At 72.7% G+C, this 81115-nt stretch carries 66 protein-coding genes and 2 pseudogenes; 43 read left to right on the top strand and 25 right to left on the bottom strand.

Annotated elements, in window-relative coordinates:
• A partial coding sequence (locus B056_RS0115335) for a transposase (RefSeq protein ID WP_018502750.1) occupies positions 1–251 on the bottom strand: 251 nt, incomplete at its 3' end.
• Here B056_RS0115335 and B056_RS45780 point away from each other — a divergent pair.
• Genes B056_RS45780 through B056_RS0115320 form a run of 3 tightly spaced genes read left to right on the top strand, consistent with a single transcriptional unit; the run spans position 213 to position 1506 of the window.
• Positions 213–641, top strand: coding sequence for a glycosyltransferase (locus B056_RS45780; protein ID WP_326828231.1), 429 nt, complete (start codon positions 213–215; stop codon positions 639–641). The genes B056_RS0115335 and B056_RS45780 overlap by 39 nt on opposite strands.
• Positions 638–853 carry a hypothetical protein gene (locus B056_RS44425; RefSeq protein ID WP_230203009.1) on the top strand — a complete coding sequence of 72 codons (216 nt, stop codon included), beginning with the start codon at positions 638–640 and terminating at the stop codon, positions 851–853. The genes B056_RS45780 and B056_RS44425 overlap by 4 nt, the downstream gene beginning before the upstream one ends.
• Before the next feature lie 11 nt (positions 854–864).
• Positions 865–1506 carry a DsbA family oxidoreductase gene (locus B056_RS0115320; protein WP_018502747.1) on the top strand — a complete coding sequence of 214 codons (642 nt, stop codon included), beginning with the start codon at positions 865–867 and terminating at the stop codon, positions 1504–1506.
• A 60-nt stretch (positions 1507–1566) separates the two neighbouring features.
• Here the strand turns inward: B056_RS0115320 and B056_RS0115315 are convergent.
• From B056_RS0115315 to B056_RS36610, 4 genes and pseudogenes are all read right to left on the bottom strand, one after another.
• A pseudogene (locus B056_RS0115315) lies at positions 1567–2391 on the bottom strand (rhamnogalacturonan lyase family protein); the annotation flags it as partial.
• Positions 2392–2595: 204 nt separating this feature from the next.
• Entirely contained in the window at positions 2596–3384 is a 789-nt protein-coding gene (locus tag B056_RS0115310) for a TauD/TfdA dioxygenase family protein (protein WP_018502745.1), read from the bottom strand.
• Between the two features lie 49 nt (positions 3385–3433).
• Entirely contained in the window at positions 3434–4822 is a 1389-nt protein-coding gene (locus B056_RS0115305; RefSeq protein ID WP_018502744.1) for an LLM class flavin-dependent oxidoreductase, read from the bottom strand.
• Positions 4819–6108 (bottom strand): annotated as a pseudogene (locus B056_RS36610) (NtaA/DmoA family FMN-dependent monooxygenase). The gene B056_RS0115305 and the pseudogene B056_RS36610 overlap by 4 nt, the downstream one beginning before the upstream one ends.
• A 482-nt stretch (positions 6109–6590) precedes the next feature.
• On the opposite strand from B056_RS36610, the gene B056_RS0115295 reads away from it, so the two are divergent.
• From B056_RS0115295 to B056_RS0115265, 7 genes are all read left to right on the top strand, one after another.
• Positions 6591–7943 carry a glycosyltransferase gene (locus tag B056_RS0115295; RefSeq protein WP_018502741.1) on the top strand — a complete coding sequence of 451 codons (1353 nt, stop codon included), beginning with the start codon at positions 6591–6593 and terminating at the stop codon, positions 7941–7943.
• A complete protein-coding gene (locus tag B056_RS44415; RefSeq protein ID WP_154677047.1) occupies positions 7906–8340 on the top strand; it encodes an MEKHLA domain-containing protein in 435 nt (144 codons plus the stop codon). Before B056_RS0115295 ends, B056_RS44415 begins: the two co-directional genes overlap by 38 nt.
• 259 nt (positions 8341–8599) lie before the next feature.
• The gene (locus tag B056_RS0115285; protein WP_018502739.1) at positions 8600–9508 is read left to right on the top strand and encodes a Dyp-type peroxidase; all 909 of its coding nucleotides are present in this window, start codon (positions 8600–8602) and stop codon (positions 9506–9508) included.
• Between the two features lie 120 nt (positions 9509–9628).
• Positions 9629–10519, top strand: coding sequence for a phenylalanine 4-monooxygenase (locus B056_RS0115280; protein WP_026239739.1), 891 nt, complete (start codon positions 9629–9631; stop codon positions 10517–10519).
• A 120-nt stretch (positions 10520–10639) separates the two neighbouring features.
• Positions 10640–14026: a BTAD domain-containing putative transcriptional regulator gene (locus B056_RS0115275; protein ID WP_035751575.1), complete on the top strand. Its 3387-nt coding sequence runs from the start codon at positions 10640–10642 to the stop codon at positions 14024–14026.
• A gap of 53 nt (positions 14027–14079) precedes the next feature.
• Positions 14080–14727, top strand: a complete 648-nt coding sequence (locus B056_RS0115270; protein ID WP_020572513.1) for a hemerythrin domain-containing protein — start codon at positions 14080–14082, stop codon at positions 14725–14727.
• Between the two features lie 107 nt (positions 14728–14834).
• Positions 14835–15428, top strand: a complete 594-nt coding sequence (locus B056_RS0115265; RefSeq protein ID WP_076784701.1) for a DUF4232 domain-containing protein — start codon at positions 14835–14837, stop codon at positions 15426–15428.
• A 242-nt stretch (positions 15429–15670) separates the two neighbouring features.
• On the opposite strand, the gene B056_RS0115260 is transcribed toward B056_RS0115265, so the two are convergent.
• Positions 15671–15856, bottom strand: coding sequence for a helix-turn-helix transcriptional regulator (locus B056_RS0115260; RefSeq protein WP_018502734.1), 186 nt, complete (start codon positions 15854–15856; stop codon positions 15671–15673).
• Between the two features lie 301 nt (positions 15857–16157).
• On the opposite strand from B056_RS0115260, the gene B056_RS0115255 reads away from it, so the two are divergent.
• Positions 16158–16364, top strand: a complete 207-nt coding sequence (locus tag B056_RS0115255) for a cold-shock protein (protein ID WP_018502733.1) — start codon at positions 16158–16160, stop codon at positions 16362–16364.
• A 495-nt stretch (positions 16365–16859) separates the two neighbouring features.
• On the opposite strand, the gene B056_RS36600 is transcribed toward B056_RS0115255, so the two are convergent.
• The gene (locus B056_RS36600) at positions 16860–17402 is read right to left on the bottom strand and encodes a P-loop NTPase family protein (protein ID WP_035751573.1); all 543 of its coding nucleotides are present in this window, start codon (positions 17400–17402) and stop codon (positions 16860–16862) included.
• Between the two features lie 155 nt (positions 17403–17557).
• On the opposite strand from B056_RS36600, the gene B056_RS0115245 reads away from it, so the two are divergent.
• Entirely contained in the window at positions 17558–18190 is a 633-nt protein-coding gene (locus tag B056_RS0115245) for a class I SAM-dependent methyltransferase (RefSeq protein ID WP_018502731.1), read from the top strand.
• A gap of 141 nt (positions 18191–18331) precedes the next feature.
• On the opposite strand, the gene B056_RS43640 is transcribed toward B056_RS0115245, so the two are convergent.
• Positions 18332–18895, bottom strand: a complete 564-nt coding sequence (locus tag B056_RS43640; protein WP_018502730.1) for a lipocalin family protein — start codon at positions 18893–18895, stop codon at positions 18332–18334.
• A 116-nt stretch (positions 18896–19011) separates the two neighbouring features.
• On the opposite strand from B056_RS43640, the gene B056_RS43635 reads away from it, so the two are divergent.
• Positions 19012–19188 carry a hypothetical protein gene (locus B056_RS43635; RefSeq protein WP_230203006.1) on the top strand — a complete coding sequence of 59 codons (177 nt, stop codon included), beginning with the start codon at positions 19012–19014 and terminating at the stop codon, positions 19186–19188.
• Between the two features lie 760 nt (positions 19189–19948).
• Complete coding sequence (locus B056_RS45775) at positions 19949–20776, top strand: helix-turn-helix transcriptional regulator (protein ID WP_018502727.1); 828 nt, start codon at positions 19949–19951, stop codon at positions 20774–20776.
• A gap of 46 nt (positions 20777–20822) precedes the next feature.
• On the opposite strand, the gene B056_RS36585 is transcribed toward B056_RS45775, so the two are convergent.
• Complete coding sequence (locus B056_RS36585; RefSeq protein WP_230203005.1) at positions 20823–22391, bottom strand: MFS transporter; 1569 nt, start codon at positions 22389–22391, stop codon at positions 20823–20825.
• A 97-nt stretch (positions 22392–22488) separates the two neighbouring features.
• Between B056_RS36585 and B056_RS0115215 the strand changes: the two genes are divergently transcribed.
• Complete coding sequence (locus B056_RS0115215; RefSeq protein WP_018502725.1) at positions 22489–23454, top strand: helix-turn-helix transcriptional regulator; 966 nt, start codon at positions 22489–22491, stop codon at positions 23452–23454.
• Positions 23455–23510: 56 nt separating this feature from the next.
• On the opposite strand, the gene B056_RS0115210 is transcribed toward B056_RS0115215, so the two are convergent.
• Positions 23511–24740: an ABC transporter ATP-binding protein gene (locus B056_RS0115210; protein ID WP_018502724.1), complete on the bottom strand. Its 1230-nt coding sequence runs from the start codon at positions 24738–24740 to the stop codon at positions 23511–23513.
• Between the two features lie 382 nt (positions 24741–25122).
• Between B056_RS0115210 and B056_RS0115205 the strand changes: the two genes are divergently transcribed.
• The 6 genes from B056_RS0115205 to recQ all read left to right on the top strand — a co-directional run bounded on the left by B056_RS0115205 (position 25123) and on the right by recQ (position 32782).
• Positions 25123–26391 carry an ABC transporter substrate-binding protein gene (locus tag B056_RS0115205; protein WP_026239737.1) on the top strand — a complete coding sequence of 423 codons (1269 nt, stop codon included), beginning with the start codon at positions 25123–25125 and terminating at the stop codon, positions 26389–26391.
• 25 nt (positions 26392–26416) lie between these two features.
• On the top strand, positions 26417–27421 hold the full coding sequence (locus B056_RS0115200; RefSeq protein ID WP_026239736.1) for a carbohydrate ABC transporter permease: 1005 nt from the start codon (positions 26417–26419) through the stop codon (positions 27419–27421).
• Complete coding sequence (locus tag B056_RS0115195; RefSeq protein WP_018502721.1) at positions 27418–28257, top strand: carbohydrate ABC transporter permease; 840 nt, start codon at positions 27418–27420, stop codon at positions 28255–28257. Before B056_RS0115200 ends, B056_RS0115195 begins: the two co-directional genes overlap by 4 nt.
• Positions 28254–29738 carry a GH1 family beta-glucosidase gene (locus B056_RS0115190; RefSeq protein WP_018502720.1) on the top strand — a complete coding sequence of 495 codons (1485 nt, stop codon included), beginning with the start codon at positions 28254–28256 and terminating at the stop codon, positions 29736–29738. The genes B056_RS0115195 and B056_RS0115190 overlap by 4 nt, the downstream gene beginning before the upstream one ends.
• Positions 29735–30778, top strand: coding sequence for a LacI family DNA-binding transcriptional regulator (locus tag B056_RS0115185; protein ID WP_018502719.1), 1044 nt, complete (start codon positions 29735–29737; stop codon positions 30776–30778). Before B056_RS0115190 ends, B056_RS0115185 begins: the two co-directional genes overlap by 4 nt.
• Before the next feature lie 150 nt (positions 30779–30928).
• On the top strand, positions 30929–32782 hold the full coding sequence (gene recQ, locus B056_RS0115180; RefSeq protein WP_035751571.1) for a DNA helicase RecQ: 1854 nt from the start codon (positions 30929–30931) through the stop codon (positions 32780–32782).
• 69 nt (positions 32783–32851) lie between these two features.
• On the opposite strand, the gene B056_RS0115175 is transcribed toward recQ, so the two are convergent.
• A complete protein-coding gene (locus tag B056_RS0115175; protein ID WP_230203003.1) occupies positions 32852–35017 on the bottom strand; it encodes a BTAD domain-containing putative transcriptional regulator in 2166 nt (721 codons plus the stop codon).
• A 481-nt stretch (positions 35018–35498) separates the two neighbouring features.
• On the opposite strand from B056_RS0115175, the gene B056_RS0115170 reads away from it, so the two are divergent.
• The 3 genes from B056_RS0115170 to B056_RS0115160 all read left to right on the top strand — a co-directional run bounded on the left by B056_RS0115170 (position 35499) and on the right by B056_RS0115160 (position 37365).
• Positions 35499–35933 carry a hypothetical protein gene (locus tag B056_RS0115170; protein ID WP_018502716.1) on the top strand — a complete coding sequence of 145 codons (435 nt, stop codon included), beginning with the start codon at positions 35499–35501 and terminating at the stop codon, positions 35931–35933.
• A gap of 121 nt (positions 35934–36054) precedes the next feature.
• Complete coding sequence (locus B056_RS0115165) at positions 36055–36795, top strand: hypothetical protein (RefSeq protein WP_026239734.1); 741 nt, start codon at positions 36055–36057, stop codon at positions 36793–36795.
• 168 nt (positions 36796–36963) lie between these two features.
• A complete protein-coding gene (locus B056_RS0115160; protein ID WP_018502715.1) occupies positions 36964–37365 on the top strand; it encodes a hypothetical protein in 402 nt (133 codons plus the stop codon).
• A 124-nt stretch (positions 37366–37489) separates the two neighbouring features.
• On the opposite strand, the gene B056_RS0115155 is transcribed toward B056_RS0115160, so the two are convergent.
• Positions 37490–38146, bottom strand: a complete 657-nt coding sequence (locus B056_RS0115155) for a DUF2461 domain-containing protein (protein WP_018502714.1) — start codon at positions 38144–38146, stop codon at positions 37490–37492.
• 258 nt (positions 38147–38404) lie between these two features.
• Here B056_RS0115155 and B056_RS0115150 point away from each other — a divergent pair, with 258 nt between their 5' ends.
• The 5 genes from B056_RS0115150 to B056_RS0115130 all read left to right on the top strand — a co-directional run bounded on the left by B056_RS0115150 (position 38405) and on the right by B056_RS0115130 (position 42902).
• Complete coding sequence (locus tag B056_RS0115150) at positions 38405–40114, top strand: sensor histidine kinase (protein ID WP_018502713.1); 1710 nt, start codon at positions 38405–38407, stop codon at positions 40112–40114.
• On the top strand, positions 40111–40554 hold the full coding sequence (locus B056_RS0115145; protein WP_018502712.1) for a roadblock/LC7 domain-containing protein: 444 nt from the start codon (positions 40111–40113) through the stop codon (positions 40552–40554). The genes B056_RS0115150 and B056_RS0115145 overlap by 4 nt, the downstream gene beginning before the upstream one ends.
• Before the next feature lie 94 nt (positions 40555–40648).
• A complete protein-coding gene (locus tag B056_RS0115140; RefSeq protein WP_018502711.1) occupies positions 40649–41032 on the top strand; it encodes a DUF742 domain-containing protein in 384 nt (127 codons plus the stop codon).
• Positions 41033–41068: 36 nt separating this feature from the next.
• Positions 41069–41683 (top strand): GTP-binding protein, encoded by a 615-nt coding sequence (locus tag B056_RS0115135; RefSeq protein ID WP_018502710.1) that lies wholly within the window; start codon positions 41069–41071, stop codon positions 41681–41683.
• Entirely contained in the window at positions 41676–42902 is a 1227-nt protein-coding gene (locus B056_RS0115130; RefSeq protein WP_018502709.1) for a styrene monooxygenase/indole monooxygenase family protein, read from the top strand. Before B056_RS0115135 ends, B056_RS0115130 begins: the two co-directional genes overlap by 8 nt.
• Positions 42903–43062: 160 nt before the next feature.
• Here B056_RS0115130 and B056_RS0115125 read toward each other — a convergent pair whose 3' ends face one another.
• From B056_RS0115125 to B056_RS0115115, 3 genes are all read right to left on the bottom strand, one after another.
• Positions 43063–43449 carry a VOC family protein gene (locus B056_RS0115125; protein WP_018502708.1) on the bottom strand — a complete coding sequence of 129 codons (387 nt, stop codon included), beginning with the start codon at positions 43447–43449 and terminating at the stop codon, positions 43063–43065.
• Positions 43450–43465: 16 nt separating this feature from the next.
• Entirely contained in the window at positions 43466–44866 is a 1401-nt protein-coding gene (gene lpdA / locus B056_RS0115120; RefSeq protein WP_018502707.1) for a dihydrolipoyl dehydrogenase, read from the bottom strand.
• Between the two features lie 233 nt (positions 44867–45099).
• Positions 45100–45966 carry a helix-turn-helix domain-containing protein gene (locus tag B056_RS0115115; protein ID WP_018502706.1) on the bottom strand — a complete coding sequence of 289 codons (867 nt, stop codon included), beginning with the start codon at positions 45964–45966 and terminating at the stop codon, positions 45100–45102.
• 192 nt (positions 45967–46158) lie between these two features.
• On the opposite strand from B056_RS0115115, the gene B056_RS0115110 reads away from it, so the two are divergent.
• Both B056_RS0115110 and B056_RS0115105 read left to right on the top strand, forming a co-directional pair.
• Positions 46159–46794, top strand: coding sequence for an NADPH-dependent FMN reductase (locus B056_RS0115110; protein ID WP_018502705.1), 636 nt, complete (start codon positions 46159–46161; stop codon positions 46792–46794).
• Between the two features lie 529 nt (positions 46795–47323).
• Positions 47324–49924, top strand: a complete 2601-nt coding sequence (locus B056_RS0115105; protein ID WP_026239732.1) for a serine/threonine-protein kinase — start codon at positions 47324–47326, stop codon at positions 49922–49924.
• On the opposite strand, the gene B056_RS36580 is transcribed toward B056_RS0115105, so the two are convergent.
• Positions 49911–51092 (bottom strand): PP2C family protein-serine/threonine phosphatase, encoded by a 1182-nt coding sequence (locus B056_RS36580; protein ID WP_018502703.1) that lies wholly within the window; start codon positions 51090–51092, stop codon positions 49911–49913. The two genes, B056_RS0115105 and B056_RS36580, sit on opposite strands and share 14 nt — an antisense overlap.
• A 177-nt stretch (positions 51093–51269) precedes the next feature.
• Here B056_RS36580 and B056_RS0115095 point away from each other — a divergent pair, with 177 nt between their 5' ends.
• Together B056_RS0115095 and tnpB are read left to right on the top strand one after the other, a co-directional pair.
• A complete protein-coding gene (locus B056_RS0115095) occupies positions 51270–51842 on the top strand; it encodes an IS607 family transposase (protein ID WP_018502702.1) in 573 nt (190 codons plus the stop codon).
• On the top strand, positions 51839–53167 hold the full coding sequence (gene tnpB, locus B056_RS0115090; RefSeq protein ID WP_018502701.1) for an IS607 family element RNA-guided endonuclease TnpB: 1329 nt from the start codon (positions 51839–51841) through the stop codon (positions 53165–53167). The genes B056_RS0115095 and tnpB overlap by 4 nt, the downstream gene beginning before the upstream one ends.
• Positions 53168–53197: 30 nt before the next feature.
• Here tnpB and B056_RS0115085 read toward each other — a convergent pair whose 3' ends face one another.
• The 3 genes from B056_RS0115085 to B056_RS0115075 are packed head-to-tail and all read right to left on the bottom strand — an operon-like array spanning position 53198 to position 60350.
• Positions 53198–54592, bottom strand: a complete 1395-nt coding sequence (locus B056_RS0115085) for a proton-conducting transporter transmembrane domain-containing protein (protein WP_018502700.1) — start codon at positions 54590–54592, stop codon at positions 53198–53200.
• On the bottom strand, positions 54589–57033 hold the full coding sequence (locus B056_RS0115080) for a proton-conducting transporter transmembrane domain-containing protein (RefSeq protein WP_018502699.1): 2445 nt from the start codon (positions 57031–57033) through the stop codon (positions 54589–54591). The genes B056_RS0115085 and B056_RS0115080 overlap by 4 nt, the downstream gene beginning before the upstream one ends.
• Positions 57030–60350 (bottom strand): DUF2309 domain-containing protein, encoded by a 3321-nt coding sequence (locus tag B056_RS0115075; RefSeq protein WP_018502698.1) that lies wholly within the window; start codon positions 60348–60350, stop codon positions 57030–57032. The genes B056_RS0115080 and B056_RS0115075 overlap by 4 nt, the downstream gene beginning before the upstream one ends.
• 805 nt (positions 60351–61155) lie before the next feature.
• Between B056_RS0115075 and B056_RS0115070 the strand changes: the two genes are divergently transcribed.
• Positions 61156–61602 carry a winged helix-turn-helix transcriptional regulator gene (locus tag B056_RS0115070; protein ID WP_018502697.1) on the top strand — a complete coding sequence of 149 codons (447 nt, stop codon included), beginning with the start codon at positions 61156–61158 and terminating at the stop codon, positions 61600–61602.
• A gap of 94 nt (positions 61603–61696) precedes the next feature.
• Here B056_RS0115070 and B056_RS0115065 read toward each other — a convergent pair whose 3' ends face one another.
• Both B056_RS0115065 and B056_RS0115060 read right to left on the bottom strand, forming a co-directional pair.
• Positions 61697–62233, bottom strand: coding sequence for a glutathione peroxidase (locus B056_RS0115065; RefSeq protein ID WP_018502696.1), 537 nt, complete (start codon positions 62231–62233; stop codon positions 61697–61699).
• Between the two features lie 216 nt (positions 62234–62449).
• On the bottom strand, positions 62450–63193 hold the full coding sequence (locus B056_RS0115060) for a GNAT family N-acetyltransferase (RefSeq protein WP_026239731.1): 744 nt from the start codon (positions 63191–63193) through the stop codon (positions 62450–62452).
• 1266 nt (positions 63194–64459) lie between these two features.
• Between B056_RS0115060 and B056_RS0115055 the strand changes: the two genes are divergently transcribed.
• From B056_RS0115055 to B056_RS0115030, 6 genes are all read left to right on the top strand, one after another.
• Positions 64460–66298: an ATP-binding protein gene (locus B056_RS0115055; protein WP_026239730.1), complete on the top strand. Its 1839-nt coding sequence runs from the start codon at positions 64460–64462 to the stop codon at positions 66296–66298.
• Positions 66299–66401: 103 nt separating this feature from the next.
• Complete coding sequence (locus tag B056_RS0115050; protein WP_018502693.1) at positions 66402–66821, top strand: roadblock/LC7 domain-containing protein; 420 nt, start codon at positions 66402–66404, stop codon at positions 66819–66821.
• Positions 66818–67177, top strand: a complete 360-nt coding sequence (locus tag B056_RS0115045) for a DUF742 domain-containing protein (protein WP_018502692.1) — start codon at positions 66818–66820, stop codon at positions 67175–67177. Before B056_RS0115050 ends, B056_RS0115045 begins: the two co-directional genes overlap by 4 nt.
• Positions 67158–67778 carry a GTP-binding protein gene (locus B056_RS0115040; protein WP_026239729.1) on the top strand — a complete coding sequence of 207 codons (621 nt, stop codon included), beginning with the start codon at positions 67158–67160 and terminating at the stop codon, positions 67776–67778. The genes B056_RS0115045 and B056_RS0115040 overlap by 20 nt, the downstream gene beginning before the upstream one ends.
• Complete coding sequence (locus B056_RS0115035; protein WP_018502690.1) at positions 67775–69154, top strand: cytochrome P450; 1380 nt, start codon at positions 67775–67777, stop codon at positions 69152–69154. The genes B056_RS0115040 and B056_RS0115035 overlap by 4 nt, the downstream gene beginning before the upstream one ends.
• Before the next feature lie 58 nt (positions 69155–69212).
• Complete coding sequence (locus B056_RS0115030; protein ID WP_018502689.1) at positions 69213–70679, top strand: cytochrome P450; 1467 nt, start codon at positions 69213–69215, stop codon at positions 70677–70679.
• Here the strand turns inward: B056_RS0115030 and B056_RS0115025 are convergent.
• A complete protein-coding gene (locus B056_RS0115025) occupies positions 70666–71433 on the bottom strand; it encodes an AAA family ATPase (protein WP_020572512.1) in 768 nt (255 codons plus the stop codon). The two genes, B056_RS0115030 and B056_RS0115025, sit on opposite strands and share 14 nt — an antisense overlap.
• A 175-nt stretch (positions 71434–71608) precedes the next feature.
• Between B056_RS0115025 and B056_RS0115020 the strand changes: the two genes are divergently transcribed.
• Positions 71609–72325 carry a nucleoside/nucleotide kinase family protein gene (locus B056_RS0115020; RefSeq protein ID WP_018502687.1) on the top strand — a complete coding sequence of 239 codons (717 nt, stop codon included), beginning with the start codon at positions 71609–71611 and terminating at the stop codon, positions 72323–72325.
• A gap of 17 nt (positions 72326–72342) precedes the next feature.
• On the opposite strand, the gene rpsA is transcribed toward B056_RS0115020, so the two are convergent.
• The 3 genes from rpsA to B056_RS36575 form a co-directional block, all read right to left on the bottom strand.
• Complete coding sequence (gene rpsA / locus B056_RS0115015) at positions 72343–73821, bottom strand: 30S ribosomal protein S1 (protein WP_026239728.1); 1479 nt, start codon at positions 73819–73821, stop codon at positions 72343–72345.
• A 265-nt stretch (positions 73822–74086) separates the two neighbouring features.
• Complete coding sequence (locus B056_RS0115010) at positions 74087–75853, bottom strand: acyltransferase family protein (protein ID WP_018502685.1); 1767 nt, start codon at positions 75851–75853, stop codon at positions 74087–74089.
• 135 nt (positions 75854–75988) lie between these two features.
• Entirely contained in the window at positions 75989–77374 is a 1386-nt protein-coding gene (locus B056_RS36575) for a glycosyltransferase family 39 protein (RefSeq protein WP_018502684.1), read from the bottom strand.
• Between the two features lie 393 nt (positions 77375–77767).
• Here B056_RS36575 and B056_RS0115000 point away from each other — a divergent pair, with 393 nt between their 5' ends.
• Positions 77768–80692 carry a DUF459 domain-containing protein gene (locus B056_RS0115000; RefSeq protein ID WP_018502683.1) on the top strand — a complete coding sequence of 975 codons (2925 nt, stop codon included), beginning with the start codon at positions 77768–77770 and terminating at the stop codon, positions 80690–80692.
• Between the two features lie 64 nt (positions 80693–80756).
• On the top strand, positions 80757–81115 hold a 359-nt coding region (locus B056_RS0114995; RefSeq protein WP_035751566.1), incomplete at its 3' end, for a GDP-mannose 4,6-dehydratase.

The raw sequence follows: 81115 nt of genomic DNA, 5'->3' as shown, positions 1-81115 counted from the left end.
GCCCACAGACCGGCCCGGGTCCAGTCCTGGAACCGGCGGTGCGCTGTGGGGACCGAGACCCCGAACTCGGCCGGTAGGTGCCGCCAGGCACATCCCGCGGTCAGCACGTAGACCACCGCGGTGAACACCGCCCGATCGGCAATCGGTGCGGTCCCGCCACCTTGCTGGCGGGGCTCGAACCGGGGTAGCAGCGGTTCCACCAGCGCCCACAGATCGTCGGGGACCAGCCGCACCGCCAGGCTGTTCTCCATCACATCCATGATCAGATATGTACCCAGCGCCCCCACACGAGACACGCACTTAGACAGAATGCTTCACCGGCAGCTGATCCGACCGGCGCTGGCCGGCTCACGGACGAGGACGTCCTCGTCGTCGCGGTCACCGGGGGTGGCGACCCGGCGGAGCTCGGGCCGCTTCCGGCCAACGCGAGGGTGGAGCGGTTCATCCCCTTCGACCGGCTGCTGCCGCAGGTCGACGTTTTCGTCGCCAACGGCGGCTATGGCGGTGTGCAGCTCGCGCTCTCGCACGGGGTCCCGATCGTCGGCGCCGGCAGAACCGAGGACAAGATCGAGGTCAATGCCCGGTGGCCGCGTCTGGTGTGGGGCTGGACCTGCGTACCCAGACCCCGGAGCCGGAGGTGATCCGTGGCGCTGTCTCGACGGTTCTCGCCGACTCCCGGTACGCCACCGCCGCGCGCCGGATGCAGGCCGAGATCGTGCGGGCGGGACGTGAGACCCGGGCGGCCGAGCTGCTCGAACAGCTGGCCGGAGGTGCGACCGGGAGCCACGTCGCTGATCCGCGCAGGCACGGCCGGGCGCCGCTGCACGGATCCGCTGTGGTCGGCTCACCGTAAGGTGAGGCGTTATGAAGGTCGAAGTCTGGTCCGACATCGTCTGCCCGTGGTGCTACATCGGCAAGCGGCGACTGGAGAAAGCGCTCGCCCGGTACGAGCACGCCGGCGAGGTCGAGGTCGTCTGGCGTAGCTTCCAGCTCGACCCGGCGCAGCCGCGCGGCGAGAACATCCCGACGTCCGAGATGCTCGCCCGCAAGTACGGCGTCACCGCGCCCGAGGTCAGGGCCATGAACGACCGGGTCAGCACGCTGGCCGCCGAGGAGGGTCTGACCTACCACCTCGACCGGGCCGTCACCGCCAACACCTTCGACGCGCACCGCCTCGTCCACTTCGCCGCCACGCTCGACCTCGCCGGCGCGCTGGAGGAACGGCTGATGCGCGCCACCCTGGTGGACGGCGTGGCCGTCGACGACCTGGACACCCTCGTCCGGCTGGCCGCCGAGGTCGGCCTACCGGCGGACGGCGCCCGCGAAGTCCTCGACGGCGACGCGCACGCCGGTGACGTCCAGGAGGACCTCCGTCAGGCCCGCGCGCTCGGCATCAGCGGCGTGCCGTTCTACGCCGTCGACCGCACCTACGGCATCTCCGGTGCCCAACCGGTCGAGACCCTCCTCGACACCCTGCGCGGCGCGTCGTCCCCCGTCGCGTCCTGACCCGGTGACCGGCCGCCCTGTTCGGGGCCGGGCCGGTCACCGGGGCGTGTACACGGTCTTCTACCGGGGCGTGTACACGTCCGGCCAGGGCGCGGCGGGCATGGCGGCGCCGATGCGGAACGAGGGGTGCGGCGGCTGGTTGTAGGCGGTGTTCTGCCAGGCCACGGCCACCCGGTACTGCGGGTCGTGCATCAGGGTGACGATGCGCCGGTCGGTGGCGATGGGCGTCGAGTAGACGCGCAGCGCGGAGCTGTCAGCTGTCGGCTGTCGGCTGTCGGCTGTCGGCCAGATCACCTCCTCGCGCCAGTCACCGAACAGGTCGGCGGACAGGGCCGGCGTCGCCTTCGTCCCGTTGTTGGCCACGGCCCCGCTGGCGGTGAGCAGCCGGGTCTCGCCGGACGGCCCGTACTTGTCGATTTTCGTCCGGTCGAGCAGCTCACGCACCGGATCGCCGTCCCACCAGACGAGGAAGTTCGTCGAGGACGGCTTGCGGCCGACCACCTGGCCGGCCGGGTCGAGGATCCCGTCGCCACCGGACGCCGACCACGACTCGGCGCCGGGGCTGCCGTCCCAGATGTCGTCGGACACGCCCCGGCCGTTGTCGCCGTTCGGCGGGGTCGTCCACAGGATCTGCCCGGTCGCCGCGTCGGCCAGCCACGAGCTGGGTTTGCTGGCGCCCTCGTCGATCTTGAACACCTCGAGGCCGGGGCGCGCCGGGTCGAGGTCGCCGACGTGCATCGCGTCACCGTGCCCGTTGCGGGTGTTCCACAGGCCGGTGCCGTCGTCGTCGACCGCCATCGACCCGTAGACGATCTCGTCGCGGCCGTCCCGGTCGACGTCGGCGACGGCGAGGTTGTGGTTGCCCTGGCCCGCCCACGCCGAGCCGGCGGCGTCGCGGCGGGCAGAGTCATCCGACTCACGTGTTCCTTCTCCTTCACCCCCACCCCGGGCCGCGTATTGCCCACCTCGCGCTAGATGACCCCAACCTCTTTTCATCGGATTTCAGCTACTTTACGACAGCAAATTGTTCAATTGGTTTTCCAAATCGCGCGGACTGGTCAAGGGGAACCGGCCGGCACCCGTTCAGAGTCAACCGCCGATGACCTTGCGATACTCGCGTGGGCCGTCGTAGTCGTTCACCGCGTAGTGCCAGGTGGCCTGGTTGTCCCAGATCACGAAGTCTCCCGGCTTCCAGCCGAAGCCCACGGTGTAGTTCGGGGAGGAGGCGTGGGCCAGGAGGAACGGTAGGAGGGCTTCTCCCTCGGCCGGGCTGATTCCGGTCAGGCGGAGGGCCGACGAGCTGAGGAAGAGCCCCTTACGACCGGTGCGGCGGTGTGCGCGCACCACCGGGTGCTCGATGGTCTCGGTCACCGGCGGCCGGTTGTAGGTCCCGTCCCCGGGGTAGGCGCTGTACACGGCGTTGACCGATTCCAGGAGCAGCTTGAAGGGCTCGGACAGGCCGCCGTACGCCGCCTGCAGATCGGCCCACAGCGTGTGGCCACCGATCTCCGGCACGACCTGATAGGTCAGTGACTCGCTGTTGAACGGCGGGTTCCGCCAGGTGCCGCCGACATGCCACGTCGCGGCCGTGCCCGCCTTCTCGAGGCTGAAGACGTACACCAGCCGGTTGTCCTCGTGGCGATACAGCCACTGGGGATGGTCGAACGGCTCATCGAAGATCTGCACTGCCTGCACGTGCGCGTCCGGTGAGAGGTTCTGGCCACGGAAGACCAGAACCTTGTGCTTCCAGAAATCCTCGCGCAGCGCTTCGGCGGTGGCGGCGTCGACGCCACCCACCAGGTCGACACCGAGGATCTCGGAGCCGAGCACCGGACTGGCCCGGCGGATTTCGTAGGGTGCGGTTCGGGTGGCGGTCACCGTGCCCCCTCTCTGAACGGGACATCTGGAACTCGATCGCGGGCAGGTCTCATCGGGGCGACCGGGCCTGGACCGCGGACCAGCGACTGGGCGGCCGGGGCAGACCGAGGTTCTCGCGCAGTGTTCGGCCGGAGTACTCGCTGCGGAACAGGCCACGGCGGCGCAGCTCCGGAATCACCAGGGTGGCGAAGTCGTCGAGCGTGTCCGGGAGGTAGGGGAAAATGACGTTGAAGCCGTCCGCGCCGCGGCCCTCGAACCATTCCTGGATGTGGTCCGCGATCGACTCCGGAGTACCGACGATGGTCCTGGTGTCCCGGGCGAGCTGTCGGGCCAGCTGGCGGATGGTCAGGCCGCCGGCCCGGGCCCGCTCGACGAGGTGCCGCTGGGCGCTGCGGCTCTGGTTGGACGCCGGCAGATCCGGCAGCGGCCCGTCCAGCGGATGGGCGGTCAGGTCGACGCCGCCGAGCCAGTAGGCGAGGTCCGCCAGCGCGACGCGCGGGTCCAGCAGGGAGGTCAGCCGGGCGAGCTTGTCCTCGGCCTCGCCGATCGTGCGACCCACGACCGTCGACAGGCCGGGCAGCACCACCACCTCGTCCGGGTTCCGGCCGGCCGCCCGGACGCGTGCCTTCAGGTCGGCGTAGTACGCCTGCGCGTCCGCCAGGTCGGGATGCTGGGTGAACACGACGTCGGCGACCGGGGCGGCCAACGCGCGACCGGCGTCCGACGCGCCGGCCTGCACGATCACCGGGCGGCCCTGCGGCGGCCGCGGCATGTTGAGCGGCCCGGTCACCGCGAAGTGCTTCCCACGGTGGTCGAGGCGGTGCGGCGTGGCCTCGCCGAAGTGGACGCCGCTCTTTCGGTCATGAGAAAAGGCGTCGTCGTCGAAGCTGTCCCACAGGCCGGTGACGACGTCGAAGAACTCTGCGGCGCGTTCATAACGCAGTTCGTGGTCCAGGTGCCGTTCGAGGCCGAAATTACGCGCTTCGGCGTCGTTGAGCGACGTGACAACGTTCCAGCCGGCCCGCCCGCCGCTGAGGTGGTCGAGGGAGGCGAAGGCGCGGGCCAGCTGGTACGGCTCGTTGTACGTTGTGGAGGCGGTAGCGATCAGTCCGATCCGGCTGGTCGCCGTCGCGAGGGCCGCGATGAGCGTGGTCGGCTCGAAGGAGTCGTTGACGACCGAGACCCGGCTCAGCACCTCCTGGTCGGCGAACGGCACGCCGACCAGGTCCGCGAAGAAGACCGCGTCGAACTTCGCCCGCTCGGCGGTGCGCGCCAGCTCGATCACATGGCGGATGTTCACTCCCGCGTCGGCCACCGTGGCCGGATGCCGCCAGGCGGCGAGGAACTCCCCCGGCGGTTTGAGGAACGCGTTCAGATGGAGCTGGCGCGGGCGCGGCTGCGGCTGCGGGCGCGACTGATCCGGCGACGTGGCGGTCATCTCGCGGTCGGCCCGGCCTCGGTGGTGGTCGGCCCGGCCTCGACGACAGCCGGCTCGGCGCGCGGGCTCGGTGGCCGCGGGAGGCCCAGATGCCCACGCAGCGTGGTCTCCTCGTACTCTGCGCGGAACAGCCTGCGGCGACGTAGCTCGGGCACGACGTGGTCGACGAAGTCCTCGGCCGAGCCGGGCAGACGGGGAAATCTGACGTTGAAGCCGTCGGCCGCCCGGGCGCGGAATCAGCGCTCGATGTGGTCGGCGACCGTCCCGGGCGTGCCGACGACAGAGGAGACGGCGGCGAACCGCGGTTCCACCTCGCGGAGCGTCAGGTTCTCCTGCCCGGCGAGGTCCGGAGGCGGCGGCTCCCGCAGCTCGTCGAGCCGGGCCCGGGCCTCGGCCTCGGTGCTCGCGACGTGGGGGGCGAGCACCGGCCAGATCAGAACGTTGTCGGGGTCGCGGCCGTGCGCCGCCGCTCGCCCCTTGAGATCGGTGCAGAAGGCCCGCGCGCCCGCCAGCGATGTCGGCGCCGTGCAGATGACCTCGCCGTGCCGGGCGGCGAAGTCCCCGCCGGTCTCCGACGCCCCGACCTGGAAGATCACCGGGGCGCCCTGGGGTGGCCGGGAGATGTTCAGCGGCCCGCGGACCGTGAAGTGCTCCCCCGCGTGGTGCGGCGTGCGCAGCCCGGCGGGCTCGTAGTAGATGCCACGGGCTCGATCACGGACGACCGAGCCGTCGGTGAAGCTATCCCAGAGCCCGCGGACGACCTCGACGAACTCCTCGGCCCGCCGGCGGCGCAGGGCAGGGTCGAGATGGGTGTCACGACCGAAGTCGCCCGCCTCCCATGGGTCGGTCGAGGTCACCGCGTTCCAGCCGGCGCGGCCGCCCGACAGGTGGTCGAGTGAGGCGAGTTTCCGGGCAATGTGAAAAGGCTCGTTGTCGGTGGTGGTCGCCGTCGCGACCAGGCCGATCCGCTCGGTCACCGTCGAGAGCGCGGCCAGCAGGGTGAACGGCTCGAAGTGGCCGGCGCGGACGGTGCGCCGCGGCGGGTCCGGATCATGGCCCCAGCTCGCGACGACGTCCGCGATGAACAGCGCGTCGAAGGTGCCGCGTTCCAGCGTCCGGGCGAGGCTGATGTGGAAAAGCAGGTCCAGCTGCCCGTCCGGTGGTGCGGGCGGATGGCGCCAGGCCGCGCCGTGCCCTCCCGCGCCGTGCAACAACGCCCCGAACGTCAGCCGCCGCGGCCTGCCCACCGTTCGGTCACCCGCCCCGGTTCGCACCTGGACATTCATCGGACAGCCCCGACCACACCGCCAATGCTCGCCACGGCACCGCCTGTCTGACCGCTCGGGGCTTTCCTCACGCGGGCACCGCCGGACCAGCGGACTCACCGATCGTCGCATCGTGGGGTAAGCACCGTCAACCACCCGGACAATTTACTACCGGCTTACTTCCCAAATGTTTCTCCTCTTTGAACGCGAAGAGGCCGTGCCATCCGGCGGAAAGCAGAAAGAAGCGATCGGAGCGGCGATCCCGCCACTACAAAGCGGACTGCGGGTTATCCTCGTAGATACGGAAACAACCCGACCCTTCACGACTACCGGGAATCCATGTCTACTCGCGCCAAAACCATGATCGATTTGACCCGGCCTGATAGTTTTCAAACTCTTGAGTGACACTCCGGAGAATCGCTTCGGGAAGACTCACCGCACAGGGTGACCTCAACGCGTCGCGGGTGTCGCGCAGGCATCGCCCTGTCCGAGGAGGATCCGTCGTGGCCCGCTTCCTGTTCGCCACGGTCCCGGCCGTCGGCCACACCGTGCCCGCGCTGCCCGTCGCCCGCGCCCTGATCGAACGTGGCCACACCGTGCGCTGGTACACCGGCGGTGCCTTCGCCGAAAAGATCGCAGCCGTCGGTGCCGGCTTTCGCCCGATCACCGATCCCGACTTCGACTACAGCTTTTACAGCCTTGCCCAGCTGGAGCAGCACTTCCCCGGGCGTCAGAAGCTGTCCGGTCTGAAAAAGGTGCGGTTCGACCTGGTTCAGGGGCTCTCCAAGCCGGTCCCGAACCAGGTTCGGGACCTGACGGCGCTGCTGCGGGAGGAGCCGGCCGACGCGGTGGTCACCGACACCGCCTTCATCGGCGGGATACTCCTCCAGGAGCTGGGCGGACCGCCGCTGGCCGGGTTCGGCATCACCGTCCTTCCCTTCCCCAGCAGGGATCTCGCGCCCTTCGGTATGGGCCTGGCGCCGGCCACCGGCCCACTGGGCCGGCTGCGCAACAGGACGCTGGCCGGCTTCACCAACCAGGTGGTGTACCGGCCGGTGGCCAACGAGATCAACCGGGCCAGGCGGATGTTCGGCCTTCCCCCCGCGAGCGGGGCGATTTTCTCCTATCCGCTGGCCACTCGGCTCTACCTGCAGTTCAGTCCACCCAGCTTCGAATACCAGGTCTCGGATCCACCCGGCCAGATCGCCTTCGTCGGGCCGCCACGGCCGCCGGTGGACCCCGCGTGGGAGCCGCCGTCCTGGTGGCACGAGCTGTCCGGGCGGCGGGTCGTCCTCGTCACCCAGGGCACCGTCGCCACCCACGCCGATCAGCTGATCCGGCCCGCGCTGGCCGGGCTCGCGGACGAGAACGTCCTCGTCGTCGCGGTCACCGGAGGCGGCGACCCGGCGGAACTCGGGCCGCTGCCGGCCAACGCGCGGGTCGAGCGGTTCATCCCGTTCGACCAGCTGCTGCCCTGGGTCGACGTTTTCGTCACCAACGGCGGCTATGGCGGTGTGCAGCTCGCGCTCTCGCACGGCGTCCCGATCGTCGGCGCGGGCATGACCGAGGACAAAATGGAGGTCAACGCCCGGGTGGCCGCGTCCGGCGCCGGGGTGAACCTGCGCACCCAGACCCCGGGGCCGAACGCGATCCGCCGAGCCGTCGCGACGGTCCTCACCGACCCCCGGTACGCCGCCGTGGCCCGTCGGCTGCAGGTCGAGATCGCGCGGGCAGGACGCGAGACCCGGGCAGCCGAGCTGCTCGAACGGCTCGCCGGCGGATCGGCGACGGGCCGGCCCGAGCTGGTCTCAGGGACGACTGACGATCGGCTCCGCCTGGACCAGACGGCGCGGTAGATCCTGGGCACGGCCGCGCCGCCCGACCCGCATCCCCCACCGGCCTGCCGCGGCGGACTCCCGTAATGTCGATCCTCGCTCTTGGATCGTCTGGCCTTGGACGTCGGCCGCCCTTCGTTCCCGCCTCCCGGTCGATGCCCCAGAATTCGAATACACCTGGGACGAGTTCGTCGGACTGCCGTCCCGGCTGTCCGCCCAGGCCGACAGCCGGGACGCGCGCCGGCGGCTGATGGACGGCGTCCTGCTGCGCGGCTACGCCAGGGACTACCGCGGCGAACGCACCGCGCGGTCGGGCCGCCGTTTCTGGATCGAGGACACGACGATCTGGAACCTCCTCGACACCGAGGGCGTGCTCCACGGGCAGGCCGCACTCATCCGCGGCTGGTCCGACGTCTGACGTACGGCTCGCCGGCCGGCTCACGAAGGGTTCCGCGCGGACGCGGTGGACCTGATCCTCGGCATGGCTCCCGCCGTGGGTCTGCGCCGCACGCACCACCGGCGATCAGCCGGAGTACGGCGATCTCACGCCGCGGCCCCCTGGCCAGCCACGCCCGGCCGCGGCGGCACCGAGGCCGGTCGGCCCTCTCCCCGCACTGGCAGAGTCGACAAGGATGGGGCGGGCGGCCGTGGGGCCGCGAACGGGAAAGGCTGGGTTGGTGACGCAGACGGGAATCTTCGGCCTCGGCACGCCGGAGCACTGCTACCTGGAGTTCGATCTCCGTGACGGCGCGTCAGTCGCGGAGTTGGTGAAGGCGGTCGCCGCCCTGACCGGCCCGCTGTCGACCGGCGGCGGGGTCAACCTCGTCGTCGGTTTCCGCCCGGAGCTGTGGGCGCTCGTCGAGCCCGGCGGGCTGCCGCCGGGTGCGCGCGGCTTCGCCGAGCCCGTGGTGGGCGTCGAGGGCTTCCGGATGCCCGCCACCCAGCACGACGCGTGGGTCTGGGTCGCGGGAGGTGACCGCACCGCCGTCTTCAACAACACGCGGGATGTCGTCGCCGCGCTGGCCGGGATCGCGACGGTTGTCAGTGAGGTCACCGGGTGGCTGTACCAGCACGACCGTGACCTGACGGGGTTCATCGACGGCACGGAGAACCCCTCGCTGCTCGAGGCCGCCGCCGTCGCCGTGGTGGCGGAGGGCGCCGGAGCCGGCAGCAGTGTCGTCCTGATCCAGCAGTGGCGGCACGACTCGGACAGCTTCCAGGCGCTCCCCGTGGAGGAGCAGGAGCAGGTGATCGGCCGCACCAAGGCCGACAGCACCGAACTCGCCGAGGACGTGATGCCACCGACCTCGCACGTCTCCCGGACGGTCGTCGAGGAGGACGGCGCCGAGCTGAAGATCTTCCGCCGGAACACCGCCTTCGGCACGGTCACCGACCACGGCACCATGTTCGTCGGCTTCAGCAGTGAGCAGCGGCGCCTGGAGATCATGCTGCGGCGGATGGCCGGCAGCGACGACGGCCTGCGCGACGCGCTCACCCGCTACACGACGCCCGTCAGCGGCGCCTACTACTTCGTTCCGGCGGTGCCGGCTCTGGCCAGGTTCGCACCCGAGGACGAGGACGGCTGACCCCCGGGCACGCGGCGCTCGCCACCGTCGCCGGGCCCGTCACCGCGCGGTGTGGTTGCGACGCCACGGAACCGGTGGTCTCCTGGGCCGTGGGTACCGACCCCGGCGGAGGAGGTGGCGGTGTTCGAGGAGGCGCAGTATTTCGCCCCTGTCGTGGAAAAGGCGGACGGGCAGGTCGAAGTCCGCCTGGCCAGCTCCCATCCGGGGGCGGCCGACCGCGAATACCAGGCCCGGCGTAATCAGATCGCCCAGCTCGCCCTGCGGTGGCGCCCCGGGCAGCCCGTTCCGCGGGTGGCGTACACCGAGGCCGAGCACGCGGTCTGGCGACTGGTCACCGGTGAGCTGGCGCTGGCCTACCGGGGGTGTGCCTGCGCCGAGTTCCTGCGCGGCGCGGCGCGCCTCGGCCTGCCCGCCGACCGGATCCCGCAGCTCGACGAGGTGAGCGGGCCGCTGCGCGAACTGACCGGTTTCCGTTATGTGCCCGCGGCCGGCCTCGTCGGGTTGCGGGAGTTCTACGGCTCGCTCGCCGACGGCGTCTTCCACGCCACGCAGTACCTGCGGCACCACACGGTGCCCTTCTACACCCCGGAACCCGATGTCATCCACGAGGTCGTCGGGCACGCGAACGCGCTGGCCAGCGACCGGTTCGCCGCGTTGTACCGGGCGGCCGGCGCGGCGGCCCGCCGCGCCGGGTCGACCGACGCGCTGCAGTTCATCTCCAAGGTCTTCTGGTTCACGCTGGAGTTCGGCACGGTCTACGAGAACGGTGATCTCAAGGCCTACGGCGCGGGAATCCTCTCCTCGTACGGAGAAATGGAGGAGTTCCGCTCCGTCCAGGTCCGCCCGCTGGACATCGCGGCCATGGGAACGACCGACTACGACATCACGAGATACCAGCCGGTGCTGTACGCGGCTGATTCCTTCGACCAGGTCGAGGATGTCGTCGGCGGCTTCTTCACCGGCTGCGACGACACCTCGATCGCGGGGCTTCGCATGACCGCGATCGACTGACCACGGCCGGCGGCCCGCGACCGGCTGACCGCGACCAGCTGACCGCGACCGGCTGACGGCGACCGAGCGACCGGCCGATCACGCCACGGGTGCACTCCCGCCGGCCCTACTATCGGGCCCGTGCGAATTCAGGTCCTCGGACCGGTAGAGGTGCTCCTGGGCGGTGTGCCGCTCGACCTCGGCCCGCCGAAACAGCGTGCGCTGCTCGCCCTTCTCCTGGCCGCCGGCGACACCGTCATCCCGGTCGAGACAATCATCGAACGGCTGTGGGACGGCCAGCCGCCGGCCAGCGCGACCGCCAGCCTGCAGGTGTACGTGTCGAATCTGCGCCGCCTGCTCGAGCCGGAGCGGGACCCGCGGGCGCGGGCGACCATGCTGGTGACCCGGGCGCCGGGGTACGCGCTGCGCACCGACACGGCGGAGGTCGACGCCCGGCGGTTCGTCACGGCGCTCGGCACGGCCCGCGGATCGCTGGAGGCCGGTCGGCCGGGCGAGGCGCTGCCTGTCCTCGACGCGGCACTGGCGCTGTGGCGCGGCGACGCCTACGCCGACGTGCGGGACGCGTCCTGGATCAGGCCGGAGGCCGGCCGCCTGGAGGAGCTGCGGCAGAGCGCCGGCGAGGACCGCGCGCGAGCGCTCGTCGAGCTGGGGCGGCACGACGAGGCCGCCGCCGACCTGGAGGCCCTGACCGCGCGCCATCCGCTCCGTGAGCGGGCCTGGGGGCTGTTCGCCCTCGCGCTCTACCGGTGCGGCCGATCGGCGGAGGCGCTCGCCGCGCTGCGGGCGGCGCGCGCCCACCTGGCCGAGGAGCTGGGCGTCGACCCCGGGCCGGAGCTCGCCGCCCTGGAACTGGCCGTCCTGCGCCACGACCCCGCGCTGGCCTGGTCCGGCGGCGTCCACGAGCCGCCCCCGGCGGCGCCGGCGCCCGCGCTGTCGCCCGCGCCACCGCTGCCGCCCGAGCCCGCGCCACCGCTGCCGCCCGAGCCCGCGCCACCGCTGCCGCCCGCGCCCGCGCCCGCGCCGGCCGCGTCCGGCCCGTTCGTGGGCCGTGACGAGGCGCTCGCGGCGCTGATCGCGGCGATCCCGGCGCCGTCCCGGCGTGGACGCGTGGTGCTGGTCGACGGCGAGCCGGGTGTCGGCAAGACGCGGCTCGTGGCGGAGCTGGGCCGCCGGGGCGGGGTGTTGACCGCCTGGGGGGCGTGCCCCGAGCACGAGGTGGCGCCGGCCCTGTGGCCCTGGGAGCAGAGCCTGCGCGCGGTGGCCGCCGCGCGGCCGGACGTCCCGGTGCCGCCCGGCGTGGCCGCACTGATCGACCAGCGCGCGCAGGAGCCCGGCGGGTACGACGCGGCCGGGGCCCGGCTGCGGCTGTACGAGGGGGTCGCCGGCTATCTGGCGGCGGCCGCGCCGTTGGTCGTCGTGCTCGACGACCTGCACTGGGCGGACGTCTCCTCGCTGCGGCTGCTGGCCCACGTCGGCGGGGTGGCGCCGCGGGGCGTGCTGGTGATCGGCACGTTCCGCACCCACGAGGCGGGCGCGTTGGCGGACACCCGCGCCGCGCTGGCCAGATCCGGCGGCGAGCGGCTCCACCTCGACGGGCTGGGCGACGCGGCCGTGCGCGAGCTGATGCGGGCCAGCACCGGCACGGACCCGGGGCCCGAGACGGCGAGCGCCCTGCGCGCCCGTACCGCGGGCAACCCGTTCTTCATCGGCGAGCTCGTCCGCCTGCGCGGGCCCGGCCGACGCGACCCGGAGCAGGCCGTGCTGCCCGATCACGTCCGCGAGGTGCTGTCCCGGCGGGTCGCGCGGCTGCCGGAGCCGGCCGCCGCGCTGCTCGCCACGGCCGCGGTCGCCGGCGGCGAGTTCGACGCGGACGTCGTCGCGCAGGTCGCCGGGCATACCTTCGAGACCTCCCTCGATCTCCTCGACGCCGCGCTCGCCGCCGGGCTCGTCGTCGAGGCCGGCGATCCGCTGGGCCGGTTCCGGTTCTCCCACGCGCTGGTCCGCGAGGCGCTCGACGCCGGGCACTCCCGGCTGCGCCGCGCGCATCTGCACCGCCGGTACGGCGAGGTCACCGCCGAGCGGTACGCCGGACGTCCCGAGCGGGCCGGCGAGGTCGCGCGGCACTGGCTGGCCGCAGCCGAGCTCGGCGGCGAGACGGCCCGTTCCGCGACGGAGCACGCCGCCCGCGCGGCGCGCGCGGCGGCCGACCGGCTCGCGCCCGAGGACGCGGCCGGCTACTGGCAGGAGGCGCTGGCCGCGGCCGAGCTGGCGCGGGCCGACCGCGGCACCCGCCTGGAGCTTCTGCTCGGCCTGGTCGGCGCCCGCTACGCGGCGGGCCAGCTCAACGACGGGCTGGAAGTGGTGGACCGGGCCCTCGACGAGGCCGGCGACGATCCGTACCTGGTCGTCCGGGTCGCCGAGGCCGCGATGGGTGGCTCTCCGTGGTTCCCGTTCCCCTACGGCACCGACCGCGGCCGGCTGCACCGCGCGCTCGAGCGGGCGCTCGGCGGTCTGCCGGCCGCCGGCCGCGACCGGGCACTGGCGGTCGGGTGCCTCGGGGTGCTCGAATCCCACGTCGGACGGATGGTCGAGGCCGAGCGGGCCGGTGCGGTGGCCGTGGCCCTGGCCCGGGAGGTCGCCGACGACCCGGTGCTGCTGCCACGGGTGCTGCACCTGCGCAGCCTCACCGTGACCGGGGTCGACCACGCCGAGCACCGGCGCGCGTGCGCGCTCGAGCTGACGTCCCTGCCGTCGACACCACCGGAACTGCTGGTCGGCGCCCAGCTGACCCTCGTCGACGGCCTGGTCCGCTCCGGGCAGGTCGCGCGGGCGCGGGCCGCGCTGGACGAGGCCGACACGATGGTCACCAGGCTCGGCTCGCCGACTCTCGCCTACCAGGCGGCGATCATGCGAGCGGCGCTGCTGGCCTTCGCGGGCGAGCTCGAGGAGTCCGCCGACGTGGCGACCAGCGCCGTCGGGCGGCTCGGGCTGGCCGCGCAGAACGGGGTCGAGGCCTCGTTCGTCGTGAACGTCGTCGACCGGGCCCTCCAGGCCGGCACGCTGGCCCGGCTGGCCGACACGCTGGTGCGCTCGCTGGCCTCCACCGGCGTCGAGGCCCTGCGCGGGCCGCTGGCCCTGGCCCTCGCCGCTGCCGGGCGTCCCGAGGCCGGTCGCGCCGCGCTCGCCGAGCTGCGGCTGCCGCCGCGGGACTACACCTGGCTCGGGGCCGTCATCATGCGGCTGAACGCCGCGGTGGCCCTCGGCGCCCTGGACACCGTCGAGGAGGACATCGCCTGCCTGCGGCCCTTCTCCGGCGAGCTGGCGAGCCTGGGCACCTGCACGGCGGTCGTCGGGGCCGTCGACAGCCACCTGGGCGAGGCCTACCTGGCGCTCGGCGACCATGCGGCGGCCCGGGAGCACCTGACCGCGGCGCTCGCCCTGCTCGAGGCGAACGACTCCCCCTACTGGACGGCAAGAGCGCACCAAGCACTTGCCAAGTGCCCGTAAAGAGGCAAGGGCCACGCTGAGTCCCATCCGAAGGAAAACGGGAGGGAACCTCGATGGCCCGCGCACTGATCATGGATGACCTGGCCGGTTTCGTCATCGCGCACGCGGGGATGCGCCAGGAGTTCGGCCGGCTGGCCCGGGTCGCCCGCGCCCCGCGTGACGCCGGGCACGCCGCGCTGATCGAGGAGCAGATCGCGCTGACCACAGACGTCCTGCACTGCCACCACACCGGCGAGGACCGGGACCTGTGGCCGCTGCTGCGCCGGCGCGCGCCCGAGGCGGCCGGCGAGCTCGACGCCCTCGCCGCCGAGCACGAGTCCGTCGACCCGCTGCTGGCCGCGGCCGCCGACACCTCCGTGATGCTCGCCGAGCGGGCTGAGGTCCTCGACGCGCTGCACGAACGGATCAACACGCACCTGGACCACGAGGAGGCGGTAGCCCTGCCGCTCATGCTCGACCATCTGACCCTGGCCGAGATGGAGGAGATCGGGCGGCAGGCGCTCGCCGAGATCGGGCGGCGGCGGGCGCCCGCGGTGTTCGGGTGGTATTCGAGCGGCGCGCACAAGGAGCTGCGCACGGCCGCTCTGGCGACCGTTCCGCCCATCCCCCGGTTCCTGTTCAACCGGTTCTGGTGGCCGGCCTACCAGCGCCGTTTCGAGGCGCTCTACGGCGCCGCCGAGCGCGCCCTGCTGGGAGTCTGACCCCGGCCCGCGCACCCGGGGTGTCGGGGTCGTGACCCCTGATCGACGCCGCCCGTCCACGCGTGAGACGGTGCCGGCGCGGGGGCCACGATCGTCATGGAGGACGTGTGCGACGACCGTCAGACGTGGTGCGCCGCCGGTGGGCGGTCGGTGTCGTGCTGGTCGCGGCCGTCCTTCCCGCGGCCTGCGCCGACTCGACCGACACGGCGGCGGGCTCCCCCGTGATCTCGGCGGGGGCCACGGGGGCCGCGGGCTCCCCGCCTGCCGCCGCGGTCGCGCGGTGCACCGCCGCGGACCTCACCGCGACGCTGGACACGGCGCCCGCCGACGATCCGGGCCAGCGACAGCTCAACGTGACCTTCGCCAACCGTTCCACCGCCGGGTGCTCCCTGTACGGGCACCCCGGCGCGCAGCTGCGGTCGGCGACCGGGGACACCTGGGACCTCGTGCGGTCCACCCTGGTCAGTCCCACCCGGATCGTCCTGGCGCCCGGCGAGCGGGCCCACGCGACGCTGGCCTACCTGCCGACCGACCCCGGCGACGGCACCGGCAACCCCGTCTTCGCTCCGGTCACCCTCGTCCTGACCCCGCCGGACGAGCGGGACCCGCTGTCGGTCCCGTGGGCGCGCGGACCCGTCCTGCGGCAGGACGGCGCCACCCACCCCGGCACGTACATCTCCGCGCTAGAGCCGGGCTCCTGAGGCCCCGGGGCCACCCCGGGTGGACGCCGGTCCCCTCGCGGGACGCGGCACCGCTTTTCACATTTCAAGTCCCGGTGCCCGACTGGTTGAGGGACTGATCCGGCCTGTACGGATTCAGCACGCGATTGGGTCGCCCCGCCCTGAGCCAGGGTCGGCACGCTCCGCCGCCGCAGTGCGCCGTGTGGCCTGCGCGTGGCCCGCGGGTAGCCCGTGCACGGCGCCGGTGAGGGCGCCGGGAACCATCAGTCCGTGGTCCGACCCTCCAGCAGCCAGGCCTCGACGTCACCGGCCCGCCACAGGTCGAAATAGGCCACAGACCGGGCGGGCTCGGGAAAATCATCACGAGCGCACAGCCGCCGGGCCCGATCCGCCGAGATGCCCAGCCGACGGGCGATGTCCGCCGTACTCCACAGGTCATCGGCTGTCACAACAGCATGCTACGCGTATGCCCCACAGGCTCGGGGATGGTCATCGCGGGCCCGCGCGGGCCGGTGGCCGCCCACTCTCACCGACCACGCACGGAGCACACGACCCGCCGGCCGCTTCCTGTCTGCGATCGGCCGCAGGCGACACACTCGCGATCAAGGTGTACGGTGGGTCCGTTGCTCTTCTATTTGGGTGCCGCCGGTCACCTTCAGGATGGCATCACCGGTGATCAGAAGTTGGAGATCACCGCGCAGATTCGGGACACCACGTGGGTGTACCGCAGCAAGCGAGCGAGGAGCGACCGTGTCAGAAGGTACTGTCAAGTGGTTCAACGCCGAGAAGGGCTTCGGCTTCATCTCAGTGGACGGCGGAGGGCCCGACGTCTTCGCCCACTTCTCGTCCATCGTGGGTGACGGCTACAAGTCGCTCGAAGAGGGGCAGCGCGTGTCCTTCGACATCGAGCAGGGGCAGAAGGGGCCGCAGGCCGCCAAGGTGCAGCCCCTCAGCTAGTACAACTGGATAGAAGCCAGCTCGTCTTGGGGCTAGAACCTCAGTTTTTGTAGGGGTCCGACAAGCCCGATCACGTCGCTGCGTGGCAACCGGCCCACGTCGCTATCGAGATCAATTCAAGACTTGAACGTATTCACCTCGCTGTTCGTAAAGTGCGGTTTTCGGACGCGGGGGCGCGCGAAGATTCGCGCGTTTGACATAGTTGGTGGACATACCCAACAGTCCGGCGGTACCTCTGACTTGGGCAGACAGTTCACGTACAGACCGCGGGAACTACTGCGCGGGGACTACTGCCACCGATCGTCAGTGGTCGGTTCGGGAGTAGGTCGACCGATCATGAGTCGACGCGGCCGCGCCCGTGTACCCGCGGGGCTGTTGTGATCAAATATGTCACTGACTCCTGAAGACTGAGCCCCTGGAACCCACAAGGTTCCAGGGGCTCAGTCTGTTTTCTGCGATTCCGTCGCAGCATCGACCAAATCGCCGCCGGTCAGGTCATCGCACGGCGCGATCGAGGGGCGCCGGTGGCAGCGCGGCGACCCAGCGCCGAGCCTCCCGGCGGCTACCCAACCGAACCAGCTCCTTCCCGCCGTTGACCGGATCCGCGAAGCGGGCACCGTAGCGCACCCGGTACTCACCGTGCTTGTGCCACGCCCAAAGGATCGGATGCGAGGCCCGCAGCAGCTCACGCCAGCGTTCCCGGTTGCCGTTCCACAGTGTGGTCCGGCACACCACCCGGCGGGCCGTCCTCGTCACAACCTGCCATTCGACCAGCCAGCGCGGCAGGTCCAGCCAGACGACCGTGTCGGCCCTGGCCCACAGGAGCTCACGCACGGCCGAGTAGTTGCCGTCGACGATCCAGCCCGGAGCGCCGGTGATCTCCTCGACGTCGGCCCGGAAGGCGGGGCGTGGCTCCCAGCCCGGGCCGTGGTAGAGCGCGTCGAGCTCGACATGCGGCACGTTCAGGCGTTCCGCGATGCTTCGGGCGAGTGTCGACTTCCCCGCTCCGGACGCCCCCACCACCAGTACCCTGCGCACAGCGATGATCTTATCCGCGGCCGGCGGGTACTCCCCGGGCAGGCGCCGTAGTCTGGGTGGACGCCAGGAGCGACAGACCGGTTATGCACAGTGACCAACCTCTCCGCTCCAGGCCATTGAGTACCGTTCCCGACCCTCGAGGAGGACCGCTGCGCATGGCCATCGCGAACGGTCCGGACGGCGTGCCCATCCCGCTGCGGCCGCGGCATCCGGCTGATTTCGACGCGTTCTACCAGGGGACGCCGCCCTGGGACATCGGTCGCCCCCAACCGGCGTTCGAGGCTCTCGCCGCGGCGGGGCTGCTCCGCAGCCGGGTGCTCGACGTGGGCTGCGGCACCGGGGAACACACGCTGCTGGCCGCCGGTCGCGGCCTGGCGGCCACCGGCATCGACACCGCCCCCGCGGCCATCGCCCGCGCCGACGCCAAGGCGGCCGACCGGGGCCTGTCGGCCCGGTTCCTGGTCTGGAACGCCCTGGAGCTGGTCGCCCTCGGCGAGAGGTTCGACACGGTGCTCGACTGCGGCCTGTTCCACATCTTCACCGACGACGACCGCACCCGTTTCGTCGAGGCCCTCGGGGCCACGATCGTCAGTGGCGGCCGCTATTTCATGCTCTGCTTCAATGATCAGGTCCCCGGGGCGACCGGACCACGCCGGGTCAGCCAGTACGAGATCAGGGCCGGCTTCACCGACGGCTGGCGGGTGGATTCCGTCGAGCCGGCCGAGATCGAGATCACCCTCGGGCCCGGCGCGATCCCGGCCTGGCTGGCTTCCATCACCCGGCTCTGACATCACCCGGCTCTGAGCGTCGCCGTCCGCCGTGGGCACCGGCCGCGATTCCGGCCGTGCCTCGCGGCCGGACACGCGGCTGGCGCCACCGCCGCGTGGGCGGCGGTGGCGCCAGCGTCTCGCGGGTGCGGGTGCGGGTGCTTACAGGTCGAGCGCGTCCAGGATGCCCTGCCACACGGAGCCGCGGGTCGGCAGCGTGATGGACGGGGTCAGCTCGGCGTACGCCTTACCGGTGATGTCCGCACCGTTGAGGGTGCCGGTCACCGTCGAGGTACCTTCCCAGTACGAACCCTGCGGAATAAGCGGGTTGTACAGTTCCTGGTCGGCGAGCTGAGGCGTGATCGTCAACGTTCCACCCGGAACGTTGATCGCCCACTTCTGTTGGTGGACGATGCCCGTGTGTGGGCTCGTCCAGCTGCCCAGGGGTGTCGACGAGATGGTGTTGGGCGCGAGGTTCGTGGTGGTGCCGTTCGCGTTCACCCGGGTGCCAACCGTCTGAACCAGCTGGTTGTTGGCATTGTGGATGAAGTAGAGCATGCACTGCGTGTTGTCGTCGAGCTGGATGCTGAACCGCTCCCAGCCACCCGGACCGGCGGTGAAGTCGCCCCGCTGGTGGTCCTGCCGGGCGATGCCGGTGACATTCACGAGCACGCCGTGGTCCAGCAGCGTTCCACTCGCCGAAGCCGCCCGAAAGATGGTCGACACCGTTCTTGCCGTCCATGTGGTACAGGCCGACGGTGTTGTTGAAACCGCCAGCGGCCGGGACGACGTCAGGCTGGAGCGAGTAGGTGGCCTCGTCCTGCTTGAAGGTCTGGCGGGTGATGTCGCTTGAAGAGCCGCTCCAGCACCCCGAGTCCGGTCCGGTCGCCCCAGCGCGCGCGGACGACCTGCTGGACGTGCACGCAGTCGGGAGCGACGGTGTCGAGTTCCGCCACCTTGAAGGCCTCGCCGTCCACGGCGAGTTCGTCGTGCCATCGGCCGTGGGGCGGTGGCGGTGAGCTCGGCGACCAGCCCGTGTTCCGAAGCGTCGACCCGGACACGGCTGACCCGCAGCGGTTCGACGATCTCCACCGAGATCGGGCCGACACTCGTCCTGATCCGGTCCAGCGGGATGCGCCCCGACGCGAACACGGACCGCTGCACACCGTCGTGAACCACACTGAAGGCGGCGTCGATGATCCCACGATTGGGATAGAGACCGAGCGCGGGCGCGAAATACATCTGCTCGTCGTAGCCGTTGGGCCAGAACCGGTCGCAGTGATCGGGATGGCCGCCGGCGTGCGCGACAGGCAATGCGGTCTGGTGCACCGGACAGTCGTCAAACGGCGTGAGCATGTAGTCCCTTTCAGCGTACACGGGCTCACGCCGTCAGATCGGCAGAACCGGTGGACCGGTGGACCGGTGGACCGGTGGACCGCTCCTGCCGGTCTCCCACCGGTGTTCCCCTGATGGTGTGCCGGAACAGCAGCGATCCCTGACGGTCGGGAATCCTCAGCGGAACTACGCGGGCGGGTACGGGGACCGTCCGTACTACGTAATGCCTTGCCGGCCCCCGCCGCGGCGACCAAAGATGATCCATGCCCGCGCCAATGCCGCTGCGACCCCGGAACGAGCAGCGGACCCGGAACGAGCAACAGCCCCGGAACGAACTGTTACCGGCGGAAGGAACTGTTACCGGCGGAACGAACAAGCTTCGTCGGCCGGCGGGACGAATGCGCGGACCTCAGACGGCTGCTCGGCGGTGTTCGGCTGGGCACGGTGACGGGTGTCGGTGCTGACCGATCACATCGCGTCCCGGCACATGTTCCTTTCACTGGACAACTGCGAGCATCTGGTGGACGCCTGCGCGGAGCTGGCCGACATCCTTTCGAGCTCACCGAGGACAACCAGGCCGCGGTCGGCGAGATCTGCCGCCGGCTGGACGGGATACCGCTCGCCATCGCGGAGCTGCGCGACGACCACCGGCTCCGTTCCTACGCGGAGTGGGCCTACGCCACCGCCACCTGGCGCACCGGTGATCCCGAGCGGGCGCTGGCCGTCGCCCGCACGGCGCTCACCAGCCGGCCCGACCATCTGGGCTTCGCGCTGTGCCTGGAGACGCCGGCCTGGATCGAGACCAGCCTCGGGGAGTGCGCCACCGCCGCCGCCGTCCTGCTCGGCGCGGCGGACCGGCTCTGGGAGCGGATGGGCACGTCGACCGTCGCACTGCCGGCGCTGTTCAGGTTCCGGCGGCGCTGTGAGGCCCGGTCCCGCAAGGCGCTCGGCGGACGGTCCTTCGACGCCGCCTGGGCCCAGGGCGCGGCGCTGTCCCCCGAGGACGCCTGCGCCCGCGCGACCAAGGGGTCGTACCCCGCGCCGGCGGGTACCGCCGGCCGGGACCAGGGCAGCCGGCTGACGAGACGGGAACGGCAGGTCGCCGACCTCCTCGCGCGGGGGCTGAGCAACAAGGAGATCGCGGCCACCCTGGTGATCTCCAACCGCACGGCCGAGACCCACGTCCAGCAGATCCTGAACAAGCTCGGGTTCACCTCCCGGGCCCGGATCGCGGCCTGGATCGCCGATCAGCCGGCCACCGCCGCGGGATAGCCCGCCGGACCGACGTCCGACCTCGGGCCGGCCTCGGCTGGAGCGGCTACCGGCCGTCCGTCAGCAGCGCTGGAGCCGGCTCGGGCAGGGATCCTGGTCCGGCCGTCCGCTCCGGGGCGGGCAGGCGTTCCGGCCCGGCGGGAGACGCCTGGGCGGGAGACGCCTGGGCGGGCACGGACACGGGCACGGCCGGTATCCGCCCGCGGCGCCACGCCAGCAGCAGGGCGCTCACGGCGGCGACGCACGCGACCGCCGCGAGAGCGTAGCCGGTGCCGTACTCCGCGTCGCGGGTCGAGCCGCCGTCGTCGGCGGTGGTCAGGAACACCGTGCCGACGGTCGCGACGCCGATCACCTGGCCGAGCTGCATCAGCGTCAGCAGCAGGCCGCTGGCGTCGGCCGCGTCCTCGACCGGGACGTGCTCCAGTGCCACCGAGATGATGATCGACATCACGCCGAGGCCCAGGCCGATCAGCGCGGTGAGGATCTCGTAGCGCACCCCGCCGCCACCCAGCGGCCCGAGGAACAGATACGAGACGGCGGCGAACACCAGCCCGACCGGGATCAGGTTCGCGTGCCAGCTGGCCGGCAGACGCTGCCAGCTCAGCCCGACCGCGCCGAACGCGACGACGCACGGGACGAACGCCAGCCCGGAGCGCAGCGGGCTCATCCCCAGGTCACCCTGCAGGTGCAGGGTGGTGGTGAACAGGAACCCGGCCCAGGAGGCCGGCCCGAGCAGGAGCGTGCCGGCGGCGGGCAGCAGCACGGGCGCGCGCAGCACCCGCACCGAGATCAACGGACGTCTCCCGCGGGCCGCGACGGCTCGCTCCACCAGGACGAAGAGCACGAACAGGACGACACTCGCGGCCAGCGACACCCCCGTCCAGGCCGGCCAGCCGAGCTCGTGGCCGAGGATGAGCGGCATCACGAAGAGCAGGACCGCCGCGCTGAGGACGAGCAGGCCCGCAATGTCGAGGTCGGTCCCCGGGCGCCCCTCGTCGGCGGGCATGACGCGGGGGCCGACGACGAGCAGCACCAGCCCGATCGGCACGTTCACCAGGAAGACCGTCCGCCAGCCGGCGTCGAACAGGTTCGCGCTGACGAGCAGCCCGCCGGCGGCCTGGCCGACGACGACACCGCCCGCGATCACCGCGGAGAAGTAGCCGAGGGCCCGCATCCGCGCCGCACCGGCGAAGTTCCGCTGGATCAGGCTCATGACCTGCGGGGTCATCAGCGCGGCGCTGACCCCCTGCAGGAAACGGAAGGCGATCAGCGAGGACGTCCCGGGTGCCAGGCCGCAGGCGAGCGAGGCCACGGTGAACCCGGCGAGTCCCAGGTTGAACGCGCGCCGGTGCCCGAGCATGCCGCCCAGCCGCGCACCGGTGATCAGCAGAACCGCGTAGGAGAGGACATAGCCGGCGACGATGAGCTGTAGCCCGGCGCCGGAGACGTCCAGATCCGTTCGCAGCGTCGGCAGCGCCACGTTGACGATGCTGACGTCCAGGATGGCCATGAACTGGCCGAGGAGGATGACGGCCAGCAGGGCTGCGCCGGCCGCCGGGCGCTCAGTACCGGGATGTGGTGCCCGCGTCTGAGAGATGTGTGTTGCTTCGACCATGAGCCTCAGCATGGGGCGGCCCGGATACTGGTAACAAGAGCCTGTCGATACTGGTACTGGCAGCACCTGGCACCGGCGCCGCGCAGCGGACAAGCTGGTGGACGTGACGCTGACGCAGCCCCAGGCCCTTCCGGCCGCGACGGTCCGTGACCTGCGCCCGGCGCCGGCGGGCTCGCCGGCGGCCGGCCCACGAACGGCGGCCGGGCCGCGGGACGGGCGGCGCCGGCCGGAGCTCGCCTCGTTCCTGCGCAGCCGGCGCGAGCGCATCACCCCCGACGAGGTCGGCATGCCGCCCGGGCCCCGCCGCCGCACGCCGGGGCTGCGCCGGGAGGAGGTCGCCCAGCTCGCGGGCGTGGGCGTCACCTGGTACACCTGGCTCGAACAGGGGCGCCCCATCAACGCCAGCCCGCAGGTGCTGGACGCGGTGGCGCGCACCCTGCGGCTCGAAGTCGCCGAGCGCGAGCACCTCTACCGACTGGCGGAGACGCCGGGGCCACAGCCCGCCACCGACGAGGCCCTCTCCCTGCCACGGGACATGCGCACCATCCTCGACAGCCTCGACCCGCTGCCCGCCTGCGTGGTCAACGCACGCTCCGACCTGCTGAGCTGGAACGCGGCCTACTGCGCGCTCTTCCCGCTCCTCGTGAACGCCCCCGCCGCCGAGCGGAACTCCGTCTGGTTCACATTCACCACCCCGCGCTGCTGCAACCCGCTGGTGAACCTGGACGAGCAGGCACCCGAGCACGTCGCGATCTTCCGGTACCGCTACAGCCAGCACATGGACGACCCGAGCTGGCAGGAGTTCGTCCAGCGGCTGTGCGCGGCGAGCCCCGAGTTCGCCCGGCTGTGGGCCACCCATGACGTGGCCCCGCCGCGGCCCTGCGACAAGGTCTTCCACTATCCGGCGGTCGGGGACATCGCGACCCGCAGCACGAACCTGGATCTCTCGGCCCTGCCCGGCACCCGGCTGGTCATCTACACCCCGGTCGACGACGAGAGCCGGGCCAACATCGCCTGGCTCCGCGCCCACCCCGAGGCGACCGCCCCGGACCACCGGCACTGACCCGGTCGACGCCGCAGGGCGCACAGCCCGTCCACTTCGCGGGATCTCTCCCGGAGTCAGGCGATGGCGAGACTGCGGGGTGTGGCCAGAGTCGCGCCGGTCTCGGCGTCGAACAAGTGCAGTCGCTCGACTTCAACGTAAAGTCGCAACCTCCCACGGACAGTGACATCGGTACGTGGGTTCAGCGCGGCTGTGAACGTCTTCCTGTCCGCGTCCACCCCGGGTGCCGCCCCGGAAGGCTCGTCGTCGGTGGCCGTCAGCAGGCTCGCCGCCCGGGCGGCGGCACCGGTGAGTATGCCCGCAGTCATCTGACCGTGGGCGAGTGTCTCGGTTCCCAGCCGCTCCACCAGGTCGATGTCGATGTCGATTATCAGGGCCGGGTCCGGCGGCGGTTCAGTCTCGACGTCGTGGGGGCGGACACCGACGATCACCTCGGCACTGTTCGGGAGGGTCAGTGAGGCTGTCAGGTCGGGCGGCAGCGTGAGGGTCTGGTCGCCGACCCGCAGGGTGACGGCGTCGTCCTGCGCGACCAGGCGGCCGGGGACGAGGTTGGCCGGCGGGCTGCCGATGAACGCGGCGACGAAGACGTTCGCCGGGCGGTTGAACAGGTCGTCGGGCGTGCCGACCTGCTGCAGCCGTCCGTCGTGCAGGACGGCGACCCGGTCGGCCATCGTCATCGCCTCGGTCTGGTCGTGGGTCACGTAGAGCGTGGTGGTGCCCAGTGAGCGCTGGATGCGGGCGATCTCCGCGCGGACCCGCACCCGCAGTTTCGCGTCCAGGTTCGACAGCGGCTCGTCCATCAGGAACGCCCGCGGCTGGCGGACGAGCGCGCGCCCCATCGCGACCCGCTGGCGCTGGCCGCCGGACAGGGCCCGCGGCCGCCGGTCGAGGAGCTCGGTCAGGCCGAGTGTCTCGGCCGCGGCGGCCACCCTGGTGTCGCGTTCCCGCCGATCGATTCCGGCGAGCCTGAGGCCGAACTCCATGTTGCGACGCACCGTCATGTGCGGGTACAGGGCATAGCTCTGGAAGACCATGGCGAGGTCGCGGTCGGCCGGCGCCACCTGGGTGACGTCCCGGCCGCCGACGAGGACCTGGCCGGCGGTGGGCGCGAGCAGGCCGGCGACGATCCGCAGCGCGGTCGTCTTGCCGCTGCCGGAGGGACCGACGAGGACGAGGAACTCGCCGTCCCCGATCACGAGGCTGAGGTTGTCGAGTATCGGCCGGGCATCCGGTGTCGGCCGGGCGTCGTAGCTGAGCGTGACGTCGCGGAACTCGATCGTGGACATGGGGCTCCCTCTTCCCTGCGGCACCTGTGCCGGACGGGTCGACCGCCCCGGCGCGCGGAATTCCGGACACGGATTTCCGGACGCGTGGGACGGCGGTGTGTGTGGCGCCCGACCGGCCGTGGCGGACGTTCGGGAGAGGGAGTTCCCGAGGCCCGCGTCCTGGCGCCGTCCGGCCAGATTCGCATGATCCGCGCCGACCGTCCAGACCTTCGTCCCGAACGGATTCGACTCCTTTCCGGTATTACATGAACACTCTCCGGAGTCCATTTATCCGAGGGTCATCAGACCTTGACAGTCCCGTCATGTCCGTTCACAGTTTCGAAGCCATGAGAGCGCTCACACGCGATCAGCGCGGTGGGTGTGAAGCCAGAGGGAGGGCTTCATGAGGGCACGACGAGGTCGCCACGCGGCCATGGCCGGGACGGCCGTCCTGGCCATGGCGTTACTGACCAGCGCCTGCGGCGACGACGGGGGGAAGACCAAGCTCACCATCAACACGTTCGGCGTCTTCGGCTACACCGACCTGTACCGAGAGTTCGAGGCGAGCCATCCCGGCGTCGAGATCGTCGAGACCGTCAGCGAGTACAACGACCACCACAACAACCTGGTCAACCACCTCGCGGCCGGCTCCGGAGCCGCCGACGTCGAGGCGGTCGACGAAGGCTTCATCGCACAGCTGAAGGCCGCTCCGGAGCAGTTCGTCAACCTGCTCGACCACGGAGCGGGCGACCGCGAGCAGGACTATCCCGAGTTCAAGTGGGCCTCCTCGCTGTCGGCCGACGGGAAGACCCAGATCGGCCTGGGCACCGACGTCGGCGGGCTCGCGATGTGCTACCGCACCGACCTGTTCGCCGCCGCCGGGCTGCCGACCGACCCGGCCGCGGTCAGCGCGCTCTGGCCGAGCTGGGACGACTACTTCGAGACCGGGCGCGCGTTCACCGCGAAGAACACCGGCCCGAAGTTCTTCGACGCCGGCACCAACATCTACAACGCGCAGGTCTTCCAGTTCGACGAGAGCTACTACGCCACCGGAACGTCGAACGTGATCGTCGGTTCGAATCCGAAGATCAAGGCCGCCTTCGACTCCACCGCGCGGGCCATCGCGGACGGCCAGTCCGCCGGCCTGGTCGCGTTCGAGGACGAATGGGTGACCGCGATGAAGGAGGGCACCTTCGCGACCATCACCTGCCCGGCCTGGATGCAGGGCTACATCAAGGAGAACGCGCCGGACACGGCCGGGAAGTGGAACATCGCCGCGATCCCGGGCGGGAGCGGCAACTGGGGCGGCTCCTGGCTGACCATCCCGGCGCAGAGCGACCACCAGGAGCTGGCCTACGAGCTGGTCTCGTTCCTGACCGCCCCGAAACAGCAGATCCGCATCTTCACCGAGACGGGCAACTTCCCGTCCAGCCTCGGAGCGATCAAGGATCCCGCGGTGCAGTCGTTCACCAACCCGTTCTTCGACGACGCCCCCACCGGCCGGATCTTCGGCGAGTCGGCGATCAAGCTGGCGCCGCAGTACCAGGGCCCGAAGCACGGCGCCGTGCGACAGGCGATGGAACACGGGATCCAGCGCATCGAGCAGGAGCACCAGGCCCCTGACGTCGCGTTCCGGGAATCGGTCGACGAAGCGGAACGCGCGGCCCGCTGAGCGCGGGTAGGAGGGAGATCCGACGATGACCATCGCAACCCCGGCGCCCGCGGCCGACCCCGCCCCACCCCGGCGGCGGACGCCGGGGGGCGACCACATCCCACGCGCCACACGCTCCGTGCTGCGGCGGGTGGCGGGCGCGGCGGTTCCCTACGGGCTCATCGCGCCGTTCTTCGCGATCTTCGCGGCCTTCGGCCTCTTCCCGATGCTGTACACCGCCTGGATCTCGCTCACCGACCGGGACATGCTCCACCCGGGCGACGAACGGTTCGTCGGGCTGCGGAACTACACCGACCTGCTCTCCGACGACTTCTTCTGGAAGGCGGTCCGCAACACCTTCCTGCTGATGGCGATGTCGTCGGTTCCCCAGCTGGTGCTGGCGCTGATCCTGGCGCACGTCCTGAACGCCAGGCTGCGCGGGCGGACCCTGTTCCGGATGGGCGTGCTGCTACCCAACATCACGTCCATCGTCGCGGTGACGATCGTGTTCAGCCAGATCTTCGGCCGTCAGTTCGGCCTCGTCAGCTGGCTGCTCGGCGAGGTCGGGCTGGACCCGATCAACTGGCAGGCCGGCGAGTGGACGTCGAAGATCGCCATCTCGTCGATGGTCATCTGGCGGTGGACCGGCTACAACGCGCTCATCTACCTGGCCGCGATGCAGGCGATCCCGAAGGAGCACTTCGAGGCCGCGGCCATGGACGGCGCCGGTACCTGGCGGCAGCTCTGGCACATCACACTGCCCGCGCTGCGGCCGACCATCGCCTTCACCGCGCTGGTCTCCGTCATCGGCCAGATCCAGCTGTTCACCGAGCCGCTGCTGTTCGACACCTCACCCGGCAGCGTCTCCGGCGGCAACGGCCACCAGTTCCAGACCCTGGCCCTCCTGCTCTACGAGGAGAGCTTCCGACTGCACAACTTCGGCTACGGCTCCGCCATCGCCTGGGTGATGTTCCTGGTGACCGTGGTGTTCGCCGCGCTCGCCTATCTCGTCACCCGCGGCGGCGCCCGGCTGAGAGGAGGGTCCCGGTGACCGCCTTCTCCCGCGCCCCGGGCGAACGTTCCGGCCCGCTGCGCTATCCGTTCCTGTTCCTGGCCCTGATCGTCTCCGCGTTCCCGGTGTACTGGACGTTCATGATCCCGTCCCGGACGAACGACGCCGTCGGGCAGCTGCCTCCACCCTTCCTTCCCGGCGGGCACTTCTTCGAGAACGCCGCCCGGGTGTTCGACACGGTGAACTTCGGCAAGGCCCTGCTGAACTCCCTCGTCGTCGCGGGGTCGATCACCGCCAGCACGCTGCTGTTCTGCTCGGCGGCCGGTTTCGCGTTCGCGAAGCTGACCTTCCGCGGCCACGGCGCGCTGCTGCTCACCGTGATCGCCACGATGATGGTCCCGATGCAGCTCGGGATCATCCCGCTCTACCTGGAGATGCAGGAGTTCGGCTGGGCGAACCATCTCGTCGCGGTGATCCTGCCGACCGCGGTGACCGCGTTCGGCGTCGTGTTCATGCGGCAGAACGTCCTCCAGGCCGTGCCGGACGAGCTGCTCGACGCCGGGCGGATGGACGGCTGCGGCACGCTGCGGCTCTACTGGCACGTCGCGCTGCCGGCGCTGCGCCCCGGCCTGGCCGTGCTCGGCCTGCTCACGTTCATGCAGGCCTGGAACGACTTCATGTGGCCGCTGATCGTCCTGAACTCGGAGAACCCGACCGTCCAGGTGGCCCTCAGCACGCTGGCCGCGGGCCACTACCGGGACAACACCCTCGTCCTCGCCGGCACCGCGCTCGGCACGCTCCCCGTCCTCGTCGTATTCGCCCTGTTCGGCCGCCAGATCATCAGCGGAATCATGGAAGGCGCGGTGAAAGGTTGACTACCAGCCCCGTCCCGACGACGGACCCGACAGCGGCGCCGGCTGCGTCAGCGACGACAGCGGCGCCGGGAGCCGACGAGCTCGCGGCTCGGATCGCCACCGGCCTGCCCGCCGGATTCGTGTGGGGTGCCGCCACCTCCGCCTACCAGATCGAGGGCGGCGCCCGGGAGGGCGGCCGCGGGCCGTCGATCTGGGACGTCTTCGCCCGCACCCCTGGCATGACCGCGAACGGCGAGAACGGCGACGTCGCCGTCGACCACCTGCACCGCTACCGCGAGGACGTCGCGCTCATGGCCGGCCTCGGCCTGGGCGCGTACCGGTTCTCGATCGCCTGGCCGAGGATCGTCCCGACCGGGTCGGGGGCGGTGAACCCCGAGGGGCTGGCGTTCTACGACCGGCTCGTCGACGAGCTCCTCACCGCCGGGATCGACCCGTGGGTGACGCTCTACCACTGGGATCTGCCGCAGCCGCTGCAGGACGCCGGCGGCTGGCCGAACCGCGACACGGCGCTGCGCTTCGCCGACTACGCCGAGCGGGTCGCCGGCGCGCTCGGCGACCGGGTCCGGCACTGGTCGACCCTGAACGAGCCCTGGTGCTCGGCCTTCGAGGGGTACCTGACCGGGCGGCACGCCCCCGGGGTGCGGGACGCCGGGGCCGCCGTGCGGGCCGTCCACCACCTGCTGCTGGCCCACGGCCTCGGCGCCGCCGTGCTGCGTGGGCACGGCGCGGCGGACGTCGGCATCACCCTCAACCTGATCCCGGCGGAGCCGCCGCCGGACACCGACGGGGCGAGCACCGCCGGGGCCGACGACGCCGTGCGGCTCGTCGACGGGCAGCAGATCCGGCTCTGGCTCGATCCCGTCCTGCGCGGTACGTACCCGTCCGATGTGATCGCCGACTTCGCCCGGGCCGGCGCCGAGCTGCCCGTCCACGACGGTGACCTCGCCGTGATCTCGCAGCCGGTGGACTGGATCGGGGTGAACTACTACGCGCCGCACATCGTCGCGCCGGGGCCGGACCCGTCGCCGAAACCGACCCCGTTCGCCGGCGCGGAGAACGTCACCCGGGTGCCCACGAGCGAGGACGTGACGGCGCTGGGCTGGCCGGTGCGGCCACGCAGCTTCCTGGCCCTGCTGCGCCGGCTCGGCGCGGACTACCCCGGGGTCCCGTTCCACATCCACGAGAACGGCGCGGCCTACGACGACGAGGTTTCCCCGGACGGGACGGTGCACGACCCGCTGCGGGTCCGCTACCTGGCGGGTCACCTCGACGCCGTCCGGCAGGCGGCCCAGGACGGGGTCGACGTTCGGGGATACTTCGTGTGGTCGTTGCTGGACAACTTCGAGTGGGCCGAGGGGTACCGGATGAGGTTCGGCATCGTGCACGTCGACTTCGAGACCCTGGTGCGCACGCCGAAGTCCAGCGGGTTGTGGTACTCGCGGCTGATCCGGGAGCACCGCGCGGCGAACGGGGAGCGATGACGCCGGAGCCACCGGCCCGGACCCGCCAGGCACCGACGTTGGAGGCCGTCGCCGAGCTGGCCGGGGTGTCGCGGGCGACGGTCTCCCGGGTGGTGAACGGATCGCTGCGGGTCTCCCCTGCGGCGCACGCGGCGGTCACCCGGGCGATCGCCGAGCTCGGCTACGTGCCGAACCAGGCCGCCCGCAGCCTGGTGACCCGGCGGACGGACACGATCGTGCTGATCGTGCACGAGCGGCCCGACACGGTGTTCGCCGACCCGTTCTTCGCCAGCGTGCTGCGCGGGGTGAACCAGGCGCTGAGCGACACCCAGCTCCAGCTCGTCCTGTTGCAGGTGCAGGGTGACCGCCAGCGCGACCGGGCGCTGCGCTACGTCGGCAACGGCCACGTCGACGGCGTCCTCCTGATCTCCCTGCACGGGGACGACATCATGCCGATGTCGGTCTCGCGGGCCGGCGTCCCGCTGGTGATGGCGGGACGGCTGCTCACCGGCGACGCGGTCGAGTCGGTCGACTCGGTCGACGCCGACAACGTGGGTGGCGCCCGGCAGGCCGTGCGCCATCTCGTCGGGGCGGGCCGCCGCGAGCTGGCGACCGTCGCCGGGCCGGTGGACATGAGCGTGGGCGTCGACCGGCTGGCCGGCTACGCGCGGGCGGCCCGGGACGCGGGTCTGCCGGCCGCGGCCGCCCGGGTCGAGACCGGTGACTTCACCGAGGCCAGCGGCCAGGCGGCGACCGCCCGGCTGCTGGCCGAACACCCGACGATCGACGCTGTGTTCGCCGCCTCCGACCTGATGGCCCTCGGCGTGCTGCGCGCGCTGCGGGCCGCCGGGCGGCGGGTTCCCGACGACGTCGCCGTCATCGGCTTCGACGACGCGGCGCCGGCCGCGTACGCGGACCCGCCGCTGACGACCGTCCGCCAGCCGGTGGAACGGCTCGGCGCGGAGATGGTGCACCAGCTCCTGCGGCGCATCGCCGATCCGACCGGTCCGGCGGCGTCGGTGATCCTGCCGACGGAGCTGGTGATCCGCTCGTCGGCCTGAGCCGGTTCCCCGCCGGGGCGACGGGCGGCTCGGGACGCCGGGCGGCTCGGGACGCCGGGCGGCTGAGGACGACGGGCGGTTCGGGAACGGGTTGTCCACAGGCGCGCACTCGCGTCACTGTCGTCCCGTGGCGCCTTCTACAGTGGCGCGGTGACCTCGCCCTCGGTTCGCGTCCCGCGGGACGCCGCGGAAGTGCTGCGCCGCGTCTTCGGCTACGAGTCCTTCCGCGACGGCCAGCAGGAGATCATCGATCACGTCGTCGGCGGTGGCGACGCGCTGGTCCTCATGCCCACGGGCGGCGGCAAGTCGTTGTGCTACCAGATCCCGGCGCTCGTCCGGCCCGGTACCGGGGTGGTCATCTCGCCACTCATCGCGCTGATGCAGGACCAGGTCGACGCGCTGCTCGCGCTCGGGGTCCGGGCCGGGTTCCTCAACTCCACCCAGCAGGCCGACGAGCGCCGCGCCGTCGAGTCCGCGTTCCTCGCCGGCGAGCTCGACCTGCTCTACCTGGCCCCCGAGCGGCTGCGGGTGCGCGCGACGATCGAGCTCCTCGACCGGGGTGAGATCGCGCTGTTCGCGATCGACGAGGCGCACTGCGTCGCGCAGTGGGGGCACGACTTCCGGCCCGACTACCTCCTGCTCTCCGAGCTGCACCAGCACTGGCCGCAGGTGCCGCGCGTGGCGCTGACCGCCACCGCCACCCCGGCGACCCACGAGGAGATCACGAACCGGCTCGGGCTGGGCAACGCCCGTCATTTCGTCGCCGACTTCGACCGGCCGAACATCCAGTACCGCATCGTGCCGAAGAACGACCCGAAGGCACAGCTGCTGGAGCTCCTGCGCACCGAGCACCCCGGCGACGCGGGCATCGTGTACTGCCTGTCCCGGGCGTCGGTCGAGAAGATCGCGGAGTTCCTGGTCTCGAACGGGATCGCCGCGCTGCCCTATCACGCCGGCCTCGACGCACGCGTCCGCGCCGAGCACCAGGCCCGTTTCCTACGGGAGGACGGCCTGGTCATGGTCGCCACGATCGCCTTCGGGATGGGCATCGACAAGCCGGACGTCCGCTTCGTCGCCCACCTCGACCTGCCGAAGTCGGTGGAGGGCTACTACCAGGAGACCGGCCGCGCCGGCCGGGACGGGCTGCGCTCCACCGCCTGGCTCGCCTACGGCCTGCAGGACGTCGTCCAGCAGCGCCGGCTCATCGACGCCTCCGACGGCGACGCCGCGCACCGCCGGCGGCTCAACTCCCATCTCGACGCCATGCTCGCGCTGTGCGAGACCATCGAGTGCCGCCGGGTCGGCCTGCTGGCCTACTTCGGGCAGCAGGGGTCGGCCGCCTGCGGCAACTGCGACACCTGCCTGCACCCGCAGCAGTCCTGGGAGGCGACCGTGCCCGCCCAGAAGCTGCTGTCCACGGTGCTGCGGCTGCAGCGGGAGCGCCGGCAGAAGTTCGGCGCGGGCCATCTCGTCGACATCCTGCTGGGCCGGCGTACCCCCAAGGTCAACCAGCACGGCCACGACTCGCTGACGGTCTTCGGCATCGGCACCGAGCTCAGCGAGGCCGAGTGGCGGGGCGTCGTCCGTCAGCTGCTGGCCCAGGGCCTGCTGGCCGTCGAGGGTGAACACGGAACGCTCGTCCTCACCGACGCGAGCGGGGACGTCCTGCGCGGGCAGCGGTCGGTCTCCATGCGGCGCGAGCCCAGGCGAGCGGCCAGGACCACGAGCACCTCGGCGGCGAAGGGCCGCCGGGCCGAGCCGGTCGAGCTGCCCGCGCAGGCGGCGGCGCTGTTCGAGCGGCTGCGCGCCTGGCGCGGCGCCACCGCCAAGGAGCAGGGCGTCCCCGCCTACGTGATCTTCCACGACGCCACGCTGCGCGAGATCGCCACCCGCGCGCCCTCGTCGCTCGCCGAACTCGCGACGGTGAACGGCGTCGGCGAGAACAAGCTGGCCAAATACGGCGAGCACATCCTCCCGCTGTGCACCGCCACGCCCGCGGGCTGACCCACGGCGAACCGGCCCACCGCGCGGGGCGGCCCGATCATCACCGTCGGCGGGAGACCAGGGCGGGGCTCAGACGGGCTCGTGTCGGCGGATTCGCTCGTGCAGGCGGACCGTCGCCGGTCCCGGCGCGACGCGCAGCTCGCGGGCCAGGATGTCGACGCAGGTCCGGAACTGCAGCAACGCCAGGTGCGGCTGCCCCTGGCGGGTGTAGGAGCGCATGAGCCGGCGGTGGGCGTCCTCCCGGCACGGGTCGCGCTCGAGGATCTGCCGGCACAGCACCGCGCAGACCGGGTACTGCCCGGTCTCCAGGTACAGCGAGCTGAGCCGGTCCAGCGCGTCCAGGTAGGCCAGCCTCAACTGCTCGCGCCGCAGGACGGCCCAGTCCTCGGAACGCGCGTCGGCGAGGAAATCGCCCCGGTACAGCGCCACCGCCGTCTCGAGCTCGGCGATGGCGGCCTCGACGCGTCCCGCGTCGGCGAAACGCTGACCAGCCCGGACATGGCCTTCGAACGCGTCGAGGTCGATGGACACCATGACGTCGGCGGCCAGCCGGTACACGCCGCGCTCGAACACGATGACCTGCCGGTCGACCGCCTCCCGCAGGGCGCGCCGCGCGCCGTACACGGCCACCTGGATGTTGTTCCGCGCCGCGGGCAGGTCGGCGCGTGGCCACAACGCCTCGGTGACGACCTCCCGCGGGGGCAGGTCCGCCCGATGGATCACCAGGTAGGCCAGCAGGGACCGGGGGCGGGCGCCCCAGCCTCGCACGAGCCGCCCGTTCATCATCACCGACAGCGGTCCCAGCACGTGCACGGCCATCTCCACCTGGCCCGTCACGGCCGTGCTCCCGGATCTCCCACCCGGCGCGGCGTCCGCGGCCCTCGGCGCCTCGGGGCCGCCGGACACACCGGCGATGTGGGCGTGCAGGAGCGCCGTCGTCTCGTGCTCCGACCGGGCGAGCGCGGCCTCCGCCTCGGCATGCAGGCGCCGGTCCCGGTGGATGTCCGCCAGCCGCCGCGTCAGCCTGTCCGTCTCGGAGACCGCGGCGGCCACCGCGTGGGACCGGTGACCGGCAGGGCCCTGCCGGCCCCGGACCGAGGCGACGTGCGCGGCCGCGTCGAGCAGATCCGGCTCCGCCTCGACAGCCTCGGGCGGCAGCTGGTCCAGCCAGCCGCCGACTGTCACCCACTGGCCGGCGGCGATCATGCCGTCGGCGACCCTGGCCAGCGCCCGCGCCGCCACCGCGCGATCGTCGAACTCGAGCAGCATGGGGATCGCCCGTTCCGGAGCGCCCGCCCGCAACAGCTCGAGCGCGGTGCCGCGCAGGGTCTCGCGGTCCAGCGCCGCGTCCTCGGCCAGAGCCGCGAGCAGCGGAGCGCGCCAGACGGTGCGCAGTCGTGACCAGTCGCCGATCAACGGCTGGAACCACGGTCCGGTCAGCTCGGCGAGCTGGTGCCGGTCCGCCTCCGGGAGGACGTACTCGACGTGCAGCAGCCGCGCGAGCATTCGACGGCCCGCGCCGGTGGCGCCCGCTAGGACGGTACGGGCCAGCGAGGTGAGCACGCCGGCAGGCGTCCGGCCGCGCAGAGCCTGAGCCAGATCACCGTCCGGCAGCGTGGTGCGCGCGAACTCGACGGCGTGCCGCAGCGCCGCGGACCGGCCGAGGAGCGCCGCCGCGTGACGCCGCCGGAGCCCGAGCCCACCGGGAAGCTCAACCTCCGACGGGTGCAGCCGGGCGCGCTCGGCCGGCGGCCGACGGGCGTCCCCGAGAACCGCGGTGCCCGGGAGCACGTCATGGCCGAACAGCACCCGGGGCGTCTCCTCGGGCAGAGCACTCAGCACATGGCTGCACGCGAGGTGCAACGACGGCCCGTGCGGATCGATCCGGTCCGCGTGTTCCAGCACCAGCGCCGACCCGGGCGGGAGCCGCTCGGCCAGTTCCACGCCGATCCTGCGGTAGATGTCGTCCCACTCGCGCACCGGGCCGGGCAACGGTCGCACCCGGGTGAGCAGGGTGGCGCCGAATCCGGGGGCTCGCCGCCGCACCGCGGTGATCAGCGTTGTCAGGAAGGTCGCCGGGTCACGGTCCTCGACGCCCAGCCGGAGCCAGACCGGCGTCCGGTCGACCGCCTCCAGCGCGGCCGTGAGCCCGTCGGTGAGCAGCGTGCCGGGGGGCGTGACAAACACGGTGGCGCCGCCGGTCACCGCGTCGACGAACAAAGAATGCGCCGTCACCGGCTGTGCTCCAAGAGGTTCCAGCACCTTGCCCGCGAGCATGCATCCCCCATGCAGCCGACAGTGAAGACACCGTAAAGACAACGGAAGAACATCCACATCTATATCACCGTTCGGCCAGGAAGTGGTGGGGTCCGCGCCGGACGTGCGGACAGCGCCACCGAATCCACCGCTTCAGCCGCGGGCCGGCGGCGAACCCCGGCCGCGCGCGACCACGCCGGGAGGCCGTCATCGCGACACGGACGGCCATGAGCCCCAATACCAGCGGCAGCGATAATCCCAACCGGGTTCCCGGCACGCGTTAACGGGGGCGAGCAGCGGTTACCGCGCCCCGTCGAGCCGGCGGCACAGCCGATTAACCGGCCCGACCGCCCCCTTAAGCCATCAGAACAAGATCGTTAATTGCCCGTGGGTAGACAGGGATCCGCATCCCGGAATTCGTTGTCGTCAACAACGGCCGCAGCTCAGGAGGAACCAGCGAATGACCCAGACAGGCGAGCCCGCCGGGCAGATCACCGCGGACGACTACGTGTCGATCGAGGACTCGAACGGAGTCGCGCCGACCAACATCATCAGAGTCGGCGATCCGTTCACCGTGTGGATCGACTTCGACCTCGCCGGCGCCCTCAACGAGGTCCTCGTCGGAATTCTGCGCTATTCGGTCCGGTACTGGGTGAACGGGCTCGGGAGCCCCGCCCCGGCGAACCCGATCCCGTCGCGGGGCGAGTCGACGACCCACGGCCAGCTCGGCTACCGCCGCGCCGGCACCGAGCGCACAGTGCCCGCCAACACGCTGGCGGCCGGGGTCTACCAGCTCGGCGCCATCGTCACGTTCCGGCTGAACAACAACGGGAACCTGCTCCACTACCCGCTCACCGTCTTCACCCTGCCCAAGATCATCGAGATCTACGCCTAGGCGGCCACCGGGCACCGGGCGTCCACCCGCTCCGACGGATCGGCCGCGCGCCCCGTACCGGTGGCACGCGGCCGATCCGTCCGGGGACCCCATTCACGCAGGTGGACCGTGGAGGGCACCGATGGCATCTGAGAGCGACGAGGCCCAGCGCGAGGAGAGCTTCGTGGTGCGCCTCCTCCTCGACTGCGACGGCGTCCGCAGCACCAGCGTGCAGCACGCACGCGAGAACGCCCCGATGCGCTGGCCGGGCTGGGAGCCGTCCGAGGTGATCGCCTTCATCGCGGCTCGGGCCGGCCGGCTCGCCCCGACGGCTCCGGCCGGCGCCCTGGAACCGCTCAGCGGCTCGAGACCGCTCAGCGGCTCGGAACCGCTCCCTGTGCGGCTCGGCGTTCAGGTCGAACCCGCCGGACCTCACCCAGGGGAACCGCTCACCGTCGCGCTGTCGATCGGATTCACCCCCGCCCACCCACCGCCCACCGGGCCGCTGGAGTACCACGCCGTCGTGGGTGTCCGGCCCGGCGATGCCGCGCCCGGCGCAGCGGGGAGCGCGGGGCACGGCACCGGCCCGGGCGGGACGGTGCTCCGCGCCCGGGGACGGCTCTCCACACGCTCCACGGTCATCCGGCTGACCGGTCCGGGGCTGCCCACCGGGCGCCACCTGATCGATGCCGCCGTAAGCCTGCGGGTCGCAGGCGTCGGACGTCCCGTCGGCCTCGCCACCGCCACGCAGGTCGTGCTCGAGGTCACGGACCGCCGAGGATCCACACCCCTTCCCGCGCCGAGCGGAACAAGTCCCACGAAACCGGCCACGAAACCGGTATCGAATACCGACACGGACGCCCGGCGCCCCGGTGGAGCATGAAAGCCGTTCACGTCTTTTCCCCGGTGATGTCACGGTGGCCTCGGCCCGACCTCCTTTCGGCAGGCCGCTCGGAGCCATGTCGAGATTCGAGTGCGTCGCTACCGGCCCACCCCCGAGCTGCCGGGCAGAATTACCGAGCGACGGTCCACGACAGAAAGCGGGAACAACGTGGCAACGGTTACCGACGGCGTTTATCGGATCGGCCTTGACAACAACCAGTTCCTCACCGCGGAAGGGCGCGACCGCAGCGTTATTCTGCCCGAAAACGGACGCGGCCAGGAATGGGAGGTCCGACGTACGGATAATGACACGTACACGATCCAGCAGACGTCCGACCAGCTCTTCCTCGGTTTCGACGGCGATCCTGACACCTTCGAGCTGGTGCGCCCTTTTCCGCAGCGTCGTGAGTGGCGGATCGAGCAGGGCCCCCGGCCGGGCTCCTTCGTCATCGGAGCGGTGGACAGCGACCTGACCGTCGGACTGCACCCGGCACTCATCTATCCGCCGATGGTGGCGCTCTCGCCCATCTTCCTCCAGGACCAGGGGTGGAGGTTCCAGGCGGTCAACTAGTCCGACCGGGCGTCGGTCGGCGGTCCGGCCGACCGGCCCCGTGCGCGCACCCGGACTCGGCGCGTGCGCGCACGGGGAGCCCTCGGCGGGCGACCCCCGGGCCGTTCCGATCGACAGCGCGGGTTCACCGGGAACCGCGACGGGCCACGGGCAGGCGGGACGGGCCGACGTGGTCGTCGAGCCAGCCGGTCAGCCGGCGCGTCTCCCGCCAGCCCGCCGCCACGTGCTCGACGCATTCCGGCTCGGCCAGCCACGCCGGCTCGCCGAACTCACGGTGGGCCGTGAGGGTCCGGTGCCGCAGCAGCTCGATGCGTGGGTGATCCGCGTCGTAGCCCCGCGGCCGGGTCTTGAGCGTCGTGCCCGACACCCCGTATCCCGCCTCCCGCAGCTCGCGCACCAGCGCCTCAAGCCGGGGGCCCGTCCGGTCGTCGGCGACCGCGGCGCGCAGGCGTTCCACCTGGTCCGGCGCGGTCCGCCAGTAACCGGTGGCGATCATCAGCCCGCGGGCGGAGACCTCGACGTAGCCGCCCCGCTCGTTGTGGGCGCCGATCGCCGTCTTGTAGGGCGACTTGTCCTTCGAGAATCGGACGTCCCTGTGCGGACGGAAAACATGCGGTGCGCCGAACTCCGGCTCGAGGGCGTCGAGCAGGGCGAGCATCGGGGCCCGGACGGCCTTCTCGTAGGTGTCGCGATGATCCGTCCAGTAGGCCTTGCTGTTGTCGGCCTCGAGGCCCTCGAAGAAGATCAGCGCTTCGGTGGGGAAGCCTGCGAACTCGGGCATCGACGCTCCTGGGCCGCGAACCGGCGGGACGCGCGCATCCTACGGCCGGGCACCGACGACTCGGCCATGGCCCAACGAGTGCCCACACGCCGGCCCGAATGAACCGGGAACAACGGAACGCGGCATGCAGATCGAGCTGCGCCCACCACGATGCCCACAGGTTGGACGCAAACCGGGACGTCTGATTGCATAGCTCACCGACACGGGGGTTGGCAGAAGCGGGCGGAACCCGTATCCGACGAGAGCATGTGAGACGCGATGACGACGCGGGCACGAGACCTGCTCAACCGATCCCGCGCGCTCCTGGGAGGCTCCCGCGGCATAGCGGCCCAGCTGCGGGGTGGTGATCTCCCGAATTCCCCACCGCAGCCCGGGCAGCCGGCCCGCGCCGGCCTCGTCAGCCGCCCGGCGGCCCCTGGCCGCAGGTCGGCGAACGAGCCGTGGGTCCGGCCGGGCGCCCCCGCGGCGGCCGCGGGGGCGGCGAGGTCGCCCCGCGGGGCTCCGACGGCGGGGATTCACACGTCGGCCCCGTCCACCCGCACCGCCGGCGCCGGCGCCGCGGAACAGTCGGCCCATGGCAGGCGGGCCGTACCGTCCCCGCTGCCCGCCGCCTCCACCGGCCCGGCCGCGGCCGGGGCACCCGCGGCCGAGGCGCTCTCCGCGATCTGCGCGGACGTGGCGCTGCGCGACCTCAACCTGGTCGACTCCCTGCTCTCCCAGCTGGAGGACATGGAGGCCAAGGAGGAGGACACCGACCGCCTCGCCGAGCTGTACCGGCTGGACCACCTCGTCACCCGGCTGCGCCGCAATGCCGAGAACCTGCGGGTACTCGCGGGCCGTGACGCCGGCGGCGCCTCCTCCGACACGACCGCTCTGGTCGACGTCGTGCGCGCGGCGATGTCGGCCATCGACCACTACTCGCGGGTCACGATCGGCCGGGTGGTCCCGCTCGGCGTGGTCGGCTTCGCCGCCGAGGACGTCGGACGGCTGCTCGCGGAGCTGCTGGACAACGCGACCAAGTCGTCTCCCCCGACCGCGCCGGTGCGGGTCGGCGTGCACCTCACGGAGCTGGGCAGCGCGCTGCTGCGGGTCGAGGACGAGGGCATCGGGCTCCCGCCGGACCGGCTGCGCCAGCTCAACGAGCGACTCGCCGGCGACCCCGTCCTGGACGACGAGGCGGTGCGCCACATGGGCCTGGCCGTGGTGCGCCGGCTCGCGATCCGCCACGATCTGCGGATCTGGCTGGAGCGCCGCCACCCCCACGGGACGACCGCCTCGGTGCTCATCCCCTCCGCCCTGATCTGCGAACTGCCCGAGAGCAGCTGGTCGGGCACGCAGACCGTGGTGGTCCGCGACGGCGACCCGACCGCGCCGGGTCCGGCCGCGCGTCCCGCCGCGCGCGACGGTCAACCGCGGGCGGACCTCCAGTACCGGGCTCCGGGCGGGGCTCCGGGCGGGAAACAGTCCGCCAACGGAGCGGGCCACCCGCGGGAATCCACGCTGTTCACCCAGGCGGGCGGTGCACCGGCCGGGCCGACACCGGGCCCGGCCGGGGTGACGCTGTCCTCGCCACCCGCGGCGGACGCACTGATCGGTGGCACGACCGCGAGCGGTCTCCCCCGCCGGGTGTCGCGCAGCCTCAAGAACCCCGCCGGCGACGGCGCCCGCCCGCCCGCGAACACCGCGCCCACGGCCATCACCCCGGCCACCCCGGTCACACCGGTCACCCCGGCTGCGGCGGACACAGCGCCGGCCGCGACGGATGCGGGCGCGGGCGCGGAGCCGGGTACGGCGGAGGGCGGATCGCCGGCGGCGCAGGCGCTTTCGGCCCGGGCCGCGGACCACGCGAGACTACTAGCGGATCTCGACGCCTTCAGCGAAGGCGAACGGATCGCCCACGAACACCAGCGAGGGGACTCAGGACCCACCAGTGACGGGGACTCACCAGTGACGGGGACACAGCAGTGACGGATCAGACCAACCGCCGCGCGGACCACGACTTCAGCTGGCTGATCAATGACTTCGTCGGCAAGGTCCACGGTGTCACCCATGCCCTGATCCTCTCGTCCGACGGCCTGTCGCTCACCGCGTCCGACGGGGTGAGCTCCGCGGAGCGGGACCAGCTCGCGGCGATCGCCAGCGCGATGCTCAGCCTTGCCCGCAACAGTGCGACGTTGTTCGACCGGGGAACCTGCGAGCAGATCATCGTGCGGCTCAGCGGTGGCTACTTCCTGTTCATGAGCATCGACGAGGGAGCGGGACTCGCCGTGCTGACCGGACCGGACTGCGACATGAAGGTGGTCGGCTACGAGATGACACAGTTCGTGCTGCACGCCGGGCACGCGCTCACCCCGGACCGGCGCGCGGACCTGCGCCGCGTCCTGGTCGGACGCCAGGTACCGAGCTGAGCCGGGACAACGCGGCGGATCACGGCACGGATGATCCCGCCGCGGCGGGCGACGCACGGACCAGGACGGGGGACGGACCAGAATCGTGAAGAGCATGTCTGAAGACTCCGCACAGAACGGACGGCCGAAGCGTGGCCCGCGCAGCAAGCGGATCCGCCCCTACGCCCTCACCGGGGGCCGGACGAGGGCCCGGCATCACCTGCTCGTCGAGACCCTGGTCTCGGTGCCGAGCTACGACCCGACGCTCAGCGAGACGCTGATGCCCGAGTCCAAGGCGCTGTACGAACGCGCCCGGGGGCAGCTGTCCATCGCCGAGCTCTCGGTGATGCTGTCGATCCCGCTCGGGGTGGTCCGCGTCCTGATCAGCGATCTGGCCGCACAGGGGGCGATCCTCATCCACCCCACGGCCCACACCTACCACCATGATCGAAACATGCTCGAAAGGATTCTCAGTGGCCTGCGGGAGCTCCCGGTCTGACGCGACTCCGGGTCCGGACGGCGGTGTGGAGTGGGCATGACCCCGACCGACGCCGACGAACTCGACCCCGCCACGGCGATCTCCGCGAAGATCGTGATCGCGGGCGGGTTCGGAGTGGGCAAGACCACGCTGGTCAGGTCGATCTCGGAGGTTCCTCCGCTCAGCACGGAGGCGTGGATGACCGAGGCCAGTGAAGGCATCGACGACCTGTCCATGAGCGGCGGGAAGAGCACGACGACGGTCGCGATGGACTTCGGCCGGATCTCGCTTTACCCGGACCTGGTGCTGTACCTGTTCGGCACCCCGGGCCAGCCCCGTTTCTGGTTCCTCTGGGACGACCTGTCGCGCGGTGCGCTGGGCGCGATCGTTCTCGTCGACAGCCGCCGTCTCGACCAGTCCTTCGCCGCGCTGAACTACTTCGAGAACGACTCGACGGTCCCGTACATCGTCGCCGTCAACCGTTTCGAGGGAAAGCTGTGGCACGACGTCGAGGAGGTCCGGGAGGCGCTCGCGCTGCGCCCGGACATCCCGCTCGTCACCTGCGACGCCCGCGAGACGGCGTCGACGGCTCAGGTGCTGCGGGAACTGGTTCTGCACACGATGTCACTGGCCCAGGTCCCGGAACCCAGGAGGACACGGACGCATGCGTAAGATCCTGATCGTCGGTGCGGGCCAGTCCGGCCTGCAGCTGGCCCTGACCCTGCGCGAGCACGACTACGACGTGACGGTGATGTCCGCGCGCTCCCCCGAGGAGATCCGCCGGGGCCGGGTCATGTCGACCCAGGCGATGTTCCACAGCGCGCTGCAGTCCGAGCGCGACCACGGCCTCAACCTCTGGGAGGCCGACACCGTCCGCATCGAGGGGCTCGGGCTGTCGATCGCGGGGCCGGACGGCGGCCGGGCGCTCGACTGGTTCGCCCCGCTGGACCACTACGCGCAGTCGGTCGACCAGCGGGTCAAGATGGCCGGCTGGGCCGAGCTGTTCGAGGAGCGCGGCGGCAAGCTCATCCTGCACGGCGTCACCACGGCCGACCTGAACGGGCTCGTCGATCTCTACGACCTCGTCGTGGTCGCCGCCGGCAAGGGCGAGCTGGTCGGCCTGTTCGACCGCGACGCCGCCCGCTCGCCGTACACCGTCCCCCAGCGCGCGCTGTCGCTCGCGTACGTGCACGGCCTGGCGCCCCGGCCGGAGCATCCCACCGCGCCGGGTGTGCGGTTCAACATCATCCCCGGGGTCGGCGAGCTGTTCATGATCCCGGCGTACACGCTGAGCGGGAACTGCGACATCCTCTTCTTCGAGGGGATCCCGGGCGGCCCGCTGGACTGCTGGGACGACCACCCGAAGCCCGCCGAGCACCTGCGCCGCATCCTGGACCTCATCGAGCGGTTCCTGCCCTGGGAGTACGAGCGCTGCGCGAAGGTCGAGCTCACCGACGACCACGCGACCCTGGCCGGCGGGTACACCCCAGTCGTGCGGCGGCCGGTGGGCAACCTGCCCGCGGGCGGGGCGGTGCTCGGGATGGCCGACGTCGTCGTGGCGAACGACCCGATCACCGGCCAGGGCTCGAACAACGCCGCGAAGTGCGCGACGTCGTATCTGGCCAGCATCCTCGAACACGGTGACAAGCCGTTCGACCAGGAGTGGATGCAGGCCACCTTCGACCGCTACTGGGCGAGCGCGCACGACGTCACGGTCTGGACGAACGCCCTGCTGCAGCCCCCGCCCCCGCACGTGCAGCAGATCCTCGGCGCCGCGCAGGCGAACCCCGCGGTGGCCCGACGGTTCGTGAACGGCTTCGACGACCCGTCGGACTTCCAGGACTGGTTCCTCGACCCGGAGAAGGCGGCGGCCTACCTGGCCACCGCCTGAGTTCGCGGCTCCCGCGCCGTTCGGTCGAAGCGAGTTGTCCGCGCCCCGCCAGGTGCTGGTGACACAACTCGCGTCGGGTGAGCCCTCCGTCCGCCGAGGCGGCGCGGGGCCGCCGCGAGGTTCGGTGGACTGGGATTCGGCGGAGGAGAGGCTCCGCCGCTCAGTGGTGCTGGACGATCTGGATGAGGTTGCCGCAGGTGTCGTCGAGGACGGCGGTGGTGACCGGCCCCAGCTCCGTCGGCTCCTGGGTGAAGCGGACACCGAGCGCGCGCAGCCGGGCGACCTCGGCGTGGACGTCGTCGACGGCGAACGCCGTGTAGGGGATGCCGTCGGCGACGAGCGCGTCCTTGAACGGGCGGGCGGCGGGGTGCGCGTCCGGCTCCAGCAGCAGTTCCACGCCTTCGGGGCCGTCCGGGGAGACGACCGTGAGCCAGCGGTACCCACCCAACGGCACCTCGGCCTTCTTCACGAAGCCGAGGACCTCGGTATAGAAGCGCAGCGCCTTGTCCTGGTCGTCGACCAGGACGCTGGTCAGGTTGATCCGCATTGCCGCCCCCCGACCGTCAGAGGTTGATCATGTGGCCGGCGAGGCCGTGGATCGCCTCCTGCAACGCCTCGCTCAGCGTCGGGTGGGTGTGCACGTTGCGGGCGAGCTCGAGCGCGGTGAGGTCCCATTTCTGGGCCAGCGTCAGCTCGGGCAACAGCTCGGAGACGTCCGGGCCGATCAGGTGGCCGCCGAGCAGCTCGCCGTACTTCGTGTCGGAGATCAGCTTGACGAAGCCGTTCGGGTCGCCCAGGCCGTGGGCCTTGCCGTTCGCGGTGAACGGGAACTTCGCCACCTTGATGTCGTGGCCCTCCTCCCGCGCCTGCGCCTCGGTGAGGCCGAAGCTGGCGACCTGGGGCTGGCAGAAGGTGGCCCGCGGCATCATCCGGTAGTCACCGAGTGTCACCGTCTCGGCGCCGGCGATGGTCTCGGACGCGACGACGCCCTGTGCCTCGGCGACATGCGCCAGCATGAGCTTCGCCGTCACGTCGCCGATGGCGTAGATGTGCTCGACGTTGGTGCGCATGTGGTCGTCGATCGCGATCGCGCCGCGGTCGGTCAGCGCCACGCCGGTGTTCTCCAGGCCGAAGCCCTCGACGTTGGGCGCGAACCCGATGGACATGAGGACCTTGTCCACCTCGACCGAGCCTCGGCCGCCGTCCTTGCCGGTGTACTCGACGGTCACCGAGGAGCCGTTGTCCGTCACCGTCTCGACCTTGGTCGAGGTCAGGATCGGCACGCCGAGCTTCTTGTACTGGCGGACGATCTCCTTGGAGACGTCGGCGTCCTCGTTCGGCAGCGCGCGGTCGAGGAACTCGATGATCGTGACGTCCACACCGTAGTTGCGCAGGACGTAGGCGAACTCCATGCCGATCGCCCCGGCGCCGACGATCGCCATCGACCGCGGCAGCTCGCGGGTGAGGATCTGCGTCTCGTAGGTGACGATGTTGTCGGAGAGCTCGACGCCGGGCAACAGCCGGACTCTGGAACCCGTCGCGATGATCGCGTGGTCGAAACTCACCTGGTCGGTGCCGCCGGCGGAGAGGGCGACGTCGAGGGTGTTCGGGTCACGGAAGGTGCCGCGGCCGGTGAACTCGGTGATCTTGTTCTTCTTCATCAGGAAGTGCACGCCCTTGACGCGCCCCTCGGCGACCTGACGGCTGCGGTCGAAGGCGGCGCCGAAGTCGAAGCTCACCTCGCCGGAGATACCGAAGGTCTTCGCCTCGTGGGCGAACAGGTGCGCGAGCTCGGCGTTGCGCAGCAGCGCCTTCGAGGGGATGCACCCGACGTTCAGGCAGACGCCGCCCCAGTACTTCTCCTCGACGACCGCGACCGACAGCCCGAGCTGGGCCGCCCGGATCGCCGCGACGTAGCCGCCAGGACCTCCACCTAGGACGACGAGATCAAAGTGCGCTGCCATAGGTCCACCCTACGATCAGTCAGGACGCCGATTCGCGGCGCGGTGCGGAGACTTCAACCACGCATGCTGCCAGCGTCATTCCGACGCGCCCACAGGTGGGCATGCCGGACTCCGGCCATGTCCGGCACTCCCCGGGGCCGCGGCGACGGACGCGCGCCGGAGCAGTAGGTCCGCACAGAGCGGACGGACGTTTTCGGGGATCACACGGATGCCACCGTCACGGTGAATTCCGGTCAGTCGGGCACCGCGCGCAGCGGGGATCGGCCTACCCGCAGTCGGTCCAGGGCAACGGCGGTCGGCGCGTCCGCCGGTAGCTGCACGACGAGGCGCAGGTCGTCGTCGGCGGGCAGCTCCAGCGTCTCGAAGGCCAGCCGCAGCTCGCCCGCCTCGGGATGGGCGAGGCGGGTGACGCCGCTGGCCGCGGGCAGGCCCGGCACCGAGGCGACCCGCTCGACGAAGGCCGCTCCGGCGGTGACGCTGAGCTCGTCGGCGAGCGCCGCGACGTAGCGGTCCGCCCGGAAGGGACCCTGCTTGAGCGCGGCCACCTGGTCGTCCGCGACCTGGTCCCAGTCGGGCCAGGCCCGGCGCGCCCGCTCGTCGGTGAAGACGAAACGGGCCAGGTTCGGCACGGCGCCCGGGCGGGGCGGGCCGTCCAGCAGGCCGATCGGACGGGCGAGCCGCTCGTAGGCCGGGGTGTGGGCGAGCACGTCGCTCACCCGGTTGAGCAGCACCGCGGCGGCCGGTTCGAGGTGCGCCAGCAGCGCCCGCACGGTCGGGCGCACCGCGCGGGCCGGGGCCGCGCCCACCCCGCAGGTGAAGCCGCCCTCGGCGCCCTTGCTGAGCCGGTGCAGGTGGATCCGCTCGCGCGGGGTGAGCCGCAGCGTGTCGGCGAGGGTGGCGAGCACCGCGGCGGAGGGCCGGCGGTCACGGCCCTGCTCAAGGCGCGTCACGTACTCCACGCTGACGCCGGCGAGCGTCGCCAGCTCGGAGCGGCGCAGCCCGGGGGTGCGCCGGCGGGGGCCGGCCGGCAGGCCGATGTCCGCCGGGTGAATGGCCTCGCGTCGGGCCCGCAGGAAGAGACCCAGTTCGTTGCCGGCCATGGACCTGACCGTAACCGACCACGACGGCCGGATCGTGGCCCTCCCGCTACCAGCCTCAGGCCGGTCTCCCCGCCCCGACGGCGGCGCGCCAGCGTGGGCGGCGTCGCCGGATCGACGCCCCACAGCAATCGACCTCCCACACCGATCGACCTCCCACACCGATCGATGTCCCGCAGTGAAGGAGCCAGCCGGATGCCCGGAGACACCCTCGACCTCGCCGTGATCATCGGAAGCGTCCGGGAGGGCCGGTTCGGCCCGGTGGTCGCGCGGTGGTTCGTCGAACAGGCCGAAGCGCACGGCGGCTTCACCGTCGACCTGATCGACCTCGCCGACACCCCGCTGCCGCTCGCGCTGCCGGCGGTGCCGCCGGCGATCGCGCCGGACCTCGTCCGTCCCCCCGCCCTGGCCGAGCTGAGCCGGCGCGTCGCGGCCGCGGACGTCTACGTGGTGGTGACGCCCGACTACAACCGCAGCTATCCGGCGTCGCTCAAGGCCGCCATCGACTGGTACCACCTGGAGTGGCGGGCCAAGGCGATCGGGTTCGTCGGGTACAGCGGGGCCAGCGGCGGCCTGCTCGCGATCGAGCACCTGCGGCAGGTGTTCGGCGAGCTGCACGCGCACACCGTGCGCCACTATGTCTCGTTCCCGCGGTACTACCAGCTGTTCGACGCCGCCGGGTCACTCGCGGACCCGCGGGAGGCCACCGAGGCCGCGCGGATCCTGTTGGACGAGCTCTCGTGGTGGGGCACCGTCCTGCGCGACGCCCGCCGGACACGGCCGCTCGGGCTGGTTCCCGCGGCCCGTTCCGTCCCCGGCGACGCCGGGTAGGAGAGGCCGGGTAGGCGAGGCCGCCGCCTTTCCCGGTGTCCGATCCCGATCACGCTCCCGATCCCGATCCCGGTGTCCGATCTCGCCGCCGTTGTCGCTCCGTGTGGTTTCTGGTGCCGTGCGCAGCCGACCGGGCGCGGTGTGCGCGGATCGGCCATTGGCGGGCTCGCGGGTTCCCACCCATCCGGGCGATCCGGCGGGCCGTCGGCCGCGCGGCCGGGGTGTCGTCCGAATGCCGGCCAGGTGCCGACCGGTGGGCGCCACCGCGGCCGCCCGGCCCTCGCCGCTGCGACTCCGTGCAGGTCATGGGCCTGAAAACCGTCGAACCGGGGCCGTCAAGTAGGCCGTAACGCGACCCACACGAGCGCACGGTCACACCCCGGCCGGACCCAGACCACCTGCCCGAACAGGCGGTTGGCGGGGTAGGCACCCATAAGATGCACGTGACTGCCTTAAACCCATTTCTTACGACATGGTCGTTCTACCGACATGGTCGATTCGATTTGGGCGCGGCCCCGGGAGGGGGACGATGAGCGACACTCCGCAGAGCGCGGTCGGGGTGGGTCCAGGCGAGCCGGCAGCGCCCGCCAGTCGGATCGAACCCGTGCGCGATGCGGTGTTTACCCCACTGACGCCGCACGATCCACACAGTGTGAGCCGATATCTGCTGCGGGCCCGGATCGGCGAAGGCGGCATGGGCGCGGTGTACCTGTCGTACACCCCCGGTGGACGTCCGATCGCGCTCAAGGTGGCCCGCCCGGAACTGGCGGCGGACCCCGACTTCCGCAGCCGGTTCTCGAAAGAGGTCGCGATCGCGCGCCGTGTCCAGGGGCCCTACACCGTTCCTGTGATCGACGCCGATCCCGAGGCCCTGCGCCCGTGGATCGCCACCGCCTACGTCGCCGCCCCCTCGCTGGCGGTCGCCGTGGTGCGCCAGGGCGCGCTCCCGTCGGCGACCGTGCTGATGCTGATCGCGGGTGTGGCCGAGGCACTGCAGTCCATCCACCGGTCGGGTGTGATCCACCGCGATCTGAAGCCCGGCAACGTCATCCTCGCCGACGACGGGCCACGGGTAATTGATTTCGGTGTGGCCCGGGCCATCGAGACATCGACCGCGGCCATGACCCAAACGGGTGTACGCATAGGAACACCCGCATTCATGTCACCGGAACAGGTCCGGGGAAAGCAGATCGACGCCGCGGGCGATGTGTTCGCGCTCGGCTCCACCGCCTATTACGCGCTGACCGGACGTCCCCCGTTCGGGTCGGACGCCGCGGTGTTCCACCGCATTGAGCACCAACAGCCCGACTGGGAGCACTGCCCGGACAACGTGCGGGCGGTACTCGCCCGTTGCCTGGCCAAGGACCCGGCGGAGCGGCCGACGTCCACCCAGGTGATCGAGCTGTGCCGATCCGCGATCACCGATGACCTCTACCTGCAGACCGGCGGCGGATGGCTGCCGCCCACGGTCGCGGCCGAGGTCACCCGGTACCGGATCTCCACCGTGCCCTCACCGACCGCGAGCATGCCGGCGGTCCCGCCGCCGACGTTCCAGTCGGCGCCGACGGGCGCGCCGGACGCGATGGACGCGCTGGGCACGCCCTTCCCGAGTGAGCCGAGCGGCGACGACGCGGGCGCCGCCTCCCCGGCGGCGGCTCGCTCGGTGTCGGCCTACTCCTCGGCGTCGATCACCCACATCGCCCGCGCCCCCCACCCGCCCCATGCGCTCAACGCGCTCAACGCGGGAGTCTCCCCGCGTGCCCTCAACGCGGCCCGCCAGCCGCGGGCGCTGTGCGCGCCGCGCGTACCCCGCGCGCTCGGAGCGGCGAGCGTCGCCGCGGGGCCCGCGGGGCCCGCGGTCGGCGGCGGACGGGGCTCGGCCGGCTATGACACCTCCGGTGGGCTGGGGACACCCGCGCCCAACGCCGAGGACGGCGCGGGTACCCCGGGGCTCGCCGCGAACGGGATGGACGGCGCGCAGGCCGCGTTCGGCTCCTCCGCCGTCCGCGGCGCCCTCGCGGCCGCCGGCCCCGCCGCCCCAGCCACCCCCGGGAACGCCCCGGCCCAGCCACCCGGCGGATCCCCGCCGGACGCCCCCGCGGCGCCAGCCGTCGAAACCAGCGGTTCCAGCGGTTCCGCGGCGCAGGACGGTTCGGCGATGCCAGACGGCTCCGCGGCGCCGGACGGTTCGGCGCCCCGGACCGCCTCGGGCTCACCCGCTTACCCGGGTGTCGCTCCGCCCCCGGGCGCGCCGGATTCCACCGGCTCCCCTGGCGCTGTCAGCGGTCCCGACGCGGCCGGCTTCGCCGGTTCCCTCGGCGTCCCCGATTCCGCCGCCTCCGGTTCCCCCGGCGCGGCCGGGACCGCCGCCCCGGCCACCTCGGGCGGGGCCGGCAGCGCCTCCGGCTCGGACGGGCCGCGGCAGGCCGGCGGCCCCACGTCCCCGGCCAACCCCGGCGACGCCGCCGGCCCGGCCGACGGCGACCCGGCCGACGGCGACCCGGCCGGGGCTCGCCGGCGCGGCCGCCGGCGGCGGCGTCTGGTGACCGTCGTCCTGGCGCTGGTCGTCACCGTCAGCGCGGTGTTCTTCTGGCTGGCCTCCAAGCCGGCGGGCGGCGAGCCCGTCGCGCTCGTGGTCACCCCGTCGCAGGACGCCGGATCAGCCGGTCCGGACTCCCCCGGAGCGACACCGGGCACCATCCGCCGGGAGTCGAGGACGACGCCGCGGGCCGGTGCCGAGGCCTCGCCCACCGCCACGCCGACTCCCACCACCACCCCTGTCCCCGCGCCGCGGGTCTCCGCCACGCCCATCCAGCGCCTCGGCTGTCCCGCGAAGCCCGCCACCAGGGCGAACGGCGACGGGACCGGCGTCCTGATCACGGCGAGCGTCCTGCGGGAGGGCCCGGCGGACACCTGCGGATCGGTCGTGACGCTCGTGCGGGGCCGGAAGTTCTGGCTGTGGTGCAACGTCGTCACGAAGTCCAACGACACGTGGTGGTGGGCCCGCCTCGACGGAACCGAGACCTACGGCTGGGTCCGGGACGACGACATGAAGGTCGACTACACCGACGACGACGGCGACGGCGAGGTACTCGTCTCCAGCTGCGACGGCAAGGTCACCCCGAGGTAGGCACGGGCCCCGGCTCCAGGACCTCCGGCTCCAGGATCTCCGCCACCAGCAGCGCGACGTCGTCGGTGAGGGCCGAGCCCGTCCACTCCCGGACCCGGGCGACGAGATCGCCCAGGCAGTCGTCGAGGACGGCGGGGCGGGCCAGCGCCGCGCCGACCGCCGGCAGCAGCGGGAAGAACTCCCCCGACTCGGGATGCCGGGCCTCGGCGATGCCGTCGGTGTAGAGCAGCACCCGGTCGCCGGGCTCGATCACGATCGAGGTGAGGTCGGCCCCGCCGGTCAGCAGCCCGAGCGGCGGTCGCCGGCTGACCGCGGTCAGCGGCCACGCGCACGTCCGGCGTACCAGGATCGGATCGGGGTGCCCGGCGTTGACCATGTCCAGCCGGTCGCCGCTGATCTGCACGACGGCGGCGGTGACGAAGTCGTCCAGGCCGCTGACCTCGGCGACCTCCTGGTCCAGGTCGGTCAGGACGGCGCGGAGATCCTGGCGGTGCCGGGCGACGACCCGAAAGCACCCGAGCACCCGGCTGGCGATCCCGACCGCGTCCAGGCCCTTGCCCCGTACATCGCCGACCAGCAGCCGGCTGCCCCACGGGCTGTCGATCACCTCGTAGAGATCACCACCCACCATCGCCTCGGCGGCGGCGCTCTCGTAACGGACCGCCAGCCGCAGCTGCCCCGTGAACGTCGGCACACAGGACAGGATCGCCAGCTGGGTCATCTCGGCGACCCTGGTGACGTTCTGCAGCTTGGTCTCGCGTCGCGTGTTGTACCGGCTGACGAGGACAGCCATGGCTCCCCCGGTGGCCACACCGGCGAGTCGCACCAGCTGGGCGGCCAGCCCGCCCTCGTTACCGGTGAACAACCCGTCCTGCAGGCCCATCAGCACACAGGCCAGCAGCGCCACGACCGCGTAGACCATGGTCAGGGCGGGCCCGGCCAGGGTGGCGGCGAGCAGCGGGCTGAGCACGGTGAGCTCGAGAATCGTCCAGTGGTTACTGGTGAACTGGACACCGACGACGAGGCCGAGCATCGCCAGCGGGGCCGCCCGCACGACCCACCGGGCGAGCAGGCGGCGCGCGCGTGGCCCTCGCCCCCGCGGACCGGACGCACGGGGCCCGGCGTCCGGCCCGCGCTCCGGGCGCCGCGGTGCGGCGTCGACGCTCACGGCCGGCCCGCCACGGCGATCACGGGCCCCGACCCCCCCACCCGCCTGCGCCGACAGCCACCCTGAGCCTGTTCCCCGAACCCGCCCGCGCCGAACCGGCCCCGACCAGGTCGAGGGGGTGAATGCTGCTGCCTGCTGGCCGCCAGTTAGCGCCAGAGAGCGCTGTATGATGAAGGGGTGAATCTCAAGGACTGGGCTGCGGTGAACGGGGTCGGGTACTCGACCGCCCGTCAGTGGTTCCTTGAGGGCAGGCTGCCCGTGCCCGCGCGCAGGGTCGGCGGGCTGATCCTGGTCGACGAGCCGGCCCGGCCGGCGGCGGTGGAGACGGTCGCGGTGTACGCCCGGGTCTCGTCCGCCGACCAGCGATCGGATCTTGACCGGCAGGTCGCGCGGGTCACCATGTGGGCGGCTGGGCAGGGCCTGCCGGTCGGCCGGGTCGTGACCGAGGTCGGCTCCGCGCTGAACGGGCACCGCCGGAAGTTCCTCGCCCTACTGCGCGACCCGGCCGTGACCACGATCGTCGTCGAGCACCGGGACCGGTTCGCCCGGTTCGGCGCCGAGTACGTCGAGGCCGCGCTCGCCGCGAACGGCCGGCGCCTGCTGGTCGTCGACCCCGCCGAGGTCGATGACGACCTCGTCCGGGACATCACCGAGATCCTCACGTCGATGTGCGCTCGGCTCTACGGCCGCCGGGCCGGCGCGAACCGCGCCCGGCGCGCGGTCGCCGCCGCGACCGAGGCTGCCGAATGAAGACGACGCAGGCGTTCCGGTTCGCGCTCGACCCGAACGACGTCCAGCTTGCCGGCCTGCGCCGCCACGCCGGGGCGGCCCGGTTCGTCTACAACTGGGGCCTGGGTTTCGTGAAGGCCGCGCTCGCGCAGCGCGACGCGGAGCAGAGCTACGGCCTGGCCGGTGAGGCGCTGACCGTGGTGCCGTGGACGCTGCCCGCGCTGCGGCTGCGCTGGAACCAGGTGAAGAACGACGTCGCGCCGTGGTGGGGCGAGTGTTCGAAGGAGGCGTTCTCCGCCGGACTCGACCAGTTGGCCCGCGCGTTGAAGAACTTCTCCGACTCGAAGAACGGGAAGCGCAGGGGACGGCGGGTCGGTTTCCCCCGGTTCAAGAAGCGAGGGAAGGCCCGCGACTCCTTCCGGTACACGACCGGCGCCTACGGCCCAGCCGGCGACCTGCACGTCAAGCTACCCCGGATCGGCCGCGTCAAGGTCCACGAACCGATGGGCGCGCTCACCGGCCGGTGGGCCGATGGGCGGGGACGGCTGCTCGGCGCGACCGTGTCCCGCACGGCGGGCCGCTGGTTCGTGTCGTTCACCGTCGAGGCCGAACGGGAGGTTCCCGAAGCGCCGTCACCACGGCAGCGGGCCGGCGGGCCGGTCGGCGTCGATGCCGGCGTGAAGCACCTCGCGGTCCTCTCGACCGGCGAGCAGGTCGACAACCCGAAACCACTCGCCCGCTCCCAGCGGAAGCTACGGAAGGCGTCCCGGGCCTACTCCCGGTCGAAGCCGGGCAGCGCCGGCAGCCGCCCACGCGCCACCCGGCTCGGAAAGATCCACGCGCACGTCGCGAACCAGCGACGCGACGGCCTGAACAAGCTCACCACCCGGCTTGCCACGAACCACGACGTGGTCGTCGTCGAGGACCTGCACGTCGCCGGCATGGTCCGCAACCGGCGCCTCGCCCGCGCCGTCGCCGACACCGGGATGGCCGAGATCCGCCGCCAACTCGACTACAAGACCCGGTGGTACGGCTCGCGGCTGCACATCGCGGACCGCTGGTACCCAAGCTCGAAGACCTGCTCCGGCTGCGGCTGGCGAAACCCAAGCCTGACGCTGTCGGACCGCACGTTCCACTGCCAGTCCTGCTACCTGGTGATCGACCGCGACACCAACGCGGCGGTCAACCTGCGCAACCTCGTCGCCGCCAGTACATCGGAGACGCAAAACGCCCGTGGAGCCGACCATAAGACCCCGCTCGCGGGGCCGGTGGCTGTGAAGCGGGAACCAGGCACGGCCGCGGCCGGTCAGACCCGGGGTGCCCCACCGCAAGGTGAGGCGGCATGACCAGCGCCATCCAGCACTGTCATGCAACGGTCAGGGCAGGAGCAGGGCGGGGGCGAGCTCGCCGAGGATCAGCGCGGCCAGCAGGACGGTGACGGCGTTGGACTCGCGTGGGGTCAGGTCCTGCTCGCCGACGTGGTCACGCCGGCCGGTGTAGCCGGCGAAGTACCACTTCATCACCGTCGCGCCGGCGCCGGCGACCGCGAGGACGAGCGCGCCGGCCGCCGGTACCGACCAGCCGCCCACGCCGTCGAGCAGCAGGTCCTCCCAGACGAACCCGAGGGTCGCCGGAAACCCGATCGACGTCAGCCCGAACAGCAGGAACGCCACCGCGAGCCGCGGGGTGCGGGCGAAGCAGCCCCCCGGGCCGGTAAGGAGCATCGGGCCCCGCCGGGCCTCCGTCGCGGCGGCGATCATCATCGCGCCGCCCGCGGCCACCGCGCCGACCTGCCAGGACAGGACGGCCCCCGACCGTGCCGGCTCGGACCCGATGAGGATCCCGCAGCTCAAGACGCCGGAGAGCGCCAGGCCGATCTGGGCGAGCGCGGACCGGACGTCCCGGGCGACGAGCCCGAGGCCGGCGCCCAGCAGGGCGCTCGCCGCGGCCACGGCGACGACCCAGCCGTGATCCGGCACCGCCCGTCCGACCTCGGGGAGCAGCAGCACGCCCGCCGGCCCGGCGGCGAAGGCGACGACCAGCCCGGCGGGGGCCGTCCGGGCGAAGGGCTCGTACCACAGGTGCAGCGGCAGGAGGCACTGGCGGACACCGACGCCGACCGCGAGCAGCAGCGCGGCCACCGTGCCGCCGAGCCGGTCGGCCAGGAGAAGCCCGGCGGCGCACGCCCCGACTCCCACGAGATGGTGCAGCGCGAACAGCCGGGTCGGGCCGCGGCCGGGGGCGCGTTCCCGCAGCTCCCGCCACACGACGAAGGCTGACAGCGCCCACGAGATCACCGCCGCGGTCGGACCGGCCACCCCGGGCGGACCAGCCGCCCCGGGCGGGCCAGCCACCGCGGTCGCCGCCGTGCCCCCGGCGAGAACGAGCAGGATCCGCGCGAACGTCGCCTGGTCGTGCGAGGCGACCGACCGCGCGTCGGGACGCGCCGCGACGGCGGGGAGGCCGGCGGCCAGGGACGGGATGGTCCGGGGCGGGGTGATCGGTGCCAGCGCGGTGGCGGCGAGACCGGCCAGACAGGTCACGAACGGCATCCACCACCCGGACCCGGGGGCGAGCAGGCCCACCCGGTGGCCGTCGGGCCACCCCGTCCAGCGGGCGACGACCATCGTCACGGCGACACCGAGCGCCGTGACGGTGACGCACCCGGCCGCGGCGGCCCGGGCGGATCGAGGGTCCGGGGCCCGCCGCGCCAGCACCGAGCCGACGAGCAGAAAGGCGGCCGCGACGCACGGGACGGCCGCGATGGTCACCAGGGCCCTCCTCCCCGAGGTCGGACCGGTCGGACATCCGTGGGAAAGCGGGGTGTGTCCTCCTGGTGCCGCCAACGCGAGGCGCCGACCGAGGACGAACCGTTCCTGGCGCGCAGGCGGTGCCCGGCGGGATCGCCGTCCCGGCGCGCCAGACCCGCCGGCCCCGGCTTCTCCACGGTGTCCGGATCCCCGGTCGCCTCCGGATCCCCGGTCGCCTCCGGATCCCCGGTCGCCTCCGGATCCCCGGCGGCCTCCGGGCTCCCGGCCGCCTCCGGAGCCTCGGTCGCCTCCGGACGGTCGACCGCCTCCAGAGCATCGTCCGGGCCCGGACCATCGTCGATCGCGTCGACCGCCTCCGGGGCGTCCGCCGCGACCGGTCGGCCGGGCCCGTCGAGGGCCGGGTCCGAGCAGGCCGCGTCGGTCGGCGCGGCGTCCGGTGCGAGGTCGTCGGCCGCCGGACGCGGCCCCGGCAGTCGGGGCGACACAGACGGCACAGGCGGTTCCGTGTGGCCCGAAGGCACCCCGGGGCGGGACACCGCCGGCGGGAGGGCCTGGTCGGGGAGCCTGCGCAGGCTCGGCGCCCCGGGCGAGGCCACCGGCCGGGTCGCCGGCGCGGGCTCGGCGGCCTCGACGGACGCCGCGGCCTCGACGGGCGCCGCGGGCTCGACGGGCTCGGCCGCGGCCGGCTCCGCCGTGGCGGGCTCGGCGGACGCCGCCGGCCCGGCCGCGGCCGGGGCCTCCGCGCCGGCCGGAGCCTCCGTCGTCTCCCTGACGATCGGCCGGGTGGTCAGCGCGGTCTCGTCCGGGACCGCGCGGTCCGGGCCGCGTGATCCGGTTTCACCCGCGGCGGGGCCACCCGGGTCAGGACCGTGGAAGTCCAGGGCGTAGGAGTCCGCGCCGTAGGGCCCGGATCCGTGCCGGGCCCTGGGGTCGACCGCGGGGCCACGGCCCGGTTCCACCGTCACAGCCGCGGGCCCGGCCGGGACGTCCCCGGCTCTCCCGCCGGCGGCGGCGTCCTCGGCGGGGTCCGGCGGGCTGGCGGGTCGCCGCGGCGGCGGACCCGGGGGGTGTGCCGGAGGGGACGCCCCGGGGCCGGTGCCCCGACCGCCGATCAGGTCGGCGGCGTGTCGCTGCCAGCGGTCGATCGCCGTCAGCGCACGTCCGGCGGCTTCTCCGACTCGGCGAAGCACCACGTCTGCGTATCCCTTCTCGAACGCGTGCCGGTAGAGCCGGGGCTGCCACCGTCCCGGCGTGATCCGCCCCGGCCGCGACCCGGGCTCGGGGGCCTGGCCACCCAGCGCCTGCTCCAGGCGCTGGCTGTCGCGCAGCGCGCTGGGCGAGCGCAGGATCTGCGCGCAGCGCAGCGTCGCGTGGGCGAGGATGTGCAGGACGGCCAGCGTGTGCAGTCCCAGCCCGATCTCGGCGACGATCAGCCCCACCTGGGTCATCGACCCGTAGGCGAGCGCGCTCTTGACGTCGCTCTGGGCCCGGCTGACGAGCGTCGCGTGCAGTGCCGTCAGTACCCCGACGGCGACGAGGGCGGCGCGGACGGCCGGCGCGTGGTCCAGCATCGGCTGCGCCCGCAGCAGCAGGTAGGGACCCAGGTGGATCGACACCGCCCCGTAGAAGACGGCGCTGGACGGGGTCGGCCCCTCCATGGCCCGCGGCAGCCATCCGCCGACCGGGACCAGCGCCGACTTCCCCAGCACCGCGGTCAGGAGCAGGAGACCCAGTAGCTCGGCGTGAGCGGTGGCGCCGGGTGACGACAGGACGTCGTCCCAGCTGAGACCGTGCTCGCCGCCGTGGCCGGCGCCGTCACCCGCACGGGCGAGGTTCCCGAGCCAGACCGTCGCGAGGAGCAGGCCGGCGTCGCCGGCCCGGTAGGTCAGGAAGGCGCGCAGGCCGTGCCGGACGGGCCCGCGCCGTTCCACGAAGAAGGCGATGAGCAGCGCCGAGGTCAGCCCGACCAGCTCCCAGCCGAAGAACAGCGCCGGCAGCTCGCCCGCGACCAGGGTGAGCTCCACCCCCGTCCCGAACAGGACGAGCAGGAGGTGGAACCGGGCGAATCCGGGTTCTCGGTGCAGGTAGCGCGCGGAGACGGCGCCGGTGAGCCCGATGAGGACGGCCGCGACGAGCGCGAACGGCACGGACAGCATGTCCGCGGTCAGGCTCCAGGCGAAGGTGTGGCCGTGGGTGCCGAACCACGGGCCGATGCTGGCGTCGACCGTGTCCCGGCCGGTCGCCAGGAGGCCGAGGGCGAGCACCGCGCAGGCGAGGGTCGAGACGGTGAACGCGGCGGCCACGATCATGCCGATGATCCGCTCGGATCGCAGGCGGCCGAACCACATGGGTACCGCCAGCGCGGCCACCGCCGTGCCCGGCGCGGCGACGCTGGTGATCAGCGCGGCGGCGAGCAGGGGGTGGGCCGGCTCGGCGGTCACTGCCCGTCCCGCCGCGCGGGCAGTGGCCCGCTCGCCTGCTCCGGCAGCTCGATCGCGTCCCGCGCGGGTGGGACGGCCGCCGTCCCCGCCGTCCCCGCCGTCCCCGCCGTGCCCGCCGTCTCCACCGCGCCGGCCGCGACCGCCGTGCCCGGCGCGTCGGCGAGGTCGATCACGGTGTCCACGGACTCGCCGAAGGCGGCGAGGACGTGGGCCGGCGGGAGGTGATCGCGCTGGCCCGCGTAGTAGTGCTCCGAGCGGGCGACCACCGGGAAACGCAGGTTCTCGGGCTGGTGCGGCTCGAAGGCGCCGTCGCGGTAGAGGTAGGTCTCGGGGCCGGCCGGGTCCCAGGCGGCGAGCTGGATCCAGCCGCCCTCGACCAGCCCGCGCAGCGTCGGGTTCTCCCGCACGATGCGGGCCAGCCGCTCGGGCTCCGCCTCGGCGATCAACAGCAGCCGCATCGGCTCGTGGATCTCGACGGACTGCCAGGGCATCCCGGTCCGCAGGTCCGAGCCGTGCCCGTCCATCACCCCCACCAGGCCGGTGATGTTGTGCGGCAGCTTCGACCCGGCGCCGTACCCGATCGGGTCGATCCGGCTGAAGTAGTACTCGAGGTTGATCCCGGCGCCGACCGGGCCGGCCGACAGAAGCAGCCGGGTGAGCACGGCGCCGTCGGGGTCCACGGTCGGGTCGTAGGAGACCAGGAAGGAGCGGCGGTCGAGGTACAGGCCCCGGGTGCGCGAACGCCGGCCGATCACACAGGTCGCGTTGGTGCTGTGCCCGTACTCCGGACGGGACTGCCCGAGGTCCTCCGAACGCCCCCGCACGTGGGCGTGGGCGGTGCCGGCGGCGACGTCCGGGCCGACCGACTCGAACCGGCGGCAGCGCTCGTGCGCGTCGAGCTGGACGGCGGTCAGCAGCGCGTCCATGGCGGCGGTGAGGGCCGGCCGCAGGTGCGCGGGCACCAGGTCGGTGTCGTAGTAGGCCAGCGAGCTGTCACAGGTGTCGTGGTGGCCGCCGACGAACCAGGTGTCCGGGCCGATCACGCGGCCGCGGTGGGCCAGGGCGGCGCGCACCGCCGGGTGGTTGGCCATGGCGGCGAACGCGCGCGCGTTCGGGCCGCTCTGGCCGCCGCCGGTGGCACCGCAGTCGTAGGCCGCCGCGTGCGGGTTGTTGACGCTGGACGAACCGTGCCCGATCACGAACACGACCGGGCCGAGGGGGCCGCCCATGCCGATCGTCGCGAGCAGCGTGTCGACGATCTCGGCCATCTCCTCGACGGTGAACCCGAGGCTCAGCGGCTCCGCCCCCACGCCCGGCACGAGCTCCGCCGGTCCGGTGGCCGGCGGGTGGTCCCGCGTCGCCTCGATGACGAGTCTGGTGAGCGGGCGCGCCGGCTCCCGGCGGCCCAGCATCCGCACCCCCTCGCCGGCGGCCCGGGGCGCGACCGCGCGGGCGGCCAGCGGGACCAGTTCGGCCAGCCCGGCCAGCCCGGCGAGAGCGGAGTACGCCGCGGCTCGCGCCGGGTGGCCGCGGGCCGCCGAGATCGTGTGCTGGAGCTGGGCCTTGCGGCGCCGGGCGCGCTGGTAGGCAGCCAGTTCGCCGTCGTCCACGGCGCGTTCGACGACCAGGCTGCGCGGTGTCATCGTCACCGGGCACAGGGCGCGCGGGCGGACGTCGTCGAGGCCCTGGTAGGCCATGGCGACCCCGAAGTACCCGGCGGCGCCGTAGGTCCGGACCCGCGGATGGCTCTCCTCCAGGTGCCGGCGCAGCGACTCCTCCCGCTCGTCCATGCAGAACACGGCCTGGAAGTCGGGGGACGGCACCGTCCCGGGGAAGCGCCGGTCGTGCGCGGACAGCGCGTCGAGCACCTGGGTCCGGTACCGGCGCTCGTAGGCGAGGTGCAGCAGCCAGCGCCGCCGTCCGGCGTCGAACTCGGCGACGGCCCGCAGCCAGGCCCGGGCCCACCGGGGGTGACCGAGCACCTCGGTCTCGACGTCCAGCACCTGCGCGAGGACGAACGCCTCGTAGGCGAGCTCCAGGTCACCCCCACGAGGTTCCTGATCGCCCTGGACGGGATCGCCCTGGACGAGATCGCTCTGGACGGGATCGCCCTGGACGGCGTCGCCGGCCACCAGGGTGCCCTCGACCGGGCCGAGCGGGCCCAGGTCCTCCGGCCGCGCGTCGGGGCCGATCAGCCGCGCCAGGACGTTGTGGGTGACGACGACCTCCAGCGTGAGCTGCACGGCGAGGTAGTCCATGAGCCGGGCCGGTGCCGGGCGGGACGGCGCCCGGTCGGGACGGCACTCGAACTGGTGGACCATCCCGGCCCAGCCACGCAGCGAGACGAGCGTCGCGCGCACCGTGTCCGCCCAGGCGGGCACCGGCACCTGCAGCGCCCACAGCGCCCAGGCGACCGTCCGCTCGGCGGACCAGTTCATCCGGAGCTGCTGGCGGAGCTGGCCGCCGAGGCCGGCCCAGCTCGCCTCGCGCGGGGCGCCGAGCGTCCCGAACAGGTGCCGGAAGGCCGCCAGCAGGCCCTTCTCCCGGTGCGGCATCTCCCAGGCGGCGACGCCCTGGTCGAGGAAGGCGGCGCAGAGCCGGATCAGCACCGGGTGGACGGCCTCGTCGGTGTCGACGCCGAACTGGTCGAGCACCTGGTCGCGGCGGCGCAGGGCAGCCGGGCGCGGGGCCGGCGGCGGCGTGTTCCGGCACAGGTCCTCCCACAGCTGCGCGAGCAGCCGGGCCCGCAGCGCCTGCAGCCGGGCCGCCCGGCCGCGCCGGGTGCGCCGCTGCGCGTTCGCGAAGCGCCGCCGGGCCTGGCGGGTCAGCTCCTCCTGCCGCGCCTCGGTTACCAGCGGGTGCACGCGGTGCAGCTCACCGCCGTCCGCCAGCGCCCACAACGCCCCGGCGTCGCGGGGCACGTCGATGAACAGGCCGAGCCGGGCGAGCCGGAACTCGTTCCACGTCGGCCCGCCGGGGACGACCTGGGCGTCGCCGTCGCGCAGCTCCTGCCCGGTGTGGGGGTCGCCGGGGACGCCCTCCGCCGGCCGGCCGTGATGTTCGAGGACCGCGGCGAGGTCCCGGGGAAGAATCCGGCCGGACGCGAGATGCGCGGCGAAGGCCTCCTCGGTCTGCAACGCCTCTGTGCCCAGCATCGCCGAGGCGTGCTCGACCGCGCGCTGGAACGGGAGCTCCTCCAGGGCGTGCAGCGGGTTGTGATGGGAGAAGTACCCCAGTGGGGCCTGCGGCGGCAGGAGCTCGCCCGCCTCCTCCACGATCCGGGTGATCATCTCGATCTGGTCCGCGGCGTAGGCCATGTCCCCTCCCATCCCTTACCGGCGGCGAACCCGGGGTTCTTTTTCTTTTTCCGAACAACCGGTTCGCCCGCCATGGCGGTGAGCACTCACATGTCTTCCAGCGACGCGACGGCCGTGTCGGCCCGGTGAGCTCCCGGCCGACGTCGGGCGGGTTCACCTGATACTCCGGGCGGGTGGACCCGCACCCGAAAGAAGTGCTTTGTTGAACGCGGCGGTAAATTCAGCGAAGACGCCCGGCCGGCTCCGCCCGCCCGAGGGCCGGCCGGGCTGACCGGTGTACCGCCGGCGCCAGACCGCCTGTCCCACATCAGTATGAAGGACCCTGGCCCCCCACGGCCCGCGCCGGTCACGGCGGTGGCGAGAATCACCGGGAATGCCTCACCCGGACCTCGCCGACCGCCGGGCCACAGGAGCCTCGAATATGTTACCCGTCACTGGTCAAGGCGTTCCACAATGCTGTCCAGCAAACACGCGGCAGCCTTTCGGAACGGCGGTTTGCTTTACCCCGAAAACACCCGAAGCCACACACCCCCACCCCACGACCGCCTCCCACCAGGGCATTCCCTCACCCGCGGCCGCGCCGCCGGAGAGTCAGCGGAGCGAGTTGCGCGAGCCACCCACAGGCCGCTCGCGCAACTCGCTTCGAGGCGATTCGAGGCGGGGCCGGCGCGAGGCGCCGATGGTGGGCCGGCCCCGCGGCGCGGTGGTAGGTTTGAAAGTCGGATGGACTCGGGGCCCCGGGGCCGATGCTCCCGGAGCTTCGTCAGCGTCCCGGGGACGTCCACGGCTGTGGAGGAGGCCCGCGATGGGCAAGACAGCGCGGGAGTGCTCGATCGCGAACGCGCTCGCCGTCGTCGGGGAGCGCTGGAGCCTGCTCGCCCTGCGGGAGGTGCTGCTCGGCGCGCGCAGGTTCGACCAGATCGTGGAGAACACCGGTGCGAGCCGGGACATCCTCGCCGCCCGGCTGCGCTCGCTCGTCGCGGCGGGGGTGCTGGAGAAGCGGCAGTACAGCGAGCACCCGCCGCGGCACGAGTACGTGGCGACCGAGTCCGGCCGAGCCCTGAACACGGTGCTGCTGGCCCTCATGGACTGGGGTGACCGGTATGTGACGGCCGGCCCGCCGCCGACGGTCTGGGCGCACTCCTGCGGCGCGGAGCTGCGGCCGCGGTGCGTCTGCGCGAACTGCGGCGAGCAGGTGCGCCTCGGTGACACCACGGCGGTGCGGCTCGGCGAGGTCCGCCCGAGCCACTGACCGCCACGTGTGTCCGCCGCCCGGCGGGCTGCCGGGCGGCGGACGGTGACAGCGCTCCCGTCGGGAGCGCTGTCAGGTCAGAACGACGCTTCCGTCAGGCCAGGGCGGCGTCGAGCTCGCCGCGCAGCTCCTCCGGGGTGACGGTGGGCTCGAAGCGGCGGACGACCTTGCCCTCGCCGTCCACCAGGAACTTGGTGAAGTTCCACTTCACCTCGTCGGTGCCGATCGCCTCGGGCCGCGAGCGCTTGATGTGCTCGTAGAGGAAGCCCGACTCCGGCCCGAAGTCGCCGGGCGCCTCCGAGCGCAGGTAGTTGTACAGCGGAGCCGCGCCGTCCCCGTTCACCTCGATCTTGCTGAAGACGGGGAAGGTGACGTTGAAGTTCGTCGAGCAGAACTCCTGGATCTCGGCGTCGGTGCCCGGCTCCTGGCCGCCGAACTGGTTGCAGGGGAAGCCGAGGATCTCCAGCCCGCGCCCGTTCAGGTCGCGGTAGAGCGCCTCCAGCCCCTCGTACTGCGGGGTCAGGCCACACTTGCTGGCGACGTTGACGATCAGCAGGGTCTTGCCCGCGTAGTCGCCCAGGGATCGGGAGGTGCCGTCCGTCGCCTCGACGGTGAAGTCATGGACAGTCATGATCGACCTAGCTCTCGGTGGTGCGGACCCGACGACCGCAGGTCCGGCGGCGGGGACGCCGACGCGTGGCGGGAGCCGGCCGGGCAGGACCGGACACAGCCATGGCCCGGACGGGTGAGCCGGACGGGCCGACGCGGACGGCGCGCGGACACATCGGACGCTACCCGGCCCCCAGGGATTCTGTCACCGCCCTGGTGACAGAATCAGCCGCGGCGGTCAGCCCGACGGGGTGCGCATCTGGACGAACGAGACCTCCCGGCGCGGCACGAAGCCCAGCGCCTCGTACAGCCGGAGGGCGTCGGTGTTCGACACCGAGACGTGCAGGAACGGCTGTTCGCCCCGGGCCCGCACGCCCACGGCCACCGCCCGGACCAGCCGGCTGGCCAGGCCCTCGCCGCGATGGGCCGGATCGGTGCACACAGCGCTGATCTCCGTCCACCCCGGCAGCCGCATCCGCTGGCCGGCCATCGCCACCAGGCGCCCCCCACGGCGGATACCCAGATAGCCGCCGAGCTCGACGGTGCGCCGCGAGAACGGGCCCGGCCTGGTCCGGGCGACCAGGTCGAGCATCTCCGGGACGTCGCCGGCCCGCAGCGGGACGGCCTCCGGGTCGGGCCGGTCCACCAGGTCGTCACCGAGGAACTGGAGGGCGGGCACCGCCATCGTCACCTCCCACCCGGGCGGCGGGAGCATCCGCAGACCGGAGAAGCCCAGCAGGGCTCCCGGCCCGGCGAGCTCGGCCAGCTCCGCCCAGGCACCGGGGTCGGCGCCGTCACCCACCGCCGCGAACGGCGAGATCTCGGGTGGGTAACGCGCCGCGCGGTGCGTGGCGATGGCGAGATGAGCGTGCGCGCCCGCGAGCGACTCCCAGACCGGGTTGTCGAGAACCGACTCGGCGATGGTCACCGATCCCGTGGCAGGCTCCGGCAGCACGCTCGGGCTGACGCCCGTCGGACCCATCGAACCTCCCGCCGGCGACGGGCGCGGACCGCGCGCCCGGCCGTCAGACTATGCGCCGGCTCCGAATAAGTGCGAAACACCCACCCGCTGTCAGCCGGGGCGATACCCCGCGACCTGGGAACACACCCTCCGACCCCGTCCTGCGCCCAGCCACCGAACCCGCCCCGCGGCCGCCCGGAGCCCGCCCGCGGCCACCCCAGGCCGCCCCGGACGGCCACGGCGGCCCGGCGAGCGGCCGGCGAGCGGCCGAGGAGCAGCCGGCGAGCGGGACGCGGAGACCGGGCGGCACCCCCGGAGACACCCGTCGGCGCACCCCCACCCCAACCGGGAGCCGGCGGTCGGGGGCGCCCGGGACGGCGGCACGCCCCACCGTCAGGCCACGTTCCGCTTGACAGACAGCGCGGACGCGCGGCGATCTTCCGCCCCGGAGGCCCGTCCGAGCCTCCCCGGCGCACCCGTGCGGGGGTGATCGCGGCGCCGGCACCGCCCCGGGCCACGGACCGGGCAGTGCCCCGAACAGGGCGATTCCCCGCCGGCACAGGATGAACCGGAGCTCGACCGGGCTTAACTGAGAAGGAATTCAACAAGTATCCACCCGGGCCACCCCGCCGGCCAAATGTGTCGCCGCAATTGCCACAACCGCCCCGTGATGCCCCGAACCGGGCAGCGGCAATGCCAGGCTGTCAACTCTTCAAGCACCCGGAATCCCTCGTTCCGGACGGCCGTACGGGATTTCAACAAAACAGAAACAAATCTTACACACTACAGTCGAACAACAATGACACTCCACTACCACTTACGGCTATCGCCCGACAGCGCCGCCCCGCGCCTGGCGCGCGACCCGTCCGAGGTGTCCCTAGCATGTGCGACGCGCATATGACCTGCACTGATGGTTCCGCTTCGGCCCGGGGACGGCCCCGGACCCGGACGTGGATCACAACGCAGGGCGGCGATGGCGAGGGGGCGAAGATCGACGTGGTCAGTACGGCCGGCGGCGCGACCCGTACCGGTGCTTCCACGCACCGGGAATCACGGTCGCGCGACCGGGGGGACGTATTCCGCCGCAGCAGCACGAACAGTTCGGAAAAAGGCCGGGAGGGGGTCCCAGCCGTACCTTTTGAGGATTACCGGGAAGAATCCGAGAACTCTTCCCGGCAGACGACTCCGACCATGGTCTTCCGGTGGGACGTCGGATTCTCCGCGGTCCCACCCGACCGCGGCAGGCCGGCCCTGGGCCACCGACCACCGACGACGAGGACCTGATCGATGTCAGAACACGCAATCGCTCGTCATCAGGTACAGCGACCACCGACGGCCCGGGACCTGATCGTGCCGCCGGCCGCGGCCGTGCTCGTCGTCATGGTCATCGGCCTGGTCGCGGCGGCCGTGTCGCCGGCGGAGGGCCGCGGCGCGATCCTGTTCTGCGTCTCGGTCGCCGCACTGCTCGTCGGCTTCGCCAGCACCGTGGCCGTCCGCAACCGGCAGACCGCGCGGGAGCTGCGCGGCCGGGTCGTCGCGCTCGAGACCCGCGCCAGCCGCTCGGCCGCGCAGACCGAGCGGCTCGCCCGCGAGGTCCTCCCGGCGGTGGTGGAACGCCTGCGCGAGGGGGCGTCCGTCCAGGCGGCGCTCGGGGAGGCCCCGCGCGGCACCGAGGGCACGCACCAGCACATCCTGCGCACCGTCGCGGAGGAGGTCGGCCGCGGCGAGCGGATGCGCGCCGCGGCCATGGCGGCCTGCGCGAACGCGGCCGGCCGGATGCAGGCGCTGAGCACCAGCATGCTCGCCGACCTGCGGGCCATGGAGGAACGGCACAGTGAGGAGGTCCTCGGTGACCTGCTCCGGCTCGACCACCTCACCGCCCAGGCCGGCCGGCTCGCGGACAGCATCGCCGTCCTCACCGGCGGGCGTTCCGGGCGCCGGTGGACCAAGCCGATCGTGATGGAGAGCCTCCTGCGGGGCTCCATGGGACGGATCAGCGCCTACCAGCGGGTCCGCCTGCACTCGGTGAGCGCGGTCGCGGTGGTCGGCTACGCGGCCGAGGGGATCATGCACGCTCTCGCCGAGCTGATGGACAACGCGACCAGCTTCTCCCCGCCGTCCGAGGAGGTGCATGTCTACGTCGAGGAGGTACAGGCCGGGGTCGTCATCACCATCGAGGACGGCGGTCTGGTCATGGGGCCGGCCGCCCTCGAGCGGGCCGAACGCGCGGTGTCGGCGGAGGCCCTCGACCTGACCACGCTGTCCGGTACGCGGCTCGGCCTGGCCGTGGTCGGCGTCCTCGCCCGCAAGCACGGCCTGACGGTGTCCTTCCGGCCGTCCTCGCGCGGCGGCACCGGGGTCGTCGTCATGATTCCGCGCCAGCTCATCACGGCGCCGCGGTCGGTCGTCGCGCCGCCGGCGGTCGCGGACTCCGCGGACACGGTCACCGCCGGGCTGCCCACGGTCGTGCCGTCGCGGCTGCCGGCGGTCCTCCCTCCCGGGGCGAACGCGACGAGCGCGGGAGCCACCGGGAAGCTGGGAAGCGCGGCGGGGACGGCCACGGCGCGAGCCGCGGTCGACCCGGTCACCGAGTTCATCTCGCTACCCCAGCGGACGCCGGAGCACCCCGCCCGGCTGGACGCCGCCAGCCCCACCCGCGCGGACGCCGGCCCGGCCGGCCCGGCCGGCGCCGCGACGCGCGGAGCCGGGGCGGCCCGCGAGCCGGCATCGGACGCGACCACGGTCGCGAGCGCCGTCCCGGGCCCGGCCCTGGACACGGACGCCGACGCCGACGGGAGCGACGAGGCGGGCGCCGCCCCGCCGCTGATCCTGCCCAAGCGCGAGCGTGGGCAGTCCCTCGCGGCGAGCGCCCGCGCCGCGGCCCTGCTCGCGGCGCCGCCGCGCACCCACCGGCCGCGCCGTAACTCCAGCGCGAACTTCGCCGCCTTCCGCCGGGCGATGCGCGCCGCCGGAACGGGCCACGCCCGGTCCACCGGACCGGTGCCCGGACGCGCGGGGGCCCTGGTCACCGCGGCCACCACCGGCACCACGGCCCGCCCGCCGGCGGCCCCCGGGGAGGCGGACGTCCCCGACGGCACCGGCGAGCCGGACCAGCGGGACACGTGACCCACCAGCGCCCCGTATGACGACCAGCACAGCACTGGACGACCTGATTGGAGGCAGGGGCACGACCGGATGGGACCCACCCGCCCGGTGCCCCGCGATCCCGATGAACACCACTGAGCGCGATCTCGACTGGTTGCTGGAAAACCTCCTCGCCCGCACCCCGGGGACCCGCCACGCCCTGGTGCTCTCCAGGGACGGGCTCAAGCTGTGCCGCTCGTCCGGCCTGAGCATCGACCAGGCCGACCAACTCTCCGCGATCGCGTCGGGGATCCAGAGCCTCGCGCACGGGGCGTCCATCGAGTTCGGGGACGGTACCGGCGGCGTGCGGCAGTCGATGACCGAGTACCACGGCGGGTTGCTGTTCATCGTCGACGCCGGCCAGGGCGCGCACCTCGCGGTGATCGCCACCGACGACGCCGACGCCGGCATCATCGGCCACAACATGAGCGAGCTCGTCGAACAGATCGGCGAGTACCTGAGCGCGGCGCCACGCGATCCCGTCCAGTCCGTGCTACTGCCATGATCCGCCGGCTCGTCGACAGCGAGGACCCGGACCGTCTGTACACCGTCACCGGCGGCCGCAGCCGGGCCGGGGACACCGCCTTCGACCTCGTCACGCTCGTCACGAGCAGGAGCGAGCCGACGCCCGGGATGCAGTCCGAACACGTCCGGATCCTGCGGGTCTGCCGCGCGCCGACCGCGGTGGTCGAGCTGTCGGCGGACCTGAGGCTGCCGGTGAGCATCGTGAAGATCCTGCTGTCCGATCTGCTCGAGCGGGGCCGGATCTCGGCCCGCCACCCCTCGACCCCGAACGACCCCTCGCAACTGCCCGATCCCGCGTTCCTGAAGCAGGTGCTCGTTGGACTCCAGAAGCTCTGAGCCCGCCGCCCGGCCGCCGCTGCAGACCACGGCCCGGGACGGCGTCAAGATCGTGATCGTCGGTGGTTTCGGTGTGGGCAAGACCACGATGGTCCGTTCGGTCAGCGAGATCCGGCCGCTGAGCACGGAGGAGGTGATGACCGAGGCCGGTGTCGGCATCGACGACAACGACGACGTCCAGGAGAAGAACACGACCACCGTCGCGTTCGACTTCGGGCGGATCAGCCTGGACGCCGAGATGGTGCTCTACCTGTTCGGCGCCCCCGGGCAGGAACGGTTCTGGTTCCTGTGGGAACGGCTGTTCGCGGGGACGCTCGGGGCGGTGGTGCTCGTCGACACCCGGCGGGTCTCCGACTCCTGGTACGCGATCGACCGGCTCGAACACCACCGGATGCCCTTCATCGTGGCCCGGAACAACTTCGGCTCCCCCGAGCACTCACTGGACGACCTGCGCGAGGCGCTCTCGCTGTCACCGGACGTCCCGGTGATCGACTGCGACGCCCGCCACCGGTCGTCCAGCAAGGACGTGCTGATCACCCTCGTGCGTCACCTCTGCGAGCTGTCGGCGGCCCGTGAGGCACAGGCGGCGGAGGCGTCATGACGACTGCCCGCGGGCCGGCTCGCGAACCAGCCCGCGAACCGGCCCGCGAACCGCTTCGCCGGCCGGCTCGCGAGCCGCTGCGCGAGCCGCGTGAGCCACTGCGTGATCCACGGGAGTCGCTTCGCGAGCCGACCGGCACGGCCCGGGAGCGGCCGGCCGGCGGCCGGACCCCGCCCTGCCACCTGGGCGAGGCGCAGTTCCAGCGCGGGCCGACGCGGGCCTACCGCGACCTGCGGCGGGAGCACGGCGCCGTCGCGCCCGTGCTGCTCGACGGCGGCCTGCCCGCCTGGCTGGTCCTCGGCTACCGGGAGCTGCACTACGTCCTGAGCCATCCGGAGATCTTCGCCCGTGACCCGCGGCACTGGGCCGGCTGGGACGACGTCCCGCCCGACTGGGCCGCCCTGCCCGGTGTCGGGCACCGACCGTCCATGCTTCGCGCCGAGGGGGCGGAACACCGCCGGCGCTACACCGCCGTCCAGGACGTCCTCGGCGCGGTGGACCTCTTCGAGCTCCGGGCCCGCGCCGAGGAGATCACCGACGACGTGATCGACGCCTTCGCCGGGCGCGGGGAGACCGATCTGATCGACTCGTTCGCGCACCGGGTGCCCGCGCTCGTCCTGGCGTCGCTGTGCGGGCCGCCCGAGGTCGACACCGCGGGCCTGGTGCACGATCTGATCGTCCTGATCGACGACGGCCCGGACGCGGCCGAGGGCCACCAGCGGGTCCGGGACCGGCTGCGGTGGCTGCTCGCCGACCGGCGCGAGCATCCCGACGACGACATCGTCTCGCGCCTGATCGTCCACCCGGCCGGGCTCGACGACGAGGAGGTCGTCGAGGACCTGGCCGTGGTGTTCGGGTTCGGCGTGCGCGCGGTCGCCGGCTGGATCGGCAACTCGCTGCGCCTTCTGCTCACCGACGGGTCGTTCGCCCTCGACCTGTCCGGCGGGCGGCGCAGCGTCATGCAGGCGCTGAACCAGGTCCTGTGGGAGGACACGCCGATGCAGGTCGTCGCCGGACGGTGGGCGACCCGCAACACCCAGCTCGGCGGGCAGCGCATCGAGGCCGGCGACATGATCGCGCTCGGGCTCGGGGCCGGCAACGCCGATCCGCAGGTCCGCCGCGGCCGCGCCCCGGACGCCCACCCGGGTACCGGGACCAGCGCCAACAGCGCCCACCTGTCCTTCGGCCACGGCGAGCACCGCTGCCCGTACCCCGCACAGGAGATCGCCGAGGTCGTGACCCGGACCGCGGTCGAGGCACTCCTCGACCGCCTGCCCAACATGTGGATCGCCGTCCCGGCCGATGCCCTCGGCTGGCGGCGGACCGCGTGGAACCGCGCTCTGACGGCACTGCCGGTCCGGTTCAGTCCCGTGTGAGGACCGCGACAGGCCGCACCGCGCGGCACCACGCTGACCCGGAGGCCGGAGACAGCACATGACCCATCCCAACCCCCGCCAGCTCGGCACGTGCGCGAGCGGCATGCCCCGCGCGCTCGGCGCCGTCCGCCAGCTCGGCGCGCTGCGCCAGTACGGCGCGTCCTGCCCGACACCGACCACCCGCCACGGCGGGCCCGAGGACACCCCCTCCGGCGAGCCCGCGCCCGGACCACCCGGCCCCCCGCCCGGCGGACCCCGCGGGGGGCCGGTACGCGGCGCGGCGGGCACCCGCCCGCCGGCCCGACCGGATCTCGGTGCGCGCTGGCCGGCGCACACCACCGCCGTCCGGCTGCCGGCCGACGGCCCCGGGGACGACCGCGCCGCGTTCTACCGGCGGATCCGCGACGAGCACGGCCCGGTCGCCCCGGTCCTGCTCGAGGGGGACGTCCCGGCCTGGCTGGTGCTCGGCTACCGCGAGGTCGTCTACGTGGCCGGCACCCCGGCCCTGTTCGGCCGGGACTGCCGGATCTGGAACGCCTGGGACCGCGTCCCGCCGGCCTGGCCGCTGCAGTCGATGGTCGGCCAGCGGCCGTCGCTGCGGGCCCTCGACGGGCCCGCCCACGCCCGCCGGCTGGGCGCCGTCGGCGACGTGCTCGGCATGTTCGAGCCGCACGGTCTGCGGGCGCGGGCGGCCAGCGGCGCCGACGCCCTGATCGACGCGCTGGCCGGCGACGGCCGCGCCGAGCTCATGACCCAGTACGCCAGCCCGCTGCCGGCGATGGTCGCGGCCGGGATGTGGGGGCTGCCCGACACCGACCTGGCCGCGCTCGCCCGGGATCTGACCCTGCTCGTCAGCGGCGGGACAGGAGCCCGCGACGCGCGCCGCCGGGCCCACGCGATGCTCACCCGGGTGGTCCGCCGCCGCCGCGCGCAGCCGGGCGACGACGCGGTGTCGGCGCTGCTCACCCACCCGGCCGGCCTGCGCGACGAAGAGGTCGTCGAGGACGTCATGGCGACGCTGATCGCCGGTCAGGCGCCGACCGCGGACTGGATCGGGAACACGCTGCGGCTGATGCTGACCGACCCGCGGTTCGCCACCGACCTGGCCGGCGGACGGCTCAGCGTGGGGGACGCGATGGCCGAGGTGCTGTGGGCGGACCCGCCGATCCAGAACCTCGTCGCCCGGTGGGCCCGGCGCGACGTCCGGCTCGGCGGGCGCTGGATCCGCGCGGGCGACCTGCTCCTGTTCGGCCTGTCGGCCGCGAACTCCGACCCGTGGGCGCGGCCCCAGCCGACCGGACGCCCGTCGGGCAACCACGCCCATCTGGCATTCGGCCACGGCGAGCACCGCTGCCCCTACCCCGCCCAGATGGCGGCCGAGACGATCGCGACCACGGCGATCGAGGTGCTCCTGGACCGGCTGCCCGATCTGGAGCTCGCCGTCGAACCGCGGGACCTGCGCTGGCGCCCGTCGGTGTGGACGCGCGGGGTCGCGGCGCTCCCGGTGCGCTTCACGCCTCCCTGAGCGGCCCCGGCCAGGGCCCGGTCGCCTCGCCACCCGGCCCGGGGATCGGCGGGCGCGGCAGCCCGACGGCGTCCAGGATCCCGGTCACCTCCGCCAGCACGTCCGCGGCCGGCGCGTCCGCGTCGACGACGACGCAGTCGACGGCGGACATCACCTCGTCGTAGCGCGCGCACGCCTCGACGGCCTCCCGCAGGACCGCGGCCTCGTCCACCGGCCCCACCGACCCCGGCCCCACCGACTCCAGCGCCACCGACTCCAGCCCCACCGACTCCCGCGCCACCGCCCGGCGGGCCAGCCGCGCGGCCGCCACCTCGGGTGAGACGCGCAGGTAGAGAACGAGGTCGGGGACGGGCACATACGAGGCGATCTGCAGGTACCACTCGGCGTGGTCGCCGATGTCCCCGCAGTAGACCTCCCAGGTCTGAAGCCAGCGGTCGGCCACCACCAGGTCGAAACCCGCCAGGAACTCCTCCTGGTACCGGAACTGGACGGCGGCCTCGATCAGGCGGGCGGCGTGCACGAGACTCGCCGGCACCGCGCCGAGCGGCTCACCGCGGGCCCTCGGCCACCGCATCAGGTCCCGGAACACGGCGTCGGTCTGTGCCGCCAGGGGCAGGTGCAGCGCCGCCGGCGCCGCGGTCAGCCGCCGCGCCAGGGTGAGCTTCCCCGCCCCCGCCGGGCCCTCGACGGCCAGCATCGCGTAAGGACGCGCCGGCGCGGCGCCGAGGTCGAAGACGTCGCTGGCCAAGAGCATCCCGAGGCGAATCACCACCACGGACGGCCCCGCGGCGAGCTGTGCGGCCCGATTCTGGTACCAGTCGGGCGAACCGGCAATAGCCGCCAGCCGCGTTTACGGCGTCGTAACACCGCGCCGGCCCCGCTCACCCGAGCGGCGGACACGCCCGTCGCCGGCGATCTACAGTTCGGGCATGAGCCGGAGAGATCCACTGCTCGTGGCCGTGGAGGGTGTCGACGGAGCCGGAAAGACCACGCTCATCCGCGGCCTGGAGACGGTGCTGCGCCCACTGCGCGGAACCCGGCCGGCCCGGGTGTGCGTGGAGATCTTCCGGGCGATCGCCGAGCCCGACGACACCGTCCTGCACCAGACGGTCATCCCCGGCCCGGTGCGGCGGCTGGCCCACCTGATCGAGCTCTCCGCCCAGCTGCGCTACCGCACCGGCCCGGACGGGCGTCCCGACCTGCTTTTCGACCGGTGGGTCCAGTCCTCGGAGGTGCACTGCGGGCCGTACGGGGAGCAGCACCGGCCCTGGCTCGAGCACATGGAGGCCCTGCTCCCCCGCCCAAATCCGCTGCTGTGGCTGCGGGTACCGCCCGCGCTCGCCTACGAGCGGATGGTCGCCCGCGGCGACCGCCGGACCCGGGTCCTCACCCCGGCCGCGCTGCGCGCCCATCTCGTCGAGCAGGCCGACGGCTACGAGAAGACCATGGCCCGGGCCGACAACGTCATCGAGCTGGACGGGACGCAGTCCCGGGAGAAACTGCTCGACCAGGCGGCGGCGGCGATCGAGTCCGTCGCCGCGCGGGCCGGCGGGGTCTCTCAGGCCGGCGGGGCCGTGCGGACCGGCGGGGCCGTCACCACCCCGAACGTGCTTCAGGGCCCGTGGGATGTTCCCCACGGGCCCTGAAGTCACCTGCCTACGGCCTACTCGCGGCCGAACTGCTCCCGCAGACGCCGCAGCGCCTCCTCGTCGATCGCCGAAGCGGGCTGCTCCGACTGCGAGGTGTAGGAGGACGGTGCCGCCGCGGCGGCGTCGGCCTCCTGCGCGGCCCGGATCTGGGCCTGGTGGGCCTCGAACCGGGTCTGGGCCTCCGCGTACTGCCGCTCCCACTCGGCCTGCTGCTCCTCGAAGCCCGGCAGCCACTCGCCGGTCTCGGGGTCGAAGCCCTCGGGGTACACGTAGTTGCCCTGCTCGTCGTACTTGGCTTCCATGCCGTACTGGCTCGGGTCGAACGAGTCGCCCTCACCCGCCAGCCCGGAGACCTCGTTCGCCTGCTTGAGCGAGAGGCTGATACGGCGCCGGTCGAGGTCGATGTCGATGACCTTGACCAGGATCTCGTCGCCCACGTTCACGACCTGCTCGGGGATCTCGACGTGGCGCTCGGCCAGCTCCGAGATGTGCACCAGGCCCTCGATGCCCTCGTCCACGCGGACGAACGCGCCGAACGGCACGAGCTTGGTGACCCGACCGGGCACGACCTGGCCGATCGCGTGCGTGCGGGCGAACTGGCGCCACGGGTCCTCCTGCGTCGCCTTCAGCGACAGGGAGACCCGCTCGCGGTCCAGGTCGACGTCGAGAACCTCGACGGTGACCTCCTGGCCGACCTCGACCACCTCGGACGGGTGGTCGATGTGCTTCCAGGACAGCTCGGACACGTGCACGAGGCCGTCGACGCCACCCAGGTCCACGAAGGCACCGAAGTTGACGATGGAGCTGACCACACCCTTGCGGATCTGGCCCTTGGCGAGCTGGGCCAGGAACTCCGACCGCACCTCGCTCTGGGTCTGCTCCAGCCAGGCGCGGCGGGACAGAACCACGTTGTTGCGGTTCTTGTCCAGCTCAATGATCTTGGCCTCGAGCTCACGGCCCACGTAGGGCTGGAGGTCGCGGACCCGGCGCATCTCCACGAGGGAGGCGGGGAGGAAGCCGCGCAGGCCGATGTCGAGGATGAGACCACCCTTGACGACCTCGATGACGGTGCCGGTGACGACGCCGTCCTCCTCCTTGAGCTTCTCGATCGTGCCCCAGGCGCGCTCGTACTGAGCACGCTTCTTGGACAGGATCAGACGACCTTCCTTGTCCTCCTTCTGGAGGACAAGGGCCTCGACGTGGTCGCCGACCGTGACGACCTCGTGCGGATCGACATCGTGCTTGATCGAGAGTTCCCGGGACGGGATGACACCCTCGGTCTTGTAACCGATGTCGAGCAGCACCTCGTCACGGTCCACCTTGACGATGATGCCGTCGACGATGTCGCCGTCGTTGAAGAACTTGATCGTCTTGTCGACCGCGGCGAGGAAGTCCTCCGCCGTGCCGATGTCGTTGACCGCAACCTGTGGTGTGGTCGGGCTGTGCGAGGTGGTCACGGTCTCCACGGGTCGTACGTCGGTGGTGCTCGTCAAGGGGTCGGCTCCGACTGGGAATCGTCAAACGCGCGAGGGCCGGATCGAACCGCCGGGACGGAGGGACAGGCACCGAACACAAGAACGACACTGTCAGAACCGATAACGACTGCTCGAGTGGATCCGCTCGGTCTGAGACCCACGAACCCTCGTGCAACTCCCAAGTCTAGGGAGCGGTGTCCCGCGAGGTCAACGGGAGAGCGCACAGACTCCGAGCCAGTCCTGCCGAGACCCTCACCCTGTGGGGCTCTCATAGTACGAAAAGTCACCAGCCATCGTCCCGGCCGCGGTCGGGAATGTGGCCCAGTCGGCTCTCCGCGGTGCCGTCCGGGCCGGGGCCGCCGGGACCTGACACCCCGCGGCCCGGCACCCCACGCTCCGGCACCCCACGGCCCGGCCGCGCGCGCGGACGTGGCGCCGGGCCCGGTGACCGGTCCGCCGCCGGGTCGCCCGAACGGGCGCCGGGCCCGGCGCCGGAGCGGTCCCCGACCCCCCGGCCGGTCCGCAGCGGCATCGTCCGCGCCGACTCGCCGTCGGGGGCGCCACCGAGGGCGCCGTCGGCTCCGGGGTGTCCGGCACCGGACAGCTCCTGGCGCCACCTCTCGTCCACCTGGGACTCCACCGACCAGCGCTCGTCGACGCCGGCCGGCGCCCGCGCGCCGGCGGGGCCCGGTCCGCCGGCCCCCGCCGGCACCGGCCGGGACCGCGCGCGCACCCGGCGGGCCCACTCCCGGCCGAGCGCCATGCAGGGCCGTTCCACCAGGAAGTAGGTGATCGTGGAGACCGCGCAGGTCAGTGCCAGCACCAGCAGGAAGAACGGGACGAACGCGAGCTCACCGGCGGCCGTCCCGGTGTGCTCGGCGACGACCTCGATCACCACCGTGTGCCACAGGTAGATCCCGTACGAGATGAGGCCGAGGTAGGCCATCGGGCGGCAGGTCAGCAGCCGCCGTACCAGGCCCTGGTCGGCCGGCCCGAACACCGCGGGCAGGATCAGGAAGAAGCCGAAGAGGCCGTAGAAGAGGTGCCGGCCCATGTCCTGGGTGCGGTCGGGCACGAACAGCGGCGTCAGCGGCAGGGTGATCCGGGTGCTGGCCACCCAGTAGAAGAACGCCGCGACGAGCCAGCAGGCCTCGCCGGACCACCGCCACCGCGCCCACGCCGGCGACCGCCCGTTCTGCACGTACCACGCGGAGAGGACGGCGAGCAGCATGCCCATGGCGAACAGGTCCCACCAGACCGGCAGCCAGACCGTCCAGCCGTCGGCCCACCAGATGCGCGAGCCGATCAGCGCGTAGTGCAGGACCCGGCTGATCACGAAGATCACGGCGAGGGCGGCGAGCTCGACCCTGAACTGGGCGCCGGGCGTCCGCCGGCGGCGGACGAGCAGCCAGGCGTACAGGGGGACGGAGATGTAGAAGGCGAACTCGACGTTGAGCGTCCACGCCTGGGTGAGGCCCTGGATGGCCCAGTGGTTCCGGTAGCCCTGCATGAAGAAGGCCGTCTGCAGGAGCCCGGGGAACCCGTGGACGCCCATCTTGTCGTTGGACACGACGTTGAGCGCCACCGCCAGCGCCAGCCAGTACAGCGGGATGATCCGCACCAGCCGGCGGATGTAGAACCCGGCGGCGTCCGGAGCGCTCCGGCCGCTCAGGTGCGCCACGGCGAACGGGCGGTAGAGCAGGAAGCCCGAGATCAGGAAGAAGACCGCGACGCCGATCTCCCCACGGGCGGTGTAGACGCCGATCGGGTTGCCGGTGGTCAGCCCACTGTTGAACGCCACGTGGACGACCAGGACCAGCAGCGCCGCGATCGCCCGCAGGCCGTCGAAGCCCGCGAACACCACCGGCGCGCCCACCGGGCCCGGTGGCCCCGCCACCGCGGTCGACACCCCGGCCGGCGCCCCGGACGCGGACGGCACGGCGGACCCGGACGGCACGGCGGCGACGGCCGCTCCCGGGCTCGCCTCGGCCGCGTGGTCCGGTCGACCCGGCGCCCGGTCACCGCTCCCGCGGTCGAAACCGGCGGTCACCGACTGTGACCACTACTGTCGGCGATGTCTGGCACGGTCGCAAGGTACCAGGCGATACCCGACGGGTCGGCGGCCCGCGCCACCCGGCGAGCCGAGTACGGACCCCGAAATCGGCGCCGGAGGGCAGCGGAACGGTCACTCTGCGCACCCGTTCGGGACCGCGGTGCCGTTCGGGACCGCGGTGCCGTTCGGGACCGCGGTGCCGGGCGAGCCCGTCCGACGACGGCGCAGCGCACCGACGACGGCCGCGATCCCGACCGCGGCGAGCAGGACGACCGCCGGCTCGGCGCACGCCCGGAACCGGGTCGTGCCGTAGACCAGCACCGAGGCCAACGTGAGTGTGACCGGCACCGCCAGCAGCGGCAGCAGGACGACCCCCCGACGGCGCAGCACCACCGTGCCGGCGACGGCGGCCAGTTCGAGCACCCAGAGGCAGACCATGCCGAGCCGGCTCAGCCCCAGCGGGCGCAGCTCCACGCCGTCGAACTCGGTCTGCTGCCACGGCCGGTAGAGGCCCCACGTCCGGCCGGCCCGGGCGGCGGCGACGCGGGGCAGCTCACCGGCGTTGTCACCGATGAACCGGTAGGCGGCCTCCCGGTAGTAGACGTCCCGCTCGGAGCGCTCCAACGGCGCCTGGTCCAGGGCCTGGATGCAGTCGAACGACCACCACCCCGTGTACTTGCCGAAGTAGCTCGCCTCGCAGTGGGTGACGGCCAGCGTCGAGCCGAGCCCGGACGAGAGGAACTCGGGCTCCTCGAACCGGGACAGGTTGTAGGCCACCCAGGGGGCCACCACGACGACGCTCGTGCCGGCGGCGGCCGCGAGCAGGCCGAGACGGCGCCGCCACGGCAGCGGACGGCTCATCGCGATCAGCGGCACCACGAGCACCAGGGCGAGCAGCGCCAGCTCGGCGCGGGCGAGCATCGCGGCGGCCAGCGCCGCGCCGAGCCAGCAGGCGTCCGGCACGGTCCGCCGGTCCCAGAAGCGATGAGCGGCGGCGATCAGCAGGGCGCAGGTCAGGATCCCGGTGGTCTCGGACATCACCAGGGCGTCGTTGAGCCACATCCCCGGGTAGAGCGCCGCGATGCCGGCGGCGAGCAGGCCGACGGCCGGCCCGGCGGCCCGGCGGCCCACCAGGCCGACGACGCCGACCGACATCGCGCCGAGCAGGCACGAGAAGATCTGGTGCGACAGGAACCCGGTGAAGCCGAGCACGGACGGGATGGCGAGCAGCGCACTAGTCAGTGGTGGGTGCTGCGCGTCTGGGACGTATCTGTCGAAGTACCGCAACTCGAACGGATCGGGCCAGCCACGCCCGTCCGCGAACAGGTTGGCGGCCTGGTGATAATAGAAAGGGTCACCGTCGACGACCGCGGGATGCATCCATCCGAACAGGTAGCCGAGGCGGAGGCCGAGACCGACGGCGACCACCACCAGCAGGCCGGCCCACCACGCCCGCGGGGCCGGGGCGAGCCGAGGCGGCGTTTCGGACCGCGCGTCGGGATCCGACGGGCCAGGCACTTCGAGCTCGCCGGACCCGGCCGGACGGCCCTTTCCAGGGCGCCCACCGGATCCCGACCATCGGCCCACACCCCGCGACCGATGTGCCCCGGGCGGACGGGGCACCGGCGTGAGCTGACCCTCATCCGACAGAACGTGCGCGGACCCGTCTGATCGATCCGTCGTAGCCTCGACGACAGAACCTGGCGATCTGGACATACCAGATGAATCGCGCGGAACTGGGAGACCGTCGGGATCGCCGGCGGTGACCGACGGTGAGCTGCTGTCAGGCACTCGCGGAAGGTACCAATGCTGGCCCATTGGAGGTATTGCCGAGCCCGACATCTCCGGTCTGGGAGTACCACGCGTTTCCCCTGACCGGAAGCGCGGATTAGCCTTGCCGACCGGGCCCATGTGCTGCTCCCGGTACGCGAGCGGACACGGCGCCGGCCGCACCGGGCCCCGTCCGGCCTGATCAGACGGCCCGCCGCGACACCTGCGCACCTACGACTCTGGAAGGGGACCGGGCTGAGCCGCCGAGACACCGACACCTACCCGCTGGCCCGCCCCCGCCCCGGTCAGCCGGAGGACGGTCACCCAGCCGGACCTGGCGCGGCCGCGGACCCAGGTGTCGACACCGATCTTCGTGCCGCGGGGCGACGCGCGGACGCGGACAGCGGCATGGACCACTCCGAGGCCACGGATCACCTGGACGGCCTGTACCTCGACCGGTCCCGGCTCGACGCCGCGTACCAGGACGACGCCTACCCGGACCCGGAGGGCCGCCTGCGCCGGGCCGGCGCGTACCGCGGCGACGAGACCGAGCACATCGAACGCCGGGCCGCCGCCGCGCGGGACCCGCGGGCGGCGGCCCGGGACGCCGACGATCGCACTCGCGTCATCGCCCGCCCCCGCGTCCCCGCCCTGGCCGGGCGCGCCGCCCGCCCGGGACGTCCCGTGAACGACCGGGGCCCGCACGGCGACCACGAGCCCGTCGGAAGCGGGCCACCGCGGCCACGCGCCGCCGAGCCGGCCGAGACCCGGCGGGCCGGTTCCCGCCAGCCGGTGGCCGACCTGTCCGGACTGTCCGGCCTCTCCAGGCGGCGTGCGCCGGGCGGGCCGCGCGAGGCGGCCCACCCCCGCGGTCCGGGCACCCCGCGGCAGCCGGGCCCCGGTGCCCGCGGCCGCGGCGCCGACCCGCTCGCCACCGGACCGCTCGCCACCGGACCGCTCAAGACCGAGCAACTCGCCACCGGACCGCTCGCGAAGGGGCAGCCGGACACCGGACCACCGGAGACCGGACCGCTCGAGACCGGCCCCCTCACCGCGCCGGTACTGGCACCATTGGGCCACTCCCCCGCGCTGGACGGCCTACGCGCCCTGGCCGTCCTCGGGGTGATGGCCTACCACGCGGGCCTGAGCTGGATGCCGGGCGGACTGCTCGGCGTCGACGCCTTCTTCGTCCTCTCCGGATTCCTGATCACCGGCCTGCTGGTGGCCGAGTACCGGACCACCCGGCGCATCGACCTGAAGTCGTTCTGGATCCGCCGCACCCGCCGCCTGATGCCGGCCCTGCTGACGATGATGCTGGGCGTGGCGGCCTACGCCCGGTTCGTCGCCGAACCCAGCGAGGTCGAGACCCTGCGCGCGGACGCGCTGTCGACCCTCGGGTACGTCGCCAACTGGCGGTTCGCGCTGTCGGACCAGAGCTACTTCGACCACTTCTCCGCCCCGTCCCCGCTGCTGCACACCTGGTCGCTGGCGGTGGAGGAGCAGTTCTACGTCCTGTGGCCGCTCGCCGTCTACCTGCTGATGTGGCACAGCGGGCGCACCACCACACGCTGGCGCAACCAACGCCGCAAGGCGCAGACCCTGATCCTGACCGTCGCCGTGCTGGGCGCGGAGGCGTCCGCGCTGCTCGGGCTGCTGCTGGTCGTGCTGGGCGCGGACGCCTCCCGCATCTACTACGGCACGGACACCCGCGCGCAGGCGCTGCTGGCCGGCGCGGCGCTGGCGGTGTGGCGGATCCAGCGCCGGACACCGCTCACCGAACGGACGAAGAAGGGCCTGGCCGTCGCCGGCTGCCTCGCCGGGGTGGCGATGCTCACGGTCTTCGCGACCGTCGACGGCGAGAGCCGGGTGCTCTACTCCGGCGGTTTCCTCGGCGTGGCGGTGATCGTGATGCTGCTGATCGCCTCGATCGTCGAGGTGCCCCGCGGGCCGGCCGCGCGGGTGCTGTCACTGCCGCCGCTGCCCACCATCGGCCGGGTCTCCTACGGCCTCTACCTGTGGCACTGGCCGGTCTTCCTGACCGTCACCGCCGCCCGCACCGGGCTCAGCGGCGCCGCGCTGCTCGGCGTGCGGGCGGCCGTGACGGCGGCGATCACCATCGCCTCGTTCCACCTGGTCGAGAACCCGATCAGGCGACGGAAGATCCGTTTCCCCAAGCCGCGGATCACCGTCCCGGCCACGATCTGCGCGGTCGTCGCGCTGGTGATGGTCGCCACGATCCCGGACCCGTCCGCCGGCCGCGGCGCGGCGGACCTGGAACAGCTGGCCGCGCGGGCCGCCACCGCGGCACCGCCGACCGCCCGGGCCGAGCCGGTCACGGGCCGCCCGCTGCGGGCCATCCTGGCCGGGGACTCGCTCGCGCTCACCCTCGGCTTCAGCGAGTTCTCCACCGCCGCCGCCCGCGAGGGCCTGGAGATCCACGACGCCTCCCAGCTCGGGTGCGGGGTGAGCCGCTCGCCGCGCCGCTTCCTCATGGGCGAGGTGAACCTGCCACCTCCGGGGTGCGACCAGTGGCCCACCCGCCTCAGCCGGAAGGTCGACGAGCTCCACCCCGATCTGGCCCTGCTGCTGGTCGGGCGCTGGGAGGTCACCGACCAGTACCTCGACGGCCGACGGACCCACATCGGCGATCCGGCGTTCGACGCCTACCTCGGGCGCGAGCTCGACCTGGCGATCACCACTCTCTCGGCCCGTGGCGCGAAGGTGGTCCTGCTGACCACCCCGATGTTCGAGGAGGGTGAGGCGGCGGACGGCAGCATCTACCCGGAAACCCGGGCCGACCGGGTGATCGAGTTCAACAAGCTGCTTCGTCAGGCCGCCGCGCGGCACTCCGCCGTCACCACCGTCATCGATCTCGCCGCGGCGCTCAGTCCGGGCAACGCGTACCGCGGTGAGATCGACGGTGTTCGCGTGCGTGACGACGACGGTGTTCACATCAGCAACGGCGGCGGAGCACGAGCCGGCCAGATGGTGCTACCCGACCTTCTCAAACTGGCCCGACCGGCCACGGCCAGTAGTGCCGACGGGCCGACCCCGGCACCCGAGTGACCCGGCCGCTTTACCTGACGCTAACCTTCCGCAGCAGTACTCCACGGGCCACAGGAGGATGATCGTGCCTCGCGCGCTGATTACGGGAATCACCGGCCAGGACGGGTTGTACCTGGGGGAGTTGCTGGTTGGGCGGGGTTATGAGGTGTTCGGGCTGGTGCGCGGGCAGTCGAACCCGAAGGTGGCGACCGTGGAGCGGCTGGTGCCGGGGGTCGTGTTGTTGGAGGGTGACCTGACGGATCTTCCGTCGTTGATCGGNGCGGTGGAGATCTCCCAGCCTGACGAGGTGTACAACCTGGGCGCGATCTCGTTCGTCGGGCTGTCCTGGAAGCAGGCGGAGCTGACGGGGGAGACGACGGGTATGGGGGTGCTGCGGGTTCTGGAGGCGCTGCGGATCGCGGGTGGTAACGACCTGTCCCGGGT

It is taken from the genome of Parafrankia discariae (assembly GCF_000373365.1).
GTDB lineage: Bacteria > Actinomycetota > Actinomycetes > Frankiales > Frankiaceae > Parafrankia > Parafrankia discariae.
This window is presented reverse-complemented; position numbering and strand designations above follow the sequence as displayed.

What these genes read in the sequence shown, in the direction of transcription:
- B056_RS0115320 (WP_018502747.1), top strand. Translation starts at nt 865, where the DNA reads ATGAAGGTCGAAGTCTGGTCCGACATCGTCTGCCCGTGGTGCTACATC.
- B056_RS0115305 (WP_018502744.1), bottom strand. Translation starts at nt 4,822, where the DNA reads ATGACCGCCACGTCGCCGGATCAGTCGCGCCCGCAGCCGCAGCCGCGC.
- B056_RS0115270 (WP_020572513.1), top strand. Translation starts at nt 14,080, where the DNA reads ATGGCCCGCGCACTGATCATGGATGACCTGGCCGGTTTCGTCATCGCG.
- B056_RS0115245 (WP_018502731.1), top strand. Translation starts at nt 17,558, where the DNA reads ATGGCCATCGCGAACGGTCCGGACGGCGTGCCCATCCCGCTGCGGCCG.
- B056_RS43635 (WP_230203006.1), top strand. Translation starts at nt 19,012, where the DNA reads ATGTCGCTTGAAGAGCCGCTCCAGCACCCCGAGTCCGGTCCGGTCGCC.
- B056_RS36585 (WP_230203005.1), bottom strand. Translation starts at nt 22,391, where the DNA reads ATGGTCGAAGCAACACACATCTCTCAGACGCGGGCACCACATCCCGGT.
- B056_RS0115210 (WP_018502724.1), bottom strand. Translation starts at nt 24,740, where the DNA reads ATGTCCACGATCGAGTTCCGCGACGTCACGCTCAGCTACGACGCCCGG.
- B056_RS0115205 (WP_026239737.1), top strand. Translation starts at nt 25,123, where the DNA reads ATGAGGGCACGACGAGGTCGCCACGCGGCCATGGCCGGGACGGCCGTC.
- B056_RS0115200 (WP_026239736.1), top strand. Translation starts at nt 26,417, where the DNA reads ATGACCATCGCAACCCCGGCGCCCGCGGCCGACCCCGCCCCACCCCGG.
- B056_RS0115185 (WP_018502719.1), top strand. Translation starts at nt 29,735, where the DNA reads ATGACGCCGGAGCCACCGGCCCGGACCCGCCAGGCACCGACGTTGGAG.
- B056_RS0115170 (WP_018502716.1), top strand. Translation starts at nt 35,499, where the DNA reads ATGACCCAGACAGGCGAGCCCGCCGGGCAGATCACCGCGGACGACTAC.
- B056_RS0115165 (WP_026239734.1), top strand. Translation starts at nt 36,055, where the DNA reads ATGGCATCTGAGAGCGACGAGGCCCAGCGCGAGGAGAGCTTCGTGGTG.
- B056_RS0115155 (WP_018502714.1), bottom strand. Translation starts at nt 38,146, where the DNA reads ATGCCCGAGTTCGCAGGCTTCCCCACCGAAGCGCTGATCTTCTTCGAG.
- B056_RS0115150 (WP_018502713.1), top strand. Translation starts at nt 38,405, where the DNA reads ATGACGACGCGGGCACGAGACCTGCTCAACCGATCCCGCGCGCTCCTG.
- B056_RS0115140 (WP_018502711.1), top strand. Translation starts at nt 40,649, where the DNA reads ATGTCTGAAGACTCCGCACAGAACGGACGGCCGAAGCGTGGCCCGCGC.
- B056_RS0115135 (WP_018502710.1), top strand. Translation starts at nt 41,069, where the DNA reads ATGACCCCGACCGACGCCGACGAACTCGACCCCGCCACGGCGATCTCC.
- B056_RS0115130 (WP_018502709.1), top strand. Translation starts at nt 41,676, where the DNA reads ATGCGTAAGATCCTGATCGTCGGTGCGGGCCAGTCCGGCCTGCAGCTG.
- B056_RS0115125 (WP_018502708.1), bottom strand. Translation starts at nt 43,449, where the DNA reads ATGCGGATCAACCTGACCAGCGTCCTGGTCGACGACCAGGACAAGGCG.
- lpdA (WP_018502707.1), bottom strand. Translation starts at nt 44,866, where the DNA reads ATGGCAGCGCACTTTGATCTCGTCGTCCTAGGTGGAGGTCCTGGCGGC.
- B056_RS0115115 (WP_018502706.1), bottom strand. Translation starts at nt 45,966, where the DNA reads ATGGCCGGCAACGAACTGGGTCTCTTCCTGCGGGCCCGACGCGAGGCC.
- B056_RS0115110 (WP_018502705.1), top strand. Translation starts at nt 46,159, where the DNA reads ATGCCCGGAGACACCCTCGACCTCGCCGTGATCATCGGAAGCGTCCGG.
- B056_RS0115105 (WP_026239732.1), top strand. Translation starts at nt 47,324, where the DNA reads ATGAGCGACACTCCGCAGAGCGCGGTCGGGGTGGGTCCAGGCGAGCCG.
- tnpB (WP_018502701.1), top strand. Translation starts at nt 51,839, where the DNA reads ATGAAGACGACGCAGGCGTTCCGGTTCGCGCTCGACCCGAACGACGTC.
- B056_RS0115075 (WP_018502698.1), bottom strand. Translation starts at nt 60,350, where the DNA reads ATGGCCTACGCCGCGGACCAGATCGAGATGATCACCCGGATCGTGGAG.
- B056_RS0115070 (WP_018502697.1), top strand. Translation starts at nt 61,156, where the DNA reads ATGGGCAAGACAGCGCGGGAGTGCTCGATCGCGAACGCGCTCGCCGTC.
- B056_RS0115065 (WP_018502696.1), bottom strand. Translation starts at nt 62,233, where the DNA reads ATGACTGTCCATGACTTCACCGTCGAGGCGACGGACGGCACCTCCCGA.
- B056_RS0115060 (WP_026239731.1), bottom strand. Translation starts at nt 63,193, where the DNA reads ATGGGTCCGACGGGCGTCAGCCCGAGCGTGCTGCCGGAGCCTGCCACG.
- B056_RS0115055 (WP_026239730.1), top strand. Translation starts at nt 64,460, where the DNA reads ATGTCAGAACACGCAATCGCTCGTCATCAGGTACAGCGACCACCGACG.
- B056_RS0115050 (WP_018502693.1), top strand. Translation starts at nt 66,402, where the DNA reads ATGAACACCACTGAGCGCGATCTCGACTGGTTGCTGGAAAACCTCCTC.
- B056_RS0115045 (WP_018502692.1), top strand. Translation starts at nt 66,818, where the DNA reads ATGATCCGCCGGCTCGTCGACAGCGAGGACCCGGACCGTCTGTACACC.
- B056_RS0115035 (WP_018502690.1), top strand. Translation starts at nt 67,775, where the DNA reads ATGACGACTGCCCGCGGGCCGGCTCGCGAACCAGCCCGCGAACCGGCC.
- B056_RS0115030 (WP_018502689.1), top strand. Translation starts at nt 69,213, where the DNA reads ATGACCCATCCCAACCCCCGCCAGCTCGGCACGTGCGCGAGCGGCATG.
- B056_RS0115025 (WP_020572512.1), bottom strand. Translation starts at nt 71,433, where the DNA reads ATGCTCTTGGCCAGCGACGTCTTCGACCTCGGCGCCGCGCCGGCGCGT.
- B056_RS0115020 (WP_018502687.1), top strand. Translation starts at nt 71,609, where the DNA reads ATGAGCCGGAGAGATCCACTGCTCGTGGCCGTGGAGGGTGTCGACGGA.